The 115,343-nt window shown below is 61.7% G+C and carries 97 protein-coding genes and 3 pseudogenes (2 of these 100 cut by a window edge); 57 read left to right on the forward strand and 43 right to left on the reverse strand.

Features of this window, described 5'->3' with window-relative positions; genetic code table 11:
* The 3 genes from EFD55_RS08515 to EFD55_RS08530 all read right to left on the reverse strand — a co-directional run.
* A protein-coding gene (locus EFD55_RS08515) for an MBL fold metallo-hydrolase (protein WP_125844288.1) crosses the window boundary here: on the reverse strand, positions 1-366 show its 5' end (the start). It extends 510 nt beyond the left edge of the window; 366 of the gene's 876 nt are visible here — the first part of the coding sequence; its start codon is at positions 364-366; the stop codon falls past the left edge of the window.
* A gap of 523 nt (positions 367-889) precedes the next feature.
* A complete protein-coding gene (locus EFD55_RS08525) occupies positions 890-1,144 on the reverse strand; it encodes a hypothetical protein (RefSeq protein WP_125844290.1) in 255 nt (84 codons plus the stop codon).
* Positions 1,145-1,193: 49 nt separating this feature from the next.
* On the reverse strand, positions 1,194-1,571 hold the full coding sequence (locus EFD55_RS08530; RefSeq protein WP_125844607.1) for a hypothetical protein: 378 nt from the start codon (positions 1,569-1,571) through the stop codon (positions 1,194-1,196).
* 228 nt (positions 1,572-1,799) lie between these two features.
* On the opposite strand from EFD55_RS08530, the gene EFD55_RS08535 reads away from it, so the two are divergent.
* The 3 genes from EFD55_RS08535 to glgB are packed head-to-tail and all read left to right on the forward strand — an operon-like array spanning position 1,800 to position 10,507.
* The gene (locus EFD55_RS08535) at positions 1,800-5,027 is read left to right on the forward strand and encodes an alpha-1,4-glucan--maltose-1-phosphate maltosyltransferase (RefSeq protein WP_125844292.1); all 3,228 of its coding nucleotides are present in this window, start codon (positions 1,800-1,802) and stop codon (positions 5,025-5,027) included.
* A complete protein-coding gene (gene treS / locus EFD55_RS08540) occupies positions 5,028-8,309 on the forward strand; it encodes a maltose alpha-D-glucosyltransferase (protein ID WP_125844294.1) in 3,282 nt (1,093 codons plus the stop codon).
* Positions 8,306-10,507, forward strand: coding sequence for a 1,4-alpha-glucan branching protein GlgB (gene glgB / locus EFD55_RS08545; protein ID WP_125844296.1), 2,202 nt, complete (start codon positions 8,306-8,308; stop codon positions 10,505-10,507). Before treS ends, glgB begins: the two co-directional genes overlap by 4 nt.
* 21 nt (positions 10,508-10,528) lie before the next feature.
* Here the strand turns inward: glgB and EFD55_RS08550 are convergent, their stop codons facing one another.
* Positions 10,529-12,157 (reverse strand): thiamine pyrophosphate-dependent enzyme, encoded by a 1,629-nt coding sequence (locus EFD55_RS08550; protein WP_125844298.1) that lies wholly within the window; start codon positions 12,155-12,157, stop codon positions 10,529-10,531.
* A 16-nt stretch (positions 12,158-12,173) separates the two neighbouring features.
* Positions 12,174-13,352, reverse strand: coding sequence for an amino acid aminotransferase (locus EFD55_RS08555; protein WP_125844300.1), 1,179 nt, complete (start codon positions 13,350-13,352; stop codon positions 12,174-12,176).
* 151 nt (positions 13,353-13,503) lie between these two features.
* On the opposite strand from EFD55_RS08555, the gene EFD55_RS08560 reads away from it, so the two are divergent.
* Positions 13,504-13,971 (forward strand): Lrp/AsnC family transcriptional regulator, encoded by a 468-nt coding sequence (locus tag EFD55_RS08560; RefSeq protein ID WP_125844302.1) that lies wholly within the window; start codon positions 13,504-13,506, stop codon positions 13,969-13,971.
* 18 nt (positions 13,972-13,989) lie between these two features.
* Here EFD55_RS08560 and EFD55_RS08565 read toward each other — a convergent pair whose 3' ends face one another.
* The 5 genes from EFD55_RS08565 to EFD55_RS08585 all read right to left on the reverse strand — a co-directional run bounded on the left by EFD55_RS08565 (position 13,990) and on the right by EFD55_RS08585 (position 17,731).
* Positions 13,990-14,751 (reverse strand): ABC transporter ATP-binding protein, encoded by a 762-nt coding sequence (locus EFD55_RS08565; RefSeq protein ID WP_125844304.1) that lies wholly within the window; start codon positions 14,749-14,751, stop codon positions 13,990-13,992.
* Positions 14,748-15,788 (reverse strand): FecCD family ABC transporter permease, encoded by a 1,041-nt coding sequence (locus tag EFD55_RS08570; protein ID WP_125844306.1) that lies wholly within the window; start codon positions 15,786-15,788, stop codon positions 14,748-14,750. The genes EFD55_RS08565 and EFD55_RS08570 overlap by 4 nt, the downstream gene beginning before the upstream one ends.
* Positions 15,785-16,810 carry an ABC transporter substrate-binding protein gene (locus EFD55_RS08575; protein ID WP_125844308.1) on the reverse strand — a complete coding sequence of 342 codons (1,026 nt, stop codon included), beginning with the start codon at positions 16,808-16,810 and terminating at the stop codon, positions 15,785-15,787. Before EFD55_RS08575 ends, EFD55_RS08570 begins: the two co-directional genes overlap by 4 nt.
* Positions 16,811-16,969: 159 nt before the next feature.
* Positions 16,970-17,251, reverse strand: a complete 282-nt coding sequence (locus EFD55_RS08580) for a hypothetical protein (RefSeq protein ID WP_125844310.1) — start codon at positions 17,249-17,251, stop codon at positions 16,970-16,972.
* Between the two features lie 27 nt (positions 17,252-17,278).
* A complete protein-coding gene (locus tag EFD55_RS08585) occupies positions 17,279-17,731 on the reverse strand; it encodes a hypothetical protein (RefSeq protein WP_125844312.1) in 453 nt (150 codons plus the stop codon).
* Between the two features lie 167 nt (positions 17,732-17,898).
* Between EFD55_RS08585 and EFD55_RS08590 the strand changes: the two genes are divergently transcribed.
* Both EFD55_RS08590 and EFD55_RS08595 read left to right on the forward strand, forming a co-directional pair.
* The gene (locus EFD55_RS08590; protein WP_125844314.1) at positions 17,899-24,201 is read left to right on the forward strand and encodes a HAMP domain-containing protein; all 6,303 of its coding nucleotides are present in this window, start codon (positions 17,899-17,901) and stop codon (positions 24,199-24,201) included.
* Between the two features lie 10 nt (positions 24,202-24,211).
* Positions 24,212-25,887, forward strand: a pseudogene (locus EFD55_RS08595) (response regulator).
* Between the two features lie 44 nt (positions 25,888-25,931).
* Here the strand turns inward: EFD55_RS08595 and EFD55_RS08600 are convergent.
* The 7 genes from EFD55_RS08600 to EFD55_RS08630 all read right to left on the reverse strand — a co-directional run bounded on the left by EFD55_RS08600 (position 25,932) and on the right by EFD55_RS08630 (position 32,359).
* The gene (locus EFD55_RS08600) at positions 25,932-26,771 is read right to left on the reverse strand and encodes a COG4705 family protein (protein ID WP_125844316.1); all 840 of its coding nucleotides are present in this window, start codon (positions 26,769-26,771) and stop codon (positions 25,932-25,934) included.
* A gap of 65 nt (positions 26,772-26,836) precedes the next feature.
* Positions 26,837-27,349, reverse strand: coding sequence for a hypothetical protein (locus EFD55_RS08605; RefSeq protein ID WP_245438428.1), 513 nt, complete (start codon positions 27,347-27,349; stop codon positions 26,837-26,839).
* A 125-nt stretch (positions 27,350-27,474) separates the two neighbouring features.
* The gene (locus EFD55_RS08610; RefSeq protein ID WP_245438429.1) at positions 27,475-27,714 is read right to left on the reverse strand and encodes a DUF1344 domain-containing protein; all 240 of its coding nucleotides are present in this window, start codon (positions 27,712-27,714) and stop codon (positions 27,475-27,477) included.
* Between the two features lie 93 nt (positions 27,715-27,807).
* Positions 27,808-30,462: an FtsX-like permease family protein gene (locus tag EFD55_RS08615; RefSeq protein ID WP_125844320.1), complete on the reverse strand. Its 2,655-nt coding sequence runs from the start codon at positions 30,460-30,462 to the stop codon at positions 27,808-27,810.
* Positions 30,444-31,109, reverse strand: a complete 666-nt coding sequence (locus EFD55_RS08620) for an ABC transporter ATP-binding protein (RefSeq protein ID WP_245438430.1) — start codon at positions 31,107-31,109, stop codon at positions 30,444-30,446. Before EFD55_RS08620 ends, EFD55_RS08615 begins: the two co-directional genes overlap by 19 nt.
* A 10-nt stretch (positions 31,110-31,119) precedes the next feature.
* Entirely contained in the window at positions 31,120-31,782 is a 663-nt protein-coding gene (locus tag EFD55_RS08625) for an ABC transporter ATP-binding protein (protein ID WP_125844322.1), read from the reverse strand.
* A gap of 4 nt (positions 31,783-31,786) precedes the next feature.
* Positions 31,787-32,359 carry a hypothetical protein gene (locus EFD55_RS08630; protein WP_125844324.1) on the reverse strand — a complete coding sequence of 191 codons (573 nt, stop codon included), beginning with the start codon at positions 32,357-32,359 and terminating at the stop codon, positions 31,787-31,789.
* Positions 32,360-32,488: 129 nt separating this feature from the next.
* On the opposite strand from EFD55_RS08630, the gene EFD55_RS08635 reads away from it, so the two are divergent.
* The 9 genes from EFD55_RS08635 (at position 32,489) to EFD55_RS08670 (ending at position 40,371) form a co-directional block, all read left to right on the forward strand.
* The gene (locus tag EFD55_RS08635; protein WP_125844326.1) at positions 32,489-33,145 is read left to right on the forward strand and encodes a response regulator; all 657 of its coding nucleotides are present in this window, start codon (positions 32,489-32,491) and stop codon (positions 33,143-33,145) included.
* Positions 33,145-34,464 carry an ATP-binding protein gene (locus EFD55_RS08640; protein WP_210276219.1) on the forward strand — a complete coding sequence of 440 codons (1,320 nt, stop codon included), beginning with the start codon at positions 33,145-33,147 and terminating at the stop codon, positions 34,462-34,464. Before EFD55_RS08635 ends, EFD55_RS08640 begins: the two co-directional genes overlap by 1 nt.
* Before the next feature lie 201 nt (positions 34,465-34,665).
* Positions 34,666-36,420: a malto-oligosyltrehalose trehalohydrolase gene (gene treZ, locus EFD55_RS08645; RefSeq protein WP_376774098.1), complete on the forward strand. Its 1,755-nt coding sequence runs from the start codon at positions 34,666-34,668 to the stop codon at positions 36,418-36,420.
* Between the two features lie 22 nt (positions 36,421-36,442).
* Entirely contained in the window at positions 36,443-38,305 is a 1,863-nt protein-coding gene (malQ, locus tag EFD55_RS08650; protein ID WP_125844329.1) for a 4-alpha-glucanotransferase, read from the forward strand.
* Positions 38,306-38,497: 192 nt separating this feature from the next.
* Positions 38,498-38,659, forward strand: a complete 162-nt coding sequence (locus EFD55_RS33085; protein WP_165504828.1) for a hypothetical protein — start codon at positions 38,498-38,500, stop codon at positions 38,657-38,659.
* 144 nt (positions 38,660-38,803) lie between these two features.
* Positions 38,804-39,106 (forward strand): hypothetical protein, encoded by a 303-nt coding sequence (locus EFD55_RS08655; protein WP_125844331.1) that lies wholly within the window; start codon positions 38,804-38,806, stop codon positions 39,104-39,106.
* A gap of 132 nt (positions 39,107-39,238) precedes the next feature.
* Positions 39,239-39,487: a hypothetical protein gene (locus tag EFD55_RS08660; RefSeq protein ID WP_125844333.1), complete on the forward strand. Its 249-nt coding sequence runs from the start codon at positions 39,239-39,241 to the stop codon at positions 39,485-39,487.
* Between the two features lie 262 nt (positions 39,488-39,749).
* Positions 39,750-39,980, forward strand: a complete 231-nt coding sequence (locus tag EFD55_RS08665; RefSeq protein WP_125844616.1) for a hypothetical protein — start codon at positions 39,750-39,752, stop codon at positions 39,978-39,980.
* Between the two features lie 127 nt (positions 39,981-40,107).
* On the forward strand, positions 40,108-40,371 hold the full coding sequence (locus tag EFD55_RS08670; RefSeq protein WP_125844335.1) for a hypothetical protein: 264 nt from the start codon (positions 40,108-40,110) through the stop codon (positions 40,369-40,371).
* 6 nt (positions 40,372-40,377) lie between these two features.
* Here the strand turns inward: EFD55_RS08670 and EFD55_RS08675 are convergent, their stop codons facing one another.
* Positions 40,378-41,448 (reverse strand): LacI family DNA-binding transcriptional regulator, encoded by a 1,071-nt coding sequence (locus EFD55_RS08675; protein ID WP_125844337.1) that lies wholly within the window; start codon positions 41,446-41,448, stop codon positions 40,378-40,380.
* 178 nt (positions 41,449-41,626) lie between these two features.
* On the opposite strand from EFD55_RS08675, the gene EFD55_RS08680 reads away from it, so the two are divergent.
* From EFD55_RS08680 to EFD55_RS08705, 6 genes are all read left to right on the forward strand, one after another.
* Positions 41,627-42,454, forward strand: coding sequence for an ABC transporter substrate-binding protein (locus EFD55_RS08680; RefSeq protein ID WP_125844339.1), 828 nt, complete (start codon positions 41,627-41,629; stop codon positions 42,452-42,454).
* Positions 42,455-42,532: 78 nt separating this feature from the next.
* The gene (locus EFD55_RS34095; RefSeq protein ID WP_125844340.1) at positions 42,533-44,065 is read left to right on the forward strand and encodes an amino acid ABC transporter permease/ATP-binding protein; all 1,533 of its coding nucleotides are present in this window, start codon (positions 42,533-42,535) and stop codon (positions 44,063-44,065) included.
* A 68-nt stretch (positions 44,066-44,133) separates the two neighbouring features.
* Positions 44,134-45,270 carry an NAD(P)/FAD-dependent oxidoreductase gene (locus EFD55_RS08690; protein ID WP_125844342.1) on the forward strand — a complete coding sequence of 379 codons (1,137 nt, stop codon included), beginning with the start codon at positions 44,134-44,136 and terminating at the stop codon, positions 45,268-45,270.
* An 88-nt stretch (positions 45,271-45,358) separates the two neighbouring features.
* Entirely contained in the window at positions 45,359-45,865 is a 507-nt protein-coding gene (locus EFD55_RS08695; protein ID WP_125844344.1) for a hypothetical protein, read from the forward strand.
* A gap of 176 nt (positions 45,866-46,041) precedes the next feature.
* Positions 46,042-47,940 carry a potassium transporter Kup gene (locus EFD55_RS08700; protein ID WP_125844346.1) on the forward strand — a complete coding sequence of 633 codons (1,899 nt, stop codon included), beginning with the start codon at positions 46,042-46,044 and terminating at the stop codon, positions 47,938-47,940.
* 104 nt (positions 47,941-48,044) lie between these two features.
* The gene (locus tag EFD55_RS08705; RefSeq protein ID WP_125844348.1) at positions 48,045-48,296 is read left to right on the forward strand and encodes a hypothetical protein; all 252 of its coding nucleotides are present in this window, start codon (positions 48,045-48,047) and stop codon (positions 48,294-48,296) included.
* 52 nt (positions 48,297-48,348) lie between these two features.
* Here EFD55_RS08705 and EFD55_RS08710 read toward each other — a convergent pair whose 3' ends face one another.
* Entirely contained in the window at positions 48,349-50,856 is a 2,508-nt protein-coding gene (locus EFD55_RS08710; RefSeq protein WP_125844350.1) for a methyl-accepting chemotaxis protein, read from the reverse strand.
* Positions 50,857-50,942: 86 nt separating this feature from the next.
* Positions 50,943-51,746 (reverse strand): endonuclease/exonuclease/phosphatase family protein, encoded by an 804-nt coding sequence (locus tag EFD55_RS08715; RefSeq protein ID WP_125844352.1) that lies wholly within the window; start codon positions 51,744-51,746, stop codon positions 50,943-50,945.
* A gap of 106 nt (positions 51,747-51,852) precedes the next feature.
* On the opposite strand from EFD55_RS08715, the gene EFD55_RS08720 reads away from it, so the two are divergent.
* On the forward strand, positions 51,853-52,812 hold the full coding sequence (locus tag EFD55_RS08720) for a lysylphosphatidylglycerol synthase domain-containing protein (protein ID WP_125844354.1): 960 nt from the start codon (positions 51,853-51,855) through the stop codon (positions 52,810-52,812).
* Here the strand turns inward: EFD55_RS08720 and EFD55_RS08725 are convergent.
* Positions 52,759-54,282: a phospholipase D-like domain-containing protein gene (locus EFD55_RS08725; RefSeq protein WP_125844356.1), complete on the reverse strand. Its 1,524-nt coding sequence runs from the start codon at positions 54,280-54,282 to the stop codon at positions 52,759-52,761. The genes EFD55_RS08720 and EFD55_RS08725 overlap by 54 nt on opposite strands.
* Positions 54,283-54,370: 88 nt before the next feature.
* On the opposite strand from EFD55_RS08725, the gene EFD55_RS08730 reads away from it, so the two are divergent.
* On the forward strand, positions 54,371-55,621 hold the full coding sequence (locus EFD55_RS08730; RefSeq protein WP_125844358.1) for a DUF763 domain-containing protein: 1,251 nt from the start codon (positions 54,371-54,373) through the stop codon (positions 55,619-55,621).
* Between the two features lie 173 nt (positions 55,622-55,794).
* On the opposite strand, the gene EFD55_RS08735 is transcribed toward EFD55_RS08730, so the two are convergent.
* Both EFD55_RS08735 and EFD55_RS08740 read right to left on the reverse strand, forming a co-directional pair.
* Complete coding sequence (locus tag EFD55_RS08735; RefSeq protein ID WP_125844360.1) at positions 55,795-56,712, reverse strand: DMT family transporter; 918 nt, start codon at positions 56,710-56,712, stop codon at positions 55,795-55,797.
* A gap of 183 nt (positions 56,713-56,895) precedes the next feature.
* Positions 56,896-57,081: pseudogene (locus tag EFD55_RS08740) on the reverse strand (MFS transporter); the annotation flags it as partial.
* Between EFD55_RS08740 and EFD55_RS08745 the strand changes: the two are divergent.
* Positions 57,070-57,288, forward strand: a pseudogene (locus EFD55_RS08745) (dioxygenase); the annotation flags it as partial. The pseudogenes EFD55_RS08740 and EFD55_RS08745 sit on opposite strands and share 12 nt — an antisense overlap.
* 32 nt (positions 57,289-57,320) lie before the next feature.
* On the opposite strand, the gene EFD55_RS08750 reads toward EFD55_RS08745, so the two are convergent.
* Positions 57,321-58,244: a LysR family transcriptional regulator gene (locus EFD55_RS08750; protein ID WP_125844361.1), complete on the reverse strand. Its 924-nt coding sequence runs from the start codon at positions 58,242-58,244 to the stop codon at positions 57,321-57,323.
* Positions 58,245-58,345: 101 nt separating this feature from the next.
* On the opposite strand from EFD55_RS08750, the gene EFD55_RS08755 reads away from it, so the two are divergent.
* The 14 genes from EFD55_RS08755 to EFD55_RS08825 all read left to right on the forward strand — a co-directional run bounded on the left by EFD55_RS08755 (position 58,346) and on the right by EFD55_RS08825 (position 72,606).
* Complete coding sequence (locus tag EFD55_RS08755) at positions 58,346-59,371, forward strand: YeiH family protein (protein ID WP_125844363.1); 1,026 nt, start codon at positions 58,346-58,348, stop codon at positions 59,369-59,371.
* Positions 59,372-59,469: 98 nt separating this feature from the next.
* On the forward strand, positions 59,470-61,020 hold the full coding sequence (locus EFD55_RS08760; RefSeq protein ID WP_125844365.1) for an acyl CoA:acetate/3-ketoacid CoA transferase: 1,551 nt from the start codon (positions 59,470-59,472) through the stop codon (positions 61,018-61,020).
* Entirely contained in the window at positions 61,017-61,823 is an 807-nt protein-coding gene (locus EFD55_RS08765; RefSeq protein WP_125844367.1) for an SDR family NAD(P)-dependent oxidoreductase, read from the forward strand. The genes EFD55_RS08760 and EFD55_RS08765 overlap by 4 nt, the downstream gene beginning before the upstream one ends.
* A complete protein-coding gene (locus EFD55_RS08770; RefSeq protein ID WP_125844369.1) occupies positions 61,820-62,671 on the forward strand; it encodes a MaoC/PaaZ C-terminal domain-containing protein in 852 nt (283 codons plus the stop codon). Before EFD55_RS08765 ends, EFD55_RS08770 begins: the two co-directional genes overlap by 4 nt.
* The gene (gene hutC / locus EFD55_RS08775; RefSeq protein ID WP_125844371.1) at positions 62,668-63,435 is read left to right on the forward strand and encodes a histidine utilization transcriptional repressor HutC; all 768 of its coding nucleotides are present in this window, start codon (positions 62,668-62,670) and stop codon (positions 63,433-63,435) included. The genes EFD55_RS08770 and hutC overlap by 4 nt, the downstream gene beginning before the upstream one ends.
* Entirely contained in the window at positions 63,432-64,937 is a 1,506-nt protein-coding gene (locus EFD55_RS08780) for an HAL/PAL/TAL family ammonia-lyase (protein ID WP_125844373.1), read from the forward strand. Before hutC ends, EFD55_RS08780 begins: the two co-directional genes overlap by 4 nt.
* A 113-nt stretch (positions 64,938-65,050) precedes the next feature.
* Positions 65,051-65,938 (forward strand): glycine betaine ABC transporter substrate-binding protein, encoded by an 888-nt coding sequence (locus EFD55_RS08785; protein WP_125844374.1) that lies wholly within the window; start codon positions 65,051-65,053, stop codon positions 65,936-65,938.
* 119 nt (positions 65,939-66,057) lie between these two features.
* Complete coding sequence (locus EFD55_RS08790; protein ID WP_125844376.1) at positions 66,058-67,062, forward strand: ornithine cyclodeaminase family protein; 1,005 nt, start codon at positions 66,058-66,060, stop codon at positions 67,060-67,062.
* A 35-nt stretch (positions 67,063-67,097) separates the two neighbouring features.
* Positions 67,098-67,883: a phosphate/phosphite/phosphonate ABC transporter substrate-binding protein gene (locus EFD55_RS08795; RefSeq protein WP_125844618.1), complete on the forward strand. Its 786-nt coding sequence runs from the start codon at positions 67,098-67,100 to the stop codon at positions 67,881-67,883.
* 40 nt (positions 67,884-67,923) lie between these two features.
* Positions 67,924-68,556, forward strand: a complete 633-nt coding sequence (locus EFD55_RS08800) for an ABC transporter permease (protein WP_125844378.1) — start codon at positions 67,924-67,926, stop codon at positions 68,554-68,556.
* Positions 68,553-69,188, forward strand: a complete 636-nt coding sequence (locus EFD55_RS08805) for an ABC transporter permease (protein WP_125844380.1) — start codon at positions 68,553-68,555, stop codon at positions 69,186-69,188. Before EFD55_RS08800 ends, EFD55_RS08805 begins: the two co-directional genes overlap by 4 nt.
* A gap of 22 nt (positions 69,189-69,210) precedes the next feature.
* Positions 69,211-70,152, forward strand: coding sequence for an ABC transporter ATP-binding protein (locus EFD55_RS08810; RefSeq protein WP_125844382.1), 942 nt, complete (start codon positions 69,211-69,213; stop codon positions 70,150-70,152).
* 233 nt (positions 70,153-70,385) lie between these two features.
* Complete coding sequence (locus tag EFD55_RS08820; protein ID WP_125844386.1) at positions 70,386-71,471, forward strand: hypothetical protein; 1,086 nt, start codon at positions 70,386-70,388, stop codon at positions 71,469-71,471.
* A gap of 124 nt (positions 71,472-71,595) precedes the next feature.
* On the forward strand, positions 71,596-72,606 hold the full coding sequence (locus EFD55_RS08825) for a threonine ammonia-lyase (protein WP_125844388.1): 1,011 nt from the start codon (positions 71,596-71,598) through the stop codon (positions 72,604-72,606).
* A gap of 46 nt (positions 72,607-72,652) precedes the next feature.
* Here EFD55_RS08825 and EFD55_RS08830 read toward each other — a convergent pair whose 3' ends face one another.
* The 6 genes from EFD55_RS08830 to EFD55_RS08855 form a co-directional block, all read right to left on the reverse strand.
* On the reverse strand, positions 72,653-73,318 hold the full coding sequence (locus tag EFD55_RS08830; protein ID WP_125844390.1) for a nitroreductase: 666 nt from the start codon (positions 73,316-73,318) through the stop codon (positions 72,653-72,655).
* Positions 73,319-73,524: 206 nt separating this feature from the next.
* Positions 73,525-73,875, reverse strand: coding sequence for an ArsR/SmtB family transcription factor (locus EFD55_RS08835; RefSeq protein WP_125844392.1), 351 nt, complete (start codon positions 73,873-73,875; stop codon positions 73,525-73,527).
* Between the two features lie 282 nt (positions 73,876-74,157).
* On the reverse strand, positions 74,158-74,853 hold the full coding sequence (locus tag EFD55_RS08840; protein ID WP_125844394.1) for a response regulator transcription factor: 696 nt from the start codon (positions 74,851-74,853) through the stop codon (positions 74,158-74,160).
* A 16-nt stretch (positions 74,854-74,869) separates the two neighbouring features.
* Positions 74,870-75,232 (reverse strand): response regulator, encoded by a 363-nt coding sequence (locus EFD55_RS08845; protein ID WP_125844396.1) that lies wholly within the window; start codon positions 75,230-75,232, stop codon positions 74,870-74,872.
* Positions 75,233-75,234: 2 nt separating this feature from the next.
* A complete protein-coding gene (locus tag EFD55_RS08850; protein WP_125844398.1) occupies positions 75,235-75,876 on the reverse strand; it encodes a response regulator transcription factor in 642 nt (213 codons plus the stop codon).
* Positions 75,873-78,770, reverse strand: a complete 2,898-nt coding sequence (locus tag EFD55_RS08855; protein ID WP_376774096.1) for an MASE1 domain-containing protein — start codon at positions 78,768-78,770, stop codon at positions 75,873-75,875. The genes EFD55_RS08850 and EFD55_RS08855 overlap by 4 nt, the downstream gene beginning before the upstream one ends.
* Before the next feature lie 257 nt (positions 78,771-79,027).
* Between EFD55_RS08855 and EFD55_RS08860 the strand changes: the two genes are divergently transcribed.
* The 8 genes from EFD55_RS08860 (at position 79,028) to EFD55_RS08895 (ending at position 87,019) form a co-directional block, all read left to right on the forward strand.
* Positions 79,028-79,780, forward strand: a complete 753-nt coding sequence (locus EFD55_RS08860) for an SDR family oxidoreductase (protein WP_125844400.1) — start codon at positions 79,028-79,030, stop codon at positions 79,778-79,780.
* Between the two features lie 68 nt (positions 79,781-79,848).
* On the forward strand, positions 79,849-80,082 hold the full coding sequence (locus EFD55_RS08865; RefSeq protein WP_125844402.1) for an AbrB/MazE/SpoVT family DNA-binding domain-containing protein: 234 nt from the start codon (positions 79,849-79,851) through the stop codon (positions 80,080-80,082).
* Positions 80,079-80,483 carry a type II toxin-antitoxin system VapC family toxin gene (locus EFD55_RS08870; protein ID WP_125844404.1) on the forward strand — a complete coding sequence of 135 codons (405 nt, stop codon included), beginning with the start codon at positions 80,079-80,081 and terminating at the stop codon, positions 80,481-80,483. Before EFD55_RS08865 ends, EFD55_RS08870 begins: the two co-directional genes overlap by 4 nt.
* A gap of 116 nt (positions 80,484-80,599) precedes the next feature.
* On the forward strand, positions 80,600-81,913 hold the full coding sequence (locus tag EFD55_RS08875) for a hypothetical protein (protein WP_125844622.1): 1,314 nt from the start codon (positions 80,600-80,602) through the stop codon (positions 81,911-81,913).
* 253 nt (positions 81,914-82,166) lie between these two features.
* Positions 82,167-83,360 (forward strand): plasmid partitioning protein RepA, encoded by a 1,194-nt coding sequence (gene repA, locus EFD55_RS08880; protein WP_125844406.1) that lies wholly within the window; start codon positions 82,167-82,169, stop codon positions 83,358-83,360.
* 2 nt (positions 83,361-83,362) lie between these two features.
* Positions 83,363-84,361, forward strand: coding sequence for a plasmid partitioning protein RepB (gene repB / locus EFD55_RS08885; protein WP_125844408.1), 999 nt, complete (start codon positions 83,363-83,365; stop codon positions 84,359-84,361).
* A 154-nt stretch (positions 84,362-84,515) separates the two neighbouring features.
* Entirely contained in the window at positions 84,516-85,808 is a 1,293-nt protein-coding gene (repC, locus tag EFD55_RS08890) for a plasmid replication protein RepC (protein ID WP_125844410.1), read from the forward strand.
* 155 nt (positions 85,809-85,963) lie between these two features.
* Positions 85,964-87,019 (forward strand): DUF1176 domain-containing protein, encoded by a 1,056-nt coding sequence (locus EFD55_RS08895; RefSeq protein ID WP_165504903.1) that lies wholly within the window; start codon positions 85,964-85,966, stop codon positions 87,017-87,019.
* Between the two features lie 16 nt (positions 87,020-87,035).
* On the opposite strand, the gene EFD55_RS08900 is transcribed toward EFD55_RS08895, so the two are convergent.
* Positions 87,036-87,431, reverse strand: coding sequence for a DUF4112 domain-containing protein (locus EFD55_RS08900; protein WP_125844414.1), 396 nt, complete (start codon positions 87,429-87,431; stop codon positions 87,036-87,038).
* Between the two features lie 143 nt (positions 87,432-87,574).
* Complete coding sequence (locus EFD55_RS08905; RefSeq protein ID WP_125844416.1) at positions 87,575-89,395, reverse strand: methyl-accepting chemotaxis protein; 1,821 nt, start codon at positions 89,393-89,395, stop codon at positions 87,575-87,577.
* 725 nt (positions 89,396-90,120) lie between these two features.
* Here EFD55_RS08905 and EFD55_RS08915 point away from each other — a divergent pair.
* Positions 90,121-90,768 (forward strand): TetR/AcrR family transcriptional regulator, encoded by a 648-nt coding sequence (locus tag EFD55_RS08915; protein WP_125844418.1) that lies wholly within the window; start codon positions 90,121-90,123, stop codon positions 90,766-90,768.
* A 44-nt stretch (positions 90,769-90,812) separates the two neighbouring features.
* Here EFD55_RS08915 and EFD55_RS08920 read toward each other — a convergent pair whose 3' ends face one another.
* From EFD55_RS08920 to EFD55_RS08935, 4 genes are all read right to left on the reverse strand, one after another.
* Complete coding sequence (locus tag EFD55_RS08920; protein ID WP_125844420.1) at positions 90,813-91,580, reverse strand: hypothetical protein; 768 nt, start codon at positions 91,578-91,580, stop codon at positions 90,813-90,815.
* A gap of 463 nt (positions 91,581-92,043) precedes the next feature.
* Positions 92,044-93,231 carry an aq_1923 C-terminal domain gene (locus tag EFD55_RS08925; RefSeq protein ID WP_125844422.1) on the reverse strand — a complete coding sequence of 396 codons (1,188 nt, stop codon included), beginning with the start codon at positions 93,229-93,231 and terminating at the stop codon, positions 92,044-92,046.
* Between the two features lie 473 nt (positions 93,232-93,704).
* Positions 93,705-94,007 carry a zinc ribbon domain-containing protein YjdM gene (locus tag EFD55_RS08930; protein WP_125844424.1) on the reverse strand — a complete coding sequence of 101 codons (303 nt, stop codon included), beginning with the start codon at positions 94,005-94,007 and terminating at the stop codon, positions 93,705-93,707.
* A 275-nt stretch (positions 94,008-94,282) separates the two neighbouring features.
* Positions 94,283-95,047, reverse strand: a complete 765-nt coding sequence (locus EFD55_RS08935; protein WP_245438432.1) for a GntR family transcriptional regulator — start codon at positions 95,045-95,047, stop codon at positions 94,283-94,285.
* A gap of 95 nt (positions 95,048-95,142) precedes the next feature.
* On the opposite strand from EFD55_RS08935, the gene EFD55_RS08940 reads away from it, so the two are divergent.
* Genes EFD55_RS08940 through EFD55_RS08955 form a run of 4 tightly spaced genes read left to right on the forward strand, consistent with a single transcriptional unit; the run spans position 95,143 to position 100,125 of the window.
* Entirely contained in the window at positions 95,143-95,979 is an 837-nt protein-coding gene (locus tag EFD55_RS08940; RefSeq protein WP_125844426.1) for an ABC transporter ATP-binding protein, read from the forward strand.
* A 4-nt stretch (positions 95,980-95,983) separates the two neighbouring features.
* A complete protein-coding gene (locus EFD55_RS08945; RefSeq protein ID WP_125844428.1) occupies positions 95,984-96,979 on the forward strand; it encodes an ABC transporter substrate-binding protein in 996 nt (331 codons plus the stop codon).
* Between the two features lies 1 nt (position 96,980).
* On the forward strand, positions 96,981-97,745 hold the full coding sequence (locus EFD55_RS08950) for an ABC transporter permease (RefSeq protein ID WP_125844430.1): 765 nt from the start codon (positions 96,981-96,983) through the stop codon (positions 97,743-97,745).
* 10 nt (positions 97,746-97,755) lie between these two features.
* Positions 97,756-100,125, forward strand: coding sequence for a PHP domain-containing protein (locus tag EFD55_RS08955; RefSeq protein WP_125844432.1), 2,370 nt, complete (start codon positions 97,756-97,758; stop codon positions 100,123-100,125).
* A 354-nt stretch (positions 100,126-100,479) separates the two neighbouring features.
* Here EFD55_RS08955 and EFD55_RS08960 read toward each other — a convergent pair whose 3' ends face one another.
* The 4 genes from EFD55_RS08960 to EFD55_RS08975 form a co-directional block, all read right to left on the reverse strand.
* Entirely contained in the window at positions 100,480-102,048 is a 1,569-nt protein-coding gene (locus EFD55_RS08960; RefSeq protein WP_125844434.1) for a gamma-glutamyltransferase family protein, read from the reverse strand.
* A gap of 72 nt (positions 102,049-102,120) precedes the next feature.
* Positions 102,121-103,602 carry an FGGY-family carbohydrate kinase gene (locus tag EFD55_RS08965; RefSeq protein ID WP_125844436.1) on the reverse strand — a complete coding sequence of 494 codons (1,482 nt, stop codon included), beginning with the start codon at positions 103,600-103,602 and terminating at the stop codon, positions 102,121-102,123.
* Positions 103,603-103,612: 10 nt separating this feature from the next.
* Entirely contained in the window at positions 103,613-104,413 is an 801-nt protein-coding gene (locus tag EFD55_RS08970; protein ID WP_125844438.1) for a BtpA/SgcQ family protein, read from the reverse strand.
* Positions 104,414-104,480: 67 nt separating this feature from the next.
* The gene (locus EFD55_RS08975; protein ID WP_125844440.1) at positions 104,481-105,332 is read right to left on the reverse strand and encodes a DeoR/GlpR family DNA-binding transcription regulator; all 852 of its coding nucleotides are present in this window, start codon (positions 105,330-105,332) and stop codon (positions 104,481-104,483) included.
* A gap of 157 nt (positions 105,333-105,489) precedes the next feature.
* Here EFD55_RS08975 and EFD55_RS08980 point away from each other — a divergent pair, with 157 nt between their 5' ends.
* Complete coding sequence (locus EFD55_RS08980) at positions 105,490-106,275, forward strand: SDR family NAD(P)-dependent oxidoreductase (protein ID WP_125844442.1); 786 nt, start codon at positions 105,490-105,492, stop codon at positions 106,273-106,275.
* 41 nt (positions 106,276-106,316) lie between these two features.
* Positions 106,317-107,465 (forward strand): ABC transporter ATP-binding protein, encoded by a 1,149-nt coding sequence (locus EFD55_RS08985; protein ID WP_125844444.1) that lies wholly within the window; start codon positions 106,317-106,319, stop codon positions 107,463-107,465.
* Positions 107,466-107,526: 61 nt separating this feature from the next.
* On the opposite strand, the gene EFD55_RS08990 is transcribed toward EFD55_RS08985, so the two are convergent.
* The 3 genes from EFD55_RS08990 to EFD55_RS09000 all read right to left on the reverse strand — a co-directional run bounded on the left by EFD55_RS08990 (position 107,527) and on the right by EFD55_RS09000 (position 110,731).
* Positions 107,527-108,345, reverse strand: a complete 819-nt coding sequence (locus EFD55_RS08990; protein WP_125844446.1) for a carbohydrate ABC transporter permease — start codon at positions 108,343-108,345, stop codon at positions 107,527-107,529.
* A complete protein-coding gene (locus tag EFD55_RS08995) occupies positions 108,342-109,283 on the reverse strand; it encodes a carbohydrate ABC transporter permease (RefSeq protein WP_125844448.1) in 942 nt (313 codons plus the stop codon). The genes EFD55_RS08990 and EFD55_RS08995 overlap by 4 nt, the downstream gene beginning before the upstream one ends.
* A gap of 161 nt (positions 109,284-109,444) precedes the next feature.
* Positions 109,445-110,731, reverse strand: a complete 1,287-nt coding sequence (locus tag EFD55_RS09000; protein WP_125844450.1) for an ABC transporter substrate-binding protein — start codon at positions 110,729-110,731, stop codon at positions 109,445-109,447.
* A 218-nt stretch (positions 110,732-110,949) separates the two neighbouring features.
* Between EFD55_RS09000 and EFD55_RS09005 the strand changes: the two genes are divergently transcribed.
* The 4 genes in view from EFD55_RS09005 to EFD55_RS09020 are tightly spaced (at most 37 nt apart) and all read left to right on the forward strand, a layout consistent with a single transcriptional unit that may run on beyond the window.
* Positions 110,950-112,401: an NAD(P)-binding domain-containing protein gene (locus EFD55_RS09005; RefSeq protein WP_125844452.1), complete on the forward strand. Its 1,452-nt coding sequence runs from the start codon at positions 110,950-110,952 to the stop codon at positions 112,399-112,401.
* Positions 112,398-113,435 (forward strand): questin oxidase family protein, encoded by a 1,038-nt coding sequence (locus EFD55_RS09010; RefSeq protein WP_125844454.1) that lies wholly within the window; start codon positions 112,398-112,400, stop codon positions 113,433-113,435. Before EFD55_RS09005 ends, EFD55_RS09010 begins: the two co-directional genes overlap by 4 nt.
* Positions 113,436-113,453: 18 nt before the next feature.
* Positions 113,454-114,653: an amidohydrolase gene (locus EFD55_RS09015; RefSeq protein WP_125844456.1), complete on the forward strand. Its 1,200-nt coding sequence runs from the start codon at positions 113,454-113,456 to the stop codon at positions 114,651-114,653.
* Positions 114,654-114,690: 37 nt separating this feature from the next.
* A protein-coding gene (locus EFD55_RS09020; RefSeq protein ID WP_125844458.1) for an 8-oxoguanine deaminase crosses the window boundary here: on the forward strand, positions 114,691-115,343 show its beginning. 697 nt of this gene lie beyond the right edge of the window; the window shows 653 of its 1,350 coding nt (coding positions 1-653); the start codon lies at positions 114,691-114,693; its stop codon lies off the right edge, out of view.

Genomic DNA, 115,343 nt, shown 5'->3' on the forward strand with positions numbered 1-115,343 from the left:
GATGAGTTCGACATTGCGAAACCGGGAATCCTGGCTCACCTTGTCTTCCAGGACCTGCTGCGTGGAGGGATCACGCAGGCGCTCGAGTGCCGCGGCATGGGCGATGATCGGCGCACGCCCGGCAATGGCGGCATTGCCCCAGAAGTGATCCCAATCCATGTGCGAATTGATGACGATCAATGGCCGAGCATCGATCCCAAGCAGATCGAGCGCCGTCTTGCATTGCTCCGGCGTGCCGAGCGTATCGATCAGGACATTGAACCTCTCCGTCCGAACGAACACGCCGTCCACTTCGTCACCCGCCCTGACGATCACGATCCGCTCGTCAAGTCCGGGATAGGAGCACAATTCCACCGATGGATCCACGTCTGGTTGCCTCTGTTGCAATCGCGGTGATTTCACTCAGATATATGAAGTCTTGCTCGTGTGATGAAGCGCCTAAGACACGCCGAGGCTAATCGTCTCGCGGTGTGAAAGAGAGCTTCCTCTTGCTGTTTTCTGCAATGATCGCAGCTTTGACCTGGTTGAAGAACGCCTCGGGGATGAACCCGTAATCGACGCGACACATCAGGCAGTGGGCGCAGATCATAGCCGGGCCAGATGAAGCGGTTCAGCTGGGTTAGCCGCAGCCAATGCCGTTTGGCATCCAGGCCAAGCGACTTTGCGATTGCAGCCGGCATCTCTAGTGATGCCGATTGGTCGGCCTGGTCAGGTTCCGAGTGGGTGATAGGCACGACAACGACTTGAATGGCCTTCGTATCTTTCACCTTGGTCGCAAGAATGATCGCACAAGGCCTGTCCTTGGAGGCTTCGTATTTTCCCTTGTCGTAGTCTTCTTTCCAGAGAAACGAGTATCTGACCACCAAGCCCGGCGCAGGTTGGGGTAATTTCACTCCGGCGCAACGCCGTATTGAGCGTTTTCCATGTCTGAAATCGTCTCGTCGTCCAACTCTCCGACAACGAGAACTTCGCGCTCCCGGCGTTTCAGGCTCAGGTAGTGTTCAAGTTCGCTCGCTGAGAGATAGCCGCCGATGACCCGCCCGTGGCTGGTGACTTCAATCACCTTTCCGGTCATCGCCTCGTCCTGATATCGTGCGAAGCTGCGAGAAAATATCGTCGCGGGAACTCTCAGTGCCGGGGCCATTTTCCTCTTCTCGTATACAATGTGTAAAATACGTAAATTACACAATTTGTCAACGTAGGGAGTGGGATGTCAGTCCCGGCTTCCGCTTCACGGGGACATGCACATCCCAGCGTTTCATCACGGTATTCGGCACGGCCGCTGTGCAGATCACCATCACGCTGGGCTGCGAGCGTCCGAGGCTCTTCGGCGTCCATTGTGCCTGGAGGGGCACCGCACAGCGGGGAACCAGCACCTTCGCGTTGGGCTCCAGCACGTCCCATTGCTGAAGCTCCCGAGCATTTTCTTGCGCGATGAAGCGCCTGGCTTCCTCGCGGATTTCGAACAGGCCGTGCTTCTCGTGCGTGGAACGATCGGTCTCGATGCTCCAGGAGGCGAGGCACGCGACGCATCCGGACAACGTTGCGGCAAAGAGTATCGATCGAAGTATGGATGTGTCGTCGGCAGCCAAATGATCATCTCCCGGGAAGGTGGAAATTAGCCGGATACGGTACGAAATCTCAAGCGCTCTGCGTATCACCGGTTGCCTTTAATCGCGTTCCCTCGATCCGGCGGCTTCTGGGTCGGGCACTTTTCGCTTTGCCGCACTTCGGCGGATTCGGTGGAACAACAACCGCCGAAGGTAGTTTGTCTGAAAAGCAACTCGAGGCGGCGGCCGATGTTATTCTCTGCGAACCAGGGTGTGCGCAGCACCCCACCCCGGATCTATTACGTCAATCCGCTACTTCTCCAGGGCATCGATGCATGGCGCGAAGTTTTCGACCATGCGGCGGATATCGGTTTCGATCGGGTGCTGACGGCGCCCCTCTTCGATCGGGGCGGGGGCATCAGCGTATTCGCCTCCCGGGATTTCGATCGTCTCGATCCTGACCTGTCGCTTGGAAGCGCGGTCGAGGATGGAATAGCGCGGCTCGCGGAGGCCGCCGGCAAGAGCGGCGTCGGTTTGATGATGGACGTGATGCTCGACGGCAAAGCCCGAGATCCGCAAGCGGATTTCCGTCCGGTCGACCCGAGGTGCTCGCCGCTGGACCCGGCAGAGCCGATGAATGACATGGGAGCGGAGCGCCAATCGCAACTGCTGGCGGATTGGACCGAACGGCTGCGGCGGCTCTCCGACCTCGGCCTCTCCGGTTACCGGGTGCTGGGGATTGATCGCGCCTCGCCGGCGCTGTTCAAATCCCTGATTACGGCCGCGCGCGAGAAGGCAGAGGCGCAGTTCTTCGCCTGGACGCCTGGCACCGATTTTGCGGTGAGGAGCGCGATCGCGGATGCCGGTTTCACCGGATGTTTTTCATCGATGGCCTGGTGGGATCTCGACGAGAGATGGTTTGTCGAGGAGCATAGCGTCCAACAACCGTTCGGCTGGCAGATCGCCTTTCCCGAACCGCCATTCGCCCGGCGCATCGCGCATGGAACCGAGAGCCGTGAAATTCTCGAGCGGCGGGCCATCAGAGCGCTGCGCCTTGCCGCCTCGCTCGGCGGCGGCCTCATGGTTCCGATGGGCTTCGAATATGGTGCGGCGACGCCGCTTGATCCGACATATGGCGACGGCTCCGGCTTGCGGAAGCTGCGCCATGATCTCGCCTTCGATATCTCCTCTGAAATTCGCGTCGCCAATACCGAGATCGGCAAAGCCGACCATAAACGCGCGCCGGCGCTTCGCCTGATCCGCAACGCCAATGGGCCGGTTTCGGCGCTTCTGCAATCGGAGGCACAGGATCTGCGCAGCGCGTCGAATGTGCGGTTCATCCTGCTCAACCGGGACCTCAGGCGCAGTGCGCCGGCGCCGGTCACGGCGCTTCGCGAGGCCGCCTCCGGTTTTCTGCCCGTCACCGCCGACGGCGCGGCCCTGCGTCTGCGGGCAGGGGAGACCCTGGTCATCGAAGGCAAGGCGCCGGCGCCGTTCACATCGAGGCCCACCCTCGATGCCGAGCAGGCGATAGTCTCGCCGCGGCTTGCCATCGAAAACATCATGCCGCGCGTCGACGACGGGCGCTTTCCGGTCAAGCGTGTCGTCGGAGAGATCGTCACCGTCGAGGCGGATATATTCGCAGACGGCCACGACCCGATCACAGCGGTCCTTTGCTGGCGGCCGCTCGATGCTCTGGCGGAGTGGAACGAGACGGAGATGCAACTGGCCGAGAATGACCGCTGGCGCGCCGAATTCCTGCTGGAACGCGTCGGGCGCTACGAATTCGCGGTCGAGGCATGGAGGAACCCGTTCGCGATCTTTCGCTATGAATTGACCAAGAAGAACGACGCGAGGCTTGACCTGAAGCTGGAGCTTCAGGAGGGATTGAACCTCGTGCGCGCCGCGAAAGCCGAGGCGCCGGCAGCGCTCGGTGTCCAGTTGCAGGCTATCATCGACAGTCTCGAAAACGGCTCCGATTCCGAGCGCACGGCGATCCTGCTCGATCCCGCGACATCCGCGCTGATGAACAGGGCCGACAGGCGGCCGTTTCGGCTTCGCTCCTCGGCAAGTGCGGTCGATGCCGAGCGCAAGGCGGCGGCTTTCGCCAGCTGGTACCAGATTTTTCCGCGCTCGCAGAGCGGCGATCCAAACCGGCACGGCACTTTCGACGACGTCATCCCGAGACTGTCCGCCATCCGCGACATGGGCTTCGACGTGCTCTACTTCCCGCCCATCCATCCGATCGGTTCGACCAATCGGAAGGGGCGCAACAACAGCCTGAAGGCCGCACCCGGCGATCCCGGAAGCCCCTATGCCATCGGCTCCGAGGAGGGCGGCCATGATGCCATCCATCCCGAGCTCGGCGATTTCGAGGACTTCCGCCGGCTGGTCGAGGAGGCGGGCCGGCATGGGCTGGAGATTGCGCTCGACGTCGCCATCCAGGCCTCGCCGGATCATCCGTGGCTGAAAGAGCATCCCGGCTGGTTCGACTGGCGCCCCGACGGCACAATCAAATATGCGGAAAACCCGCCGAAGAAATACGAGGATATCGTCAACGTCGACTTCTACACGAAAGACGCGCTGCCCCCGTTATGGGTAGAACTCCGGGACATCATCCAGCTTTGGGTAGACCAGGGCGTCAAACTGTTTCGCGTCGACAACCCGCACACCAAGCCCTTCCCATTCTGGGAATGGCTGATCGGCGATATCAGGGCGCGCCATCCCGAGGTCGTCTTCCTGTCGGAAGCCTTCACCAAGCCGAAGGTCATGTACCGTCTGGCGAAGATCGGTTTCTCCCAGTCCTATACCTACTTCACATGGCGCAATGCCAAGTGGGAGCTCGAGCAATATATGCGGGAGCTGACGGAGGCGGCGCCGAAGGAATTCTTCCGCCCGCATTTCTTCGTCAACACCCACGACATCAATCCTGATTTTCTCCAGAACGCGCCGCGCCCGGCCTTCCTGATCCGCGCGGCCCTTGCCGCCACGCTTTCGGGCTTGTGGGGCGTCTATAACGGTTTCGAGCTTTGCGAGGGGCGTCCCGACGCCAAGCGCAAGGAATATGCCGACAGCGAGAAATACGAGATCCGTGCCTGGGATTACGACCGGCCGGGCAACATCATCGCCGAAATCAGGATGCTGAATCGCATCCGGAATGAAAATCCCGCCCTGCACTCGCATCTCGGGCTGACGCTGCTGAACGCCTGGAATGACAACATCCTCTTCTTCGAGAAGGCGAGCCGTGCCCGCGACAATGTCCTGCTGATCGCGATCAACCTCGACCCCCATCATTTCCAGCAAAGCGACGTCGAGCTGCCGCTCTGGCACTGGTCGCTCGGGGACGGCGGCACGCTGGAGGTCGAGGATCTGGTCGGCGGGCATCGTTTCAAGTGGACCGGCAAAAGGCAGAGCGTCAGTCTCAATCCTGAGATCCTGCCTTTTGCGATCTGGCGCGTTCGCGCAGCGGAGGCATGAATGGACACGATGAATCCCGGTAGCACCGAGCAGCCGCTCTGGTACAAGGATGCGATCATCTACCAGCTGCACATCAAGTCGTTCTACGACGCCAATGGCGACGGGGTCGGCGATTTTGCCGGCCTGCACCAGAAGCTCGATCACATCGCGGCCCTGGGCGTCAACGCCATCTGGCTCCTGCCTTTCTTTCCCTCACCGCGCCGCGACGACGGTTACGACATCGCCGACTACGGCAATGTCAGCCCCGACTACGGGACCGTGGAGGACTTCCGGGCCTTCGTCGATGCCGCTCACCAGCGCAATATCCGCGTCATCATCGAACTCGTCATCAACCACACCTCTGACCAGCATCCCTGGTTCCAGCGCGCCAGGGAGGCGCCGGCGGGATCGCCGGAGCGCGACTTCTATGTCTGGTCGGACAGCGATCAGAAGTTCCCGGAAACGCGCATCATCTTCCTCGATACGGAAAAATCGAACTGGACATGGGATGCCGTCGCCGGCGCCTATTACTGGCATCGCTTCTATTCCCACCAGCCTGACCTGAATTTCGACAGTCCGCTCGTCATGGAGGAGCTGCTGAAGGTGATGCGCTTCTGGCTGGAAACCGGGATTGACGGCTTTCGTCTCGACGCGATTCCCTACCTCGTCGAGCGCGAGGGGACGATCAACGAAAACCTGTCGGAAACCCACGCGATCCTGAAGCGCATCCGCGCCGCCCTCGACGCCACCCATCCCGGCGTCATGCTGCTTGCCGAAGCCAATCAGTGGCCGGAAGACACGCGCGAATATTTCGGAGACGGCGACGAATGCCACATGGCCTTCCACTTCCCGCTGATGCCGCGCATGTATATGGCGATCGCCAAGGAGGACCGGTTCCCGATCACCGACATCCTGCGCCAGACGCCTGAAATTCCCGAGAATTGCCAATGGGCGATCTTCCTGCGCAACCACGACGAGCTGACGCTTGAAATGGTGACCGATGCCGAGCGCGACTATCTCTGGGAAACCTACGCATCCGACAAGCGCGCCCGCATCAATCTCGGCATCAGGCGACGGCTCGCGCCGCTGATGGAGCGCGACCGCCGCCGCATCGAGCTGATGAACGCGCTTCTTCTCTCGATGCCGGGAACGCCTGTCATCTATTACGGCGACGAGATCGGCATGGGCGACAATATCTATCTCGGCGACCGGGATGGGGTGAGAACGCCGATGCAATGGTCTCCCGACCGCAACGGCGGCTTTTCCCGGACGGACCCGGCGCGCCTCGTCCTACCGTTGATTGCCGATCCGCTCTACGGTTTCGAGGCTGTTAATGTCGAAGCGCAGAGCACGGATGCCCATTCGCTGCTCAACTGGACGCGCAAGATGCTGGCGCTGCGCGGCCGGCATCCGGCCTTCGGGCGCGGTTCGCTGCGCTTCCTTTCCCCCGAGAACCGAAAGATCCTCGCCTATCTCAGGGAATATGATGGCGAGACCCTGATGTGCGTCGCAAACCTGTCGCGACTGCCCCAGGCGGTCGAACTCGACCTGTCGAGCTTCGAGGGCCGCGTGCCGATCGAACTGACCGGCATGTCCCCCTTTCCTCCGATCGGCCAGTTGACCTATCTGCTGACGCTTCCGCCCTACGGCTTCTTCTGGTTCCAGCTGGCGGCCGATGCCGACCCGCCGGCATGGCGCACCGCCCCGCCGGAACAGCTTCCCGATCTGGTGACGATGGTCATCCGCCGCGGCCTGCTCGATCTCGTCGACGAACCCGGGCATGCGCGCGTCCTCAGCAACGAAATTCTGCCTCCTTACCTCGCCAGGCGGCGATGGTTCGGCGCCAAGGACCAGCCGCTTCAAGCAGCGCGGCTGATCTCGGCAACGCCAATCCCCTACGCCGACGGCGTCGTTCTCGGCGAGTTGGAGGCGGTGCTGCCTGATCACAGCGAATCCTACCAGCTGCCGCTGACGGTCGCCTGGGACGATGCGCAGCCATCGGCGCTGACCCAGCAACTGGCGCTCGGGCGGGTTCGCCAGGGCAGGCGGGTCGGCTTCCTGACGGATGGGTTTGCCGTGGAGCGGATGGCCCGTGGCATCCTGCGCGGGCTTGCCGACCGCTCGCGCATCACCGGGCGCACCGGTACCCTCGAATTTCTCGGTACCGAGCGGCTCGACCGCCTACAGGTGAACGACCACATGCCGGTTCATTGGCTTTCGGCCGAACAATCCAACAGTTCGCTGATCGTGGGCGACATCGCCATGATCAAGCTGATCCGGCATATCTTTCCCGGCATTCATCCGGAGGTCGAGATGACGCGGTTTCTGACCTGCGCCGGCTATGACCACACGGCGCCCCTGCTCGGCGAGGTCGCGCATACCGATTCCAATGGGCGCCGTTCGACCTTGATCATCGTCCAAGGCGCGGTCCGCAACCAGGGCGATGCCTGGAACTGGATGCTGAACAATCTGCGCCGCGCCGCCGACGAACTCGTGTTGAATGACCCGGCCGTCGAGCCGGGAGACGACGTCTTCCAGTCGCTGATCAGCTTCGTTGCCATGGTCGGCCTCCGATTGGGCGAATTGCATGTCGTCCTTGCCGGGGAGAATGCGGACGAGGCCTTCAGTCCCGTCGTCGCCGGCGACGGTGAGGTCGAGGCGATAAAGAGGGCGGTTGCGGGCGAGATGGCCTATGCGATGTCGAAACTATCAGAACGCGAGGAAAACGCCGATCCCGCCGTCGACCTGCTGGCCGCGCCGCTTCTCGAGCGTCGCACAGAGCTGATCGAGCTCGCCGCGAGGCTGGCGGAAGCTGCCCGCGGCACGCTGATGACGCGCACCCATGGCGACTTCCATCTCGGCCAGATCCTCGTCAGCGAAGGCGATGCCGTCATCATCGATTTCGAGGGCGAGCCTGCGAAAAATCTCGCCGAGCGCCGGGCCAAGACGGTTCCGCTGCGCGACCTCGCCGGGCTTTTGAGATCGCTGAGCTATCTCGTCGCCACTGCCCAGCTCGAAAACGACGCGGTGACGGAGCACGAGAACGAAGTCCGCCGCGAGGCCATCGCCCGTTTCGGGCGCAATGCCGAGGCGGCGTTTCTCGGCGCCTATTGGCAGGCGGTCTCAGCGTCGAAGGCGCTTGCCATGCCGACCGATCAACGACGGAGGGTCCTTGATGCCTTTCTTCTCGAAAAGGCCGCCTACGAGATCGCCTATGAGGCCCGCAACAGGCCGAAATGGCTGCCGATCCCGCTCTCCGGCCTTACCGAAATCCTATCGCGTCTGACGGGGGGCAAGGCATGAATGTCGAACGCTCGGAACTTCTCTCAGGCATCGGACATGACGCGCTCTGGGCCTTGATCGAGGGACGCCACGGCGATCCTTTCTCGATCCTCGGTCCGCACGAGAGCGGCGGCATGACGATCGTGCGCGTCTATCTGCCGGGCGCTGAAGCGGTCGATCTCATCGATGCGGCGAGCGGCAGGGTGGTGACGCCCTTCAGTATCGCCCACCCTTCCGGCCTGTTTGCGGCGACGGCTTCAAGGATGGGATACCGGCTGCGGATCAAATGGCCGGATGCAGAGCAGATCACCGAGGACCCCTATAGTTTCGGTCTCCTGCTCGGAGAGCTCGACCTCCATCTGATCTCCGAGGGCACGCATTATAGCCTGAGCCGGACGCTCGGCGCGGTTGATATGTCGATCGACGATGTCGCGGGCGTTCGTTTCGCGGTCTGGGCGCCGAATGCGCGCCGCGTCTCGGTCGTCGGCGACTTCAACGCCTGGGACGGACGGCGAAACCCGATGCGGCTGAGATCATCGGCGGGCGTCTGGGAACTGTTCGTTCCGAGGCTCGCGCCCGGCGAGAGATACAAATTCGAGATCATCGACGCGCAAGGGACGTGCTTGCCGCAGAAGGCCGATCCGGTGGCGAGAGCAAGCGAGGCCGCCCCGTCCACCGCCTCGATCGTCGCATCGTCGACGCCGTTTCGATGGACCGATGACGGCTGGATGAAGCACCGGCCCCGGCGCGACGGGCTGGAGGGCGCCATGTCGGTCTATGAGGTACATGCCGGCTCCTGGCTGCGTGGGAATGGCGGGCGATCGCTCGACTGGGTCGAACTCAGCCAGCGGCTCGTTCCCTATGCGAGCGAGATGGGATTTACCCATATCGAGCTGCTGCCGATCATGGAGCATCCCTTCGGAGGCTCCTGGGGATACCAGCCGCTCGGACTGTTTGCCCCGACCGGCCGTTACGGCACGCCTGAAGATTTCGCCTATTTCGTCGATCGCTGCCATGGCGCCGGCATCGGCGTCATTCTCGACTGGGTGCCGGCCCATTTCCCGACCGACGTCTGGGGTCTCGCCCGCTTCGACGGCAGCGCGCTCTATGAACACGAGGATCCGCGCGAGGGTTTTCACCGCGACTGGAACACGCTGATCTACAATCTCGGCCGCAACGAGGTGAAAGGCTTCCTGATTGCCAGCGCCCTGGAATGGCTCGAACGCTATCATGTCGACGGATTGCGCGTCGATGCGGTGGCCTCGATGCTTTACCGCGACTACAGCCGCAACGAGGGGGAATGGATTCCCAATCAATATGGCGGCCGCGAGAACCTGGAGGCGGTGGAATTCTTCAAGCACCTGAACAGCATCGTCCACGAGCGCTGCCCGCATGCGATTGTCATCGCCGAGGAATCGACGGCCTGGCCTGGTGTCACCAAACCGCCCGAAGAGGGCGGGCTCGGCTTCGACATCAAATGGAACATGGGCTGGATGCATGACAGCCTGAGCTATATCGAAAAAGATCCCGCCTACCGGAGCTACCACCACGGCACGATGACCTTCGGGATGATCTATGCCTATTCCGAGCGCTTCATGCTGCCGCTTTCCCATGACGAGGTCGTCTACGGAAAAGGCTCGCTTCTGACCAAGATGCCGGGCGACGAATGGCAGAAATTCGCCAATCTGCGCAGCTACCTCGGCTTCATGTGGGGCCATCCCGGCAAGAAACTGATGTTCATGGGCGGCGAGATCGCCCAGCCCAGCGAATGGAACCACGACGCATCGGTCACGTGGGATGTGCTGGACCGGCCTTCACATGCGGGGCTGCAGCGCCTGGTCAGGGATTTGAACGTCTTCTACGGGCAGGAGCCGGCCCTGCAGTTCGGCGACTTCCATCCCGAGGGCTTCGAATGGGCGGCGGCCGACGACGCCGTCAATTCCGTCCTCGGCATGTTGCGTTATTCCTCTGATCGTTCCTCCTCGGTGCTCGTCGTCTCGAATTTCACACCCGTGCCGCGTTACGGCTACAGGATCGGCGTGCCTGAGGAAGGGGTGTGGATCGAGAAGATCACGACGGATGCGCGGGAATATGGCGGCTCCGGCCTCGTCAACGGCGCAGTATCGAGCGAACCCGTGCCGGCGCACGGCCGACCCTTCTCCCTGTCGCTGACGCTGCCGCCGCTGGCGACGATCTTTCTCAAGGGACCTTCGGCGTGAAGAAGCCGCCGGCCCTTGCGGTCATTCGGCGTGCGGGGTCGGATGAATGAAAGGCCAGGGGCTTGCCTCGGAGCCTTTTTCGATCGGAACCGCGATGAGAACAGGCTCATCGAGTGAGAGCGCTTTCTCCAATATGTCTCTCAATTCGCCGGGGCTCGTCGCCTTGAAGGATCGGACGCCGAAGCTTTCGCCAAGGGCGACGAAATCAGGATTGGTCAGGTCCGAACCGAGATAGCGGCCTTTATAGGTCTGCTTCTGGTCGCGCAGCACATTGCCGTAGGCGGAATTGTCGAAGACGATCGCGACGACATTGATCTTGTGCTGGGCGGCGGTCGCGAGTTCCTGGACGCCGAATAGGAAGCCGCCATCGCCTGAAACTGAGACAACCGCTTTGTCGGGGTTGGCGATTTTCACGCCGAGAGCGGTGTTGAAGCCAAAGCCCAGATTGTCCTGATAGCCGCATGTCACGTACTGGCGAGGGCCGTAGACCGGGAAAGCAAACCGGGCGGTAAAACCCATCTGGCAGATTTCCTCGACGAAGAAACCGTCCCTCGGCAGGACTTCGCGGATGGCATCGAGATAGGCAAGCTGCGGCTGCACCGCCGAGAAACGAGACCTGGCCTCTTCGTTGAGCTCGGCGAATTCGCGCGTGCGGTCGGCGCGGCCGGACCCTGCTAGCGCATCGATCAAGGCCTGCGTTCCATCTTTCGCATCCGAGACGATCCCGACGTCAGGCTTGAGGCGGACCATCTCGGTCGGATCGATATCGATGCGAATGATCTTCAGACCCTTGGGAAGCCATTTCCAGCGCATGAACTGCAATTCGAGCCGGCTGCCGATCCCGATCAGGACGTCTACCTTCTTCCAATATTCATAGGCGGCGACGAAATTCAGATAGTTCGGGTGGTCGTCGGCGACGATGCCCTTGCCGGAGCGATGGGAGGTGACCGGGGCCTGCAGCTGTTCCGCCAGGGCGGCGATCTCGGATCCGGCATCCGCCGCGCCGCCGCCGACCATGATCATCGGATTCCTGGCGCCTGAAATCAGCGCCACCGCCGCGGCGATCTCGTCGGGGTTTATGGCCGGATGAGGCGCTCTCACACCGACGTGGAGATCGATCTCCGGGCCGGATCGCCCAAACACGTCCCACGGCGCTTCGACGGCTCCCGGACCCTGGCGGCCGGAGAGCATCTTGCTGATGACCCCTGATATGACGGGGCCGGTTTCGGACTGGTGATCGATGCGTTCGGCCGTCTTCGTGATCCCGCGCATGGTGGCGAGCTGATCCGGCAGTTCGTGCAACTGTCCTCTGCCCTGGCCGATCAGGTGGGACATGATGTTGCCGGTCACGCAAAGCACCGGCGCGTTGGCGCCGTAGGCGGTGCAGAGAGCCGCTCCGGAATTGAGGACGCCGGGGCCTGGCACGACGGTATAGGCGCCGATCCGGCCGGTGGATTTGGCATAGCCATAGGCCATGTATCCGGCGCCCTGTTCGTGCCTCGTATGAATGAACCGGATTTTATCGCCCGCGCCATAGAGGGCGTCGTTGAAATCATACATATGGGCGCCGGGGATGCCGAAGACCGTGTCGATCCCATGGGCGACAAGCGAACGGGTCATCGCCTGGCCGGTCGTTTCTTTCCTGCTCATTTGGAGGCTCCCATGTCTATGATGTCAGGCAGCCTTCGGCTCTAAGCGCCGCAACGATGGCGTCGGCATCCGTCGGCTGCATGCCGGCAAGGTTCATGCGCCCGGAATCCGCCAAGTAGATGCCGTGGCTCGCCCTGAGCGCGACTGCCGTATCCCTCGACATGGAGAGATTGGAAAACAGGCCGCGCTGGCGGGCGATGAAGGCGAGATCAGGAGCGGCGGCGGCGAGTGCTGCGCGATTGCCATTGACGCGCTGGCACATTTCTTCGAGTTCGGCGCGCCACATTGCCGACATCTCATCGCTCTCGAGAATGGTCCTGACGATTGCGGCCCCGTGGTCGGGCGGCATGGACCAGTTGACTCGGGCATGTGCCGCCATGTTGCTTTCGGCCTTCCGGAGGTCATCCCCATTGCGGGCCATGACATAGAGCGCGCCGACACGCTCGCGATAAAGGCCGAAGTTCTTGTCGCAGGAATAGGCGATCAGCGCCTCGTCGACCCCTTCGAGGATCATGCGTGCCGGTGCGGCATCCTGTTCGAGGCCATCGCCAAGCCCCTGATAGGCAAGATCGATGAAAGGCACCAGCCGATGCGCAACGAGGAGTTTGGTAATCTCCGCCCACTGTTCCATGGTGAAATCGATGCCGGTCGGGTTGTGGCAGCAACCGTGAAGCAGCACGACGTCGCCTTCCCGGGCGGAAGACAGGGCGGCGACGACGCTTTCGAATTTCACCTGCTGCGAAACCAGGTCGACGAAGGCGTATTCCTTGACCGGCAGTCGCGCCGAGCCGAAGATCGGCGCATGGTTGGGCCAGCTCGGCGTCCCGAGCAGAATGGTCGCCGATGGATGTGCCGTTTGGATAAGTTCGGCGCCGAGACGCAGAGCGCCGCTTCCGCCCGGTGTCTGGATGCCGACGAGGCGATGACCGAAATCAGGCGCCTTCCCGAAAATGATCGGCTCAAGGAGGCGGACGAATTGCAGATCGCCTTCCGGGCCGAGATATTTCTTGCTGTCCTGGGTCTCCAGGAGAAACTGCTCCGCCGCCTTGACGGCACGCATCACCGGCGTGCGTCCCATGGCGTCACGATAGACCCCGACGCCGAGGTCGATCTTTCCCGCGCGATCGTCGGCCTGGAAGGCCTTGATGAGTGCAAGCAGGCTGTCGGCTGGCCGGCTGTTCAGTTGGTCAAACACAAGTCCACCTCGTTTTCCTAAGTCTGGCCTGGAGGCTAACTGAAATTTCGCGATGATTTTCTGCGATTATCTCCCTGTGACGACGTATCCGTGCAGACAATCTGCGTGGTGTGGCTATGATGTGCAGAAATTCACCGTCAGAGGAGGAGCTATGCTTGACCCGTTCGATATCAAACTGCTTGCCGCCCTTCAGCAAAACAGCGAGCTGACGCAGGCAGAGCTGTCTCAAAAGGTCAATCTCTCCGCCACGCAATGCGCGCGCCGTTTGGAAAGGCTGCGTAAAGAGCAATATATCCAGAGTGTCGTTGCCATCCTCAACCCCGCAAAACTGGGTTTCACGGTCGTTGCTCATACGCTTGTCAGCCTGAGAGCACATACCGAAGGCGGAAACGAGCAGCTTCATCGCTTTATCGAGACCGCGCCGGAGATTCTGGAGTGTTATTCGCAGACCGGCGACGCCGATTTTCTGATGAAGGTGATGACGCGCGACCTCGAACATCTCAGCCAGTTTCTGGAAAGGATGATCCGCGTCACCGACAATCTGGCACTGGTCAAATCGAGCATTGTCCTCAAGACGCTGAAGAAGACGACCGCCTTGCCGCTGCAGATCGTGACGTGAGAGGGGCTCCAGCCGCTCTTACTTGAGATAGTGGATCTGCGGGCGCGAATGGTAGGGCGAAGCTTCGATGCGGGCTTCGACGGAAAAGACGTCGCGCAGGAGGTCCTCGCTCAATACGTCCTGTGGTGCGCCGGAGGCGACGATCCTGCCTTGCTGCATGATAACAAGCTCATCGCAGAACATGGCGGCATGGTTGAGATCGTGCAGAGCGACGATGCTAGTGATCGGCAGGCCGGAGACGAGCCGCATCAGGCCGATCTGGTGCTGGATATCGAGATGGTTTGTGGGCTCGTCGAGGATCAGCTCCTGCGGCGACTGGGCGAGTGCCCTTGCGATATGGGTGCGCTGCTTCTCGCCGCCCGAGAGGTTCTGCCAGCGATCGTCGCGCTTCTCCGCCATGCCGACGCGTGCAAGAGCACTTTCTACCGCTTCTTCGTCGGCCTTCGTCCAGCTCGCGAAGATCGACCGGTGCGGGAACCTTCCGAGCTTGACGACATCAACGACCTTCAGATTGGCATTCGTCGTGGCATGCTGCTCGACGAAGGCGATGCGGCGGGCGATCGAGCGGCGGCTGATCGTGCCGATGTCGCTGCGGTCGAGCGTAACGCGGCCGGAATGCGGGCGCTTCAGGCCGGCCAGAAGCCTGAGCAGCGACGTCTTGCCCGAGCCGTTCGGTCCGAGCAGGCCGAGCATCCGGCCGGGCTGTGCCTCCAGGGAAACGCCGTCCAGAATGGTCTTCCTGCCAATTTTCCAGGTGAGGTTGTCGGCCTTGATGCTCATGACGCGCGCTGGAACCGGTAGAGGATGATCGAGAAGAAGGGAACGCCAACCAGCGCCGTGACGACGCCGATCGGCAGGATCTGGTTGGGAATGAGGGCGCGCGCGGCGATATCGGCGACCACCATGAAGATCGCTCCCCCGATGGCGCAGGCCGGCAGGAGGCGGATATGGAGCGGCCCGACGACGAAGCGGGCGACATGCGGCACGACGAGACCGACGAAGCCGATCGAACCGACCATGCTGACGATCGTCGCCGTCATCATTGCGGTCAGCGCAAAGAGCACCATGCGGGCGCGGCCGACATTGACGCCGAGCGAGGAGGCGGCCTCGTCGCCGAAAGCGAAGGCGTCGAGCACGCGGGCGTAGAACAGACAGGCGCCGAGGCCAAGGCCGACGACGATCGAGACCAGCGCGAATTCCGGCCAGCGCACGCCGCCGAAACTGCCGAGTAGCCAGAACATAACGTCGCGGGCCTGCTGCGCATTGGCCGAGGTGGTGACGATATAGGAGGTCGAGGCATTGAAGAGCTGCGATGCGGCCACACCGGCAAGGATGGTGCGGTCGGCGCCGCCACGGGTGCCGTTCGACAGCAGCGCCACGAAGAAGAAGGCTGCGAAGGCGCCGGCAAAGGCGCCGGATGACAGCGAGACCGCGCCCGCGCCGATGCCCAGGATGACGATCGCGACGGCGCCGGTGGAGGCGCCGGCGGAGATGCCGAGCACATAGGGTTCGGCAAGCGGGTTGCGCAGCAGCGACTGCATGATTGCGCCCGAGAGCGCAAGGCCCGCGCCGCAGAAGGCGGCGACGAGCGCCCGGCTCAGGCGATAATCCCAGATGACAGTCTCGTGGATGCGGTTCAGCTCGACCGCGGTCCATCCGAGCCGGTTGGTGGCGGCCGAAAAAGTGGTCGTCAGCGGGATCGGCAGGTCGCCGATCCCGACGCTGACGCCGATGGCGACCGCGATCAGGCAGAGAGAGGCGAGCAGCAGTGCCGTGACCGCTCCCAGCTGCCGCAAGAGACTGCCCGCTTCCGTCACTTCAGGAGACCGAGAGCCTTCAGCTGCTCGGCCACCTGTTCGGCGCCGTAGATCGTACGGATGGTCGGGTTCATCGCCTGGCCGTCCATGACGACGATCGCCTTGTTCTTGACGGCGGGGATCTGGCTGACGGCCGGATCGGTGGTCAGGAACTTGATCTTGGCCTCGGGCTTGTCGAGTTCCCAGCGGTTGCGGTCGAGGCTGGCGACGACGATGACGTCGGGGTTGGCGGCGATGATGCCTTCCCAGCCGATCGTCGGCCATTCCGCTGCTGCGTCGATGGCATTGTGCCCGCCGAGCAGGTCGGCGATGAAGCCGGAGGCGCTGTTCTTGCCGCCGACATAGGCATCGGCCGACGGGCTGGGGCTGGAGAACCAGAAGACATAGGACAGGTTCTTGCCGTCCTTGGAAACGCCGGAGCGAAGCTTGGCTTCACGCGCCTTGAAGTCGGCAATCACAGCCTGCCCGCGGTCGGCGACGTCGAAAATCTCAGAGAGTTCGTCGATCTCCTTGTAGAGAAGGTCCATGTTCCACAGCTCGCCGCGGCTGCCGTACTGGTCCTTGACGTCCTTGGTGCTGAGGCAGGTGCTGGGCGAGAGATAGGTGGCGACGCCGACCTTGTCGAAATCGTCGCGCTTGGCGACCTTGCTGTTCGGCCCGACGAGACTCGGCAAGGCCACCGCCACGAAATCAGGATTTTCGGCGAGCATCGACTCGAAGGTCGGCATTTCGACGGTGAGCAGCTTGACCTTGGCATTGGCCTCGGCGAGCTGCGACAGGACCTTGCTCGGCCAGAAGGCGGTGCCGACCATCTTATCCTCGAGGCCGAGCAGCAGCAGGATTTCCGCGCTGTTCTGGCCAAGGCCAATCGCCCGCTCGGGCGCCTTCTTGAACGTCACCTCAGCGCCGCAATTTTCCAGCGTCAGCGGATAGGTCGTCGAGCCGGCGAATGACGGCGTTGCGGCAAAGCCGATCAGGGCGGAGAGGCCGCATGCGGCCAGAAGTGATTTGAGGCTGGTCACGAAGTTATCCCGGTGCGTGAATATATGCGGCCGGGGGTATAGCCGCAGGAGCGGCTTTAAAACAAGACAAAAATGATCAACTTATCGCAAAAATCGAAAACCGAATGCCGGCGCCGGCTTAATGATCGCCGGGGCCGCAAACAAAGCCTTCGAACATGGTCAGCCGAGCTTGCCCACAAGCCTGGCATAATCCGAAAACGTGGCTCCTTCGCCTTTGCCGCCGGCTTCGCCGGCGAGCTGCAGCACGCGGATCGGAAACAAGATCGCCGCTTGGTTGGCGCCGGAGAGCTCGTGATCGTCATCCTCCTCGATCGCCCTTCGAGCTTTCGAAAGCGCGGCATCGATTTCCCCGCGTGTGAGCAATTCCTTCTCGGCGATCGCGTCGCATAGCGAGGCCATCGCCATGATCAGGCCCTTGAGCTGCAGATTGGCCGTATTCATGAGAACTCCGATGAAAAGGAAGGAACCCTATTCCGGCTGGACCGAGCGGATGGTGTCGACTGACACCGTGCCGTCGAGAATGCCGCGTTTGAGATCGCTCCTGTTCCGGTCGATCTCGATGACAGTATAGAGCTTGTCGTCGCGGAAAGCACTGGCATTGGTGGTGGTCACATCCTCGGCGGGAGCCGCATCCACTTCCATGAAGTCGAGTTCGCGCGCCGCGGCGACGATCCTGGCATCGCCCGCCGTTCTGGCGGCCACGACGATGACGCCGTGCCCGGGGGCATTATCCCATCTGGGATCGTCAGGTGCTGCGATCGGTTCCAGCCGGTAGACGTTCAGCATCTCGCCGCCGGTTTCGGGCGATGCCTCCGCCGCCGCATCCTGCATCTGCGCCTGGCTCTCGACCGACCTTCCGAAGGTGGTCGGGCTGGTCGCGTTGTTGATGTCTTGCCTGCCTGTCCTTGAGACGTTCGACATGTCATTCTCCTTGTCGGGACGGAAACGACGACCGGCGGTAAACTGTTCCCGCACCGGCAAAGTTTGGCGCTTGACGTTGGGTTAGCTCGACCTCTGCAACCCTGCAGAGCCCCCATACACTTTTTCCAGCGGAGCACTAACTACTTGGTTTCGAACAGGGGGTTTCCGTGAGCAAGCAAACCAGTGAATTTTCGCGCGACGACGCCGTGGCAGAAAGCCTCAACGGACACGACTACAAAACCATGGCGTTCGCCGACGCCAGCGCACTGCTGGAGGTCCTCGTCGCGGTCAGGCGCGGCGACTTTTCCGTGCGCATGCGCACCGACCTCACCGGCGTCACCGGCAAGGTCGCCGATGCGCTGAACGACATCATCGCCGCCAATCAGCGCATGGCCCAGCAGCTCGAACATGTGGGCCAGGTCGTCGGCCGGGACGGGCGAACGAGCACGCGGGTGCGCTTCGGCCTGTCGGATGGTTCCTGGTCCGAAATGGAGGGCTCGATCAACGGTCTGATCGACGATCTCCTGTGGCCGACGACGGCGGTCACGCGCACGATCACGGCGGTCGCCAAGGGTGACCTCCTGCAGACAGTGCCGCTCGATGTCGATGGGCGGGCTCTCAAGGGCGAATTCCTGCGCTCGGCCGATATCGTCAACACGATGATCAAGCAGCTGAGCGTCTTCACCTCCGAGGTGACGCGCGTCGCCCGCGAAGTCGGCACGGACGGCAAGCTCGGCGGGCAGGCGCAGGTGCCCGAGGTGACGGGCGTCTGGAAAGACCTGACCGAAAGCGTGAACTCGATGGCGTCGAACCTGACGGCGCAGGTGCGCAACATCGCGGAAGTGACGATCGCGGTGGCGAACGGCGACCTTTCGAAGAAGATCACCGTCGACGTGCGCGGCGAGATCCTACAGCTGAAGGAAGCGATCAACACCATGGTCGACCAGCTCAGATCCTTCGCCTCGGAAGTGACGCGCGTCGCCCGCGAGGTCGGCACCGAAGGCAAGCTCGGCGGCCAGGCGCTGGTGCCGGGTGTGGCCGGCACCTGGAAGGATCTGACCGACAGCGTCAACGCCATGTGCGGCAACCTGACGGCCCAGGTGCGCAACATCGCCCAGGTGACGACGGCCGTGGCGCGCGGCGACCTCTCGCGCAAGATCACCGTCGACGTCTCGGGCGAAATTCTGGAGCTCAAGGAAACCATCAACACGATGGTCGATCAGCTGAACGGTTTTGCCGGCGAAGTGACGCGCGTGGCGCGTGAAGTCGGCACCGAGGGCCGCCTTGGCGGCCAAGCGCAGGTGCCAGGTGTCGCCGGCACCTGGAAGGACCTGACCGACAACGTCAATTCCATGGCGTCGAACCTGACGGCCCAAGTGCGAAACATCGCCGAGGTCTCGACCGCGATCGCCAATGGCGACTTGTCGAAGAAGATCACGGTGACGGTGTCGGGCGAAATCCTCGAGCTGAAGGAAACGATCAACACCATGGTCGATCAGCTGAACGCCTTCGCCTCGGAAGTCACCCGCGTCGCCCGCGAAGTGGGGACGGAAGGGCGGCTCGGCGGTCAGGCGAACGTGCGCGGTGTGGCCGGCACCTGGAAGGACTTGACTGAAAACGTCAACTCGATGGGCGGCAACCTGACGGCGCAGGTGCGCAATATCGCCGAAGTCTCCACAGCGATCGCCAATGGCGACCTGTCGAAGAAGATCACCGTCGACGTGAAGGGCGAAATCCTCGAACTCAAGGAAACCATCAATACGATGGTCGACCAGCTGAACGCCTTCGCCTCGGAAGTGACGCGCGTTGCCCGCGAAGTGGGGACGGAAGGGCGGCTCGGCGGCCAGGCGAACGTGCGCGGCGTCGCCGGCACCTGGAAGGACTTGACCGACAGCGTCAATTCCATGGCCTCCAACCTCACCGGTCAGGTGCGCAACATCGCCGAAGTCGCGACCGCGGTCGCGCAGGGCGACCTTTCCAAGAAAATCACTGTCACAGTGTCGGGGGAAATCCTCGAACTGAAGGAGACCATCAATACAATGGTCGATCAGCTGAACGGCTTTGCCGGCGAGGTGACGCGCGTCGCCCGCGAAGTCGGCACGGAAGGCCGGCTTGGCGGCCAGGCGAACGTGCTTGGCGTCGCCGGCACCTGGAAGGACCTGACCGACAGCGTCAACTCGATGGCCGGCAACCTGACGGCGCAAGTGCGCAACATCGCCGAAGTTTCGACTGCAATCGCCAATGGCGACCTATCGAAGAAGATTACGGTGTCTGTCTCGGGCGAAATCCTCGAGCTCAAGGAAACCCTGAACACCATGGTCGACCAGCTGAACCGCTTCGCCTCGGAAGTGACGCGCGTCGCCCGCGAAGTCGGTACCGAAGGCAAGCTCGGCGGCCAGGCGCAGGTGCCGGGTGTCGCAGGCACCTGGAAGGACTTGACCGAAAACGTCAATTCCATGGCCTCCAACCTCACCGGCCAGGTGCGCAACATCGCCGAAGTGACGACGGCTGTCGCGCGCGGCGACCTGTCGCGCAAGATCACCGTCGACGTGAAGGGGGAAATCCTCGAACTGAAGAACACCATCAACACCATGGTGGATCAGCTGAACGCATTCGCCGGCGAAGTGACCCGTGTTGCCCGCGAAGTCGGCACCGAAGGCAAGCTCGGCGGCCAGGCGCAGGTCTCGGGTGTCGCCGGCACCTGGAAGGATCTGACCGACAGCGTCAACTCCATGGCCGGCAACCTGACGGCGCAGGTGCGCAACATCGCCGAGGTGGCGACCGCGATCGCCAATGGCGACCTCTCGCGCAAGATCACCGTCGACGTGCGCGGCGAAATCCTGCTTCTGAAAGATACGCTGAATACCATGGTCGATCAGCTTCGCTCCTTCGCCGGCGAAGTGACGCGTGTCGCCCGCGAAGTCGGCACCGACGGCAGGCTCGGCGGCCAAGCCGTCGTTCCCGGTGTGGCCGGCACCTGGAAGGACCTGACCGACAACGTCAATCTGCTCGCCGCAAACCTCACGACCCAGGTTCGAAACATTGCCGAGGTGACGACGGCTGTCGCCCGCGGCGACCTCTCGCGCAAGATCACCGTCGACGTGAAAGGCGAAATTCTCGAACTGAAGAACACCATCAACACCATGGTGGATCAGCTCAACGCCTTCGCCGGCGAAGTGACGCGCGTCGCCCGCGAAGTCGGCACCGAAGGCAAGCTCGGCGGCCAGGCGCAGGTGCCTGGCGTCGCCGGCACTTGGAAGGATCTGACCGACACCGTCAACGTCATGGCCGCCAACCTCACCGAGCAGGTGCGCGGCATAGTCAAGGTGGTGACGGCGGTCGCGAACGGCGATCTCAAGCAGAACCTCACCGTCGCCTCCAAGGGCGAGGTGGCGGCCCTTGCCGAAACCATCAACAACATGACCAACACGCTTGCGACCTTCGCCGATCAGGTGACCACCGTGGCGCGTGAAGTCGGCGTCGAAGGCCGCCTCGGCGGCCAGGCGAATGTTCCCGGCACCGCCGGCACCTGGAAGGATCTGACCGGCAACGTCAACCTGCTTGCCGCAAACCTGACGACGCAGGTGCGCGCCATCGCCGAAGTCGCGACCGCCGTCACCAAGGGTGACCTGACGCGGTCGATCAAGGTCGACGCGCGCGGCGAAGTGGCCGAGCTCAAGGACAATATCAATACGATGATCGACAACCTGCGCCTGACGACGGAGCGCAACACCGAGCAGGACTGGTTGAAGACCAACCTGGCGCGCTTCACCAACATGCTGCAGGGCCAGCGTGACCTGACGCTGGTCGGCAAGATGCTGCTCTCGGAGCTGGCGCCGCTCGTCGGAGCCCATCAGGGCGTCATCTACCAGGTGGATGCCGACGAGAGCCAGCCGTTCCTGTCGCTGCTGTCGGTCTATGCGCAAGGGGTCGAGGCTGCGCATCCGCCGCGGCTCGACTTCGGCCAGGGCCTCGTCGGGCAATGCGCGAGCGACGCCCGCCGCATCCTGGTCACCGACCTTCCCGACAATGTCGTCCCGATCAGTTCCGGCGTGTTCACCACTCTGCCGCGAAGCGCCATCGTCCTGCCCGTGCATTTCGAGGGGCAGGTGAAGGCGGTGATCGAGCTTGCCTCCGCAGGCGAATTCACCGAGCTGCAGCTCTCCTTCCTCGACCAGCTGACGACATCGATCGGTATCGTCCTCAACTCGATCGAAGCGACCATGCAGACCGAAGGCCTGCTCAAGCAATCCCAGCAGCTCGCCGCCGAACTGCAGACGCAGCAGCGCGAACTGCAGCAGACCAACGAACAGCTGGGACAAAAGGCGCAGCAGCTGGAAGAACGCAACGTCGAGGTCGAGGCGAAGAACCAGGAAATCGAGCAGGCCCGCCGCGCGCTCGAGGAAAAGGCAACCGAGCTTGCGCTGACATCGAAGTACAAGTCGGAATTCCTCGCCAACATGTCGCACGAGCTGCGCACGCCTTTGAATTCGATCCTCATCCTCGGCCAGCAGCTCGGAGAAAACCCCGATGGAAACCTGTCGGGAAAGCAGGTCGAGTTCGCCAAGACCATCCACGGCGCCGGCACCGATCTCTTGAACCTCATCAGCGACATCCTCGATCTCTCCAAGATCGAGTCCGGCACGGTCTCGGTCGATGCCGAGGAAATCTTCGTCAGCAACCTGCTCGAAGTCATGGCACGGCCGTTCCGGCACGAGGCCGAAAACCGCAATCTGTCCTTTGCGGTCGAGGTCGGCGCCGATGTGACGAAGAGCATCATCACCGACTCGAAGCGACTGCAGCAGATCCTCAAGAACCTCCTGTCGAACGCCTTCAAGTTTACCGCGCAGGGCGGCGTCACGCTGCGCGTCGCATCGGCAACGAGTGGCTGGTCGCCCGAACATCCTTCGCTCCGGCATGCGCCCTCGGTCATCGCCTTCGAGGTCGTCGATACCGGCATCGGCATCCCGCCGGAGAAGCAGCGCATCATCTTCGAGGCCTTCCAGCAGGCGGATGCCTCGACGAGCCGCAAATATGGCGGCACTGGCCTGGGTCTGGCAATCAGCCGCGAGCTGGCGAACCTGCTCGGCGGTGAGATCCAGCTGCGCAGCACGCCGGGCGTCGGCAGCACCTTCGTCCTCTACCTGCCGCTCACCTATGTCGGCGCCGGCGCGGTCGCGCCGAAGCCTGTTGCGACGCCGGCAAATGTCGTGGAATTCGCCGAGGCGGCGGCGAGCCGCCGTGCCGAAAAAACCACGGAGCATGTCGCGGACGACCGTCACCGGATCGAGCATGGCGACTCCGTGCTACTCGTCGTCGAGGACGATGCGCATTACGCCCGCGTCCTCGTCGATCTCGCCCGCGACAACGGCTTCAAGGTGCTGGTCGCGATGCGCGGCAGCGACGCGCTCGCTCTCGCGCAGGAATACAGGCCGGCGGCGATCTCGCTCGATATCTTCCTGCCCGACATGCTCGGCTGGACGGTGCTGAGCCAGCTCAAGCAGAATTCGCAGACGCGGCACATTCCGGTGCAGATCATCAGCCTCGACGAAGACCGCCAGCATGGGCTGACGCGCGGCGCCTTCGCCTTCATGAGCAAGCCGACGACGCCTGAGGGACTCGGCAAGGCGCTGTCGCGGCTGAAGGCCTATGCCGAGCCGCGCCGCAAGCACCTGCTGCTCGTGGAGGATAACGAAGCCGAACGCCTGAGCGTCACAGCCCTTCTCGGGCACGACGACATCGACATAACGAGCGTCGGATCGGGATCGGAGGCGCTCGCCATACTCCGGCAAGGTTCCGCCGACTGTGTCGTGCTCGACCTTTCCCTTCCCGATATGTCCGGCTTCGAAGTGCTGGAGCAGATACGTGACAATGACGAGATCGCCGAAGTGCCGGTGGTCGTCTTCACCGGCCGCGAGCTTTCCCCAGAGGAGGACGCGACGCTGCACAGTATGGCCCGCAGCGTGGTGGTGAAGGGCGTCGAGTCGCCCGAACGCCTGCTCGACGAGACGGCGCTGTTCCTACACCGGGTCGTCGCCGACCTGCCGGCGGCAAAGCAGGCGACGCTGCAAGAGCTGCACAGCTCCGACGAGGATCTCGTCGGCGAAACCGTGCTGCTCGTCGACGACGACGCCCGCAACATCTTCGCGCTGAGCAGCGTCCTCGAACGCCGCGGCATGAGGGTGCTAACCGCAACGACCGGCAGCGAGGCGATTGACGTCATCAACAACGAACCCTCCGTCGCCATCGTGTTGATGGACATCATGATGCCCGGGATGGACGGCTACGAGACGATGCAGGTCATCCGCTCGGAGCCGCGCTTCCGGCGGCTGCCGATCCTGGCGCTGACGGCCAAGGCGATGAAGGGCGACCGCGAGAAATGCCTGGAGGCGGGCGCCTCGGACTATCTGGCGAAGCCCGTCAACACCGAGCAGCTTCTGTCGGCGCTTCGCATGTGGCTGCATCGCTGAGGGGCTGGCCATGAACCCCGTCAACATCCTCCTCGTCGACGACCAGCCCGCGAAGCTCCTGAGTTATGAGGTCATCCTCGAAGAACTCGAAGAGAACCTCATCAAGGCGCAGTCCGCCCGCGAGGCCTTCGAGCACCTGCTGCGCACCGAGATCGCCGTGATCCTCGTCGATGTCTGCATGCCCGAGCAGGATGGTTTCGAGCTCGTCAGCATGATCCGCCAGCATCCGCGCTACCAGAACACGCCGATCATCTTCGTTTCCGCCGTCATGCTGGCCGAACCCGACCGGCTGCGCGGCTATGCGGTCGGTGCGGTCGACTATGTCTCCGTTCCCATCGTGCCCGAAGTGCTGAGGGCCAAGGTCCGGGTCTTTGCCGATCTCTACAGGAAGACGCGCGAACTCGAACGCCTGAACGCCGATCTGGAGGCCCGGGTGCGCCAGCGCACCGCCGAACTCGAAACCTCGGCGGCGCAGCTGCGTGAACTCAACGAGGATCTCGAGCACCGGATCGACCAGAGGACGCGCGAGCGCGAGGAGGCGCTGGCCCAGCTCTTCAAGCGCAGAAGCTCGACACGATCGGCCACCTGACGGGCGGCGTGGCGCATGACTTCAACAATCTCCTGATGGCGGTGCTTGGCAGCCTCAACCTGCTGAAGAAGCGGCTTCCCGCCGATGAGCGCAGCGAACGCCTGGTGACGAACGCGATCCAGGCGGCCGAGCGCGGCACGGCGCTGACCCAGCGCCTGCTAGCCTTCGCGCGCCGACAGGAACTGAAACCGCAGGCGATCGATTTTCTCAGGCTGTTCGAAAACGTCGAGGATCTCCTCGCCAAGGCGGTCGGACCGCGCATCGAAATCCACAAGCGCATCCCGGCCGATCTGCCGCCGTTGCTGGTGGACAGCAATCAGCTGGAACTGGCGTTGCTCAATCTCTTCGTCAATGCGCGGGACGCGCTGGAAAGCGGCGGTGCTGTGACCGTGGCCGCCGCTCGGGCCGAAGAGGCGCCGTTGCCCGGTCTTGCGGGCGGGAATTACATCAGAATATCGGTGTCGGACGACGGCGAAGGCATGGACGAGGCAACTGTCTCACGCGCCGCCGAACCGTTTTTTACCACGAAGGGTGTCGGCAAGGGCACCGGTCTCGGCCTGTCGATGGTTCACGGCCTGGCGGCGCAATCCGGCGGCTCGATCCAGATATCGAGCACGCGAGGAAAAGGCACGACCGTTTCCCTCTGGCTTCCCGTCGCCGAGGCCCTCGCGAAGGCGCCTCCTGTCGCCGAGCCTCCGATGGCGGAGGCGCCGAAACCGGTGTCGAGATCCCTTGCCATATTGGTGGTCGATGACGACGCTCTCGTCAGGACCGGAACCGTGGCGATGCTGGAAGACCTCGGCCACCTGCCGCGGGAAGCCTCTTCTGCTTCGCAGGCCCTGGAATTTCTGTCCGGCGGCCAGGATTGCGACCTCGTCATCACCGATCATGCCATGCCCGGCATGACGGGCGCCGAACTCGCGCGCCACCTTCGCTCCTCCTTCCCCGGCCTGCCCGTCATCCTCGCTTCGGGCTATGCCGAGCTGTCCGAAGACAATGCGCTCGGCCGGATGCTCAGGATGACGAAGCCGTTCACGCAGGAACAGCTTCAGGTGGCGATGGACAAGGCACTGTCTGGCAAAGTCGCGGCGGCTTGATGAACTCGGACGCCGCGCCGGTGACAATGAAACGCTAGGCCGCTTCAGAGTTCTTCTTCGGCGACAGTGAACCTTTGGCTGTGGCTGGCCTTTGTCAATTTGCCATCCTCGTCGATCTCAGCCAGCTCCTCGCCTTCATGCCGCACGCTCATGAAGGCTACGATCGTGACGATCGCGGCGAGGAAGATTGCACTCGTTATGATCGTGCCGAAACCGAGGCCGCCATATTGTGCGGGCTGAGACATCAGGTCGCCGAACGAAGCACCGAGAGGCCTTGTCAGAATGTAGACCAGCCAGAAGGCAAGTATCGGATCGAGACCCAAGAAGAAGTAGCCGATGGCAAGCGAGATGATGATCATGCCGAACAGGACGCCGGTAGCCAGGTATCCCAGCGCGAATTTTTCGGCCACCAGATCGCCGGCGGCCGTGCCAAGCGCGAAGGTGAACAGAATGGCGAGCCAATAGAAAGCCTCGCGCCGCCCGGTGAATATGGAGTGGATCGAAAGAGTCCGCTCCGTCTGGAACCACACCAGGAAAGTCAGCGCCAGGGCGATCGAGAAAGCAGTCGTCGTAGCCAGCAGCGGCACATGGAAATTGTCGACCAGATTGTCGGTAATCAACGTGCCGACGATGCTGATCAGCACCACGGAAAGCCAGTAGGCGGCGGGAACATATTTCTTCTGCGCAAATTGCCAGACCAATGCGACCGCCAGAATTGCCGACATGATCAGCGATGTCGCCGTCAGCCCTAAACCCATCTGTACATTGAGATAGTCGGCCGCCGTTTCACCCATGGTGACAGCCATCAGTTTAATGAGCCAGAAATCCGTCGTGACGCGGGGAACGCGATTGTAAACAGCAGCTTTGGTGGTCGGTGCAGACATAGCGAGTATCCTTGCATGGGCGCTGAACGTCCCGGAGGGCAGTTCGGGGGCGAGCAGCCGCCCGCCTATTGAGCAGGCTGAGCCGGATTGTTGAGAACCGCCATAAGAGCGGTGAGCGCTTTGCTGACTTTGTCAGCCGACGGAGCGGATTGACGCAGTGCCTTCAGCGCCGCGTCAGAGGCGGCGTCTATATTGTTCCAGTCATTCTGGTTTAGCGGCCGGATTGCGGTCTCGGCCTGGTCCCACGCCGTTTCATAGTCGGTGATGCGCTTTGCAGCGCTGGCGAGGTCGCCTTTGGAAGCGAGGGTCTGGACATCAGCTATGATCGTCTTGAATGGCGACAGATCGCCGAGGCTCGCCGTTTTGGCGGGTGCGGTACTGGCGTAAAGTTCAAAACTCGTGAAGGCCGCCACCGGAGCGGCAATGAGCGCGATGGCAAGAAAAATCTGTCTCATCAGTGGATTTCCCCTGAATTCTGGCGATGCAAGGAAGGCATCACTTCCGTTCGCCGGTTGAATGGCCCGCCTGCGGTAGCGCGATACGCTCGCTGCTCTCCCGTTGACGGTCGGTTCGCCCACCGTGATTACGCGGGTTCAATTAGATGAGAATTAGGGCGGAGGTCGGCGTGGTGCCGGGCACAATCAGTCGGTTGCCAATCGCGCGAGAAAGCAGCGGCCGGTAATGGCACCGGCCGCCGCAACCTTCACTTCTGCGGAACCAGATGTGAAACGACCGCCTTACCGCCCTTGTCCGCGTAGGTTAGCCGGACCTTCTCGCCGATACGGAGTTTGGTGTCTTCGATCCCTTCGGGCAGGGTATAGGTTTTGCCGCCCGACAGCGTGATCGTGTCGGCATTCTTGCTGATTGCACTAATCGTGCCGGACACGTGGGCAGCGAATGCGGCACTGATCGGCGCCAGCACCAGCATCGCGGCAATGATCATTTGCGATTTCATCCTCTTCTTTTCCTTTCAATGTTTCGGCCGCCGGTTATCATTTCCCGCAATGGCGACATGAGTTGCGAGGAAAGCAGGTTCTCACCCGCCTCTGAGTTTCTCCGTGACGTGTGTGCGGCTGCGCATAGCCTCTCCTGTCGCGGCCATCAAAGCGGCACACGCCGCCGTGACGATGAGGGCAACGAGGTAGAGCCACGGCACCGAAAGCATGTCGGGTGGCGGGTCGAACACTCCAGTCAGCAGCTTGACGAGCAGATAGGCAATCAGCGTGCCCGCGATGAGACCCAGGACCATGCCGCTGCCGGCAACCAATGCCGCTTCGCTCCAGACGAAGGCGCCGAGTTGTCGTTGCCGGGCTCCGAGAGCCACGAGAACTGCGAAAGAGCCCTCGCGGTCGGCAAAACCAAGGCTAAGCACCAGTCCGCCCGAGGCGGCGAGCATGACAAGCGCGAAGATAAGTTCCAGTCGCGTTAGACCGGCGAGATCAACTGCGGTGAGGCTCGACCCGATTAGGGCGATGGCATCGCCGATCTGACTGACCTTGAGTCCAGGGAAGCTCGCAGTCGTGTTTCGAGCAGCCAGAGCGACGCGGGCGGGATCGTCGGCCGATCGGATCAGGACAATCTCGCTTCCCGCCGAACCGGTCTGCTGCGCGATGTAAGCTGCGTTGGCGACAAGAAATGAATCCTTCGGCGCAGTCGGAAATTCGCGCACCACGCCCAGGATGTGAAAGGGCACGACATGATATTGGTGATCGGCCGCGTTTTGCAGGCGAAGATTGATGCTGTCGCCGCGGCTGAGCTGATAGTCGTTGACCGTTTCCTGGGAGACCAGCACGCCGTCGGGTGTTCGTGCGAGGTCGGTGAGTGTTGCGCTCGCGTCGCCATTGGCGAAATAGGCGTCGGACATCGCCGTGGCTGTCCCGATGCGCGCCGGGTCTATGCCGTAAAGATCCTGGAGGTCGGTTCCAACGTAAGCGTATCTGTGTTGCATCGGCTGAGCGGCAACCACGCCCGGCAGCTTGGAAAGACGGTCGAGCGCCTGGGATGCAGGCGCGGCGGATGTGCCCGTGATCGTGACGTCGGCACCGTTGGTGAGTTCGGCATCGACCTGTGCCTGCGCCATATAGGTCGCATTGAAGATCGCGGTCGAGGCGGCGAAGGCAAAGGCAAGCGCCGTCAGGCCGATGCCGGCGGTCAGCCGCCGGGTTTGCCGTCCGAATGTGGCTGCCACCACATCCGCCAGACGACCAGCGATGGGTCCCAAGCCCCTGGCGACAACCGGCCGGCCCTGCCGTAACCCGGCCCCGACGAGCCGCATGGAAAATAGCGCCAGGCCGATCCATAGCAAAACAGGAGCGAGGAAGGCAGTGTAGTCGACCGCCGTCGCTGCCACGCCCTCCGGTGCGAGAACAACCTGGTATCCACTCGTTGCCGAACGCCAGTAGAGCATCGCTGCCAGCGCCAGCAACATCACATCGAGATAGAAGCGGACCCAAAGCGGCACCCGGTGCTCGCCGATTGTTCGCCGGGCGGCCGCAATGGTCGAGCCACGGGCATCGCGCCAGGCAGGGATCAGGATCGCTGCGAGCGAAAGCGCGATCCCAGCCACCGCCACAGCGCCGAGCAACGGAACCGCTGCGCTGCTCAAGAGAGCTACCCCGAGAATGAAATTCGCGACAAAAGCAGCAATGAGAATACCAAGGATCGCACCGCCAACACCCGAGACGATCGCTTCGGACACGGCCAAGCGAAGAACCGTATCGACCGTTGCCCCTCGCAGGCGCAGCAATGCGTGGTCGCGGCGGCGCCTGTCCCGTCCGGCTCCCGCTACCGCAACCGTAAGCAGCATGGCGAGGATGGCCCCAGGGGCGCCGAGGAACAAGAAAACCAGTCGTGCATAGAGGGCATCCTCGCGGACTGCCTCCAATCGGGCCGCCAGATTGTTTGCAAGCAGCGCCGCTCCAGCGACGCGAGCCTCGAAATTGTGGCCGCGCTCAGTTGCCCAGGTGCTCGCAGCGACAGGGTCGGTGGGCAAATCGCGATGATCGAGCTTGATGTGGAACTCGGTCCGAATGGTATCGGGCCGGCTGGCGCCTTGCTGCTCGAACACCTGCTGCCACAGAGATATTGGCAACAGCAGAACGTTGTCGGGCGGGGCTTGCGGTGCGGCGCCAGCCGGGACACCGATCGCCTGAAACATCGCATCGGCGTTCGGCAAATCGACGATGCCGGCGACCGTCACGTTAATGTCGGGCGCCTGGTCGCGGTGGATGACGACCTGATCCCCCACCGCCACATGCAGGTTGGCGGCCGTCTGTTGTGCTATCAAGACGCCATCGACCGATCCAACCAGCCGTCGGACCTGTCCCGGGAACTGGTCGAAATAGCCCGGTCCGATGCCAAGTACCGTGCCGCCACCTGTCGTCTGTACGGTGCCTCCCGTGTTCGCCTCAAAGCCTGGTACGTCGGCATAGTTGATCAACTGCGAGCCGATAACGGGCGCGGCAGAGCGAATCTCAGCCTCGACCGCACCATGATCCGCGCCCGGCAGCAACTGGACCTGCCAGTCGACGGGTACCTGGGCGACCGACCGGGCCGTCATCTCGGCCGTGCTGGATTGCAAAAACGCGCCAAGGCACGCGATGAAAGCGACTGTCAGTGCTACACCGCCGATGGTGCCGACTAGGCGGCCGGAACGGGTTCGGACAAGTCCGATCAACCAGTGCCCGTACATGCGGACCTCTCAACCATGCTTTCGAATTTGCCGTGACGCATCCGCCAGATGCGGTTCATCTTTGCAGCCACACGCTCATCATGCGTGGCGATGATGATGGCGCTTCCGGTCTGCTGCCCCCAGGCGCGGAGCCGATCGACCAATATCGCGGCACCAGCCTGATCGAGTTGGCCTGTCGGCTCGTCAGCGACAATCAATTCCGGATTGGTCACAATGGCTCGGGCTGCGGCGACCCGCTCAGCCTGGCCGCCGGAGAGCTGTTCGGGAAGCTTCGACGCCAGGATTTCGGCCCCGAAAATGGCAAGTGCAGCCAGGGCGCGGGCCTTGGCTTCGGTACCGCTACTAAGAAGGATCGGTAGCTCGACATTCTCGATGGTGGTGAGCGCAGGCATCAGGTTCGCGGATTGAAAGACGACGCCGATCCGCTCGGGGCGTAATGTGTCAAGGGAACCAAGCCCGGGCCATTCCATTCGTCCTGAGCTTGGCACGTCCAGCCCTGCGATCAGGTTCAAAAGCGTCGTCTTTCCGCAACCCGAAGGTCCCATGATGGCGATGGCTTCCCCTGCGTGAATCTTGAAGGAACAACCCTGAACAGCCGCTACGACGCCCCGCTCGCGCTGGAAGCTGCGCCACAAATCGGCGGCCACGACCAAGGCCTTAGTCATGAACGATGCCTCCATCCCGGATGTTGATAATGCGATCGGCCCGCGCGGCGAGCGCTGGGCTGTGCGTCACGACCAGGACGGCGGCGCCGCTCCGGCAGCTTTCGATGAGGCGATCGATGACGAGCTGTTCTGTCGCTGCATCGACTTCGGCGGTCGGCTCATCGCACAGCAGGATTGCCGGTTTTGCCGCGAGCGCCACTGCCAAGCCGGCGCGTGCCGCTTCGCCGCCCGAAAGGTAGGCAGGTAGTACATCGGCAAGGCCGTCAAGGCCCAGGCTGCGGACGAGATCATCGATCTCGTCCGGTCGGCCGCGGCCGGAAATCTCCATCTGGAGACGGATGTTGGTCCGCACCGTAAGGTGATCGAACAGATTGCCGGACTGCATGAGCATGCCGAAATGACGCGCCCTAAGCCGATCCCGCTCCGGTTCGGGGCGTCGCGTCATGCGCTCGCCCAGGACCGACACCACGCCGCCGTCTGGCTCGTCGATTCCGGCAAGGCAGGCAAGCAGCGTCGATTTCCCGCTGCCGGAAGGACCCCTCAATGCGGTGAATTCTCCTGCATTGAGGATGAGGGCAATCCCACGCAAAGCCACAACTTCGTCGTCGCCGGCATGAAAGAAGCGGTAAAGCTCGGTCGCCTCCAGAGCGGACATGAACTCACCTCCACTGCAAGGAGTTGGAGATCAGTTGCCACTGGTCTACGTTGTCAGCGCCCGCCGGAGCGGCAAGATCAAGGGTGACCATCTTGCCATTCTTGAAAAGAATGAAGCGCTCGTGTTCGAGCCTGATCTGCCTATTTGTGACCGGATTTGGCGCGGAGTTCGATACATAGCTGATGCGGACAGCCGGTCCGGCCGCGAGCTTCACATCCATGACCGCGGCGACTTTGACGGCGTGCCCGGCTGCCTTGAGGTCCGGGATCTCGTGGGCCTTGGCTGAAGAAACCGTTGGAGCAGCACTCGCAGTACCAAGGGTGACATCTATCTCATCGTATTTATCGGCGAACCGAACGCCATGGTCGATCGTGGTCCGTGACCATCCCTCAGGCACCTTCAGGTCAAATCCATCAGGAGAGTTGTAGGTAATGAAGACCTGATTGTCCGGAATGTCACCCGGTGGGTTCGTCTCAGGCGCAACAAGTTTTTCCTGCGCCAAAGCCGCAGGAAACGCGCCGGATGATATCAAGAACAGCACGGCCAATGCGGCGGATATGCGATAGCGGACAGTCATGATTAATGCTCCTCTGCGAACTCGAGAAAGCCATGTGACGCCAGCAGAATTAGGAGGGGCTTAGATGATCAGGCATATCGGCCCGCACCAAAATCTGTGCAGCTTCGCGCGTTTAGGTTACTTTGAAACATGCGTATTCTTGTAATCGAAGATGATGTCATGCTCGGTCGAGCCCTCGTGCAAGCCCTCGACGATGCGGGCATGTCGGCGGACTGGGTGCGTGACGGACAACTCGGGGACGAAGCCGTTGCCGTGGGCGGGCATGGTCTTGTGTTGCTCGACCTCGGCTTGCCCGGCCGTTCGGGCCTGGAAATCCTGCGCTCGCTGCGGGCGGCCGGTGACAAGAGGCCGATCCTGGTGATCACCGCCCGTGACGAACTCGACGATCGGGTCGCGGGGCTCGACCTCGGGGCCGACGACTACCTCGTGAAGCCGTTCGAGGTCAAAGAACTACTCGCACGCATGCGTGCGGTCTTGCGCCGACATGGCGGCCAGGCGGTTTCGATCCTTTGCACGAGCGAGATCGAACTCGATCTATCTAGCCATGAGGTGAAATATCGCGGGGGCAGCGAAGTGTTGCCAGCGCGCGAATTTGCGCTGCTTCAGTCATTGCTGGAGCGTCCCGGAACCATTCTGTCCCGAGCCCAGCTTGAGCAAAGCCTCTATGGCTGGGGCGAGGAGGTGGAGAGCAACGCCGTCGACGTGCTTATTCATTATGTAAGACGCAAGTTCGACAAGGACATTATACGAAACGTCCGTGGGGCCGGCTGGATGGTCCCGAAGTGATGAACACCATATCGATCCGACGCACGGCTTTCTTATGGCTCGCCGGCCTCATGGCGACCATCGGCGTCTGCGCGGCGACAACATCATACTTCCTCGTTCAGAACGAGGCATCCGACTTCCTGGACAATCAGCTGCGGCAGATCGCGCTCTATGTCGGGGATGCGCGTTCATCCCCAGCAACGGGTCCGGATAGCGGTGCCCCGCACGATCCCGAGGACGACTTCGTCATCCAGGTCTGGGATGTGGCCGGCAAGCCGTTGCGACTATCGCATCCCGCCGTCGATATTCCTCGGCAACAGGCGACCGGGTTTGCCGACATCTCGACCGGCAGTGACAATTGGCGCGTCTACACGCTGGCCGCGCCGGATCGAACCGTTCAGGTTTCCCAGGACACGATGGTCCGTGAAGAACTGGCGACCGATGCGGCGCTCCAAGCGGCGCTTCCGATCATCATTCTGATTCCATTGTCATTGCTGACGCTGAGCTGGATCATCGATCGGATCATGGCCCGACTCAATCGATTGGCAGTCGCGGTCGCCTCCCGAGACGCAGCGGCGGACGATCCTGTTCCGATCGACGACGTGCCAGCTGAGCTCATTCCCTTCGTGAACTCAATCAATCGGTTGCTCGCCCGGCTCCGCGCGTTGCTGGGGAGACAGCGGCGGTTCATCTCGGACGCGGCCCATGAATTGCGCACACCGCTCTCGGCGCTGCAGATTCAAATAGATAACCTTCGGCACGACGACCGGGATGGCGGATTTTCTCAGCGTTTGACCGAGCTCGAAGCCGGAATCGGCAGGGCCACTGGCCTTGTAAGTAAGCTTTTGCGCCTCGCGCGCTACGACGCGCACGAGACCGCGCCCGCGTCGCAGCCGATCGACCTCGTCCAGCTTGCACTCGATGTTGTTGCGCGCCTGAACCCACTCGCGGAGAGCCGCCGGATTGACCTGGGCATCACGCGCCAGGACAAGGCCATTGCGATCGGTTCTCTGGACGATTTCGAAATCATCCTCGGCAACCTGATCGACAACGCCCTGAGATACACGCCACCGTGCGGAACCGTCGACGTTGCGGTGGTCATCACCGGGCAAGAAGCACGGATCGAAATCCGCGACACCGGCCCCGGCATAGCGGAAGACGAGATGCCACGCGTCTTTGAACGGTTCTTCAGGGCAAGGCCTCAGGATAGCGAGGGCAGCGGTTTGGGGTTGGCGATCGCCAAGGCGGCAGCAGAAAGACAAGGAGTGCGGCTCACACTTGCCACGCGCGAGGACGAGCGAGGTCTTGTCGCATGCCTCATTGCAAGAATGGCCTCATAGAGGGCTTGGCGTAGGATTCCGTCCTTTGGGCGAGCCAACGACCTGGCTCGACTGACAGAAGCGCTTATGCGCCAGCGCTGCGCACGACGCCGATATGACCCGATCGCTTCTGGAAACTGACCCGCGCTGCGAAACTTTTTGCGCCCGTGACGGTTACCCCAATCCCGTCGTCACTTCATCGAAGGTTTGCTCTTGACCAAAATGACGTTTGGCCCCGCATTCATCGAAGAGGGCACCCTGTTTCGCCTCTGGGCTCCCCTGCATGAAAGCGTATCGCTGAATATCGAAGGCGATGAGCCGCGTTTGATGCAGGCGGCAGAAGACGGGTGGCATCGGTGCACGGTCAGGAACGCCCGTCCCGGCACGCGCTATCGCTTCCTCTTGCCGGATGGCCGCGGCGTTCCCGACCCCGCCTCGCGGTTCCAGCCGCAGGATGTGCACGGGCCGAGCGAAGTGGTCGACCTTTCCTCCTATCGCTGGAAGACGGGCGCCTGGACGGGCCGGCCCTGGGAGGAGATGGTCATTTACGAGCTGCATATCGGCTGCTTCACGCCGGCGGGGACTTTCAAAGCCGCCATCGAGCGGCTCGACCATCTCAGGTCGCTCGGCGTCACGGCGTTGCAGATCATGCCGCTCGGCGAATTCCCCGGCCGTTACGGCTGGGGCTATGACGGCGTGCTTCCTTATGCGCCCGATGCCAGCTACGGGCGGCCGGAGGATTTCATGGCGCTGGTCGATGCGGCGCATGAACGCGGCATCTGCGTCTTCCTCGACGTGGTCTACAATCACTTCGGGCCGGATGGAAACCTCATCCCGGCCTATGCGCCGCTCTTTACCGATCATCACAAGACGCCCTGGGGCCACGGCATCAATTACGACGGCGACGGATCGCAGATGATCCGCGAATTCATCATCGAGAACGCCATCTACTGGATCACCGAATTCAGGCTCGATGGTTTCCGCTTCGACGCCGTCCACGCCATCAAGGACGACAGCACCGAACATCTTCTCCACGCGCTTGCGCGCCGCGTCAGGGCCGCGGCCGGAAACCGGCACGTTCACCTGATCGTCGAAAACGAGGAGAACGACAGCGATCTCCTGCAGCGTGACGAAAACGGCGAGGCGAGACTATTCACCGCGCAGTGGAATGACGACGTTCATCACGTGCTGCACATCGCCGCCACGGGCGAGACCTTCGGTTACTACGCCGATTACGCGGGCGACGCCGGCAATCTCGGCCGGGCGCTGGCGGAAGGTTTCGTGTTCCAGGGCGAACACATGCCCTATCGCGGGGGATGCCGGGGGAAGCGGAGCGGCCATCTGCCGCCGACCGCTTTCGTATCCTTCATCCAGAACCATGACCAGATCGGCAACCGGGCGTTCGGCGACCGTGTCATGGCTTCGAGCCCGGCCGATGCCGTCAGGGCGGTCACGTTGATCTATCTGCTGGCGCCCGAAATCCCTATGCTGTTCATGGGCGAGGAGTGGGGTGCCGAAGAACCGTTTCCGTTTTTCTGCGACTTTGACGAGGATCTGAACGAGAAGGTCAGGAAGGGCCGCCGCGAGGAGCTTTCGCGCTTGCCGGGCTTCGATGCCGACGATCTTCCCGACCCGACGGCGCCCTCGACCTTCGCCGCCGCCAAGCTCGACTGGTCGAAACTCGCCTCCTCCAGAACCCTCGATTTCTACAGGACGCTTCTTGACCTCCGGCATCGGAAGATCATTCCCTTGCTGAATGGCGCGGGAAGTGCGGTTTATCGCGCGGCGGGAAACGCTATCGCGGTGGATTGGACGCTGGCCGGCAACAGACGCCTTCACCTGCGCGCCAATCTCGGCCATGAGGCGGCGGTTCTTTCCGAAGAGCAGGACGGGGGCGAGACGATCTTCCGTCTGGGCCATCGCGACAGTTACGGTCTTGCGCCCTGGACGGTGATCTGGAGCATCAGCGAGGCGTGAGCGCGGGGGAGGGCATCGAAGGATGAAATCCGCTGACCTCGACAGGCTTGCCCGCCGGCACGGCATCAGCCCGACCAGGCCCAGCCCTGACGTTCGGGAGGTGGCGATCTCCAGCGAGGCCAAACGCAAGATCCTGTCGGCGTTGAAAGTCGAATTGTCGGCCGCCGCCGATCATGAAGCGGGCACAACGCGGCGGGAGCGCCAGCCGCCGGACCAGAAAATCCCGACCTCGTTCCTGCCGGATTTCCTCGTCGGCACGCGGATCTGGGGCATCAGTCTGCAGCTTTACGAGCTACGCTCGCCGCGCAACTGGGGTATCGGCGATTACCAGGATCTGGCCGATATGGTGGATCTTGCGGGCGCGGTCGGCGCCGATTTCATCGGCCTCAACCCGCTTCATGCGCCGTTCCTCGCCGACCCCGACCGCTGCAGTCCCTACGAGCCCTCGAACCGCCAGCACCTCAACCCGCTCTATATCGCCGTCGACCAGCTGCCGGGTTTTGCGGGGAGCCCCGAAGTCGAACGGCAACTCCAGGGCCTTCGCCGCACCGATCTCGTCGATTACGTCGGGGTCGCACGAACCAAGCTCGCGGCCCTGCGGGGTCTCTGGCCGGATTGGCGGAAGCGGAGACCGGCCGACGAAATCTACGATCCCGATGATTTCGATGCCTTCGTCGCGGAACGCGGCGACAGCCTCAGGCTGCATGCGCTTTTCGAGTGCCTGTCGTTTTCCATGGTGGAGCGCGGCATGGGCGCCGGCTGGCGCGGATGGCCTGCCGATTTGCAGCGCTTCGACAGTTCCGCCGTTGCCGAATTCGAGCGCGACTGCGCAGATGATGTCCGCTTCCATATGTGGGTGCAATGGCTCGCCCACCGGCAGCTGACGCAGGCGGCGGAGCGGGCTGGGAAGGCCGGCCTGCGGCTTGGGCTCTATCTCGACCTTGCCGTCGGGGAAGCGGTCGACGGCTCGGCGACGTGGAGCGAGCCCGAGGTCTATGTCTGCGAGGCCACGATCGGCAGCCCACCCGATCCCTTCGCCGTTCACGGGCAGGATTGGCATCTCGCGGGATATCTGCCTTCCGCGATCGCCTCGGGAGACATGTCGCCTTACCGGCGCATGGTGAGCGCTGCCATGCGATATTGCGGTGCGATCCGTATCGACCACGCTCCGGCGCTTCGCCGCCTCTTCCTCGTGCCGACGGGCAGCAGGCCGGTTGGCGGCGGATATGTCCGCTACCCCGAGCAGAGACTGCTGCAGATCCTCGCAGACGTGTCTGCCGAGCACAGATGCCTCGTTATCGGCGAGGCACTCGGAATGATCCCGCCAGATCTGCCGGATGATCTGGAGGCGGCGCAGATCCTTTCCTATCGCATCCTTTCCTACGAACAGGACGAGAAGGGCTTCAAGCCGGCGGACGCTTATCCCGTCCTCGCCCTGGCCTGCATCTCGACGCACGACCATCAGACCCTGGCCGGCTGGTGGCGCGGCGCCGACATCAAGGCCCGGCGCGACCACGCCATCGTGCCGCCCGATCTCACCGAGGAGCATCTCAGACACCGCAAGCGCGAACGCCGAAATCTCAAGGCGGCGCTTGAAGCTGCCGGCCTCGATCTGCCGGCCGGACTTACCGCAAGGGCAAGCCGGGAAGCGCTGAGAGAGCTGACCGTCAGCGCCTATCGTTTCATCGCCAGGACCCCCTCACGTCTGGCCGTGGTCCGCCTTGCCGATCTCACCGACGAGAAAAACCCGACCAATATCCCGGGCACCACTGATACCTATCCGAACTGGAAGCCGAAGCTGTCGGTTTCGCTGGGCGATCTTGCAGCGAGCCCGCTTCTTGCACGCGTAACGGCGGCGATGCGGGAAGAAAGACCGCGGCGGTGATCAAGGTCGAGTGAACCTGTCACGCGATTCGCTGTGCGGGCGGAACCTCCACGGGCTTCAATTGTTTAACTCGCGGAAACAGGGACAATCATCGCATGCGCCGACCGAAAGCATGGGGCGCGACGCGACAGGAAAAGCGCGATGCCAGGAGGCCTTTTGCTTCCCGATGGCGACTATGATGGAAAACAGACCATGACGACCGCATTCATCCTTCTTGCATTGGCTCTCATCATCACCTTTGCCGGCCCGACATTGCTGTTCATCTGCGTCGGCTACGCCGACTATATGCTGGAGCGGCGCAGGCACCTGCTGGCGCTGAAGCATGCCGTGAGACGTCGCAGCGACGAGCATTGAGGTGGCTTCAGGCTCGCTGCCGGCAACCGTCTTAGGCCAGGACGCCGGCGGTGATAGCGGCCTGCGCAGTCACGGAATTCCCGGAACACTGTCCGCTTGTTATACTGGGGCGAGCGGCCGAGGCCGAAGCAGCTGGAGGGTTCGATGAAGAGGAGCATAGGATTGGGGCTGGTTCTGGCCGTTGCGCTGACGGGCTGCACGACCGGCGCAGCCCTTTATTCGTCCAGCTATTCGTCGGCGGGGCTCGCCCCCATTCCCGGCAGCATCACCTATAACGGTCAGCCTCGCACCAAATTGACGAAATCGCCGGTGGGTTCTTCCTTCCCGCACAGCTTCACGGATCAATGGGGACGGCAGGTCGAGGAGATCTATGTCATCCAGCCCGACCGGACCTTGCGGATCGCCCAGCGCCACTACCGGCCGGTTTTCTCGCTCGACGACGATTGAGGAAACGATCCTCCGCCGGATGTCGCCCCGTAAGGGATATCAAGGCCTGCTCCGGCAGGCGTCTAATAAGATTTCAGGATTGTCATCTTGTCGAGAATGACCGACGCTTGTTCCCTCAGGCGAGGGAAAATCATGCTCGACGTCCTCATACGAAGCACTCTCGATATCGTCGGCCGCACGGAGCTCCTGATCGAGTCGACGATGCGCCTACTCCACGGCGGAGGCTTCGATGAGATCGAAATCTACGAGCTCGATTGCGAGATCGAACGGCTCAGGAATGTGCTTTTCGCCGCCGACGAAGCCATCCGATCGCTCGCGTGCAAGACTGAACGGTTGCCGCAGACGGTCGCGGAACACGGACTGCACACGACATTGCATTGAGGCATCAGCGCCTTCGGAGTTGAGAGTTCATGAAGCACTGCCGCCGCGTTCCCATGCGCTGAGCGCATGTCACGCTGATGTCACGCGACCATAGCAGCAATATGTGGTTGATAGGCGTGGATCTGAAGGCTTTTGATTGGATCGCCGAAATTCGCCGTTTCGATATTTGATCGATTTAAGCATGTTGGAGACGCCGAGGAAGGACTGGCACCGGCTATTGGGCCTGTCCTTTTCGCTCGTCATCGTTCGTTGGGGCATCGCGATGAGCATGAAAAAATTGAAGAAGGAACCTCAAGCCGAGGAATTCATCTTTCCGGTTCACACCAGGACGATTGCGGAAATTCGCTACGATATTCACAGCCAGATGATGACGGTCGTCTATCACGACGGACGTTCGCGCACGACATCAGGCATACAGGGCCCTGCAATTCTGAGGATTCTCGCCCAGCAGCCGCTGGAGCGCTCTCCCTTTCTGCTGCAGACGGTCATCTGACTCCTTGACGCCGGCCTTCAGGCCCAGGGCGGGCGGACCATCCGCAAATTAAATCATCGCGGATGGTGCATCCATTTCCGTCGAGCCGCGTTCATCCCCGATAGTCACATCCATTGAGGGAACGCCTATGACATTTCCATCGCCCAAATCCGAGGCGCCGGCGCAACGCTTCGAAGAGGCGACCGCTGCCGCGCGCAATGCCCTGGAAAAGCTGATCGGAGCCGCCAACGAAGCCGGATGGGGAACCGAGGAGATCTCGGTCGCGCTTCTCAAGGCCGCGCAATTTCTGAACGACGCCAACAAGAAAGATCCCGATCCCGCTGAGGATCCTGACATGAGCGACGCGCCCGGCAAACGGGAGCAGATCGGCCACGGCGAGCTTTTCGATTAGCAGGCATCACCTGCCAGGTGCTGCGACGGAGCCGCGCACAACGAGGCTCGTGCCGACGCGCAGGCGTTCGACGGCAAGCGGCGTTCGTTCGATGCGGGCGACGAGCCGCTCGCCGGCGAGTTTGCCCATGTCGTAGACGCGCTGGTCGATGACGGTGATCGGGGGAACGGTGACACTGGTCCAGTCGGCATCCAGGAAGGAAATCATCGAGACGTCGCTCGGTATCGACAGCCCGAGCGATTGCAGCGACCTGAAGATCCTCAGCCCGACGAGGCTGTCGGATGCCAGCAGCGCCGTCGGTGGCGATGCTTCCGAGAGCAGGCGTCTGACGACGGCGTCCGTCTGTTGCTGGTCGGTGGCTCCGAACCGCACCGAGCAAAGCGGGTTCGGCAAGCCCGCCTCTTTCAGGACGCTGACGAAGCCTTCGACGCGTTCGCGCACGGCGGAATTCGAAATCCGGCCGGTATCGATCAGCCCCCCATCCTCATCGTCCATGGCTGAGATGTAGGCCAGGTGGCGATGCCCCCGGTCCACCATGTAACGGGTCGCCGTGATGGCAGCATCGCGGTCGTCGCCGGTCACCGCGTCGACGCCGAGCTCCGGAATGCTTCGGTCGAAGAGGACGAGGGGCACGCCGGCGCGGCGGACATGGTGCAGATGATCCATGCCGTCGCAGCGGGCCGGCGTCACGATCAGCCCATCGACACGCTTGCCGATCAGGAGATCGACGGCCGATTTCTCCGCATCGAGCTTCTCGCCGGAATTGGCGATGATGACGTTGTAGCCCGCAAGCCGCGCCGCATCGCTGATGCCGCGCACCGCCAGGCTGAAGAAGGCATTCTCGATATCGCCGACCACGACCCCGATAATGCCGGAACGGCCGGTGCTCATGCTTCGAGCGAGTTCGTTCGGCCGGTATTCGAGCGCGGCCGCAGCCGCCATGACCTGGTCCTTGATCTTGTCGCTGACCACACCATAGCCGCCCAGAACGCGGGCGGCCGTCGCCTTCGAGACCTTTGCCGCCTTGGCGACGTCGGCGACCGTGACTGAACGTTTCGAAGCAGCGGAATCTTCCATGAGCAAGCACTACAAGAGTTGTTGACGGGCGGTCAATTGACGGATATCAAATATGTTGTGAGACCGGTCTCTTTATACAGGAGACCGGTATCTTGTCCAGAAATCTCTGTCGCGCGGCGACAGGGGAAGATGGCAGGCAGTGCCGGTAAGAGCATTCCTTTCAGAGCGGAGAACGACCATGAAAACCTTTGAATCTTTCGCAGCCCTCCTGGCCCCGCTGCGGGCCGGCCTTTTGACGTGCCTTCTAGCGACGGGCGCGGGGTCGGCTGTCGCGGCCGGCAATCCCTACAATCTCATCGAGCCCGGGACGATCAGCGTCGGCACCATGGGCGACGCCAAGCCCTACACTTTCGCCACAGCCGACGGCCAGTTCACCGGTTTCGACATCGAGTTCTTCCTCAATGTCGTCTCCCGCATCGGCTTTCCCAAGGATAAGGTGACGTTCACCGGCCAGGAATTCTCAGCGCTGCTGCCTTCGGTCGCCAACGAACGCTTCGACGTTGCCGTTGCGGCGATCGGAACCACTGAGGCCCGCAAGAAAACCGTCGATTTTTCCGACGGCTATCTTGCCGGTTATCTCTCGGTGCTGACGGCTGATGCGGGGATCAAGGATGCCGACGGGCTCAAGGGCAAGCGTCTCGGCGTCGTGCAGGGAACGCTGCAGGAAGGTTATGCGACGAAGAATTTCGGCGGGACCGATCTCGTGAAATTCCCCGACAATAATTCGGCCGTCGCTGCGCTCAACAACGGCACGATCGATGCGCATTTTCTCGATTACGAGGCCGCCAAGCAATATGGCGAGCGTTATCCCGCATTGAAAGTCGCCGTCAACATTCCGTCCTTCGATGCGCCTGCGGGCTTCGTGATCAGGAAGGGCAACGACGCCTTCCGCACGGCGCTCAACGGCGCCCTTCACGACGCGATGCAGGACGGCACCTGGAAGACGCTCTACGAAAAATGGTTCCCCGGCTCGCCGATGCCGGACCAGTATCTTCCCAAGAAGTGAGGCCGCAAGCCGTCCGCCCTGGCGGACGGCTTGCTCCTGGCACCGGCACGTCCGACAAGGGCTTCGATGGGGATCTCTATGAACTGGCTTGAAAATCTACGCCGCAGCTTCCTGGATTGGGACGCGATGGCGGAAGTGCTGCCGAGCATGATCAGTATCGGCCTTAAGAATACGCTGATCCTCGCCGCTGCTTCGACCGTGCTCGGCGTCGTCATCGGCATGGTGCTTGCCGTGATGGGTATCTCGCAGTCGCGCTGGTTGCGGTTGCCGGCGCGCATCTACACCGATATTTTTCGCGGACTGCCGGCGATCGTCACGATCCTGATCATCGGACAGGGTTTTGCCCGGATGGGACGGGAGATCTTCGGACCGTCGCCATTCCCGCTCGGCATCCTGGCGCTCAGCCTGATTGCCGGCGCCTATATCGGCGAAATTTTCCGATCGGGCATCCAGAGCGTCGAGCGCGGACAAATGGAAGCCTGCCGGGCGCTGAGCATGAGTTACGGGCAGGGCATGCGCCTGATCGTCATCCCGCAGGGTGTTCGGCGCGTTCTGCCGGCGCTGGTCAATCAGTTCATCGGCAACGTCAAGGATTCCAGCCTCGTCTATTTCCTGGGATTGCTTGCCTCCGAGCGCGAGATCTTCCGCGTCGGCCAGGATCAGGCCGTCGTCACCGGCAATCTGTCGCCGCTGCTGCTGGCGGGCGTCTTCTATCTCGTCATCACTGTGCCGCTCACCCATTTCGTCAACTTCATCGACACCAGGCTGCGGATGGGAAACCAGGGGCGCGGTTCAGGGGCTGCGAGCGGTTTGATCGAGGTCGGCGAGTTGCAGGCTGCCGCCGGCCCCGCCGTCGGGGCTGCCGACGGAAATGCGCAGCGGTTCAGGGGCGGCGCGCTCAATATTCGCAATCTCAGCATAGCCTATGGCGAACTCGACGTGCTGAAGGGTATCGACCTCGACATCGCTGCCGGCACCGTCACCTGCATCATCGGCCCTTCCGGCTCGGGCAAATCGACGCTGCTGCGCTGCCTGAACCGGCTCGTTGAACCGAAGGGCGGCGACATCCTGCTCGATGGCGACAGCATCCTTGCCATGAAGCCGGAGAGGTTGCGCCGGCGCGTCGGCATGGTGTTCCAGCACTTCAATCTGTTCCCCGACCATACCGCGCTTGAGAACGTCATGCTGTCGCTGACGAAAATCAAGAAGATGCCGAGGCGGGAGGCGCAGCGCATCGCCGAGGCGCGCCTGGCCGAGGTCGGTCTTGCCGCGCGTAGGGATCATCGGCCGGCAGGCCTTTCGGGCGGGCAGCAGCAGCGCGTCGCCATCGCGCGTGCGCTCGGTATGGACCCGGAAGTGATCCTGTTCGACGAAGTGACGAGCGCGCTCGATCCCGAGCTGGTGAAGGGCGTTCTTGACCTTATGGCCACTCTCGGCCGCCGGGGCATGACGATGGCTGTCGTGACCCATGAGATGGGATTTGCCCGCAGGGTGGCCGATCAGGTCGTCTTCATGGATGAGGGCCGTATCGTCGAGGCCGGATGTCCCGAGCAGATCTTCGACAATCCCCGAAGCGAGCGGCTTCAGCGGTTCCTGGCGGAAGTCCTCTGACACCACAGGCGCAACGCATGCGCTGGATCTCATTCGAACAAAGCAGAGCAGGAAACAAGGTTATCGACATGAATGCCTTCAACAAACCCTCGAAGGTCGCCGTCATCGGCGGCGGCATATTTGGCGTCTCGACGGCGGTCCATCTGGCACGGCTCGGGATCGCCACGGTGCTCATCAATGACGGGCCGCTCGCCAACGGCGCTTCCGGCCGGTCGCTTGCCTGGCTCAACTCGGCCCGGAAGCGCTCCGACGCCTATCACCGGCTGCGCCTGGCCGGCATTGACCGCTATCGTACGCTCGCTGCCCGATTTCCAGATGCTTCCTGGCTTCGTTTCGATGGCGGCCTGACCTGGGATCCTGACGACACCAGCAACGAGATCGCCGAGGTCTTCGGCTACGAGCGCGATCTCGGCTATCACGCCCAATGGCTCGCACCGGAAAAAATTGCCGGGGCGACGCCCGGGGTCGATGCGCGCACCGTGACGCCGCAGGGCGCGATCTTCAACCCCGGGGAAGGCTGGGTCGATCTTCCCTCGCTGATTGACACGCTTGCCAGGGAATTCCGTTCGCTCGGCGGCGAGATCGTCACCGAGGCGGGACGTGCGACGGTGGATATCGAAGGCGGACGCGCCCGGGGCATCGTGATGGCGGATGGTAGGCGCCGCGCAGCGGATGCCGTGCTGCTTGCTGCGGGCGGTGAGGTTCCCGTAATCGTGGCTGAGGCCGGCCAGCATATCGGGGATGCGACACCAGTCGCCCTTCTCGTCAGGACGAAACCGATCCGCCACCCGCTGAAGGCGGTGCTCAACACGCCCCGCGTCGCCATCCGCCCGACGCCGAATGGCGGCTTCGCGCTCGATTCCGCCTGGTCGGAGGAGGAGGTCAGCATCAAGCCCGACGGCAGCTATGATGTCAGGCAATCGACGCTGGACGGGCTGCTGCGCGAGGCTTCGAACGTTCTCGAAGGCAATCCGTCGCTGGAAATGGAAGATTACGGCGTCGGCCCGAAGCCGATCCCGGGTGACGGCGAGCCGGTCTTCGGCGAACTGCCGTCGATTCCTCGTTATTTCGTCGCCTTCAGCCATAGCGGCGCCACTCTGGGACTGATCGCCGGCGAACTGCTGGCGGACGAGATTGCCACCGGGCACCGCCACCCACTTCTTGCGGGCTTCCGGCCGGGACGCTTCAGTCCATCGCAACGCTGAGGTCAAAACTGCAGCGCAACTCCTGGCCGGCGGGCGGATCAATTAGAGCCATTGAGCGTTTTCCTCCGGAAACAATGGGAGATGCATCATGGTGAAGGACGAGCCCGCCGGCACAGAGAAGAGATACGACGACGCCGGCATCCCAATGGCAAATGGAGATGAGGCGGACATCAATCCCACTCTGCTGCGGCGTGAGGGGTTTGCAAGCGAAGCTGATTACCGAGCATATCTTGCCACGCTTGGCGCAGATGTCCCGCCCCCGAGCGAGGATTATGTCGAGGTGCTGTTCCCTGTTTCCGAGGATCATATGCTGGAAGCTCGGCTGCGGGAGTTGAGAGAGGAGCTCGAAAACCTCCGGGCTCGCCTTCACGTCATCAGGGAGCAGGCCACGACTGTGGTTGCGGAGAACGTCCGCTGGGCCGATGCGAGCGCCCACGCTCAGCTCGGCGACCAGCCATGGCTCAAGCTGGCAGGCGCGATGGCGGCGGCATTCGTCGTTGCGCGAGGCATCCGCCGGCTGCCTCTGGGGTCCGTGGCGACCACGGCGTTGCCCCTGGTCGCCGCCGCGCTGAACCGGAAGCTCGCCAGAGCGTAGGTCAAGCGGGTTTCGGGCGAGATCGCTATTTCTTGGATTTGGATGCGGAGTGGGCTAAGAGCCGCCTTAGGCCACGTCATCTGAATCCGGGTGACGATCGATTGGGCTCCGATACCGTTTCAAAACGCGATGGCCGCACCATATCCTTGGTCTGGACCAAAAGCCGAGGATGCCCGATGACTGCGACAGCCCATGACGCCAGCAGCCCAAATGGTTCGCGACAATTCGCGGGGCTGGTGCTCGGTGCGATCGGGGTCGTCTATGGTGACATCGGCACCAGCCCGCTCTACGCCTTTCGCGAAGCCCTTCGGCCCTTTGCCCATGATGGGGTGACCCCGCCCGAGGTCATCGGACTGATCTCGCTGATGATCTGGACGCTGACCATCATCGTCACGTTCAAATACGTGCTTTTTCTCTTGAGGGCCGACAATGACGGCGAGGGCGGGACGCTGTCGCTGCTCGCCCTTCTGATGAAGAAGACGAAAACGCACGCGACGATCTTCTTCTTCGCAGGCATCATCGGTGCCGCGCTCTTTATCGGCGACGCGATGATCACGCCGGCGCTTTCGGTCCTTTCCGCGCTCGAAGGGCTGAAGCTGGTGACGCCTGTCTTCTCGCCTTATGTGCTGCCGATCGCGGTGGCGATCATGCTCGCCATATTCCTGATGCAGTCGGTCGGGACGGCCGCCGTTTCCAGGCTGTTCGGACCGATCACCCTCGTCTGGTTCGTGGTCATGGGCATAGCCGGCCTGCTGCACATCGCTGATGACTTCGCCATTCTCGCAGCCCTCAATCCGTACTATGCGCTCGATTTCATCACCCATGCAGGCTTTGTCGGCCTCATCATTCTCGGCGCCGTGTTCCTGACCGTCACCGGTGCGGAGGCGCTCTATGCCGATCTCGGACATTTCGGGCGCAGACCGATCCAGTTCGCCTGGTTCGCCGTGATCTTCCCGTCGCTCGCCCTCAACTATCTCGGCCAGGGCGCACTCGTCCTGAAGACCCCGGCCGCGGCCTCCGATCCATTCTTCCTGCTCTTCCCAGACTGGGCGCTGCTGCCGGCCGTGCTTCTGGCGACGGCCGCAACGATCATCGCCAGCCAGGCTGTGATCACGGGAGCCTTCTCGCTCGCCCGCCAGGCCATCCATCTCGGGTTCCTGCCGCGGCTGGAGATTTGCTTCACATCAGCCTCGAATACCGGCCAGATCTATGTTCCCGCCGTCAACATGGTGCTGCTGATCGGCGTGCTCGCCCTGATCCTCTCCTTCGGCAGCTCGGAAGCGCTGGCAACGGCCTACGGGATCTCGGTTACCGGCGCGATGGTGGTCACAACAGTGCTGTCGTTTCAGTTCCTTCGCGCCATCTGGGGCTGGACGGTGCTCGCAGCCCTTGCCGTCCTGCTTCCGCTCTTCGTGCTGGAGAGCGTCTTCCTCGGCGCGAACCTCTTGAAGATCCATGACGGCGGCTATGTTCCGGTGCTGATCGCCGCAGCGCTGATCGCCATGATGTGGACGTGGAAGAAGGGAACGCTGCTCGTGCGCGAGAAGTCGGCGCGCAACGACATTCCGCTTGCCCAGTTCATCAGGTCGATCGAGCGGAAATCCGATCACAGCCCGGTCGACGTCCCGGGAACGGCGATCTTCCTCACGAGCGTTCCCGACATGACGCCGAACGTGCTCCTGCACAACATCAAGCACAACAGGGTCCTTCACGAGCGGAACGTCATCCTGAACATCCGGACAGCGTCGCGGCCCTATGTCCCGGAAGCGCAGCGGGTGACGATCGAGACGCTGTCGCCTCGCTTCAGCAAGATCCAGCTCAATTTCGGCTTCATGGAGGATCAGAACGTGTCGGCGGCCATGCCGCTCTGCCGGAAGGCGGGATTCCACTTCGAGATCATGTCGACCTCGTTCTATGTCGGGCGGCGCAAGCTCGTTGGCGATCCCAATACCGGCCTTCCCCATTGGCAGGACCAGCTCTTCATCGCCATGGCGAGTTTCGCCATCGATCCGTCCGACTATTTTCAGCTGCCGAGCAATCGCGTCGTCGAGCTTGGCGAGCAGATGGTGATCTGATCGACCTGGCTCAGCCGGAGGCGGTCATCTGCCGACGAATTGAACGGACGCCATCTTGTTGCCGAAGTGTGCGTGAAATCTTCCTGTCTTGAAAGGAGGAATGCATGGCTGGATATGATGACCGCTACGTCGAGATCACGACGCGTCTTCGCTCGGTACAGTCGTTCTGCGATTTCCTCACGCAGGGCGCAACCGTCCGCGTCGCCTTGTCGGACGGAGCGCCTTACACGGACGTGACATCGGTTCTTCTGGAACGGAACCGCCGCGAGGCGGAGGCGCTTGCCCGCACGCGCCGGCAGCTTTACCCGGAATTCGCGGACGAAGACGTGACGCCGCTGCTCTACAGCTGTCACTGACGCAAAAGCGCGTCGCGACGATGAAGCCGCGAGGGCGCGCCCCAGAAGCTGCTTACGCCGCGCTGACGCGCCGAGACACGTCCTTTTCATCCAATTGGAACTGATCGATCAGTTGGAGGAGCGTTTTCGTCTCATCGGCGAGTTCCTTCGTCGCCGCACTCGTTTCCTCGACCATGGCCGCATTCTGCTGCGTCATCTGGTCCATCCGGTTGACCGACGTGTTTACTTCGTTGAGCGCGTTGTACTGCTCCCGGCTCGAGCGGGCGATGACGTCCATTTGCTCGGATGCGGTGACCACTTTCGCGGAAATATTTTCGAGGACTTCGCTCGTCTCGCGGACGACGCGCGCGCCGTTGGTAATCTCCGCCCGCGAGCGCCCGATAAGCTGCTTGATCTTCTGGCCGGCCTCCGCCGAGCGCTGGGCGAGATCGCGAACTTCCTGGGCGACGACCGCAAAACCTTTTCCGGCCTCGCCGGCGCGGGCCGCTTCGATGCCGGCGTTGAGCGCAAGCAAGTTCGTCTGGAACGCGATCTCGTCGATGACGTCGATGATGTGCACGATCTCGTCCGAGGCCGCTTCGATTTTGCCCATCGCGTCGATGGCGCTGGCGACGACCGCCGACGAGGCATCGGCGGTCTGCTTGGTGTCGGTGATGATCTCTCGGGCATCGTCGGCGCATGCTGCGGACGAGCGGACGGTGGTGGTGATTTCCTCGATGGCTGCAGCGATCTCCTCGAGCGCGACGGCCTGCTGCTCGGTGCGCTTTGCAAGGTTGCTGGCAGAAAGATCCATCTGGCCGGCATTGCCTTCGATCATCCGGGTGTTGGTGCGGATCTGGTCGATCGTTTCCTGGAGGCGAAGCAGCGACGAGTTGAAATCGTTGCGCAGTTGCTCCAGCCGGCCGAAGAAGGGCGTTGCGATCGTCTGTGAAATATCGCCCCGTGCCAGGCGGCCGAGACCCTGCGCCAGCGCGGTGACCGCGAAATCGATCTGCTGTTCGACCGCGCGCTTTTCCTCGTCGTTGCGGTGTCTTTCCTCTTCGGCTCTCGTTCGCTCGATCTCGCTGCGTTCCTCGATCTCGACCTTGGCGATGGCATTGTTCTTGAAGATCCCCAGAGCGCGGGCCATGTCACCGATTTCATCGGCCCTGTATTCGCCGACGATCGATGTTTCGAGTTTGCCGTCGGCAAGCCGCCGCATGGCCGAGGTGATCTGGTTGATCGGACCCTTGAGCGTCACGGTCAGCCCGACGCCTGCGAGGATGGCGATCACCACGCCGAGGATCGTCGTTCCCATGGACATGGAATTGGCGTTGTCGCGCTCCTCGGCGGCGTTCTGCCGCTGCATTTCGGCAAAAGCCGTCAGCTGAGACCACATGCGGTCGACATCGGCGGCGGCGGCGCGGAATTCGCCCTGGCGCTGCGCGCTAATGCGCACGAGGTCGGTGGCGGATTTCTGCATCTTGTCCAGCGCCGGCAGAAGCTTCGCCTTGAGGTTGTCGAACTGCGCAACGCCGCCTGCATTTGAGATCAGCACGTCCAGGCCTTTCCGCATAGCGGTGATTTCCTGGGAAAGCCGCTGCAGATTGGCGTCTGTCGGCGCGAGCGTCAGTTTCGCCAAGACGATCTGGATCACATAAGCCGAGGTCGTGAGTTTCTGCCCGTCCCTCTGACCGGTTTTGGCGCGCTCGACCGATTTGGCTGTCTCGGCCGCCTTATCCGTAACCGCCTTCACCCGCCGCGTGGCGACCGCCTGCAATTCGGGCAATCTGCCGACGATCCGGCCGGTGACGTCGCGCAGGCCGGCTGCGCGTTCCTCGTTCTGATCGGCAGCTTCGACAAACGGCTTCAAGGCCACAACGGCATCGTCGATCACCTTCTTGGCCTCCGGCGCTTCACCGGCAAGCGCCATGGCGAGGATGCGTTGCTGCCGGGTGAGTTCCTCGATGTCTGGGCCGGCGATAGGGCCGGCGGCCTGAGCCTTGTCGTTTAACGATTGCGCGAAGGATGAAAAGTCCGAAATGCGTTGCGCATCGCCGAGCGTATTGCGGGCTTCATCCTCCTGCATGTCGGCCGCGCGCTGGAGAACCTTGGCGCCTTCGACAATATCCGTCTGCGAGGAGACGACGGCGCTCTGTGCTTTCTGGAGATCGGCAAGCAGCGCGGTCCGGCTCTCCTGAAGCTGCCAAAGCGAGTCCATGCGGGTGGAAATTCCGTCGATGGAAGACAGCGTCTGCTCCAGTTCCTGCTGGCCGCTGAGATCGGAAACGAGCCTGTCGAGGTCGGATTTCAGAAGGCTGCGCTGATCGGCAAGCTTTTGAGTGACGATATCCCGGTTTTCCTGCGTGGCATTGGCGAGGAACTCGGCCATCGCAGCCGACAGATCGCGAAAGCCGCTGAGCGACTGCAGGACGGAATTGGAAATATCCATCCGCCCCTGAAGCAGGCTCGATGCATAAAAACCGGTCGCCCCGACGGCCATGATGCTCAAGACGAACGGAACGATGAACACCATCACCTGCGTCTGGATGCGAACCCGCGACAACAGCTTTCCCAACATGAGCCCCTCCTCTCCTGCGCCCCTCAAACACACAAAGCGTCAATGGAATGTATGTTTCATAATACATGATTCGTGAAATATTCGTTTCAAATGTCGTCGTCAGGGCGTTGGACGTCGTTTTTCACTGCGGCTTTCAGGGGCAGGCTGTCCGCAGCGGAAAATCCAGCGAAGCCGATTTCCGCAAGGAGAGGGAGATGGTCCGAGGCGACCCTCGTCAGCCGGGTTTCGAGCACCGCCGCTCTGTAGACGACGAGATCGCCGGTGACGAAGATGTGGTCGAGGCGCATCAGCGGGTAGCGCGAGGGAAAGGTCGCTCTCGGCGCACCCGGGCCGGCGAGCTGGGCATCTTTCAGTGACCGCGCGGCGAGCCGATAGGTCGCGGAAGCGGGAATGGCGTTGAGATCGCCACAGAGAACGGTTGGCAGGGAGGTTTGGCCCGTGCCGTGCAGCCAGCCGGGATTGAGCAGCGTCGTCATCTGCCGGATGCGCTCGCGCCCGCGAAGGCCGAGGTGGGTGTTGACGACGAGCAGCTTCCGGTCGCCGACGGTTATTTCGACGGAAAGCGCGCCCCGGGTCTCGCCGATGGAGGGCAGGGGGCCCGATTTGACCGCACCGGTCGGCAGCGCCGTGATGATCGCATCGCCGTATTTCTCCTCGGCCACCGACAGCGCCGGATGGAAATGCGCCTGCATCTTCAGAAGCGAGGCGATGACATGCGCCTGGTCGATACCATCGGTCCTGCGCCTGCCGACGTCGACCTCCTGAAGTGCGATGATATCGGCCTCCGTCTCGGCGATGACGGCGGCAATACGGCCAGGATCGAGCTTCCGGTCGCTGCCGATGCAGCTATGGACGTTGTAGGTCAGGAGTTTGATCGGTCTGTCCGGCATGGCCATCACATGGGAGGGGTGGGAGAAGCGCTTTCCCCGGAACACCGAACTCGTTCGATCGTTCCCGAAGAGCGCGCCGCAGCGGCGGCGCTTTCGAGGATGATCGATGCGTTGGAAAAGCATAATCTGGAATGGACTGTTCGTTGCCGCCCTTTGTCTTGCCGGCTTTCTGCTCTACCGGATCTTTCAACAGTATAGCCTGGACGACATCGCCCGATCGGTTCACAGCATCCCGTTTTCGACCTTCTGCGCAGGGCTTCTCTTCGCGGCGGCATCCTATCTTTGCCTGAGTTGTTTCGATCTGCTGGCGATCTGTTCGCTCGGCAAATCCTTGCCCTACCGGAAGATCCTGCTGGCCTCCTTCGTCAGCCTTTCGCTTGGCCACAATATCGGCTTTGCCGGATTGAGCAGCGGCGCCTTCCGCTATCGTTACTATTCCCGCTGGGGACTTACGGCCGAGGATGTGGCAAAGATCATCCTCTTCTGCGGCGTTACGGTGGGGCTGGGGCTGACCACACTGGGCGCCCTTGCCCTGATCGTCAATCCCGATGATGCCGCGCGTTTGCTGCGCATCGATCCGGCGGGCGCCCGCCTGTTCGGCCTGCTGGCGCTTGCCGTGCCGGCCGCCTACGCAGGGCTCGCGTTTTTCGTCCGCGGCAGGCTGCGTCTGTGGCGCTGGTCGTTTCAGCTGCCGAAAATTTCGATTGCGCTCGCCCAGGTGGGCGTCGGGACGATCAATTTCATGTTCGTTTCTGCGTGCCTGCACCAGATGCTTGCGGCCTTCGGCGATGTGGCCTTCTTCAGGTCGGTGACGGCCTATGTGCTTGCCAATTCCGCGATCCTCGCAACGCATGTTCCGGGTGGCCTCGGCGTGCTGGAGGCGACCGTGTCCTATGCCGTGCCGAAGGAGGCGTCGATCGGTGCGCTGATCGCCTTCCGCTGCGCCTATTTCTTCATTCCGCTGGCACTCGGCTCAGTCCTTCTCTTCATCAGCGAGATCGTCTTCCGACGCTCACGCGGGGCGGGCGAAGAGGCGGACGAGCGCGCCGAGGCCCAGTCGGTGTAGAGGCAGGAAAGGCCGAGCCGGGTCGAAGATTGCGGTGCCCGCGACCGGCGAGACGCTGCCGGAAAGCGCGACGGAAAATTCCCTGAGGCCGCGCGCTCCTTCGTTCAGCGTGTCGATCGTCCCGATCATCGAGCCGCTTTGCACGCAGGCCGCGGCAAAGCTCTCCACTGACGTTCCGAGATATTCGGAAAGCAGGCGGCTGCGCAGCTCCGCGATTGCGCGGTGATGCTCGCCATTTTCGGCCTCGAACAGGATATCGCATTCCGAATCAAGCCCTTCCGAGCGATTGTTGAGATTGGAAGAGCCGACGCGGACGAGCTCGTCGTCGGCGATCATCAGCTTGGAATGGATGAGCACTTCGACCTCGCTGCTCTTTCCATGTGCCGGCGGCCCGGGCACCACCCGCCCGGGCACGACGGGATAGTAGACCCGCAGGCGGTTGGCGCGATCGGCGCGTTTGAGGCGGCGGATGATACGGTCGCGATTGCCGCCCATGAGGAGCTTTTCGATCAGCCCGTGAGCGCTGCGCGTGCAGATGATGACGACCTCGGGCCCGTCCTTTTCCTGCAGCCGCGCGGCAATGGCGTCGGCGACGCGGAAGGAGGCGAGATATTGCGCCTCGATGTAGAGCTTGCGACGGGCCCGGGAGATGATGTTCAAAGTCGAGGCGATGCCGTCGCTGACGCCGATGCGCAAGGTGGTCGATGGCTCTGTCAGGACGAAGCTGACGGGGACTTCGCGCAGCGAAATGGAGAGATCGTCCGGCCAGGCGAAGGGCAGGCTTTCAGGCAGTGGCCCATGGCTTTCGCCGGTGGCGTCTTCCCAGCGTCGCCTGGCGATATCGCCGATCAGCCGGGCCGCCTCGCCGGTGACCATCGCCTGAACGTCGTGCAGCGGATCGTAGGATACGCCCTCTGGGTCTCGCCGCAGCTTTTCCTCGGCGCGATGGCGCCGCGTGTCCCATCGCCGCGAGGTCAGGTCCATGCCGCCGATGAAGGCGACGGCATCGTCGATGCAGACGAGTTTCTGGTGATGGCAGCCGCGCAGGGCGCCCTGGAGATCGAAACGCAGATCGATCCTGGCGTTTTTAGGGAAATTCTTCTTGCGAAGCACCTGCAGGGACTTTTCCGAATAGATCGGCCCGAGCGCCCAGATGAGGATGCGAATGTCGAGCGCGGGATTTTCCGCCGCCAGGCCATGCAGCAGGTCGGCCAATGTTTCGTCGGATTTACCAGGTTCCAGCAGGATGTCGGGATTGAAATCCCACCCGACGATCCAGACCGTACGCCGCGCCTGCCGAAGCGTCCGCGCCATCTCGGCGAAATACCGGTTGCCGTTGATCAGGAAGGCGGCTCTTTCCGCGCGTCCCTGAAGGCGTAACGCCGCATTTTCTTGTTTTTCGCCGCCCGGACGTTGCGCTTTTGTTCGCGTCAGGTAGGGTTGATTGGATATGGTTTCGAATGTGGTCATGTTTGCCTCGGCCGTTTGACTGAAAGCAAACGCCTGAAATTTAACGGGGTTCCCGGGCGGCCTGATCAGAGAGGACATGGGAAGAGCAATGTCGCAACGAACAGGCAGCGCCGATCTTCCCCTTCACGGGGGACGCGTGCCGCATTGGCTCGGCGACCGGATGACCCGGCTCGGGACGCTGATCACCGAGGCGATCGTCCATCATTACGGCCGTGACGAATTCCTGCGCCGGCTCGCGCACCCTTTCTGGTTCCAGTCCTTCGGCGCTGTCATGGGCATGGACTGGCATTCCTCCGGCATTACAACAAGCGTTCTCGGTGCGCTGAAACGCGGTCTGAAGCCGCGCGCGGGCGAACTCGGCCTGCATGTCTGCGGCGGCCGCGGCGCGCATTCGCGCAAGACCCCGCAGGAGCTTGTCTCCATCGGCGAGCGCGTCGGTCTGAACGGGGAGGGGCTGGCGACGACGAGCCGTCTCATCGCCAAGGTCGATAGCGCCGCCCTTCAGGACGGCTTCGATCTGTATCTTCACGGTTTCATCGTCGCCGATGACGGCCATTGGGTGGTCGTGCAGCAAGGCATGAACGGCGACAGGCGGCAGGCGCGGCGCTATCACTGGCTGTCGGAGGGGCTGGAGAGCTTCGTCGACTCGCCGCATGCGGCGATCGAAGGACGCAACCAGGGCGAAATCGTCAATCTCGCCGACCGGCGCGCCGAGCGCTCGCGGCGCGGCCAGCTCGATCTCTTGGCAACGCTTGGCCCCGACCGGATCATCCGCGAGGCCGCAGCATTGCTGCGCGCCGAAGAGCCGGCGCCCGAGCCCGCCGAACAGCCGATGCTGCCACATCTCATCATGCCCGCCCATCACGACGTGCGCGAAAGCGATGTCAACATGCGGCGCCTGCATGGAAATCTGGCCGCCGCCGCCGATCGCGGTCCGGCGGATTTCCAGGAGCTGCTGCTCGTTCCCGGTGTCGGCGCCCGCACGGTGAAGGCACTGGCGATGGTGGCGGAAGTCGTGCATGGCGCGCCTTGCCGCTTTTCCGACCCGGCGCGCTTCTCGATCGCTCATGGCGGCAAGGACCGCCATCCCTTTCCGGTGCCGCTCAAGGTCTATGACGAGACGATCGGCGTGATGAAATCGGCGGTGTTGAAGGGGAGGCTCGGACGGGACGAGGAGTTGCAGGCGCTGAAGCGCCTCGACCAGCAGTCCCGCCGGATGGAGCGCTACGTGACCGGTCCCGACCTCAAGGAAATCATCGCCGGCGAATTCCGCCAATCCGCCGATCTCGGCGGCCGCAGCGTCTTCGGCTGGGAGCCGCCGCCGGTGGATGAGGGCTAGGATTCATCGATCATTGACGTGATCTGTCGACGAATGCTCGCCAGCCTCGCTTCCTCCCGCGGGCGGGCCATCAGATCATATAGAAGGGCCGCTAGTGACTACGTCACTATCCCTGTCACGTTAGCTTCCGTCCGGGCGGTGACACGAAGCTAAAGATAAGCAGCGCTTTAGCTTCAATGACCGTCCGGCGGGACGGCCTCGGACGGAACCGTCTCTTTCAAATTCTTCCGGTGGAAGATGAAGAGGCCGGCGAAGACGATGATGGCGGCGCCGATGATGAGCTGTGTGTCGGGAATATCGTTGAAGAAGATGTAGCCGAGCACGATCGCCCAGAGCAGCAGCGTGTATTGCAGCGGTGCTAGCAGCGATGCCGGCGCGAGCTTCAGCGAGCGCGTAATGAGCAGGTGTGCGCAAGTGGCGACGACGCCGAGCAGCAGCATGCCGGACCAATCGATCGTCGCTGCCGGCTGCCAGTGGCCGATGCTAAGCACGATGCCGGTCACGAGGGCCGCGATGGTCTGCCATGTCACCAGCGTCGTGTCGCTGGTCGAGCGCAGATAGCGGCTCATGACAAGCGACAGCGCGAAGGCGAAGCTGCCGGCAAGACCGAAGAGCGATGGAAGCGACAGCATCGCCGTGGATGGGCGCAGCGCGATGACAACGCCTGCGAAGCCGAGCAGAACGGCAAGCCACCGGCGCCAGCCAATCTTTTCTCCGAGAAAGAAATGCGAGAGCGCGGCGATATAGATCGGCCCGGCCATGTAGAAGGTCATGACGTCTGCGAGCGGCAGATAGGCGACAGCAGCGTAGAACAGGGCGACATCGCCGGTCGCCATGGCGACCCGCATGAACTGGAGACCCTTCTGCTCGACGCGGAACAAGGCCATCGGCCCCTGCCGCAGGATCATTGGTCCGAGCACGACGAAGGCGCCGACCGAGCGGATCACCAGCACCTGACCGACGGCAAAGCTCGCGACCAGCCACTTGCCCATTGCATCGTTCAGCGCAAAAAGCAGATCCCCGAGCACCATCAGCGCGACGCCTGTAATGATCAGGTTTCCTGCGTCGGCTACACTAGTCTTGGTCTTCATCTCTCGCATCCTCGCAAAAACGGCCGCGCATGCGCGGCCGAATGCGGCTTCTGCCTTAACACTGCCGATGTCAATGGTCGGTTTGAAGCGTTTGCACTCCAATTGGGCAGCAAGATGTGTTTTTAGGCACTTGTACTCATTTGTCGGCAGGTTCTGGATGCCAGGCCTGCCGACAAGTGGCCATCAATCAGCCCTTTTGCGATACAACAACGTCAGGAGTGCGAGGAGGCATCCCAAGGCTCCTACGCATGCGAAGATGTAGAAGTTCCACTGCGGAGCCAGGTCTGCACCCAGAACTGCGCCGCCGATGGCCGGCCCTATCATGCCTCCGATACGGCCGATGCCGAGCGAGAAACCCCGCGTCTGGCCGAAATCTTGGCGTCGCTTGTCAAGCACCAGTATGCCTTTGCCAAGGATGTCGGCCTGACCCTGACCCAGGAGGAATGGGAGCTCGCCATAGGCTTCCTGACCCGTACCCGCCATCTCTGTCATGACGAGCGCCAGGAGTTCATCCTGCTCAGCGATACGCTGGGTTTCTCGATGTCGGTGGATGCAATCAACAACCGGCATCCGCCGGTGCGCTCGCCGAGTTCAAGGCGTTCAGCGCACTAAAGCGCCCAGTCTTCCCCATTTTGGATTTCGGCAGCTTTGTCCTCGCGACAAATCGTTTCAAGCGCCAACGAGGCGCGGCTGGAGTGCCTTTGTTTGTGCCGCAGGATTGCAAATTGGCGGGAGGGCAGGGGAAAGCGCACTTTTACCAGCAGCCCTTGCATCAATAGTGGCGCGGCCACGGCGCCGGAAACGACCGTTGCGCAGAGGCCTTCTCTTGCTGCGGATATGACGGCCTCGTTCGACGGTAACTCGAGCGCGACTGCCAGTTCTGCTGGGCCTATGCCGAGATGGGAGATCGCCGCCTCGAACGCCGATCGGGTTCCGGACCCTTTTTCCCGCATGACCCATTTCGTGCCAGAAACCAGCTCCGCCGATGCGATCGGTTTGCCACGCGCCCAGGGATGGCGCGGACCGACCACGACGAGGAGTTCGTCCTCGGCAACCGGCTGAACATTCAGGGCCGGCTCATCAACGCTCCCTTCGACGAAACCGACTTCGGCTAATCCATCGAGAACCGCTTTTGCCGCCGTGGTCGTGTTGCCGATTATCAGCTTGAGGTCGACGCCCGGATAGCGGAGCTTGAAACGCATCAGCATCGCCGGCAGCCAATAGCTTGCGATCGTCTGGCTGGCAAAAACCACCAGTTCTCCCTTTTGCAGGCCGCCGAGATCGGACAAGACGAGCGCTGCGGCTTTTGCGCGTGCGAGTGTGGCTCTCGCCTCCCCCAGAAACACCCGTCCTTCATATGTGAGCTCTATGCGGCGTCCAACACGATGGAAAAGCTGGACGCCATAGGAGGCCTCGAGATTGCGAATGGCCGAACTGACGGCCGACGGCGTCAGCCCGATTGCGGAGGCGGCATTGGTTAGGTGTTCGCGTTCCGCAACCGCGACGAAAATGGTGAGCTGTTCAAAGGTCATGATGCAATCGTTCGAGTTTACCGAATAAACTGTATTAAACTCTTCAATGGAAGTCGACAATTTGATGTGGGACAGTGCAGTCCTTCCGCAAGGTCTTTCCGATGTTGATTTCCACCTCCCGTTCCCCGTCGTTTCCTGCTGTCCTGCCGGGACTCGTTCTTTGTGCAGCGGTCACGCTGGCTGCGCATCTGGTTGAGCGGTTGCAACTGATAATTTTCGGCGCGCACTGGATCGGGAGCCTCGTGCTTGCCATTCTGACCGGCATTGCCGTGCGCTCTTCGGTCTGCCTTCCCCAGACGTTCAATCCCGGCATTCAATTCTCCGCCAAGACGCTTCTCGAAATTGGCGTCGTGTTGCTCGGCGCGGCCCTCAGCACGGCGGCCATCCGGCAGGCTGGGCTGCCGCTAGTCGGCGGAATTGCCGTTCTGGTCGCCCTGTCTTTGGCCGGCAGCTTTCTGATCGGGCGGCTCTTCGGGCTGTCGGCCAGCCTGGCGACCTTGGTTGCTTGCGGCAACTCGATCTGCGGCAATTCTGCAATTGCAGCCGCAGCACCTGTGATCGGCGCCAAACCGGACGATATCGCCGCCTCGATAGCCTTTACCGCGGTGCTTGGCATCGCAGCAGTGCTGACGCTGCCGCTCCTTCATCTGTTCCTGGGTTTGAACGCCGTACAATATGGCGTTTTCTCAGGCCTGACAGCCTATGCCGTCCCGCAGGTATTAGCGGCCACGGCCTCTGCCGGAGCCGTCAGCACCCAGGTGGGGACACTGGTCAAGCTGATCCGCGTGATGATGCTCGGACCCGTCATCCTTCTGCTTGCCGCAGTTCATGGTCGCCGTCCCGGCGGCTCTGCAGTCAATCTGCGCCATGTTCTCCCATGGTTTATCCTCGGTTTTGCAGCCATGGCGTCGCTTCGCTCCTTTGACGCGATCCCGGCGGTGCTGCTGCCCGGGATGTCGGCGGTCTCTGCCGCCTTCACCGTTACCGCCATGGCCGCTCTGGGCCTCTCCGTGGATGTCCGATCCGTTGCCGATGCCGGCGGTCGGGTCCTCGCAGCTGCGGCGCTGTCGCTGTTGGCGCTGGCGGCTCTTGGGCTTTGCCTGATCGGCCTGCTGAATATCGTCTGATCGGGGCGGTGTGCCCAAAATACTTGCAAAGATTCCCGTTGCCTTCCAAACGATCAGCGACTAGCCTGTATATACAGGGCGGAGAAGCAAAGATCGTCATGCAGGTCATCTCTTCACAACAAGCTGCGGATCTTCTCGAAGACGGGATGACTGTCGCTGCCTCGGGATTTGGAGGATGCTGCCATCCTGAGGCCATTACGGCCGCTGTCGAGGAACGTTTCCTCGCCTCTGGAAAGCCTCGCAACCTGAGACTTCTGTTTGCTGCCAGCGCGGGCGATCGTCAGACGCGCGGCATGGGGCATTTCGGTTATGAAGGCCTCGTCGCCTGCGTGATTGCCGGGGGATGGCGCGGAACGCCGCGCCTTGGCAGGCTGGCGATCGAGGAAAAAATCGAGGCGCACTGCTGGCCGCAAGGCGTCATCGCCCAGCTCTATCGGGCGATTGCCGCCGGTCAGCCCGGGGTGATCACCCATATCGGCCTCGGCTCTTTCATGGACCCCCTGCATGGCGGCGGCCGCATGAATGCGACGACGCCGCGCGCGCTTGTCGAGCGTGTGTCGTTGCGCGGCAAGGAATGGCTGCTTTATCCCTCGATGCCGCTCGACTGCGTGCTTTTGCGCGGAACGACGGGCGACGAGGACGGCAACATCACCCTCGAGGACGAAGCCTTTCCGCTCGACGTGCTGGCAATGGCGCAGGCCGGCCGAAATTCCGGCGGTAGCGTCATCGTGCAGGTCAAGCGGATTGCCGAGCGCGGCTCGCTGCCGCCGGGCGATGTCCGCATCCCGGCGGCGCTGGTCGATTATGTCGTCGTCTGCGATGATCCGGCCCAGCACGGCGTCAGTTTCGCCGAGACGGACAATATCGCCTATACCGGGCGCGTCCGCATGGCGGTGAGCCGTCTGCAGCCGGCGCCGCTGTCGGCCGATAAGATTATTCAGCGCCGTGCCTTCCTGGAGTTGGCGCCGCTCCATCGCCCGACGATCAACCTCGGCATCGGCATTGCTGCCGGGATCGGCCGCATCGCCAGCGAAGAGGGGTTTGACGATTATACGGTGACGATCGAATCCGGCGTCATCGGCGGCGTGCCGGCCGAGGAGCTGTCTTTTGGCGCCGCCGTCAATCCGACCGCGATCGTCCCGCAGGCGTCGCAGTTCGACTTTTACGACGGCGGCGGCCTCGATATCGCCTTTCTCGGCATGGCCGAGGTGGATAAGCACGGTGCGGTCAATGTCAGCCGCTTCAATAATTCGATCGTCGGGGTCGGCGGCTTCACCAATATCTCGCAGACGGCAGGGCATGTTGTCTATCTCGGTGCATTTTCGGCCGGCGGCGCGGAAATTTCGGTTGCCGACGGCAGGCTCGACATCATCAGGGACGGCAGAGTTTGCAAGATCGTCGACCATGTCGACCAGATCAGTTCGAGCCCAGCCTTTGCGCCGGAAGGGCAATCACAGCTTGTCGTCACCGAGCGGGCCGTCTTTCGGGTGATCGACGGATGCCTGACACTGACGGAGTTTGCCCCCGGTATCGATCTTGCCGCCCATGTTCTCGACCGCCTGCCGAAGGGTGTCGCAGTGTCGGACCAGTTGAAACAGATGGATAGGCGCCTGTTTTCCACCCACGCCATGAAGGACTTTGCCCCATGAAAATCGATGGCGCCGTCATCATCGTCACGGGCTCGGCGACGGGGGTCGGGGCCGCATGCGTCAAACAATTCGCCGAGGGCGGTGCCCAGGTGGTGGTCAATTACAGCCGCAGCAAGAAAGAGGCCGACGAGACCGGCGATATCTGCCGCAGCCTGGGCGCGGAGGTCGAGATCGTCCAGGCCGACGTTGCCGACGACACGGCCTGCCGGCGGATGGTTGCGATGGCCGTCAATCGGTGGGGCCGGCTCGACGCCTTGGTGAACAACGCCGCAATGACGGTCAAATCGGATCCTTTCGATCTGGAGACTTTGTCGGCCGAAGATTTTCAGTGTGTTTTCGGCGTCAATGTCATCGGCGCCTATCAGATGTGCCGGGCGGCGGTGCCTGCGATGCGTGACAGCGGCGGCGGTGCGATCGTCAATGTCTCATCCAATGTTGCCTTTACCGGCGGCGGCAGCTCGCTTGCCTATACGGCTTCCAAGGGCGCGCTCAATGCGTTGACCTTGGCCCTGGCGCGCACCTGCGGTCCCGATATCCGCGTCAATGCAGTTTGCCCAGGCATCATCGATACGCGCTGGATGCGCGACACGCTCGGGCCGGATGCCTATGGAGCCATTGCCAAGCGATTTGCGGAAACCGCGCCGCTCGGCCGGGTGGCGACGCCGGAAGACGTAGCCGGCGCTATTGTCTGGCTTGTTCAGGGGGCAGACTTCGTCACCGGCGAATTGCTTTCCGTCGACGGCGGCATCCGCCTGTCCGGTGGCGTTCGCAAACCAGCGATATCCGGCGGAGCCGCATCGTGACGCTGTCGGCCCAATCCATCCTCGAATTCCCGGTGCCGCAAGCGACACATGTGGTCACCGCAAGGGACGCCATCCTTTACGCCCTGTCGGTCGGCTACGGCACCAACCCGCTCGACGAAGAGGCATTGAACTACGTTTATGAACGCGATCTGGTGACCGCGCCGACGCTTGCCAATATCGTGGCGCATCCAGGCCCATGGATGCAGCAGACGGGCGTGGACTGGGCGCATCTAGTGCATTCCGAACATCGCCTGATGGTCCACCGGCCCATCCCCCTGGATGTGCCGCTGATCTCGCGATCGCGCGTCTTGTCGGTGGTCGACCGCGGCATTGAAAAAGGGATGTTCGTCAGCTTCGAGCGCCAGATCGCAACCATGGACGGTGACGAGCCGATTGCGACGATTGTCCAGACGAACGCGTGCCGCGGCGATGGTGGATGCGGTTCGGCGGGATCTGCGCCTGACCCTCTGTCCAAAGTCCCGGACGCAGAGCCGGATCTCGAATTCAATGTCGATATCCCCGGCAATGCCGCCCTGCTTTATCGCCTGAACGGCGATCTCAATCCATTGCATGTCGACCCCCAAGCAGCTGGCAGAAGCGGCTTTGACCGGCCGATCCTCCATGGGCTGTGCAGCTTCGGTTATGCGGGCTACGCCATCGTCGCCGCCATAGATCCAGGCATGGCTATCGGTTTGAACGCGATCGCGGCGCGGTTCAGCGCACCGATCTTTCCCGGAGAAACAATGACCCTGCAGTTGTGGCGCAGCGATGCCGAGATTCGCTTCCGGGGGCTCGTTGCGTCACGGGGCACTATCATCCTCGACAATGGCATGGCGAGGTTGTCATGACAAAAGCGGTCAAACCGGTTGCCCGCGAGGCGCGCCATTACATCAGGATCAAGGAGCAGATCCTGGCGGACATTGCCGAGGGCAAGCTGCAGCCTGGAGATCGGGTATCCTCCGAAAGCGAACTGGTGGCGGCGTTCGGCGTCAGCCGCATGACGGCGAACCGGGCGCTGCGGGAGTTGATGTTCGAGGGTATTCTCAAGCGATCCGCCGGCATCGGAACATTCGTGTCGCCAAAACACCTCGATGTGGATCTGCTTCAAATCCGCAACATAGCCGACGAAATACTGGAGCGCGGTCACAAGCATAAGGCGGCGGTCGTCAAGGCCGGCTTGATGAAGGCCGATGCCAATGTTGCCGACGCACTCGAACTGACCCTCGGCGCTGGGGTGATGCACTCGCTGATCGTGCACCTGGAAAACGACCAGCCCATTCAGGTCGAGGAGCGCTACGTCAATCCGCTGGTCGCGCCCGACTATCTGTCGACCGATTTTAGCAGCATGACGCCGAATGAATATCTGACGAAGGTGGCGCCGATAACGGCGTTCGAACATGTTGTACAGGCCGTCAAACCGGACCCGGCCATCCGCAAATATCTCGGCCTGAAAAATGATCACCCTTGCCTGCGCGTCTTTCGAAGGACCTGGTCGGGCGAGGCCGTCGTGACCTGCGCGCTGCTCTATTATCCCGGCGCGCAATATCGGCTGGAAGCACGGTCCACCAAGGGTCCCTCGAAGCCCGTCGCCATTCTCGGAGAGAAACTGTGAGCGCGCCCCATTCTCCATCGATAACCTTCAACGCGTCGCCGCCGACGATCGAGGACATTGCAGCAATTGCCCGTCGCCACGCCAGGATCGAAATCTCCACCGAGGTCGAGGCCCGGATTACGGCGGCGCGCGCCGTCGTTGATCGATATACGGAAAAGGATCTGCCGGTTTATGGTCTGACGACGGGACTGGGAGCGGGGGTCGATACACGACTGGCAACCGAAGATCTGGTCGCGTTTCAGATGCGTGTGCCGCAAGCCCGCGCCGTCGGCGTCGGAAAACCCCTCGCCCGGGAATCCGTGCGGGCAATGATGGCCGTCAGGGCCGCCGGCATGGCGGCGGGCGGCTCCGGTGTGTCACCCAAAGTCTTCGACAGTCTGATCGCCGCCATCAATGCAGGTATTCATCCTGTCGTCCCGTCATTGGGTTCGATCGGTGCGGCGGATTTGGCTCCGCTTGCCCATATGAGCCGGGCGCTTCTCGGCTTCGGCGAGATCGAGCTTGGCGGCGAAGTGCTGCCAGCCGCCACCGCGCTCGAAAGGGCTGGCCTGAAACCTCTCGAATTGGCGCCGAAGGACGGACATGCGCTTGTCGTGGCCAACAGTCTCTCCATCGGCCTCGCCTGTCTGGCGTTTGAGGATATCGAGCGGCTCTTCGAGTGGTCCCTGAAGGCAATTGCCGTTAATTTCGAAGCGTTCCGGGCAAATGTCAGCGTCTTCGACGATCGCGCTCTGGCTGCGAGACCGGCCTTTGGGCAGCGCCGCGTCGCCACTCAGCTGATGGAGCTGCTTTCGGGAAGCTCCTTGCTTGCCGCCGATGCAGCAAGACGTCTCCAGGATCCTTTGAGCTACCGCTGCACGCCGCAGGTCTGGGGTGCGTTGAGGCATGCGATCGACGAGGCAAGGCAGGCGACCGAGATTGAGCTCGTCAGTTCCAGCGACAATCCTGTCGTGATCGCATCCGAAGGCGTCATTCTTTCACACGGCAATTTTGACATGACCGCGTTTGTGCTCGCCTGGGAAAGGCTGGGGCAGGCGATGGCGCATTGCGCGGCAGGCACCGCCTATCGGATCATGAAAATCATGTCGCCCGGCATGTCCGACCTCCCGCGCTTCCTGACCCCGATGGGCCAGAGCCGTACCGGTTTTGCGACCGTGCAAAAGACCATCTCGGCCATGGAAGCCGAAATCCGCCATCTCGCCATGCCGGTTTCGCTCTCGCCCTTTCCCGTCGCCGATGGCGTCGAAGACCAGGCGTCGATGGCCCCGAGCGTTTTGGCAAAGACGCACGCGATCGTCGAGCGCCTGCGCTACCTGGTCGCGATCGAACTGATCGCCTCAGCACAGGCCATCGAGCTGCGTGGCGTCTCAGGCGAATTGGGCAAGGGATCGGCTGAGGCCTATGCATTCGTGCGCAGCCACGTTCCGCCGCTTGAAGAGGATCGCGCGCATGGGCCGGATTTTGCGACGATTGCCGCATTGATCGGGCTCGGCCCGCAATAAGCCCGGTTCGCCACTGCCCGGCAAGAAGGGCAGGCGCTGACCGGTCATGCCCACGGCTATTCCGGGGAATGCCGCCGGTTCGTGTATCGAAAAGTCAACTAGAGGGAATGGTTATGAAAAATTGGACAAAAGGCATTTTTGCAGCGGGCATCATGGCAGCAGCCATGTTCCAGTCTGCATCCGCAGAGACCATCAAGGTCGGCAGCAAGAATTTCACCGAGCAGTTCATCCTCGCCGAAATGTATGCCGCCGTTCTGGAAAATGCCGGCTTTACCGTGGAGCGCAAGATCAACCTAGGCGGCACGCTGATTGCGCACCAAGCATTGGTGGCCGGCGAGATCGATCTCTATCCGGAATATACGGGCACGGCGCTTGCGTCCGTCGTCAAGGGCGAGATGTCGACCGATGCCGACAAGGTCTACACCCAGGTCAAGGACTTCTACGCCAAGCAATTCAACCTCACATGGCTGAAGCCGAGCGGCATCAACAACGGATACGTTATCGTCGTCCGCCAGGAGACCGCGCAGGCCAACAATCTGAAGAGCCTGTCGGATCTTGCCAAGGTTTCCAAGACCCTGGTCTTCGGCGGCGGTGCCGAGTTTCCGGATCGCGCCGACGGCCTGCCCGGCTTGAAGCGGGTCTACGACGCCGAATTCAAGGAGTTCAAGCAGTTCGCCAAGCTTGGCCTTCGTTATGACGCGCTGGAACAAAAGGACATCGACGTCGCCAACGGTGCGGCGACCGACTGGCAGATCGGCTCGAAGAACCTCGTGCCGCTGGCAGACGACAAGGGTCTGTTTCCGCCCTACTACGTGGCCCCCGTTGTCCGCCAGGGCGTGCTGAAGGCCAACCCGAAGGTCGCCGAACTGCTGGAAGCGGTCGGCTCTCATCTCGACAATGAGAAGATGCGGGTCCTCAATGCCAAGGTCGAGACCGATCACGAGGAAGCCAAGGACGTGGCGGTTGATTTTTTGAAGGAAAACGGCCTGCTGCCGAAATAATAGTCACGCCCCGCGGCCGGCTATTGATCCGGCCGCGGTCTGGCGCGACGATTCTTTGGGGGTACTTGTTCGAAAATCCGTCTGGTCTTCAGCCGGGCAGGAATGTGGAGAAGCGGGAAATGCAGGAAATCTGGATCGATTATCTCAACGCCCTCGATGCCAAGGCGCTGGCGCTGACGAATGACGAGATTCTCGATGCGGTGTCGAAGGCCCTGGATGCGCAGGGCAGGGGTGAAACTGTCATCGAGCCGCGTGTCCATCTTGTGCCGGAGAGCTCCGACAAAGGCCATTTCAACGTGCTTCGCGGTTATGTCAAAGCGTTGAACTATGCCGGCGTCAAAGTCGTCGGCGACTTCGTCGATAACTACAAGGTCGACCTGCCTTCGGAGCTTGCAGTTCTCAACCTGTTCGACCCGAATACGGGCGTGCCGAAGGCCATCATCGACGCAACTGCTATCACCGACATGCGCACCGGGGCCGTCACCGCTCTTGGCGCAAAATACCTTGCCCGCAAGGACAGCAAGGTGCTCGGCCATATCGGTGCGCGCGGAACCTCTTACTGGAATGTCCGGCTTCTCGACCATCTCTTCGACTTCGAGGAAATCCGCGTGCACTCGCGCCGCCCGGAAAGTCGCGATGCCTTCGCCAAGCGTCTTGAGGCGGATCTCGGCAAGAAGGTCGTCGTCACCGACAATTGGGAGGATTGCCTCAAGGGCGCCGACATCATGGTCGAGGCCAGCCGCCTGCCGGAGCCAGCGCCGCTGTTCAAGACCGAATGGGTGAAGAAGGGGGCCTTCGTCGTGCCCTATGGCACGATGAGCGCGCTTGAATTCGATCTCACAGATATCATGGACAAGGTGGTCGTCGACGACTGGGGACAATGCGGTCCCGGCAAGCCTTTCGGAGCGCTTCGCCGTCATGTCGACGAGGGCAAGGTGACGGCCGAGACCCTACATGCGGAAATCGGCCAGATCGTCTGCGGCATGAAGCCCGGCCGAGAAAGTGATGAGGAGACGATCCTGTTCTGGCACCGCGGCCTCAGCACGACCGACGTGGCGCTCGGCGCCGCCATGGTCGACAAGGCAAAGGAGATGAACATCGGCCAGCGGCTGCGGTTCGCATAGTCGCCATGGAGTCCAAGCCGATCGCCTGTTCGAGAATGTATAATCTCAGCCCGCGCATTCGCGGCCTGTGGAATGCGCTGTTTGCGCAGGTCAGCCTGGAGTCCGGCATCGAACTCGAGATTATCGCGCATGCAGCACCGGCACTGCTATCGGAATTGTGGGCAAGGCCGGACATGGGCGCGGTCTTCATGTGCGGCTATCCGTTTTCACGCATGCCTGAAGGCGCAAGGCCGACGGTGCTTGCTGCACCCGTCTCGAGCGAGGCATGGTCTTTGGACCAGCCCCTCTATGCCAGCCACATTCTCGTCGCCTCTACCGGGCCGGTGAACGCGGTGGCGGATCTCGCCGATGCACGCTGGGGCTGGACCGTGCGCGATTCCCAATCGGGTTACCACGCGGCGCGCTCCTTCCTTGCCGGTCGATTTGCCGGGAAAATGAAACAGAGTTTGACGGTCGGGCCGTTGCTCAACCCGTCAGGCATCGTCACAGCCCTCAAGGACGGCAGGATCGATGTGGGCGCGATCGACGCTTACGCCTTCCAATTGTTGCAGATGCACGAACCCGATGCGATCGATGGCCTTCGTATTCTGGCGACGACCGATCCGCTTCCCGCACCGCTATTGGTTGCAGCGCAGACATTGCCCGTGGACATCGCCTCAGCATTACAGCAAAGCCTCGTGACATTACATGAGACGCCTGAGGGGGCGGCGGTTTTGGAACGCCTCGGCCTCAGACGATTTATGGCGGTCGCTCCGCCGGCCTACGATATTCTGCCGCTGAGGGCCGATGACGCCGATCGCAGATTGGGGGTCACATGGTAGACGGTGCAAAAGGAGCGTACCGGGCGCTGAGGTCTCGACGATGAAATGGGTCCCCAAACATCTCGACCGGCTATTCGAAGCGCTGTTGGAACACCTCTATCTCGTTTTTTCCTCGGTCGGCATTGCTCTCGTAATCTCGCTGATCGTTGGGATATGGGCGGCAAGGCGGCCGCGGAGTTTTGCGGCCATCGTCATCTTCACCGGTATCCTGTTCGCCGTGCCGAGCCTGGCGCTGTTTGCGCTTCTCATTCCCATCATGGGCATCGGAGCGGCACCCGCGATAACGGGTCTTGCCGCCTACTCGCTGATGATACTGATCCGCAATATCGGCATGGGATTTCAGGCTATTCCACGTGACGTACTCGAAGCTGCCGATGGCATGGGCTACGGCACGGCGCGTCGGATCTGGGAAGTCGAGTTGCCTCTGGCGATGCCCTATATCGTTGGCGGCATCCGCATCGCCATGGTGACGGTCATCGGCATTGCGACCGTTGCCGCCTATATCAATGCTGGCGGGCTCGGCGTCATCATTTTCGAGGGCATCGACCAGCGCTTTCCTGAAAAGATCATCGCAGGCGGGCTGCTGACGTCATTTCTGGCGCTCTTTGCCGACTACTGTTTTGCCTCATTCGAAAAGCTGTTGCGCCGGGGCAGTGGGGGGAAGGCGGCATGATCGCTCTCGATGCATTCAGCTGGATCTTCAACAATTCCGGCACCTTCTTTAACGCTTTCAATCGCCATCTTCTGATGTGCGCCCTATCGCTCGGCATCGCCTTTGTCATCGCCGTCCCGCTCGGATTTGTCGTAGCACGGGCACCACGCGCAGCCTTTGCAGTGATCAATATTGCCGGCGCCCTGCGCTCCATCCCGAGCCTGGCCATCCTATCGGCGACAATGCCTTTTCTCGGTATCGGGTTGCTGCCGTCGGTGATCGCCCTCATCGTCCTTGCCGTGCCGCCGCTATTGTTGAACACGATCATCGGCATCCGCGAGATAGACGCCTCGGTGATCGATGCGGCGGATGGAATGGGCATGAGCGCCAGGCAGATGCTGTGGGAGATTGAATTTCCGCTAGCCGTTCCCGCGATTCTGTCGGGCGTCAGGACGAGCGCCATCCAGGTCATCGGCGGGGCGGCGCTCGCCTCCTTCATCGGCGGCGGCGGGCTTGGCGATTTCATCAATGCCGGCATTGCGATCATGAACATGCCGCGCCTTCTCGTCGGAGCGGTTCCGATAGCCCTGCTCGCAATCTTTGCGGAATTGGCGTTCGGCGCCCTGGAGCGTCTCTTCACTCAACGGCGCTGAGGGGCCGAAAGCGGATATCAGGATGATTCATCTCGATCATGTTACCAAGAACTACGACGGAAGCGGCCCGCACGCGGTCGATAATCTCGATCTCCTGATCGAGACCGGCACGACAGTTGCCCTGATCGGTCCTTCTGGTTGCGGCAAGACCACGACCATGCGCATGATCAATCAGTTGGAGACACCGACGACGGGACGCGTGCTGGTCGACGGCAGGGATATCGCCCGGGTCGATCAGAAAGAGCTCCGCCGCAGCATCGGCTATGTCATCCAGCAGGTCGGTCTGTTTCCGCATATGTCGATCGCACGCAATGTCGCGACCGTGCCGCGGCTTCTCGGTTGGGAAAAGGCGCGCAGCGATCGCCGCGTCGACGAACTCCTGGATCTCGTCGGTCTCGATCCGGCAATCATGCGTCAGCGCCTGCCGCACGAATTGTCGGGCGGACAGCGCCAGCGCGTCGGCTTCGCGCGTGCACTCGCGGCCGATCCCGCGATCATGCTGATGGACGAACCGTTCGGCGCGATCGATCCGATTACCCGCGTTCGGCTCCAGGACGAATTCCGCGATATTCTCAGGAAGGTGAAGAAGACCGTCGTCATCGTCACGCACGACCTCGACGAGGCCATCAAGATGGGCGATCGCATCGCGATCATGCGGGATGGCCGTCTCCTTCAATATGATAGCCCGCAGGAAATTCTCGCGCGTCCCGTCAATGAATTCGTCGAGAGTTTCCTTGGCCCCGACCGAGCCATAAAAAGGCTGAGCTTGATCGCCGTATCGACGATCATGACCGCGCCGGAACCGCCCGCCAGCGATGTCGAGATCGCCGCTGACGCCACGGTTCACGATGCCTTGGCGCTCATCCTCTCCGGTGAGATGCCGGGCCTGCACGTCAGAGCCGCCGATGGGACGCTTGCGGGTTATCTGTCGCGGGACACCTTGTTGCGCGCCAATCGGCTCTAGGGCAATTCCGGGAAAAGTGCGCGGTGGACTTGCTCGACGCGAACCAAGACATAGGCCAATGCTACCCATGCGTGCTGAAAGGGATTGCCGATCGCCTGTCTCAGGCTGTAGATGGGTTTCACGCAATGGGATTGTGCAAGCGGTCGCAATGACGTCAACGCTGCTCGCTCATTATCGGCTGCTGTCTGAAGCTTTACCAGCGCGCTGCGCTGACACATGAGGGATCAACGCCATTGTCTTCGCTTGCTCTCCCCAGTCGCCCGCTTTCGTTGGCGCGCAACGTGATCTCCACACCGAATGCTTACTTCTGGACAACGCCCATCATCCTGGCATTGGTTGTCTTTCTGGCTCTTTGGGATGCGCCAGGCCTGATCCGCGATTTCCAGATCAGCCGGAAGCCTCTGGTGCTCGAAAATGGCGACGTTCAGAACGGGCGGTGCACGACACGCAAGGCCATCTTTACCGATTGCGAAGCGCGCCTTGTCTATAGTTACGGTGGACGGAACTACGACACCGAGGTCGAGGTCATGTTCGTCGATTTCCATACCGGCGACTACGAAACCGGTCTCGTGATCTCCGCCGATCATCCGGAGCTCGCGACGATCAGTCTGGGTCTGGATATGCTCTGGAACCGGATCATTACGCTCACCGTGTTCGTCGTCTTGCTTGGCGGGATGAGCCTGGGGACGATTTTTCTCGGTCTCCGCATCTGGCGCGTCAACAGCCAATTGCGCCGGCCTGCCATGCTGACGCCCGTCCCGGTTGAGGTCACCGCGTTCGACCGCAAGCGCGGCATCCTGTCCATCACCTACAATGACAAGATTGCCGCCGACAAAACGGGGCGATCGGCTTACACGCGCATGAAGAAGGGAGAGGAGCCTCTGATCGTCGGTCAAGCCAATGGCAAAGCGATCGGACTGGCTGTCAGGCACGGCAATACCGCCCTGCCGGTGCTCCTGGACGCTCGTTTGCAGCGCGTCGAACTGACAGATGATGAGCGTAGCGCGGCTCTTGCGCCGATGGCGCGCCAGCAAGAACGCGCGCCGGCGTTGATCGAAGAACCAAGAAGGTCGGCATCGATCTGGAAGCGACTGCAGGTTTTCCTCGGCATGTTGCTTCTGATCGTCATCGGTGCAGCGGGCTTCTGGCTTTGGTATATCACGAGTTCCACGACGCCGTTCCAATCGCCCGGCATGGACATCAACAACCTCATGCCGGCGCCCTTGAACGAGTGGGGATGCGAGCAGCTCAAGAAGCGGTTCGGCCAGGATCGTGCGCCGTTCGGTTGCGTCGCCGACGATTTCACGAGCTGGAAATAGAGGACTGGAGCGTTCGTGGCGCCGGACAGGTAGGACGCACGTCTGCCAATTCGTCGGCCACACCCGCGTACGCGCTACAACGCACACCCGCGCAACGGCAACACAATGTCAAAAGGACTATCCCATGCGATCAGCAGGTGAAAGATCCGCAGCATACCGTGACGTCAGGCAACCAGACACCAGGCTCGACCTCGACCGCATTCTTGCGACCAGGGAACAAATTTCATCCGTGTTTCGCGACACACCGCAATTTGCTTGTCCCGCTCTTGGCGACGTGCTGGGCTGCGAAGTCGTCATCAAACTTGAGACCGCAAACCCGATCAGATGCTTCAAGGGACGAGGGACCGAGGTCGTTATGTCCCGTCTGGCAAGCAGCCCGGATCCCAAGGCCGCGGTCTGTGCCAGCGCCGGCAATCTCGGGCAGGCGCTCGCATATAGTGGCCGGACACGCGCAATTGACGTAACCGTGGTCGCGGCGACCAGCGCCAATCCCGCAAAAATTGATCGCATTCGCCGGCTCGGAGCTGCCGTCGAACTGGTCGAGGGCGACATCGAGGAAGCGCGCCAGCGCGCCCGCGAGATCGCGGCCAGCGACAATGCCTTACTCGTAGAGGACAGCGAAAACCTCGACACCTGCGAAGGTGCGGCGACAATCGGGCTGGAGCTCATCGAAGGGTGCGGCCGCATCGACACGATCCTGCTCGCACTCGGCGGCGGCGCGCTGGCCACCGGCGTCGGTCACGTCTTCAAGAGCTTGTCGCCTACAACAGAGGTGGTGTGCATCCAACCCAGCGGAGCACCCGCCCTGGCTCTGTCCTGGCGGGCGCGAGACGTCGTCACCACAGACCGCACCGACACGATCGCCGATGGCGTCGCCGGCCGCTTCCCGATCGCGGCGGTCCTTCAGGACCTGCTCACCGTCGCCGATCACGTGCCTCTCGTCGAGGAAGCAAGCATCAAGGCGGGCATGCGCTTGCCGCATCGGCACGCTGGCCTCGTCATCGAGCCGTCGGCCGCTCTCGGCATCGCGGCGATCCTGGAAGACCCCTCGCGTTACCGTGGCAAGCGTGTGGTGGCGGTGATCTGCGGGTCGAACGTGCTGCCGGAAGCGTTTTCGGAGTGGATAAAGGACTAGGGATAAGGCGACTGCGAGAGGTCCCCATTCCTTCGATCACAAGTCACTAGTCGCCGACGAACGTAACCGTCTCGTCGAGCGGGGCGCGGCCTGTACGGGTGTAACTTACCGTGGGGTCCTCGTAGCCGATCGACATGCCGCAGAAGAGGATGAGCCCATCGGGCGGTGACAGGATCTCTGCGACCGTCTCGCGAACCTGCGACCACGCCATCTGCGGGCAGCTGTGCAGGCCTTCGGCGCGCAGCAGGAGCATGACCGTCTGCAGATACATGCCGACGTCGGCCCATTGGGGCAGGCCCAGGTCACGGTCGATGTAGCAGAAGAGGGCGGCGGGCGCGCCGAAACAGTTCCAGTTGGCGATTGCCGCTCGCTGACGCGCTTCCCAGTCGTCGCGTGCAATGCCGAGCGCGCTGTAGCGCTCCTTGCCGAAGGCCGACCGGCGCTCCCCGTAGGGGGTACCCAGCATGGGCGGGTACATCTCGTACTGCCGCTTGTCCCAGGGGTCGCCGTGGGCCACGCGCTCGACGGCTGACGTCTTGAGCTCTGCCAGCAGCGCGCCGGTCATCACGTAGGTGTTCCACGGCTGGATGTTCGATCCCGACGGCGACCAAGCTGCGGCGGAGAGCACACGCTCAAGCACCTCCCGCTCCACAGGCCTATCCTTGAATCCGCGCACCGACCGTCGACTTTTGACTGCCTCATATACGTCCATGATCGCCTCCATGCCGCCAGCCTTTCTCGCCATTGCTGATGCGGTTCATTATCTCCATTTGCAATGGAGGCGTAATCACACCGTGGTCTAGGAGGTGTACATCAAACGTACATCGGGGATCGATGTGTTAGAGAGGCAGGGGCGAAGCATCGCCGGACTCTGCGCTACTGGATCATGAGCCAGAAGAGCAACGCTTCGCCGTTTCGTCAGCCACGTGCGGCTCGGGCGCAGTCTGCTTTGGCGCTGCGATGCGTTCCGAAGATGTCGGAGAGCGTCTCGAGTATCGCCCTGGCCGCGTCGGATTGGAGGGAATAGTAGATCGTCTGGGCGGCCCTTCGCGTCTGCACGAGTTCCTGTTCCCGAAGAATAGACAAATGCTGGGACGTCGAAGATTGGCTCAATCCTACTTCCTCGGCCAGAACCGTCACGGACAATTCTCTTTCGGCCAACAGACGCAGGATGTGGAGCCGCTTGGCATTTCCCATGGCCGACAGGAAGTTTGCTTCGTCATCGAAGGCGGTGATTTCAGCAGAAGGCGCGGACGATAGATTGTTCAAAGCGAGATCTCCTTTGGGGAACCAAAGCCGGGGACCGGATCATATCCCCCGCTTTAATTTAGAGATAACGCATGCGAGCCAAATCGAAACCCATTCTCCGCGCCGTCGTGTCTTTTCTGGCGCGATCTGGATACATCGAGCATCAAATGGACATTGGTGGCCACCGTACCGAAGCCTACGGGAACCCTGCGTAAACCAGACGGCGCTCGGCTGGAGGCCAGCGCATGTCGCGCAAGCCAGGGACCTGAAACGCGATACGCGAATCTGAAAGACCGGACGCGTCTAGCGCGAAGCGGCGGCCTGGCGCATTTGCGCGGGCAGCGTTTCCCATGCCCGGATCAGTTCGCCGATGGAGGCGGCCTCCATCTTGTGCATGACGTTGCTGCGATGCAGCTTAACTGTCACTTCGCTGATGCCGAGATCGAAGGCGATCTGTTTGTTAAGGCGTCCGCGGGCAACTTCGTGCAGCACCTCGCGCTCACGCTGCGTCAGCGTCTCCAGGCGTTCGATATTGCGGTTGGCGATCGCGGCTTCCGCCCGCCGTTCGGCATCCATGGTGATGGCCGCGGTCACGGCATCGAGCAGCGTCTGGTCCCGCACCGGCTTGGTGAGGAAATCCACGGCGCCTGCCTTCATCGCCTGGACGGTCATCGGGATATCGCCGTGCCCCGTCAGGAAGATGATCGGCTTGGAAATGCCGTTTTCGGCCAGATGGCGCTGCAGGTGCAGACCGCTTGTTCCGGGCATGCGCACATCGAGGATCAGGCAGCCGGGGCTCTCCACCATATCGGAGTCGAGCAAATCGCGGGTCGAGGCGAAACTGGCCGGCTGGAAGCCCGCTGACAGGATCAACTCCGACAGCGCCTCACGGATGGATGCGTCGTCATCGACGATGATGACGAGCGGCTGATCCTCTTCGCTTCTGCACTGCAGTGATGACGGCGCCGATCTCCGTGCCAAAGGCTGGTCCACTCTCATGTCACCCTCCGTCTCTCTATTTGTGTAACGCGTTGGCGATGGCCGTCAGCAGAGCCTGGGCATCGAAGGGCTTGCGGAAAAATCCGCCTGCGCCTTGCGCGCGGCCCTGATCGGCGATCTCGTGGCGACCGGTGATGAGGAACACCGGCAGCTCCGGGCGTGACTTCAGCACCAGGTCGCGCAGTTCGAAGCCGTCGATGCCGGGCATTCCGATATCGGTGATGAGCAGGTCCAGGTCGGACAGGCCGTTGACGAGCAGCGAGCCCGCCGACGAGAAACTGCGGGCCACATAGCCCGCCGATTCCAGAAGGTCACCCATCGATTCCAGAAGCCTGGGATCGTCATCGACAATTGCCACGACATGTCTTGTCTTGTTCATGTTCAATTCCCTCCCACTCGGCGAGAGTGGGTGATCGGTATTTCCAATCTCTCTGCGATCCGCACGAGATCGGCGAGCGATGCCGCCGCCATTTTCTGCATCACATTTCGTCTGTGGATCTGCAGCGTGACCTCGCTGATGCCGAGCTCGGCCGCCGCCTGCTTGTTGAGAAGGCCGCTGACGACGAGCGGCAGCACCTCGCGCTCGCGCGGCGTGAGGTCGAGATAGTGCTGTCTGAGCTTGTCGCGTTCGGCGCGGTCGGCCCGCTTTTCCCGATCCTCAGCGATCGCGGCATGGACGGCCGCCATGAGGTCCGCATCGTTGAACGGCTTGGTCAGAAAATCCACGGCGCCGCGTTTGATCGCGCGCACGGAGGAGGGGATGTCGCCGTGGCCCGTGATGAAGACGATTGGCGGATGATCCCCGTCGGCGATCTGCCTCTGCAGGTCGAGGCCGTTGATGTCGGGCAGCTCGATATCGAGGATGAGGCAAGCAGGAATATCAGGCTTGTCCGCAGTGACGTAATCGCCGGCGGATTCGAAGGCGGCAGCATGCATGCCGTGTGATTCCAGCAGCTCGCCGAGTGCTTCCCGGATGCGTGCATCGTCATCGACGATGAAGACGATATGGTCGTCGGCTGTCATGATGCCGCCTTCGTTTCAATGGGCAATGTGAAGATCAACGTCGCTCCGCGCGGTTCGTTCTTCTCCGCCCACAATCTTCCGCCGTGCAGCTCGACGATCGAGCGGCAGATCGCCAGCCCCATGCCCATGCCCTTCTCTTTCGTCGTGAAGAACGGCTCGAACATCTTCTCGGGAAATTCGATCCCCTGGCCGCGATCGCGGATCTCGGTCTGGACGACATTGCCGACCTGTTGCGCATGGATCTCGATCACCCTGTCGCTTGTCTCCGCGTCCAGCGCGTCGATGCCGTTGCGGATGAGATTGATCAGAACCTGCTGGATCTGGATGCGATCGATCGCGATGAACGGCAGACTGCCGTCAACTTGGACGTCGATGCGAACGCGCCGCCGCCAGGTCTCGTCGGTCATCAGGCCACGCACTTCGGCGATGATGCTGGAGAGCGTCGTCTGGATCCTCCTGTCCGCGGATTGCTTGAAGAGGGCGCGAATGCGGCTGACGACATCAGCCGCCGAGTTGGCGTCGCGGATGATCCGCTCGACCGTCCTCTGTGCCCGCTCCATATTCGGCGGCTCCGCCATGAGCCAGCGCTGGCAGGCATGCGAATTCGCGACGACCGCCGCCAGGGGCTGGTTCACCTCATGAGCGATGGAGGCGGAAAGCTCCGCAAGGCTCGCCGCCTGGCTCGCCCGCGCCAGGCCTTCCTGCGCTAGGCGCAGCTCTTCCTGCGCCCGGACCTCGCCGTCGATATCGAGGCATATGACGTTCCACTGCACGATCTCGCCTTCGGCATTGCGCATCGGCGCTGCACGCGTTTCGACCCAGCGATATTCGCCGTCGAACCGGCGCAGGCGATGCTTGCGCGCGTAGGGTTCGCCGGTCGCCAGTGAATGGGCATATCTCGCCTTGACCTCGGCCACGTCGTCGGGATGAACGCCGGCGTCAAGCGTGCCGGCCAGGCGTGACTTGCCGGTTCCGTCAAGATCTTCGAGTTTGTATCCGAGAAAGTCGCGCAGCTGAGGATTGCGATAGATCGGCTCTCCATCAGGCGCCGCGCAATCGATCATTGCCGGCAGCGTTTCGACGATCTTCCAGAGCGAGCGTTCCCTCTCCCGCAGCGCTTCCTCGACGCGCAGCTGATCGTCGATGTCGTGGCTGAGACCGTACCACTGGACGATCCGCCCGCTCTCGTCGCGCAGCGGCTCGGCGCTGCCGTTCACCCAGCGATAGACGCCGTCTGCGCGCCGCAGGCGATACTGCTTGGAAAAACGTTCGCCGGTGGCGAGGGAATGGTTGAGCGCCTCGACGAGGCTCTCCGCATCGTCGGGATGGACGGCGGTTTCTATGATGGAGGACAGACGGCTCTTGCCGGGTTTTTCCGTCTCGACGACGTCGAGACCGAGAAAATCGATCAGGCGCTGGTTAAAGAAGGTCGGAGCGCCTTCCGGATCGAGCCGCCAGAGCAGGCTCGGAACCATGTCGACGAGTTGCGAAAGCTCGCGCTCCCGATTGCGCAGCGCTTCCTGCGCTCGCATCTCGTCGTCGATATCGACTGAGATGACATACCATTGCACGATCGCGCCGCTTTGATCGCGTAGCGGCTCGGCCCGGCCGTCGACCCAGCGATAGGCTCCGTCGAAACGGCGCATGCGGTACTTTATCGAGAAGGGGTCGCCGCTGGCGAGAGAGCGGTGAACCGTCTCGAGCAGCCTCGCTGCATCGTCGGGATGGACGAGGGTGTGAATGATCGACGAGAGGCGGCTCATGCCGGGCCTGTCCATATCCCCGACGTTGAGGCCGAAAAAGTCGATCAGCCGCTTGTTGAAGAAGACCGGCTCGCCGTCAGGTCTCAGGCGGCGGATCTGAGCCGGAACCATGTCGACCAGCTGCGAGAGCTCCCGTTCGCGTTCGCGCAGTGCCTCGACGCTCTGGCGCAACGAAAGCACGGCGAGCTGATGCTGCCTGGATATGGCGGCCACAATGAGCGCTGAAAATGCCGAGATGGCCAGAAAAAGCTGCAGCATGATCTGGTTGTGTTTCTGGGACTCGGGATCGCCGGCAAACTGGCTGGCGCCCGTTACCGTGAAGACCGCCGTGATCAGGGCAAGCAATGCGAGCGACACGGCAGCGCCCTTGAATTCGAAGCGGACGGCGGCCCAGAGAAGAGGCGGCATGATGATAAAGGCGAAGGGAAGGTAGCCGCTGAGCGAAAGAGCGGCGACACCGAGAAAGATCAGCCCGAGGACACAAGCTTCCGTCCATTGCGCGGCCGAGAGCCGGGTCTTGTCGCGCCAGCTGTGAAACACGACCAGCGCCAGCGGCGCAACGATCAGGATGCCGGTTGCATCGCCGATCCACCAGAGCGGCCATGCCGTCAGGAAAGATTGCGATTGGATGCTGAACCACGCCAGCGTGGCGCTTCCCACGGTTGCGCTGACGATCGGCGCAATTCCGGCGCTTATGATGATGAATGTGAGAACTTCATGAAGGGTTTCCAGCCGAACCGGCGGCTTCAAGGTCCGGTTTACCAGCCACGCCGCGACCGCCGCTTCGAGCGCATTGCCGACATAGATCAGAAAGGCGGCGGCCGGCGGACTGTGGAACCACAAGACATTGCTTGAGAGTTCCGCCAGGCAGCCTCCCACGATCCACCATGGCCAACTGCGCCTGGAGGCGAGGGTGAGGGTTGCGATGAAAAGCCCGCCCGGAGGCCAGATGGAAATACCCGTCCCCGGCACGATTGCGAGCAATTGAGCGAAGCCGCAGGCAAGCACATAGGCAGCAATGAAAAGCCCGAGATACAGAAATTGGGGACGGTGCGACCAGAGGCTCATGATCAACCGCTCCGGCCGGTCGGACAAAGCCCGGGGATCGTCAGCATCGTCTACAGCAGTCATTCTCGATTTCGGCGCCGGCGGGTTCATGTTCGGACCGTAATCCCGCCACCCCACAACCGCAACTCATGGAAACCCATGCATCGCGCGGAGGTGTAGCCGAAATTTTCGACGATCGAGGATCGGAAGACCATACTGGACTTCGGTCTGGCTTCCCTATGCCTAAAGGGTAGGGCGCCAGACCTCAGGTACGATGGAAGGCGTGCGGCTTTCCCGTCATTGTCGATGGGATCCATGACGAGGCAACAGAGGAGGCCGATATGAAAATCACGGTGGCGGGAGCAAGCGGCCTCATCGGAACGCGGCTCTGCGAGAACCTCCGCCGCTCCGGCCATGGCGTCGTAGCCGCGTCCTTGTCGCTCGGCGTCGACACGGTGACCGGCAAAGGCCTCGATGCGGCTGTCGCGGGAAGCGACGTCGTCGTCGATGTGACCAATGCCGCATCCTTCGGCGACAGCGCGGCATTGGATTTTTTCAAGGCTTCGACGAAGACCTTGCTTGCGGCCGCGGCCGAAGCCGGGGTCAGGCACTATCTCGCACTTTCCGTCGTCGGCACGCCCCGCCTCGTCGAAAGCGATTACCTCCACGCAAAAATGGTGCAGGAAAATCTCATTCAGGCTTCAGGCCGCCCCTATACGATCCTCCGCTCCACGCAGTTCTACGAATTCATAAACGGTCTGATCGACATCGGCGCGCAAGGCGACGTCTTCCGGCTGCCTTCGGCCTCCATGAGGCCGGTCGCGGCAGGCGACGTCGCGGCTTTCCTCGCGGAGCTGACAGCCGGAGATCCCCTGGGCGATATCGTCGAGATCGGCGGCCCGGAACAATTCGGCATCGATGAGGTCGCCCGGATCTATCTGGCCGCAAATGAAGACGAACGGCAGGTGATAACGGACCCGTCCGTCTCCTATTTCGGCGTCGAACTGACGCAGGACGCTTTGCTTCCAGGGCCGGCCGCGCGCATGGCGAACCAGAAGCTCGACGACTGGCTCTACCAGTCGATGGGCGGCTAGAGACCCGCTTGTAAATTGCCGGTCGAGGTAATACTTTCTGAAAGGAGAGTATTACAAAGGTGTGCGATATGGCCACGACCGTGACCGCGAAAGGGCAGGTGACCATTCCGAAACCGGTGCGAGATCTGCTCGGCATTGTTCCCGGCAGCCGGGTCGATTTTCACCGTGCTGCCGACGGCAGCGTAGTTCTGACGCGCGCCGACAGGAAGCGGCCGGCCAGTCGTTTCGAGAAGTTGCGCGGGCACGCCGGCGGGGGCCTTGATACGGACGCCATCATGGCTTTGACGCGCGGCGAAACGTGACCCTCGTCGACACCAATGTTCTTCTCGACCTCGTGACCGACGACCCGAAATGGTCGGACTGGTCGATTGCTCAGCTCGAAACGGCGAGCATCGAAGGCCCGTTGTTGATCAACGACGTGATCTATGCCGAGCTTTCGGTCCGGTACGACAGGATCGAAGCCCTCGAGGCTTTTCTCGACGAGGCCGGCATCGAGATGACGCCGACGCCGAAAGCGGCCCTGTTTCTCGCGGGCAAGGTCTTCATGCAATACCGCAAGGCAGGCGGTTCACGCACCGGCGTACTTCCCGATTTCTTCATCGGCGCGCACGCCGCCGTGCAGCAGCTGCCGCTCCTGACGCGCGATGTCGGCCGCTATCGCAGCTATTTCCCGTCATTGAAGCTGATCGCGCTCGCTCCCTGAATTTTCGGCGGCGGAGGCGTTCAGAAACCTTCCTGAAAACTGAGGGTTGAAATGGCCGCAACCGGCTCCAAATTCCGTCGGCGGCAGGCAAACGGGGGGGACGGGGCATGGGCGAAATGGGCGACGCGCATAATGATCGGCTCTGCCGGTTCAGATCTGCCTTGGGCTTCGCACTCGCGCTTTTCTCTCTTCTTTTGTGTCTCCCGGCATTTGCCGCAACCGCCGATATCGGCGGCCTGACGGTGAGCCTGCCTGATCCCGCCTCCGGCTGGGGAAAAGCCGGCAAGGGCGATCTCTTCATGCTGCAAAAGGATTTTCCCGAGACGGCGGACGACAAGCGCGGCAGCGCCTTGATCCAGATCTCCAAGCCTATTTCGGCCGCACGCAGTTTGCTGCCGGCGGGCGTCAAGACCTTCGTCGCGTCGCTTCCCGAAATGGCCAAGGAAGATATCCTGATCAAGCATTACGGGGTGACGGTGAACGGCCACGACATTCGCGTGGAGGAACGCTGCTGCGTCCAGCAGCAGGAGGTGAGCATCAAACAGATCGTCGTCGGCATCGCGGGCGACAAGCAACAGGCCTATCTGCAACTCGTGCTGTTGAACCTCAGCGGCGACAGAGGCAAAAGCGCCGAGGCCGATTTCGAGGCCCTGGTGCGCTCCGTGAAGCTCGAACCTTCCGACAAGGATTTCGATCTCGTTCCGGAAAGCGGCGACGGCGGGCTCGACGGCGTCTTCACCTATCTCGATACCGGCGTGCGACCGAATGTCTTCGGCGGGGTGGATTTCTATTCCGACAGCGAGATCAATGTGTTCGATGCGAAGGGCCTGTTCAGCAGCGAACTGCCCGAGGGCGGCCGTGATATCGCCGAGTCCTGCAAGGACAATCCAACCGATTGCGGCCTCTACAGGCTGACGGGGGGCGGTTTCTTCTCCTCTGCCGGGTCGATCGAAATGCGCAGCGTCACCTCTGCCTACGGGACGATCGAGATCGAGACGAAGACCTTCTCGAAAAAGGGACAGGACTTGGTGATCGACGACGAAGACTATCGCGCCGTGCCGCCGTTCGAGGACGGGGCCACGCTCGACGGCAAATGGGTCTACACCTTCGCATCGAGCGGCATGACCGCAACCTCTTCGGGATCGGCTGCCGCCAGCCGCGAGCTGACGCTGCATAACGACGGCACTTTCGAGCGCACCGGCTGGTCCGGTGCCTCGATGACCAACGAGATCGCGGGATCGCGAACCGGGGTCACCACCTCGGGCAACCGGCGCGGGTCGAGCGGGCGCTATGAGCTTTCCGGCTACCGCCTGAACCTCATCGACACGAGCGGCACGACGGAGACCATGAGCATATTCGAGCCGGACAAGAACTCCGACGGGCTCCTGGTGATCAACGGCAAGAATTATCTGAAGGATGATGGGGACTAGCGGTCTAAGACGTTAGAAACATTGCCGTATTAACTTGGCGCTGCGAAACGGTCGAGGCCATTGTCCGCTGCGTCGAATCACCGGACCTTGCCGGCATATTCGCCGGAAATCGGCCGCGTGCCCGGGCGGGCTTTCACGCGCCAAAATAGTGTTTGGTTAAGCATTTGTAATTCGGTCACGAATCGAGGCATATAGCAACTGCGTAACTGAAGCGCTTTCGTTTAAAATTGCGCAGTTATCCGGGAAAGAGATCATGCAGCCGAGTCTTGCTCTTCAAGATGATCAGGAGCACCTCCCTTCGCTTCTGGCAACAGATGCGAAGGAGTTATCCTATCAACTTCAGCAGCATCAGGCAAAAATCTTTCCTCCGCTGTCGCGGAAGACGATCCGGACGTTTTCGCCGGCGGAAGCCGCGGCCTTCATCGGCATCGGCGAAGGCTATCTCCGGCAGGTGGCGGCCGACGGCCATGGGCCTGATCCGCTTGCAAACGGGCGCAGGCTCTATAGCGCCATCGACATGGACCGGATTCGCCGGGTCCTCGACGAGCGCAACGGAACGCCGAAATATGTGCCGGCCCGCAGGGCGGGCGAAAAGCTTCAGATCATCTCCGTGATGAATTTCAAGGGCGGTTCGGGCAAGACCACCACCGCGGCACATCTCGCGCAGTTCATGGCGCTCAGGGGATACCGCGTGCTTGCCGTCGATCTCGATCCGCAGGCTTCCCTGTCCGCACTGTTCGGTCACCAGCCGGAATTCGACGTCGGCGAGGGCGAAACGATCTACGGCGCGATCCGATATGAGGAGCCGCGCCCGATCGCCGATATCGTGCGCGCCACCTACACGCCCAATCTGCATCTCATCCCTGGCAATCTCGAGCTGATGGAGTTCGAGCACGAGACGCCGAAAGCCATGGCGTCTGGGACGGCGGAGACGATGTTTTTCGCCCGCATCGGTGAGGTCCTGACCGACATCGAAAGCCTTTACGACGTCGTGGTCATCGACTGCCCACCGCAGCTCGGTTTCCTGACGATGTCGGCGCTCTGCGCCGCAACCTCGGTGCTGATCACGGTCCATCCGCAGATGCTCGACGTCATGTCGATGTCGCAGTTCCTGACGATGACGAGCGAATTGATGTCGGTCGTCGAGAAGGCCGGCGGGCGCACCAGCTACGACTGGATGCGTTATCTCGTGACGCGGTTCGAGCCGAACGACGGACCGCAAAGCCAGATGACCGGCTTCATGCGGGCGATCTTCGGCAATCGCATGCTGCACAACGCCATGGTGAAGTCGACGGCGGTCGCCGATGCCGGCGTGACGAAGCAGACCCTTTACGAGGTCGAACGGTCGCAATTCACGCGCGGAACCTATGATCGGGCCCTGGAGTCCCTGAACCTCGTGAATGGCGAGATCGAGGCGCATGTCCGCTCCACATGGGGAAGGAAATAGAGATGGCGCGCAAGAACCTCATCGAAATTTCCGCGCACGACCCGGCAAGGACGGAAACGGTTTCCCCGCGCGACAATCGCCCGATCGCGGGCTTCGTACCGCAGGAGCGCAGCGCAGCACCCGTAGGCGGCATCACGAAGACGCTTGGCAACATCACTGAAAAAATGGAGCGCGCGAGCGAGCTGGAACGGCAGCTCGCCGCCGGCCAGACTATCGTCGAGCTCGATCCCGGCCTGATCGACGCCTCCTTCGTCAGCGACCGATTGGCGATCGACGCGGCCGAACTTGCCGAGCTCGTCGACCAGATTCGCGAACATGGGCAGCAGGTGCCGATCCTTGTGCGCCCGCATCCCGAGACCAAGGGGCGCTATCAGGTTGCCTACGGCCATCGTCGCCTGGCCGCCACCAGGGAAATCGGCATCAGGGTGCGCGCTGTTGTCCGCGACCTGACCGACGGCCAGCTGGTCGTCAGCCAGGGACAGGAAAACAGCGCCCGGACCAATCTCTCCTATGTCGAACGCGCGCTCTTCGCCTCGCGGCTGGAAGAACGCGGCTTCGGCCGCGACGTCATCATGGCCGCGCTCAGCGTCGACAAGGCGGCGCTGTCGAGAATGCTGATCGTGATACGACAGGTCCCCCTGGAGCTCATAAACGCGATAGGTGCGGCGCCTGAGATCGGCCGCCGGCGATGGCTGGAACTGGGTGAGCGGATCGGGAACGCCGATATCGCCAAGATCATCGCCGAGTTGTCCGCGGACGACGCGCGCAAGATCTCGAGCGACGAGCGGTTTCACCGGGCATTGGTGCTGGCAACGAAGAAGGCGGCAACAAAGGCGGCCGTGGCCAAATCCGAGGTCAGTGGCGTGCCGGTGACGATCAAAAAGACAGCGTCCGGCGCAGCCTTCATCTTCGACGGCAAGACTGCGCCCGGTTTCGATCAATTCGTCCAGGAAAGGCTGCAGAGCCTGTTCCAGGAGTTCAAAAAGCACAGAGGAGCGTAACGCGCAAAAGAAAAAGGCCCCCAACGACGCCGTCGTGGAAGCCCTTCTCAGATCTTAAGCACATCGAGAATCGCATTTCCACGAATCACAGTCAAGCGTCCTGGCACCGAAAAGGGTGGAGGGTTTTCTTTTGCCTGAACGAAGGTGAAGGCAAATGGAGAGTGGATATGTGACGACGCCCTTTGGGCGGCGGCCGATGTCGCTTGGCATGCTTGCAAGCCAGCAACTGGCCGAGACCATCGAGCCGGGGATGAGACGCAGCAAGTGGAAGCTGTTCAGAGCGATCTGCGAGGCACGGCCAGCGCTTGGCGTTACCGATCGGGCGCTGACGGTGCTCGACGCGCTTTTGACCTTCTATCCCGATGACGAGATCTCCGAGGAAAAAGGCCTGATCGTCTTTCCGTCGAATGCGCAGCTTTCGCTTCGCGCCCGCGGAATGACGCCGGCCACACTCCGGCGGCATCTTGCCGTCCTGGTCGAGGCCGGCCTGATCTTGCGCAAGGACAGCCCGAACGGAAAGCGCTATGCGCGCCGCGACAGGGCAGGGGCGATCGGTGAGGCCTTTGGCTTCAGCGTTGCGCCGCTGCTCGCACGCGCGGTCGAGATTGAAAGCCTGGCCGCCGAGGCGGTCGCCGACCGGGAGCTGATCAGGGTGACCAGGGAACGGCTGACAGTGTGCCGGCGCGATATCTCCAAGCTCATCGCGGCAGCCCTCGACGAGGCGGTTCCCGGCGACTGGGAGCGTATGTCGATGCTGTTTCGCGATCTTGTCCTCCGGATTCCGCGCGTGGCGAGCGCCGAGGAACTGGCTGCGCTACTCGACGAGATGGCGCTGTTGCGCGAAGAGGCTGTCAACCTGCTGGAAAAACACATTAAAATTAAAAAAATAGACGCCAATGAGTCTCAAACTGAGCGGCACAAACAGAATTCAAATCTCGAATCCATCTCTGAATCTGAACCAAGCTTCGAAACGAAGCAGGGCGCAAAGGCGGTGGCCAATAACGACCCGATCGCCGAGGCGCAGGACGGGCGAAGGCTGAAACATCGGGAGCGGCCCGGGAGAAGATCCGGTGCGGCCGATCCGGCGGCGGGCCATGGCCTGAAATCCTTCCCGCTCGGCCTCGTTCTCCAGGCCTGCCCTGGTATTCTCGGATACGGGCCGGGCGGAACGGTCGGCAACTGGCGAGACCTGATGTCGGCCGCCGTCGTCGTCCGCTCGATGCTCGGCGTCAGCGCCTCGGCCTATGAGGAAGCCTGCGCCGGCATGGGGCCGGAAAACGCCGCGACGGTGATCGCCTGCATCCTGGAAAGAGGCGGGCACATCAATTCGCCTGGCGGCTATCTCCGCGATCTCACCCGAAGGACCGAGAAAGGCGAATTTGCGATCGGCCCGATGCTGATGGCGCTGGTGCGGGCGAACGGCGGAGCAAGACGCGATGCCGGCTGAGTAAGCTTGGGATTGTGGGAAAAATGACGTCGAACTGGCGGATGGCGGACGTGAAATCCGCCCTTGCCGCAGATCTCGACGGCGGTAATATCGCACCGGCGTTCGGGCAATAAACCACTGGATTTCAACGATTTTCAATCGACAGGAAAGCAATGATGCGGCAGCTCCACAAGAAGGTCGGCGCATTTTTCGTGGTCGGCGTCATCCTCTGCGGCCCGGCGGTTGCTGCGGAGCCGTCCTATGACAAATACAAATCCTGGTTGGTCGTCTGCGACAACGGGTTGAAATGTGAAGCCAAGGGCTTCGAAAACGGCACCATCAACAACCCCGATCTGCGCTTCGTCCGCGCCGCCGGTCCTGATGCCGCGACGGAGGTTACGCTGAGCGTGCCGTTTCCGGTCGGCCTCGGCGGCTTTCTCGCCGACGGAAAACCGCTGCGTCTTGGACCGTCCTGGACGCGTTCTCAGGACGAGGACCTCACGACGATCTCGACCAAGGATCCGGTTGCTGTGAAGGAATTTCTTTCAGAACTACGCAATGACGCAAAGATCGAAGTCGGCGACGACAAGGCTGTCATCCCGCTTGACGGCATGGTCGCCGCGCTTCTGCACATGGATGATCGTCAAGGTCGTATCGGCGGCGTCACCGCGTTGATCAAGGCGGGGGCTGCTCCCGCTTCGAAGGTGCCGGCTCCGCCTGCCCTGCCTGTCATCAATCGCCGAAAGATCGATATCATCCTGTCGGATGCGGAAAAGCAACGGCTGATCACGCAGGCAATGAGCGCCGGTAAGGCTCTTTTCGACAGCGAAGGATGCGAAGCCGACGCAGCGAATGGGGGACTTAATGCCGACGCTTATCCTCTCGATATGGATCATGCGCTTGTGCTCATCCCCTGCATCATGGGCGCCTACCAGGGCTCGTCGCTCGTATTCCTCCAACCGCTGAAGGGAAACGGTGTTCCCATTCCCTTTCAGCCGAGACTTCCCCTCGGGGAGGGTGAAGGTGCAACGACGCTCTTCGTGGAACCGGGCTTCGATACGGATACCGGAAGCTTGCAGATGTCCGGAAGGGGGCGTGGCGTTGCCGACTGCGGCCTGTCTGCGCAATGGGTGTGGGACGATGCCGAGTTTAAGCTTGCGGAAGCTTACTTCCAGGGATCGTGCGGCGGCAGCCAACCCGTGGATTGGCCGACTTTGTTCCGTTCTAGATGAATTGCTGCGGGACCTTTCACATGCGCCGGTCCAGCTCGCCTTCGCTGAGCCCGAAATGCTCGAGTATGATGCCTACGTTTCGGCGATGAGACTTGAAGTAGACGTCGAAGAGATCACCGATCAGCGGAACCGTGCCGCCGGCCGCATCGATGCCGAGGTTGACGGCCATGCGCGCAAGCTTGTGATTGGGAATGCCGAGACGCCTTGCTTCATTGATGATGAAGATCCCGATGAGGGAGCCGGCGATATCGCCAACCGCCGGGATGAGGCCGAGAACCGAATCCGCTCCGATCCGCACGCCGATGACGGGTAGTCTCACGGCTGTGTCCATGAGCCGAGCGATGCGGACAACCCGCCGGATTCGTTCGCGCTCGATCGAGGTGAGATGTTTCGTGTAAGCGGAGTTCGGCATCAAAACCCTTGCGGCGCACATCGCTGCGCGAGATCTTGATGCAACGAAGATGCGGCGTGACGATAATGGGTGTCCATTGCCGTGAAACGCCGCAAGCCCGATAAGGTTCGTCTGCGCCGGTCAATCCTTCGCGGGTGGTGAAGTCAGGCGGCTCTCTGCGGTCTTGCGCCGCCGGCGGCCGGCGCTTCGATCTGAAAGCGGCCTACCACGCCTTCCAGCGTCTGTGTCTGGTTGCCGAGCGCGCGGCAGGCGGAGACGGTTTCCACGGCCATGGCGGCATTGCGTTGCGTGACTTCGTCGAGCGCACTGACCGAGGCGTTGATCTCGCTGATCGCTGTCGCCTGCTCGGAAGAGACGGAAGCGATGCGGGCGATGAGTCCCGAGACCTGCTCGACCTGTCCCTCGATCTCCATCAGCGCCTTGCCGGTGCGGTTGACGAGCTCCACCCCTGTCGACACCTGGGTCGAGGAGGTGGAAATCAGGGCCCTGATTTCCTTGGCGGCGTTGGCCGAGCGCAAGGCGAGTTCGCGCACTTCCTGGGCCACGACGGCGAAACCCTTGCCGGCTTCGCCCGCACGCGCGGCTTCGACCCCGGCATTGAGCGCGAGGAGATTGGTCTGGAAGGCGATTTCGTCGATGACGTTGACGATATCCCCGATTTGGGCGGACGAGCCTTCGATCCGTTCCATGGCGGCGATCGCATCGCGAACGACTGCTGCCGAATGTTCGGCGCTGGTGCGGGTCTCGGCCATCATCCCGGTCGCTTTGCCGGCATGATGGGACGCATCCTTGGTTTTGGCGTTCATCTGCTTGAGCGCGGTCGCGGCCTCTTCGAGCATCGTGGCCTGCTGTTCCGTGCGCGAAGCGAGACTGGCGGCTGCGTTGGTGATGTTGGTCGAGGAACTGCCGACCTGTCCGGAGGTCTGGGCGATCTCGGCCATCGAGGCGGAAAGGGCGTTCATGCTGTCGTTGAACTTCGCGCGCAAGGCTTCGTAAGCGGCGGCAAAGGGCGTCGTGATGCGGCAGTCGAGATTGCCGTGCGACAATTGATCCAGCCCGTATGTCAGCTGATCGATCACCGTCTCGCGTGTCTGTTCCTCGGCTGCCTTCTCGGCCATCTGGCTGCGTTCGCGCTCGAATTCCGCGTCGCGAAGCGCCGTTTCTCGCTTCTGCGCGTCCTGGCGTTCCAGCGCATTGCGGCGGAACACCGCCACGGCCTTGGACATGGCGCCGATCTCGTCGGAACGGTCGGCATAGGGAACTTCGGTGGAAAAATCACCCTCGGCAAGATTGCCCATATAGGCCTTCATGCCGTCCAGCGGCACGATTGCCCGGCGACGCAGGAGGTAGAGCCCGACCAGCAGCAGGGCGAAGGATCCGAAGCCGGCAGCACCCGCATAGATCGTCCAGCTGACGATTTCCGAGGCTGCATTGCTCTCTTCGTCCTTCATGAAAGCGTCGGAATTCTCGACGAGTTTCTCGACCGCATCCTGGTGCGTATGGAAGGCGACGCGCAATTGCTCGATCGCCCCGCGCGCCTTGTCTTCATTCTTTGCATTCAGGGCCGGGATGATCTCGCGGTTCATCACGTCCCAGAACACATCGCCCTTGACCACCACATCGTTTTCAAGCTCGTCCTTCAAAGCCTGCGGCAGCCGGGTGGTTTTCCAATCGGCGCGGCGGTCGTCGTAGGCGGCTTTCAGATTTGCGATCTTCGCGAGGTTGGTCTCGGTCAGTTCGGGAAACTTGCTTGCCTCGAAGGAGAGCATGTAGGATTCGACCACAAAGAGCGGCGGCGGCAGAATATCGGCGACGAGATCCTTGCCGTAGACGACCTGCTCGTAAACCGGCCCGTTGACCTTGAGCCTTTCGAGCGCGGATTGCTGCAATCCGATCGAGATGAAAAGACCTGCTGAAACGGCGACGCCAAACGCCACCAGACTACGGGCAATGGTAAATGCCAAGGCTGTCTCCAAATAACTTATTGGCACCTCTGCTTCGAGATGTCTGATCTACGCACAGCATTGTTTCGCAAGAACACTTAAATATGGTTAAATCTTTGCGCAACTCCTTTAACGAGTAAGATTTGAGCGCCTTTTGATGCCCAATCCTCGGGGTGAATACTATATTCAAGAACCACTATATAATGTAACGTGAATTCTGCATGCGTCTTGGGCCGCGCGAACCTCATATCACCTCGCGGTCGCGAGTATATGTCATGCATAATCCGCTAACAGGCTGTTTGGACGGTTCAGAAATTCACCTGAAATTCGCCCGCACTGATCTCGAACTTTGCCTGCAAGCTGCCCGGAATAGGAGAGGCCGCGGGTGGCGATTTGCTGCGATCGAAGAGCCGGCTCGGTTGCCGGCGGGCGGCGCTGCTGGACGTGTTTTCGCTGCGCTGCATGGTTGTGGTTGATTTTTTCGCAGAAACCGTACTACAGGATAGGGTGTTCTGGGATGCGGATGTCGAGCTCCTGCTGGGAGTAGCAAGAGACTGATGTGGCGGCAGGAACGGTCGTCACAAGTGCTCCATCGCCAGATGGAATGGGATGCAACGCATTGCAGAACGTATTGGTTCTATAAATTGAAATTGCCGATGCCACAAGCGAAGGGTTCGTCCCTCAGAAATCGTCGGCTGCGTTCTCAGGCGGGCGGCATGCGGTTCGGCAGGGCGGTCTAGACCATCATGGATGTTATCGACGAGCCCGCAGATGCGCCGCGCAAAAGAGGCCGGCCAAAAGTCTCCAGCGATGAAGACAAGCGGGCGCATATCGTCGAAGTCGCCGGCCGCGTTTTCGTCAGATATGGTTATGCCGGAAGCACGACCGCGCTCGTCGCCTCCGAGGCGTGCGTTTCCAAACAGACGCTCTACAAGCTGTTTCAGAGTAAGGAAGAGCTGTTTGCTGCCGTGGTCGGCGCCCATCGGCGCCTGATGCTTGACCTGCCGAGGCCTGCCGAAGACATCGCGATCGCTGAGAGCCTCGAACGGATCTTCATGATCGACATGGACGAGGACATGGATGAGGATCGCGCCGGTTTCCTGCAGCTCGTCTTTCGCGAAGCAGCCCAGTTTCCCGAGCTTATCGATATCCTGCAGCGCGAGGGCATGCTTGCCAGCCGGCAGGAGCTTGCCGACTGGCTGAACGAACGCCGGGCGGAAGGCAGGCTGTCGCTGGATGATCCGGCGAGCGGCGCCCGAATGTTGATGGATATGGTTCTCGGCGGCCTGGGCCCGCCGGAAGGACGCGCTCATGCCTGGGCCGATCGGGCTGAACTGCTTGCCCACCTTCGCCGCTGTATCGCCATCTTCGCCGCCGGCGTCGGCGCCGCATAAGCGGAAAAGCTGCCATCCCTTGGTTTCGGCCCAAATAGTGAAGGTTAGGAACCGTCGTCAGATAGCCAAATCCTTAGTTTGCCGACTGACCTGAAGCCCAGCTTCGTCATCTCGTTTGGCGCTGCGCCCCTGTCATATCCGACGAGCGGCAGATCGGGTGAAAAGGCGTTAGTGGCCAACGAAACGGCGTCTCGGAAGGCTTGCGGCGTACCAGTCAAGCTAAAGACATTGGAGATCCCTACAGCCTCGGGTGATCGATTTACGATGCAGCCTGCATTAAAGCCGTCTCCGGCCAATCGGCCATAGATATGCACGTTGGGATCGGAAAGCAGGGCCGGTGTGAAGACGTTGGCATCGGTCGGGCTGCCAGCCTCTTTCCAGGAACGTTCCCAGCGATCCAGTGACGCCGTATCGCAAATGCGTGCCCAGTATTGAGGCGCACCTGCTGAAATACTGTGAGGTTCAGCCCATATCCATGATGCGGAAAACAACAACTGGAACCCTTTGTCGACGAGATCGAGCCTGGAAAACCCGTCTTTGAAACCAGGTCGCCGTCCCAGCCGATCTGTCAGCCGACCGATTTCAATGCGCTGTTCCTCTGTTGCATCCGGGTCGAGTGTCGTCATGTTGGAATAATATGGAGGTGCGATCGCATTGCTTGACCAAAACGCACTGGTTCGCTGATCAGGCAGTCCATGGGCACGGAACAACGCCTGGTAGAGGTCAGCGTTGTTAGCGGCGCAGATGCGCGCTTTTTCTGCATCGGAGCGTACCGTGGTCAGGAGATTGCTTGGGGAGGCGTTGCGTATCATAAGAAGCCCTGTTGCTCGCCCGAAGCGGCCGCTCGCTTGAAGAATTGCGGGCATCCGAAGACTACTGGGAGCAGAGGGACGCCATCAAGGGGCTCGTCCAGCAATACGGACTTGAGAAGACTTTAACGCAGGCAGAGCAAACTTCGACGCCACGGAAAAGGACTACGCGCGCCTCACGCAATGGCGCAATCGGCGACGTCCGCATCTTGCCACGGCAGCGCGTAGTCCGTTGTCGAGCCGGCACCGATCGTCAGCCGGCGCATGGATGGTATTCTTCGTCTCGAAGCGTCCGAGGCAGGCGGCAGCGTCTCGATCCGGTTCATTCTTCTGTTTGTGGCGCGGCTCAACACCTGGCAAGATGATTTTGAAGCGCCGTGCGTCCTTTCAGACCCACGGCACTCCAACACTGTGAAACTCTGCATCGCGCTGTGCGAATACCGATTCCGATTTTCGGGGCGATACGTTAGTCGTTCGCCGTCACCTTGACGCCGAGCACGGAGGGGATGGTGTTCGGCGCACCCATGGCCGCCCCCATGATCATCGGGAAGGGCACCGGCTTTTCCGGCGCGGCGCTGATCGTGAGGCTCTTCGGACCGTCGAGATAGGTGTTGACGGCCGCCGAGATCTGGTTCTGCAGTTCCGGCAGGTTGAGCTGCGCCAGCATCATCGGCACGAGGCCCTTCAGCGATTGAGCGAGCTGGTCGCCGCTGACACCCTGTTGCGAGCCGGCGTAGTCGAGCGCCTTTTTGGTGATCGAAGCATCGTCGAAGCGCAGTTCGGCACTATTGAACGTCAGCTGCTGCATCATGCCCAGCATGGCGAGGCTCATCGCCTGGTTTGCCTCTTCCTTGTTCGGATTGGCTTCGGCGGTCTTCACCGCTTCCTGCAGCGATTTGATGAAGTTCAAGGTGTAACCGGAAAAGTCGACCGCGAAGTTCAACCGGCCGACATTCTTGAAGTCCAGGGCATATTCGTCGACCGCGACCTTGCCGCTTTCGACTTCCCAACTGCCCTTCATCGTCAAGGTGCCGTCGAGCGTCGCCAACCCCAGCTTCTCGATCGCGTCTTTGGAAGACGGGTCCTCGACCTGCGACAGGTCGATCTTGAGGCCGGCGACATTGGCGTCATAGGTGAAGCCGCTATCCTCGCGCCCGAGATTGGACTCGGTGCTTTCGATCGTGAAGACGTCCTTGCCCTTGATACTGACAACGATCGGGCCGGTGCTGACGGTCTCATAGAGCAGGAGGTCGTCGAGCGTCTTGCCGGCGGCATTGGCGGGGATGGTCAGACCCTGGACCTGGATATCCCTAGCGGAGAGATGACCGTCTTCCTGCTTCTTGTCGACGTCGGGGAAGGCGACGGATTTGGCATAGTAGCCACCGCCTTCGGTCTCCTTCACGCCCTCGAAGGTGATGTCGCCGATCTTCAGCTTATCGCCGGGCAGGCTCGCAATCCCCACCTCGACCCCCGACGCCGTGACGGTGTCGCCTTCGACGTCAGCCTTCTCGAAGGTAATAACAGTGCCGCCGGCGCCGATGGCCGCACTGAGCTTCTTCATCATGTCACCGCCGTCCAAGGCGAAGGACGGACCGGCAAGGGTGAGGAACGCAGCACTTGCCGCCAGCATATGGAGATTGCGTCTATGTTTCATGGAAAGGTCCTTTGGAGAAAAATGGATGTGAGAGGCAGGTCTCTTGCTCTCGGATGGAAGAGGCTGCGAGACGACGCGAACGCAAGCCTTGCTGCGGCATCATCCTGTTGGCGTAATTCTGGGCGACGAGATTGAGAGCCGAACGCCCGGGCTGAAGACGTATTCATCATGCGGCCGCGGGGGAGAGCGGCGTCTCATTCGTATATCTCCGCGAATCTTGCAACCTTTTGCATATAGATTTCCAAACCGGAATCAATCGCCTCGCATCTGTTTGCATCGTGCTCGCAGCCGCAGCCGGCACTTGCCCATCGATCTGGTTTAAGCGGAGTTAACGAGGCTTTGGCGACGGCGAGTTGACCCGCGAAAGCGTCGCAGGCCTGGTCTATGCTGTACGTCACAAGCGCGTATCATCAGTCGCCGCACGTCGGCCACTGAGGTCAACCGATTCCACTGAGCAGGCCTTGAGAACTTGATTAGCGTTTGCGCACGAACTCGGTGCGCAGAACGAGACCCTTGATTCCATCATGACGGCAATCGATCTCCTCGGGATTATCGGTGAGGCGGATCGACCTGATGACGGTGCCCTGCTTCAGCGTCTGGCCGGCTCCCTTGACCTTCAAATCCTTGATGACGGTGACGGAGTCACCATCGGCAAGAACATTGCCGCTTGCGTCCCGAACGACCGCCTCATTGCCGGCGGATGCTGCCACCTCCGAAGCCGGACGCCATTCGCCCGTCACTTCGTCATAGATGTATTCGTCGTTGTCAGCGGCCATGCTCGTCTCGGCTCCTCAGAAGTCCTTCGACGCCTCTCGTGCGGGAGCGGCGTGCAAAGCGCTTATCCCAGACGTTCGCCCAAGGCAACTCAGGCGGCGCTCCTCGTCTCACCACATCGTCTTTTGGCAGAAGATCCGGCCCCTAAGTGGCGGACATCAGCTCGGGGTGGAGGAGCTGAGATGGCTTTCCAGAAAACTAAAGAAACCGCTGCGGAGCCATGCCGAGATGCGACTTGGGGCGAGCTTTCTCGGCACTCATTCCGGCTGGCGGAGCATCAATGCCGTAATACGTTGTTCATGACGAAACGGTAGCGTTCGGGACGGACATAAAAGGTCGATCGCTCGGCCGGCGTATTGTCCGTGAACCAAGACGTCCGCTCCATGACAAGCAGCGCGGCTCCTGCGGGGACCTTGAGGATTGACCCAAGCTGCGGATCTGCGGTTTCAGCGCCGATAGCGACATGAGCCCGCTCGACGTCGAGCCCGGCAAACGCAGAGACGATCGCATAGGTCGGGCGGCTTTCCATCTCATCACGCGACAATTTCGCCAATGCCGGCGGCAGAAAGCTGCGCCCGAGCGCGATCGGTTCATTGTCGACTAGATGAAGGCGCTCAAGGGAAAGGCATGTCTCCCAACCCCGGCCAAGCGCGGCGGCGATCGTTTCCGGCGTCCGCGTGGTGCCGACGGAAAGGACACGCATGCTGGCATTCAATCCCTGCAAAATGAGGGATTCGTGAAAGCTTTGCAGCGTATCGAGCTCATGTCGGACTTCCTTGCCGGCGACATATGTGCCCTTGCCTTTGCGCCGCTCTATCAACCCCTTCCGGGCAAGCTCGTCCAGCGCCAGCCTGACGGTGACACGACTGACGGCAAAACGAGTGCCGATCTCTGCTTCAGACGGCAGCCGGCCGGCCGGCTCGAACCGACCGCTTCGGATTTCATCCTCCAGCCGGGCTGCGATCTGCCGGTAGAGCGCGGTGGCATTATCCCTAATAATTGGCATTTCGTAACAATCGATCTCAACGGTTCCAGCGGTCATACAGGGCATGCTCTGTTCTGTCGATTCAGGGGCTTGCCACACATGTATTAAAATGTATTATCGCATTACGCCTTTGTCTATGGAAATAGTCGTCTATGGAAATTGTCACCCCTTTTCACCCGCCGGCCGTGCTCTCGGTCGATGGCATTGGCTTCACCTATAAGAACGGCCGCGAGGTCTTCCGAAATTTTTCGCTGACAGTGAAAAAACGAGAATTCGTGGCGCTGCTCGGCCCCTCCGGTTGCGGCAAGTCCACCATGCTTAATCTGCTTTCGGGCTTCCTCAAGCCGACCGCGGGGAGGGTATGTATCAACGGTCAGCCGGTCTTTCCGGAGATGCAGGCGCTCGGCTATGTTTTCCAGACTCCGAACCTCTTCCCATGGCTTTCGGTCGAAGACAATGTGTGCTTCGGGCTTAAAATGGCTGGCAAGAATGCCGTTGAACAGCGAGAAAAAGCACGCCACTATCTTTCCCTTGTCGGCCTGGAGGCGGTGGCGCGCGATCTTCCGCACCAATTGTCGGGCGGCATGCGCCAGCGCGTCGCGCTCGCCCGCACGCTCGCCCTTGAGCCCGACATTCTGCTGATGGACGAACCTTTCGCGGCTCTCGACGCGATTACCCGCATCCAGATGAATGAGGAATTGCTGCGGCTCTGGTCGGAGCTCAGCCAGACGATCATCTTCATCACACACGATATCGATGAAGCTGTCTTCCTTGCAGACCGCGTGGTCGTATTAGGCCTTCCTCCCAATGGTATCGACAGCGAGATACTCATCGATCTTCCACGCCCGCGAGACCGTCACAAAGTCCGCAGCACTGCCCGTTTTGCGGATTATGGGGACCAGCTCATGCACCGGATCGGCGCAATCACCCAACTCAGACAATCAGCCTCCCTCAATCACTCAGGAGCTCGTCAAAATGCAGGCCCTTAAGACGATGAAAAGAATTATTCTTGCCGCCGCCATGGCGCTGCTCGCCGCGCCGGCTTGGGCAGGGGATTCACAGCCCCTGCGCATCGGCTGGGTTTCCGCCATGGCCAACGCGCCCGTCCTGATCGCTGAGAAGAAGGGCTTCTTCAAGGAAGAAGGGCTTGCGGTCGAGCTCAAGTCATTCGGCGATGGGCCGGTGATCCAGCAGGCGGTGGCTTCCGGCGATGTCGACGTCGCCTATGTCGGTGCTCCGCCAGTCTATCAGTGGTTTGCGCGCGGACTCGACAGCGTCATCCTCGCCAAGGTCAACTATGGTCAGGCAGCTCTCGTTGCCAAGGCATCCGGCCCGATCCACACACTCGCCGATCTTAAGGGACAGCGATTGGCCGGCGTCAATCGCGGTAGCGGTATGGATGTGCTGCTGCGGGGCTATATTCTCAAGGATGTCGCCAAGCTCGATCCGGAAACCGATCTTCAGCTTTCGCAAATGCCAGCCGGCAATATGAATGCGGCACTCGACACCGGTGTGGTCGATGCGGTTTTCGAGTGGGAACCTTTCATCAGCCAGTCGGTCTTGCGTGGCGCAGGTCGGGTTGTCTTCGATGTCAATGAGGCCCTGCCGCATTATCCCTGGTACGTGATTGCATCGACGCGCAAGGTTGCCAACGAGAGGCCGGACGATATCGTCAAGCTCTTGCGCGCTCATCATAAGGCAATTGCTTTCCTCAGCGAGCATCCTGATGAAGCCGACAAGATCATTGCCGAGGCCTTCAAGCTGGAACCCGTGCAGTCTGCCGATGGCAAGGTCGTACCGGCGCAAGCGATCGTATCGGAGGCGCGCAAGCGGCTTGGCTGGTCCGATGCCATCGAAAGCGCCGATCGTGCCTTCATCCAGCGGCTGATGGATTATTCGCAGACGCTTGGCATTCTTTCCCAACCATTGAAGGCTGACGACGTCATTGATACCGCCCTTTGGGCGCGGGCAACCGGTGAGCAGAACTGAAATGTCCGGATTGATCGCGTGGCCAAAACCCTCCTGGAGCTGGGCATCGCTTCCGGCTCTGGGGGTCGTGTGGTGCCTGGCTGCAAGCCAGGTTCCGTCCTATGTGCTGCCTCAGCCATGGGATGTGGCATCCGAGGCCGGACGCTGGATCGGTTCGGGAGATCTCTGGCGCCAGGTGGCGGCTAGCCTGTTGCGGGAAACCGGCGGTTTCCTCGCCGCTACGCTTGCAGCGCTGGTGCTCGGTACAACAGCTGCGCTTTCGATAGGGTTTCGTCAGTTTATAAGTCCGCTCAATGGGCTGTTCATGGCGATACCGCCCATTGCCTGGGCGCCGCTGTCGATGATCTTCTTCGGCATCGGCTATCTGTCCATTGCGGTCGTGATTTTCATCGCTGCCGTTTTCCCGATGGCAACGGCGATCCAGGAAGGTGTGCTGACGATCCAGGGCGGCGAAGTGCGCGCCGCCAGAACATTGGGCGCCAGCAAGCTGCAGCTCTTGCGGCACGTCTACCTGCCGGCGTCGCTTCCCTTCGTGACCACGGCGCTGCGCATCGGCTTTTCGCAAGCTTGGCGAGCGCTTGTTGCCGCCGAGATGATCGGTGCGTCTCAAGGCATCGGATGGATGGTGGCCATGGGCGGACAAACCGGAAATTCCAGCGAGGTGCTGCTCGGCGTCTCGCTGATCGGACTTATCGCCTGGCTCATGGAGAGCCTGGTGTTTCGACGGATCGAGCGCCGCTACGAAAACTGGCGCGGACAACAATGAGGCCAAAGCTATGTTAACGAATTCGAACCGCCAGCCGGCGGCACGGGACGCCGTTGCCCCAAGCGGTCTTTCCGATCATATCAAATCCTTACCGTTTCTTGGCCGGCTGAGCTGTGATCGCAAGACGTTGACCGCGGGCGAATGGACAGAGTTGAGCCTGGTATACGAAATCGGTGCGGTCGGGCTTGCCGATGGCGCGTGGTTGAAGCTTGCCTTCAAGTTCTATTCCGACTGGGCGCTTTTCCAGACCTCCGATCCAACCGGCGCCAATTATGTCTCGGCGGAATATCATGCGGCCGCCCCGTTTTCCGGCCAGAGTCCGGCGACGGTGAGGGGGTTGAAGGTCCGCTTCGATCAGAAGGGACATGAGCGTCCTTTCCAGAAGGCAATCATCATCGATGTGGTCGACGGCTATCTCAATCCGGGTGATCGTATCATCATTCGTCTCGGCGACCGGCGGCAGGGTGGTGCCGGCACGCGGGCGCAAACTTTCGTCGAGAAAAACTTCCGCTTCCGGATGTTCATCGATCCGCTCGGCAGCTCGAAATTCGCCGAAGTTCCAGGCGATTGCGCCATCGATATCGTTCCCGGCACGCCGCACGCGATCAACCTCATCGCGCCCCGCCTCGCCGAACCACGGCAGCCTGTCCGCGTTCTCGCACGCGTCGATGACATATGGGGAAATACCTGCCGCGACCGGGTGATCGACGGTCGCGTGATTTTGAGCTGCCCGGATGGCAGCACGCGGGAAGAGAGGCTGGCTTTCGCGTCGGAAGGCTGGGCAGCTACGGAGATAGCGCTATCGTTCGGGCAAAACGGCGAATGGCGGCTGCGAGCCGAAGCTGACGGCGTTCAGGTTGAGCCGGCGATTGCCTATGTCCAGGTCGAGCCGCTGAAAGGCGGATATCATCTCTACTATGCCGATCTCCACGTCCATTCCGAGGACACGGTCGGCACCAATGATACCTACTATAATCTCAGCTATGGTCGCGACATCGCCGGTCTCGATATCGTCGGCTATACAGTCAATGATTTCAACATCACCGAAGCGAAGTGGAATGAAGCGGTCGGACTGATCGGCGAGTTGAACGAGCCTGGACGTTTCGTCTGCTATCCCGGCACCGAATGGTGCGGCAATTCTGCCGCCGGCGGAGACCGGAACGTCGTCTTCCTGAGGGACGGCAAGCCCCGGTTCCCTTTCGACGACGAGGGCCGCTCCGTGCGCTCCTTCGAGTGGAACGAATTCACCGCTGGTACGATTCGGCCGGGGGTTTGGCCGGTTGATGAACTCTGGGCGGCCTATGCCGACGATCCTGAGGGCCATTTGATGATCCCGCATGTCGGCGGCCGACGCTGCATTTTCGATTGGCATCACCCGGAGCTCGAACGCCTGACCGAAATCTCGTCGGCCTGGGGACAATTCCATTGGAACTATGTGGATGCACTAAGCCGCGGGCATCGGCTTGGGGCGTCTGCCGCCAGCGACGAACATCAAGGCCGCTGTGGCGGCGGCGCACCGGCGACGGCAGCATTCGGCTCACGTGGTGGCCTGACCGGGGTCTTTGCCGAAACTCTGGATCGCGCTTCGATCGGGAAGGCCCTGCGCGCGCGGCGTACATTCGCCACGACGGGCGAACGCAGCTTTGCGAGTTTGCGTCTCGGCCAAAGCTGGATGGGCGAAGTCGTTGCCGCCGATCCTGCTCAGCCGCTTGTCTATCGCCTGCTGGGCGACAAGGGGTGGGAAGAGATGAGCCTCTATGACGCGGATCGCCTGATATGGACACGGAACCTGCATGAGGAGGCCGGGTTTTCAAATCGCCGCGTGCGTCTGCGGTTCGGCGGCGCGCGGATCAAGGATCGCTACCGTGCAGCCTATTGGGAAGGCGAGATAGCCGTAACCGGCGCAGCGCTCCTTGGCCACCGCGGCGTAGGATTTGACCATCCCGAACAATGCGCCTGGCGAAGGGATGCGACGACCATAGGTTTTCGGTCAGCGACCCATGGCGACGTGGACGGCGTCGAACTGTCGCTTTCGGACGTTGTCGGCAGCCGGATCGAAGTCCGCGCCGATCTTTATGGCTATGTCAAGATTGGCGATCCACTACAGCCGCCGCCGCACATCGATGCGCCGTCAATCAACCTTTCGGTCTCAGGCGCCGAACTGCTCGCCTCCGGCGCGATCAACCTGGATATTCCCGGCGTCGAACTCCGGATTTCCCTGGAATGCATTACCGAGAAGTCGTTGCCACGCGATCTGGAAGGAGAAATCGGCATCGACGCCCTGCAACTTGCGAAGGGACGGGAGCATCCGTTGTTCATCACCGCACGCCAGACCGACCAATCACGCATCTGGACGTCTCCGTTATTTCTCAGTCTGTGACGGAGTGCCGAGGCGTGGAGCGCTGCATTGCCCGCCATCTCATTGCCCGGTACCTTGCGCTTCGACAAGGAGGCGACGGATCGTCAGCTGCAAATAGCAGCGAGACTTCCCAAACTCCAAAGTGAAGACTTGGCACCGCGCATGCGGAAATGGAATGTACCCACCGTGCTACATACCGTGTCAAGCTGATTAGAGGCGCGACGTCGCCAGCCAGTTAGAAACGCACTCGGCACCTCTGGCGTCGCCGACGCCCGATCCGCCCGGCTGTCCGGGTTGCAAGGAAGGAGCGGGGGCGGGGTGAGGAACACCCTTCGGCTCACCCAGAGATCTATCCTCTTAAAGAAATCTTGTTCTTCATCGATCAATGTCGCCGGAAGAGATTCCGATCGCCAATCCGTCGCCACGTGGGTCATGCGCACCGGTCGCCAGGCCGTCCTCGTCGATGGCGATGGCCCCTGCCTGCCCCGCAAGCGGACTCTTCGCCTCGATAGGCGACACCGCATGGCCTCTTGCGGCTAGTTCGGCAAAAACGCCCTCGCCGGTATCGCTTTCCAGCTTCAGACTGTCGCTGCTGTCGGAAAAGGTCTTCCCAAGCAGAAAGCGTGGGCCAGCCAACGCTACTGCAGGTTCCTCACCGAAATCGATCAGCCGGGTCAACACCATCGCAAGCGTCTGCGGCTGCCCGTCGGCGCCCTGTGTGCCGTAGAGCAAAGCCGGCCTGCCGCTGCGCAGGCCAAGACCGGGATTCAAGGTATAGAAAGGACGTTTGCCGGGTGCGATGCCATTGACATGCTTGGGATCGGGCGAAAAGGCTGCCCCGCGGTTCTGCCACAGAATACCCGTATCGCCGACGACCACTCCGCTCCCCCAGTCGAAATAGGTGCTCTGCAAGACGCTGACGCTGCCGCCCTCAGCATCGGTTGCGGCGAAGAACACGGTATCGCCGCTGCGAAAGGGTGCCGGCCACGCGAGTGCGCGCACGGGATCGATGGAGGCCGCCGCCTGCGCAAGATGCTGTGCGCTCAGCCATTCCGTCACCGGCTGCGGCACGACATCGGGATCGGCAATGCCGCCGCGGTCGAGGAAGGCGCGCTTGACGGCTTCTACGCAGAGATGCAGGTGGTCGGCGCTGCCGGCCTGATGGGCGGCAAGATCGAAATGGGCGAGAATCCCCATGATCGCCAGCGTCGACAGACCCTGTGTTGGCGGCGGCGGCGCAAGCAGCTCGAATCCGCGATAGGAGAGACTGATGGGTGCGACCTCGCGCGTTTGGGTCGCGTCAAGGTCGTCGCTGGTCAGCGGAGAACCCGCAGCCTTCAGCCCCGCCGCGACACTCGCGCCGAGTTCGCCCCGGTAGAAGGAACGTGGTCCATCCCGGCCAATCAGCGACAGCGACCACGCCAAATTCTCCTGCCGGAACAGACTGCCGGTTTCCGGCGCCGCGCCACCTGGCATGAAGAGCGCGGCAAAGCCCGGCCAGTTGGCGGCCTCCGCCTCCCGGAAGGCAAGCCAGAAACTCTGCGAGCGTGTGATCGGAAAGCCCTCTTTCGCATGGCGGATCGCATCAGCAAGCAGGGCAGCAAAATCGATCCTTCCACTCCAGTGCCGCGCGGAATAGTCATGCGCATGCCGCCAGGCATCGACGGCGCAGGCCGAGGTCAGCGCCGAAAGCGGACCGCGCAGCGGGATGCTCTCGTCGAAATCCGGCAATTCCCGCGCCGCCTGCCCAATGCCGAGAAAACATGTCTTTCGCCCGCTACGATCGGCAACGAGCCAGACAGAATCGCCTCCAAGTCCGCAGAAATGCGGATAGACGACTGCAATCGTGCTGCCGATGGCGATCGCAGCCTCAAGCGCATTGCCGCCGGCCCGCAGGATCGCCGCACCCGCCTCACTCGCCAGCGCATGCGGACTTGTTACCATGCCGCCGCGTCCGGCCGCCTGCCTCGTCGGAGCCTGGTCTGCCTGTATCATCGCGCTTAAATTCCGCTGGGTCTATGGTCTGTAGAGCGAACGATAGGTCCGATAGCCCCCGTTATAAACTGCCGCATTGTCGGGATTGGGCACGATCCTTTCGCCCCGCCCGACAAAGGCGGTCACACCGGACCAGTCTTCGGTCAGTCCGGCGCCGATCGCCGCTGCCCAGGCAACACCGAGGCAGGAGCCGGGATGGCCGGTCAAACCTTGTAGTGGCTGCTGCAGCACGTCGGAAACGATCTGCATCCAGATCCGGCTCTGCGATCCTCCGTCAGAGACCATGAAACGTGTCGTCGGGTGACCGATATCGTTCAGCACGTCGATATGATGGCGCAGCGCATAGGCATAGGCTTCCAGCATCGCCCGCCAGAGATGGCCGATATGATGCGAAAGCGTCAGTCCTTCGATCAGTCCGCGCGCGCCGGCATCGTGAATCGGTGTCTTCTCGCCGAGGAAGTAAGGTAGGATCGTTAGCCCGTCCGCGCCGGGCGCGCATGCCGCGGCCAGCCGGTCAAGATAGCGGTGCACGGGTATTCCTTCTGCCTTTGCGGCGATCTCCTCGCGTCCGGCAAAGGTGCTGATGAACCAGTTGAGCCCCGAGCCGCCGGTCGACATGCAGCCATTCGGCATATAGAGCCCCGGCACCAGGTGATAGTCGAGGAACATGCGAGGGTCGGGCCGCACGACATCCGTCGCCGTCAGAATATCGACGGCACCCCCGAATTTCAGCAGCACGTCGCCCGCCTTGTTGATGCCCGCGCCGAAAGCCGACGCGATCATGTCGGCTGCCCCGCCGATAACAGGCGTTCCAACTGCAAGCCCTGTCGCCTTGGCGGCTTCGTCCGTCACATCGCCAAGCACCTCATGCGACACCACCTTCCCAGGAATGGCATCCCGCCGAATTCTCGCAAGGCCGATCAGTTCGTCGTCGAGATTGCCGGTATTAATATCGACGAAGCCCGCTTCCAGCGCCCAGTTCTGTTCGATCGCCTTTTTGCCGGTCAGTTTCCAGTTGATGAAATCATAAGACCCCATAACCGTGGCAATGCGACCGAAGGTCTCTGGCTCGTGTCGGGCGATCCAGCGCAGTTTTGCTGTCACCAGCTGCTGGTTGATACCGTTTCCCGCTGTGGCGAGAAAATCCGCCTCATCCCACTCGGCCTTAAGTTCCTCGACTTCCTCGCCGCAACGCCCGTCGCTCTGCTGGATGCTGGGCCTCAGCACCCGGCCGGCGTCATCAAGCAGGACGACGGCCGGCAGCATTCCGGTCACGCCAACGGCCGAAATTTGTCTGGGCTCGATCCCGCTCGTTGCAATCAGTTCCATGACGATCTCGCACACATTCGCCCACCATTGCGCCGGGTCTTCCTCGGCCCAGCCATGCCGCGGCGAATGAAGTGTCGAAGGCCGAGAGGTGAGCCCGAGCACGCGGTTCGGCAGCTCGATCAGGATGCCGATGGTGGAGGTAGTGCCGATATCGAGGCCGAGCGTGATGGACATGGCGGTTCCTTCAGCGCAGCGTCTCGACGATCTCCATGAAGCGCTTTACCCGGTCGCTGTCGACGGGGTTCCACGTATTGCCGTCCACCTTGAAATGCGTGCCGATAATGACGCCGCTGGCAACGCTCAATATGTCGCGCACATTATCCTTGTTGACTCCGGTATTGGCAAAGACAGGAACGTTCTTGACGGTTTCGCAGACGCGCCTCAGGTCCGATTGATCGACTGCCTGTCCAGTCAGCGGCCCCGAAACCAGGATGGCGTCGGCGAGCGACGAGAATATGGCGCTCTTCGCCCTGAGTTCAATCGGGCGCTGGTCCAGCGAATGTGCAAATTCCGCGTTGATGTTGAAGAGCATCTTCATCTCGTCGCGGCCGAGACTGTGCCGCAGCCGCGACGCCCTGGCGCAATCCGGCTGCCAGATGCCCATGTCGGAGGCGAAGACGCCGGTGAATATCTCGCGAACGAAGCTCGCACCCGTCACCGCGCCGATCGCAACGCTTGCCGAGGGATCCCAGAGATAGTTGACGCCGAACGGCACGGTCAGATGCGGCTTCACCCGCTCGACGATCGAGGTCATCGCCGCCAGCCCTTCCTGCGGCGCCTGAAAAACGTAAGGCCGGTCGTTCTCGTTACCGAACATGATCGCGTCGACACCGCCGGCTTGCAGCTTCTCGATATCGCAAAGCACGTCCTCGACGAGCTTGGTGAGCCCGCCGGCGGCGTCATAGGCGGGCGAGCCGGGCAGGGCGCCGATATGCGCCATCGCGATGACCGCCTTCTTCTTTGTGCCGAAAAAGTCGAAGACCATGTGAGAACTCCCTGAAGAGGAATCGAGTGGAGGGCATCCGCCGGGGACGGATACCGGAAAGGCTAAATCAAAGCAGCGGCTGCTCCTCGGGCGCTATTCGCACCTCGACACCGGCGGCGGCGAGCGCATCGGCAAGGTCGGTCGGCGGCATGGCATCGGTTATCAGCATGTCGAATTGCTGTAGCGGCGCGATGTGCACCAGCGACATGCGCTTGAACTTGGTGGAATCGCAAAGCACCACCTTCTGCGTCGCGCGGCGCAGATAGACCCGCTTCATGTCGGTGTCCTCGAAGGAATAGTCATAGATTCCCTGCGCCGTGATCCCGGACACGCCGACGAAGGCGATGTCGAACCAGAGCTCCTCGAATTGCGAGACGGCCGATTGGCTGCTGATTGCCATTTCCTCGCCGCGCATGCGCCCGCCGGGCAGGTAGACCTCGCCGAAACCGGTGCCTAGCTGTATGGCGTTGCGCACGCTGTTGGTGAAGATCTTCGTATGCGGCTGGCTGAGCAGCAGGCCGGACAGCAAATAGGTGGTGGTGCCAACGTCGAGCGCCAGGGTGCGCGCACCGGCAGCAACGCCTGCCGCCGCCATCGCGATTGTCCGCTTCGAGGCGGCATTGCGCGTCAGCCGGGATTCGAATGTCGGTTCCTCGCGATCGACCGTTTCGCTGACGATCGGCTCGAGGGCGTTGCCGCTACGCACCGCTCCGCCATGCGTGCGCACCAGCCTGCCGTCCTTTTCGAGTTCAATCAGGTCGCGGCGGACGGTCATTTCGGAAACGGCAAGCTGGGAGGCGACATCGCTGACGGAGACCGCGCCTTTGCGCGCCAGTGCCTCCAGGATGCGCGCATGCCGCACCTGGGCCAGAACCTTCGGTTTTTCCGCTGCGGCGACCATCTGCTGTTCCGCGTCCATAATACGTTCTCATCCTCCCGCAGCCGCAGCTCGTGGCTGTCTGATTGTTGCTTACTATGTACCGAATGACTCGAACAAATTCAAACATAAATTTCTCTTGTTGTGTATGGTTTTGTTGATATATGATCGGCGATGTTTCTATTCTATGAGGGCGGGCATGCAATCTCCGAGCTTTCCAGAACTATCCGGCAAGCGTGCGATCGTAACCGGCGGTGCGGCGGGGATAGGACGTGCGATCGCGACCGCGCTCTCCCGCCAGTCGATCCAGGTGGCGATCTGCGACATTGACCTGGCTACCGCCGAACGGACGGCTGCCGAGATCGGCAACGGCACCACCGCGCATGCGATCGACGTTCGCAAGCGCGCCTCCGTCGAGGCGACATTTTCCGAGGTGGCGGAGAAGATGGGGGGGTACGATATTCTCTGCGCCAATGCTGGCGTCTCCACCATGCAGCATGCGTTGGAGCTGACCGACGAGGAGTGGGACTATAATTTCGACGTCAACATTCGCGGCATCTTCCTGACCAATCAGATTGCCGCCCGCCGTTTTACGAGCGCAGGCACCGGCGTCATCGTCAACACCGCCTCACTTGCGGCAAAGATCGGCGCGCCGCTGCTCGCTCATTATTCCGCCAGCAAGTTTGCCGTGCTCGGGTGGACGCAGGCGCTCGCCCGCGAGCTTGCGCCTTCGGGTATCCGCGTCAACGCCGTCTGCCCAGGTTTCGTCAAGACCGGCATGCAGGAGCGCGAGATCGCCTGGGAGGCAAGCCTGCGCGGCGTCACGCCCGAGCGCGTCGTTACGGATTATATCGCGCAGACGCCGCTCGGACGGCTGGAAACGCCTGAGGATGTGGCCGATGTGGTCGTTTTCCTCTGCTCGAATTCTGCCCGCTTCATGACCGGGCAGGGGGTCAACGTCACCGGCGGCGTCTACACGACCTGATCCGCAGGATCCCCAGGCCTTCTGTTCAGCAAGGAAAGAGCATGGCTGAAATCGTCTTCGACCAGATCAGCAAGAGCTACGGCGATAGTTATGCGGCAATCCGCAATCTGAGCATGACCATCCGCGACGGCGAATTCCTGGTCCTTGTCGGTCCCTCCGGCTGCGGCAAATCGACGGCGCTGCGCATGATCGCCGGCCTCGAAGAAATCACCGATGGCCGCTTGACGATCAACGGCGCTGTCGTCAACGATCTTGCCCCGCGCGATCGCGATATCGCCATGGTCTTCCAGTCCTACGCACTTTACCCGCATCTGACGGTCGCCGAGAATATCGGTTTCGGCCTTCGTGTGCGCGGCCTCGACAAGGCCGAAATCGGCCGCAAGGTGCAGGAGACAGCGAAGCTCCTGGAGCTCGAGGACTATCTCGCCCGCAAGCCTGCTCAACTCTCCGGCGGCCAGCGCCAGCGTGTCGCCATGGGGCGGGCGCTTGCCCGCAGCCCTCAGGCATTCCTGATGGATGAACCGCTTTCCAATCTCGATGCTCGCCTTCGCGGCCAGATGCGCGCCGAAATCGCCCGCATGCAGAAGATGTCTGGCATCACCACGGTCTATGTCACCCACGACCAGGTCGAAGCCATGACCATGGGTGATCGCGTCGCCGTGATGAAGAGCGGTGTTCTGCAGCAGCTCGGCACGCCGCGTAGCCTATATGATCAGCCGGCCAATCTCTTCGTCGCAAGTTTCATGGGCTCGCCGGCGATGAACCTGCTGGCGGTCGAGCTCTTCGAGACGGAGAGCGGCCCCGAGGCACGCTTCGGCCAGACCTCCATTCTGTTCTCGGGCGAGGTGCTCGCCGAGCGGCCGCGCATCGCCTCCGCCGCCGGCCGCGCCGTCGTGCTCGGCATCCGTCCGGAAGCTTTCCGACCGGTCGAGACGGGTGGTTTGGCTGGGACTGTTGCCTTCGTCGAGGATCTGGGCGCCAACCTGCTCGTCCATGTCGATGTCGAGGCTGCCGACCGGTTGAAGTCGCTTTCGGCCGAGGAGGATGACGTGACGCTGTCGGCGCCGCGCCTGCGCGTCATCATTGACGGCACCAGCCGCGTGAAGATCGGCGAGCGCTTGTCGCTTGCCGCCGACCCCGCCCGCATCCACGTATTCGATGCCGCGACCGAAGCAGCGCTGCGCGCCTGAGCGGAGCATGATGCTGACACGTGCGAGCGGTTTTCACACGACGCCATGCTGTCATTTGGATCTAATGAATGCCCTTCGTCAGACCTTGCACGAAATAGCGGTTGAGAAAGAGAACGATCAGTACGATCGGGATCGTCGAGAAATGCGCCAGTGCGCCGAGCGTGCCCCAGGTGATGTCCTTCGTTCCATAGGCTGAAAGCAGCGCCACTGAGATCGGTTTGGAATCGAGCCGGGTGAGGAACATGGGATAGAGGAAGTCGTTCCAGGAAAACATCAGGCAGAAAAGGGTGGAGGCCACGACGCCCGAGCGAACCGCCGGCAGTGCCACGCGCCAGAACGAGCCGAACAGCGTGCATCCATCCGTCAGCGCCGCTTCTTCCAGCTCCTTCGGCAGGCTGCGGAAATAGGAAAACATCATCCAGGTGACGAAGGCCGAGTTCAGCATCGCGTTGATGAGGACGACGGCAATCCAGCTGCCGAGCAGCCCGATGTCACGCATCATCAGATAGAAGGGGATCAGTGCTGCCACCGCGGGCACCATGCGGATCGCCATGAAGAAATAGGCAACGGCAATAGCGTAGCGACTGGTCGAACGCGCCAGCGCATAGCCCGCGGGCACACCGAGCAGCAGCGACAGGACGACGGAACCGCCGGCGATCAGCAGGCTCGAAGACACGAGGCTCCAGACGTCGAACAGACGGAACACCGTCGCGAACTGCTCGAAGGTCGGCACGAAAGTCAGTTTCGGCGGGATCGAGAAGATGTCGCGTGACGGCTTGTAGGCGGTCGATGCCAGCCACAGGAAGGGAAGCAGGAAAAAGGCGAGCATGACAAGGATGAAGCCGCGCTCGCCGATGCGGCTGAGGGTGCGCGTGCTCATCGCCCGTTCGCCTTTCTGTCCGCCTTGCGGATCAACAGGATGAAGCCTGCCGCGATCACGGCGATGCAGATCAGCGTCAGGTTTGATATCGCCGAGGCGCGGCCGATATTGAAGAATTCCAGTCCCTGCTTCACTGCATGCAGCATCAGCGTGTTGGTTGCATTGCCCGGTCCTCCGCCCGTCGTCACGTAGACGCTGTCGAAGACCCGGAAGGCGTCGATGGTGCGCAGCGTCAGCGCCAGAAGGATCGAAGGCAGCATGAGCGGAATGATGATGATTCTCAGACGTTGTAGCGCCGTTGCTCCATCCACTTCCGATGCCTCGAGAATATCGCCCGGCAGTGCCTTCAGGCCCGCAAGCAGGATCAGCGCCACCAGCGGCGTCCATTCCCAGATATCGACGAAAATAAGGGTCGCCAGCGCCGAGCTCGGATTGGCGAAAAGGCCGCGCGGATCGGAAATCCCGAACTCGGCGAGATAATAGCCGATGAGCCCGTAGTCGGCGAGCAGCAGTGCCCGGAAAATAAGCCCGACCACCAGCGGCGTGATTGTCACCGGAATCAGGATCAATGCCAGGCAGATCCGGTTGAAGCGGTCGTCGCGCCAGAGCGCCAGCGCAATGGCAAAGCCGAGCAGCAGTTCGACAGTCACGGCGCCGACGGTGAAGATGACGGTATTGACGAAAGCCCCGCGCGTCACAGCGTCGGAGAGAAGATCGACATAATTGCTGAGCCCGACGAAATGCGTTCGCCCCGGCTTCAGCAGATTGTATTCGTAAAGGCTAAACCAGATGCCCTGCGCCAGCGGCCAGACGCCAATGACGAGCACGTAGATGATGGCCGGCAGCGTCATCAGGGTGAAGAACAGCCGCCTGCGTTCGAGATAGGAAACGCTCAAGGCCGCAGAGGGCTTCAGCGCGGAAGTGAGGGATAGGGTCACGTCATGTCCATCAGGTTCCTGGTTCGATGCGCGCTACCGGGATCGAGCCCGGGAGCTCGCCCAATCATGAGGCCTGAGGCGCATCGGATCAATGTCTGGAAACGGCGAGGCCGCGACTTAGGCCGCGGCCCCAGCGGAGGAGATTGTTTTGTCAACCGCTATCAGAAGAGCTTCGCAGCGGCTTCCTGGGCGGCGTCGAGCGCCTTCTTGGGATCGGCATTGCCGACGAGCACATCGTTCACGGCGGTGCCGAGCAGGTCCTGAATCTCCGGATATTGCGGGATGCGCGGACGATATTCGCCGTCGCCATGCTCGAATGTCTCGGCGATGACAGGCAGGAAGGGGAACTTCTTTAGCAGATCGGGATCGGTCATCTCGCTCTTGCGCAGGAAGCTGCCGGCGCCCATCATGTTGAATTCCTTGTGCACCGGCGGGCTGACCAGCCACTTGATGAAGGCCCATGCGGCTTCCTTCTGCGTGTCCTTGATGCCCGCGTTGATCGCCATGCCCCAGCCGCCAATGCCGTAGAGCTTCGGCAGGCCTGCGCCGCGCGGCGCCGTTGTGATCGCCACCTTATCAACGATCTTGGAAATCGCAGGATCATAGTAGCCGGGCGCGCCGACCGACCATGTCTGCATGCTCGCGGCAATGCCCTGGCGGAAGCTTTCCTCACGTCCGCCCCAGTCATAACTAACGGCGCCGGGAGGTGCCGCTTTCATGAAGAGATCCTTGTAGACGGTCAGGCTCTTGATATTGGCTTCCGAATTCAGTGCCGGTTTGCCGTCGGAGCCGAGGATCGCACCGCCCATCTCGGTATTGTACTGCATCCAGTCCTGTGCGACCGCCGGGCCTTTCTGGCCGTTGGCGACGAAGCCGTAGATATTCTTGCTGGGGTCGGTCAGCTTGTAGGCAGCCGCCACCATTTCCTCCATCGTGGTCGGCGCCTTCAGGCCGGCGGCGTCGAAGAGATCCTTGCGATAGGCAAGCACGTTGGCATAACCGGCAAAGGGAAAGGCGACCTGCTTGTCGCCCCAATGGCCAAGCGCATTGAGAAGCGTCGGATAGATGTCGTCGAGCTTCAGTTCGGCGGCGTCGCGTTTCATCCAGTTGGTGAGGTCGACGGTGTATTTGTTTTCGGCATATTGGCCGGCCCAGACTATATCCATCGTCACGAGATCGTAGCCGCCGGTGCCGCCGACAAAATCCGTCGTCGTCTTGGTCAGCAACGAGCCGTAGTCGAGAATATCGACCTTGACGGTGGCGCCCGTCTCCTCGGTGAATTTGGGGGCGATGGCAGCCAGAACCGCGGCGAACTGATCGTTCTGGGAGGCAAGCGTGAGCGTGATGCCTTCGTATTTCTTGTCAGCGCCGATGGCGGAGCCCACAAATGCGACCGAGACGAAGCCCGCGATCGCCAATTTTCGTGTGAGACTTCTGAGCGATTTCATGTTTGCTCCCCTTTCTTAATTGACCTGGGCACTATACATCAAACAAAATCGCACTCAAGCGCACTTGACAAAAAATCGTAAACATTAAAAATCACAAATTAGAACATATTCGCGCATAAATGTCCATATTTTGTGCGCGTTGCTTAAAAAATGGCAGGGGATTGATCATTCCCTGCGCGTCTATACTGCCCAGTCCAACGCGCACGAGCTGCACATTCATGAAGACAACGCCGGACGAGCGCTTGAGAGCGCTGGAACTTCGCGCCCATGATGAGATGGCGCGTGTGGAAGCGTTCTGCGCCGACTGGCCGAAGCTAGTCGACGAAGACCGCCACGGCCTCCATTCGGTCGTCATCTGTGGCGCCGGCCTCTCCGGCCTGTCAATCGCCTTCGCCCTGAAGCGGCGCGGTATCAGGTCCGTTCATGTGATCGATCAGAGCGAAGAGGGCCGCGAAGGCCCCTGGATCACCTGCGCCCGCATGCAGACCCTGCGTTCGCCGAAGTATCTCTCAGGCCCGGACCTCGGCATCCCGAGCCTGACGCTGCGCTCCTGGTACGAGGCGCTGAATGGCGCCGACGCCTGGGACGCGCTCGACAAGATCAGCCGCCAGGATTGGATGGCGTATCTTACGTGGTTTCGAGGGACTGTCGGCATCGACGTCGAAAACAGCACGATGCTTTCGTCGATAGATCCGGCGGAGGGCGGACTTGCTCTCACGCTGACAAAGGGTGACGGCGCAAGCCGTACGATGACCTGCCGCCACCTTGTGATGGCGACCGGCATCGACGGCTGCGGCGGCCCGCGGATACCCGCGATGGTCAGGGCGCTGCCGAAATCGGCCTGGACGCATAGCAATGAGCCGATCTCTATCGATTTTCTCGGGGGCAGAGATGTCGCGATTCTTGGCGGCGGCACATCAAGCTTCGACTGGGCGGTGGCGGCCCTGGAGATCGGAGCCCGAGAGGTGACCATGTTTGCGCGTAGCGCCGATTTGCCGCGTACGGAGGTTCTCGCCTGGACCAATTTTCCCGGTTTCCTCGGCCATTTCGCCGACCTGCCGGATCTGGAGCGCTGGCGCTTCGCCCATCTCTACTTCAATTTCAAGGTGCCGCCGACACAGGAACAGTATGACCGGGCCTGCCGCCACCCTGGTTTTATCATGCAGCTCGGCTGTGGCGTCCGCGAACTCTCGATGGACGGCGGCAAGATCAGGCTGACGACTGCAAATGGCATCTTCCACGCAGATCACCTTCTGCTGGGCACCGGTTACGAGATCAATTTCGCGCTCAGACCCGAGCTTGTCGGCCTCATCGAGGCCACTGCAGTTTGGAAGGACCGGTTACAGCCGCCGCAGGGAGAAGAGAATGCGATGCTTGCCGGCCATCCCTATCTCGGCCCTGGTTTCGAACTTATGCCAAGACATGCCGAAGCCGGCTGGGTCTCGCGCATCCATATGTTCAATGCCGGCGCGCTGGCGAGCCTCGGCCCGATCAGCAATGGCGTCACCGGTCTCAAATACGGCGTGCCGCGCATCGTCGGCGCTTTGGTGAAAGCGCTGTTCATCGAGGACTCCAACCGGTATCTTGAAGCATTGGCCGCCTATGACGAACCGCATTTCGATCCTGGCATAGACGAGGACGTCACGACATCAAGGGAGGTTTTGGCATGAGCAGGGCTGCCGCTTTTCAATTTTCGGGATTGGAGACCATCCTTTCGCGGGCACGCGAGGACAGCGTCGAATTTCCCTATCTGCTCGCCAACCACGTTCCGATGGTGCTGATCGCGCTTGATCGCCTCGGCGCCTCGCCGGAACGGCTGGAACAGTGGTACGAGCAGTATCGCGAGGGCAACAAGCTTCCGCCGATGCCGCCCCCGGTTGCTCCTGTTATCAGGACAGCTTGGGACGAGGCGCTTGGCGATCGCGCGCGCGAGGCGGATTACCGTGCCTTCTTCATCGGCGAAACCCGCCGCCTCGGTATCGGTGCCGTAATCCGCACCTATCTGCCTGCCATGGTGAACGGCCTTGCTGGCAGCGCCACACATCCGCTGATGCGTCTTGCCTATGGTGTCCTTAAGAAGGACAACGAGGAGGTCGGCACCGCGCTCGGCTATTGGGCGGCCTGCTACCTGCCCCTTCCTCCCGCGACCGGTACCGCTCCGGACACGGACGATCCGGCGAGGGTGCTTGTCGATGTCGGCCATATCGAAGGCATCCGCAGCTACGAGCCTGAAACCGATCTGCTCTGGCATAATATCCGCGCCGTCGCCGCACTTCCGGGCTTCCGCAATGTCGTCGACCGACTGGCTTTCAGCGCCGATACACCACGCCGCATGGCCGCGACCTCGCTTGCTCTCTTCGCCGGAACCATGGATTTCTCCGCGCTCCATTCCGTCACCGGCATGCATTGGCTGCGCCTCGTGTCTCCGCACCTGGAAAATGCCGAGCCCTTCTATCGTGCCTTCTGGCAGGTGATCGCCTCGCTGGTGCCGAAGATCGGTTTTCCAGCACTCCCCACCCCCGAGGCACTAGAAGAAATGCGCAGCCGACAAGCGCCCGCCTGGGCAGAGATCAAACGCGCCGCGATTGCTTCGGACGACGAACACGACGTCAGCCTTGTCTTTTCCGCCCTGCAGGAGGAAGAGGTGTGGAAGGATCCGCTCTATCGCGTCGTCGCGGCACGCCGGGTCGGGCTGATTGCATAGCGGATGATGGAAGAACAGATGACGCCGAGCCTCGTAGTCGAAAACGCCAGGACCGAAGCCGGCGAGATCGTTTCGCTCATTCTTGAAAATGACCGGATCGCCGCGATCGGTCCGAATGTGGCGGCCGGCATCGGCTTTGCTGCAGTGCCACGTTTCGATGCTGCAGGCGGCCTGCTCAGCCTTCCCTTCGTCGACGGCCATATTCACCTCGACAAGACACTGATCGGCTTGCCTTTCATCCCACATATCCCGGGCAACACGGTCGCCATGCGCATCGAAACGGAGAAATCTCTGCGGCGCACGGTGGCTCTGCCTATCGAAGTCCGTGGTGGTGCCCTTTTGGAAAGGCTCGCCGCCTACGGCACGCTCTCCGTGCGTAGCCACGTCGACATCGATACCGAAGTTGGCCTGAAGGGCCTCGAGGCGGTGCTTTCATTGAAGCAGAGCCATGGTCATCTCGTCGATATCCAGACCGTTGCCTTCCCGCAATCCGGCGTGTTGCGCGATCCCGGCACCGCGGGGCTGTTAGATGCGGCGATTGCCGCCGGTGCCGATCTCGTCGGCGGCCTCGATCCCGCCGGCATTGACAACGACGTAACCGGCCATCTCGATGCGATCTTCGCCGTCGCCGGCAAATACGGGGTTGGGCTCGATATTCATCTGCATGACGGCGGCGCACTCGGCGCCTTCGAGCTTCGCCAGATCGCCGACCGCACGGTCGCACTCGGCCTCGAAGGCAAGGTGGTCGTCAGCCACGCCTTCTGCCTGGGCGAGTTGGAAGATGCCGATTTCGGCAGTACTGCCGCGGCACTCGCTAGGTCGGGCGTGGCGATCATGACCAGCGCCCCGGGGCCCGTGCCCATGCCCCCGGTCAAGCGGCTTGCCGCCGCCGGCGTCCGGCTCTTTTGCGCCAACGACAATATCCGCGACGCCTGGTCGCCTTTCGGCAATGGAGACATGCTCGAGCGCGTCGGCATTCTCTGCGATCGCCAGGATTTCCGTGCGGATGAGGATCTGGCTGCGGCCTTCCGCCTTGCGACGGAGGCGCCGGCCCAGATCCTCGGCCACCCTGTCGGGCCGCTCCAGGCGGGCTCGCCTGCTAATTTTGTCATCTTGCCTGCCGCGTCTCTGGCAGAAGCCGTTGCCGCTCGTCCTCTTGATCGCACCGTTTTCCGCGGCGGCGCCATCATCGCCCGCAACGGCCGGCTGGTCGTCTGATTTCTCCGTCAATGTATGGCGCATGGGAGCATTGTCGATGAAGGGTCGTCTCTGGATTCAATCGCCGCTCGCCATCATGGCCGAGGGCGCGGAGGGCGGCATCGTCGTCGAGAATGGCCGTATCGTTGAGCTGATCACGGCCGGACGGCAGCCTGCGGCCCCCGTCGATGCATGTTTCGACGCCGGCCGGCACGTCGTTATCCCCGGTCTCGTCAACACCCATCACCATATGTTCCAAACGCTGACGCGCGCCCATCCGGCCGCGATCAACAAGTCGCTCTGGCCATGGATCCGCGCGCTCTATCCGGTCTGGGCGACGCATATGACGCCCGAAGCCTTCCGCCTTGCAGTCCGTCTGGCGCTGACCGAGCTACTGATTTCCGGCTGCACCACCACCTCGGACCATCACTATCTCTACGCCGCCGGCCTCGAAGACGCGATGGATGTCGAAGCCGAGGAGGCAGCTCGCCTCGGCATGCGTATCACGCTGACGCGAGGCAGCCTCAACATCAAAGACCAGCAGGGCGTCATTTCGCCGGCCAATGTCGTGCAGGACGACGACGTGATCCTGGCCGACAGCGAGCGTGTGCTTTTGCACTATCACGACCGCTCCGAAGGGGCGATGACGCAGGTAGCGCTCGCGCCCTGCGCGCCGTTCGACGTCACGCTGGAGCTGATGCGCGAAACGGC

The organism is Rhizobium pisi, from assembly GCF_003938655.1.
Lineage (GTDB): Bacteria > Pseudomonadota > Alphaproteobacteria > Rhizobiales > Rhizobiaceae > Rhizobium > Rhizobium pisi.

What these genes read in the sequence shown, in the direction of transcription:
- EFD55_RS08730 (WP_125844358.1), top strand. Translation starts at nt 54,371, where the DNA reads ATGTCGCAACGAACAGGCAGCGCCGATCTTCCCCTTCACGGGGGACGC.
- EFD55_RS08635 (WP_125844326.1), top strand. Translation starts at nt 32,489, where the DNA reads ATGCGTATTCTTGTAATCGAAGATGATGTCATGCTCGGTCGAGCCCTC.
- EFD55_RS08965 (WP_125844436.1), bottom strand. Translation starts at nt 103,602, where the DNA reads ATGTCCATCACGCTCGGCCTCGATATCGGCACTACCTCCACCATCGGC.
- EFD55_RS08930 (WP_125844424.1), bottom strand. Translation starts at nt 94,007, where the DNA reads ATGGCCGCTGACAACGACGAATACATCTATGACGAAGTGACGGGCGAA.
- EFD55_RS08805 (WP_125844380.1), top strand. Translation starts at nt 68,553, where the DNA reads ATGATCGCTCTCGATGCATTCAGCTGGATCTTCAACAATTCCGGCACC.
- EFD55_RS08610 (WP_245438429.1), bottom strand. Translation starts at nt 27,714, where the DNA reads ATGATCATTGCCGCGATGCTGGTGCTGGCGCCGATCAGTGCCGCATTC.
- malQ (WP_125844329.1), top strand. Translation starts at nt 36,443, where the DNA reads ATGAAATCCGCTGACCTCGACAGGCTTGCCCGCCGGCACGGCATCAGC.
- EFD55_RS08895 (WP_165504903.1), top strand. Translation starts at nt 85,964, where the DNA reads ATGCGGCAGCTCCACAAGAAGGTCGGCGCATTTTTCGTGGTCGGCGTC.
- EFD55_RS08625 (WP_125844322.1), bottom strand. Translation starts at nt 31,782, where the DNA reads ATGTCCGCTCTGGAGGCGACCGAGCTTTACCGCTTCTTTCATGCCGGC.
- EFD55_RS08675 (WP_125844337.1), bottom strand. Translation starts at nt 41,448, where the DNA reads ATGGAAGATTCCGCTGCTTCGAAACGTTCAGTCACGGTCGCCGACGTC.
- EFD55_RS08935 (WP_245438432.1), bottom strand. Translation starts at nt 95,047, where the DNA reads ATGACCGCTGGAACCGTTGAGATCGATTGTTACGAAATGCCAATTATT.
- EFD55_RS34095 (WP_125844340.1), top strand. Translation starts at nt 42,533, where the DNA reads ATGAACTGGCTTGAAAATCTACGCCGCAGCTTCCTGGATTGGGACGCG.
- EFD55_RS08920 (WP_125844420.1), bottom strand. Translation starts at nt 91,580, where the DNA reads ATGATACGCAACGCCTCCCCAAGCAATCTCCTGACCACGGTACGCTCC.
- EFD55_RS08690 (WP_125844342.1), top strand. Translation starts at nt 44,134, where the DNA reads ATGAATGCCTTCAACAAACCCTCGAAGGTCGCCGTCATCGGCGGCGGC.
- EFD55_RS08735 (WP_125844360.1), bottom strand. Translation starts at nt 56,712, where the DNA reads ATGAAGACCAAGACTAGTGTAGCCGACGCAGGAAACCTGATCATTACA.
- EFD55_RS08990 (WP_125844446.1), bottom strand. Translation starts at nt 108,345, where the DNA reads ATGAGCACGCGCACCCTCAGCCGCATCGGCGAGCGCGGCTTCATCCTT.
- EFD55_RS08865 (WP_125844402.1), top strand. Translation starts at nt 79,849, where the DNA reads ATGGCCACGACCGTGACCGCGAAAGGGCAGGTGACCATTCCGAAACCG.
- EFD55_RS08640 (WP_210276219.1), top strand. Translation starts at nt 33,145, where the DNA reads ATGAACACCATATCGATCCGACGCACGGCTTTCTTATGGCTCGCCGGC.
- EFD55_RS08710 (WP_125844350.1), bottom strand. Translation starts at nt 50,856, where the DNA reads ATGTTGGGAAAGCTGTTGTCGCGGGTTCGCATCCAGACGCAGGTGATG.
- EFD55_RS08660 (WP_125844333.1), top strand. Translation starts at nt 39,239, where the DNA reads ATGCTCGACGTCCTCATACGAAGCACTCTCGATATCGTCGGCCGCACG.
- glgB (WP_125844296.1), top strand. Translation starts at nt 8,306, where the DNA reads ATGAATGTCGAACGCTCGGAACTTCTCTCAGGCATCGGACATGACGCG.
- EFD55_RS08565 (WP_125844304.1), bottom strand. Translation starts at nt 14,751, where the DNA reads ATGAGCATCAAGGCCGACAACCTCACCTGGAAAATTGGCAGGAAGACC.
- EFD55_RS08980 (WP_125844442.1), top strand. Translation starts at nt 105,490, where the DNA reads ATGCAATCTCCGAGCTTTCCAGAACTATCCGGCAAGCGTGCGATCGTA.
- EFD55_RS08600 (WP_125844316.1), bottom strand. Translation starts at nt 26,771, where the DNA reads ATGTCTGCACCGACCACCAAAGCTGCTGTTTACAATCGCGTTCCCCGC.
- EFD55_RS08615 (WP_125844320.1), bottom strand. Translation starts at nt 30,462, where the DNA reads ATGTACGGGCACTGGTTGATCGGACTTGTCCGAACCCGTTCCGGCCGC.
- EFD55_RS08925 (WP_125844422.1), bottom strand. Translation starts at nt 93,231, where the DNA reads ATGAAACATAGACGCAATCTCCATATGCTGGCGGCAAGTGCTGCGTTC.
- EFD55_RS08970 (WP_125844438.1), bottom strand. Translation starts at nt 104,413, where the DNA reads ATGGTCTTCGACTTTTTCGGCACAAAGAAGAAGGCGGTCATCGCGATG.
- EFD55_RS08840 (WP_125844394.1), bottom strand. Translation starts at nt 74,853, where the DNA reads ATGAGAGTGGACCAGCCTTTGGCACGGAGATCGGCGCCGTCATCACTG.
- EFD55_RS33085 (WP_165504828.1), top strand. Translation starts at nt 38,498, where the DNA reads ATGACGACCGCATTCATCCTTCTTGCATTGGCTCTCATCATCACCTTT.
- EFD55_RS08705 (WP_125844348.1), top strand. Translation starts at nt 48,045, where the DNA reads ATGGCTGGATATGATGACCGCTACGTCGAGATCACGACGCGTCTTCGC.
- EFD55_RS08790 (WP_125844376.1), top strand. Translation starts at nt 66,058, where the DNA reads ATGCAGGAAATCTGGATCGATTATCTCAACGCCCTCGATGCCAAGGCG.
- EFD55_RS08630 (WP_125844324.1), bottom strand. Translation starts at nt 32,359, where the DNA reads ATGACTGTCCGCTATCGCATATCCGCCGCATTGGCCGTGCTGTTCTTG.
- EFD55_RS08830 (WP_125844390.1), bottom strand. Translation starts at nt 73,318, where the DNA reads ATGGACGTATATGAGGCAGTCAAAAGTCGACGGTCGGTGCGCGGATTC.
- EFD55_RS09015 (WP_125844456.1), top strand. Translation starts at nt 113,454, where the DNA reads ATGACGCCGAGCCTCGTAGTCGAAAACGCCAGGACCGAAGCCGGCGAG.
- EFD55_RS08720 (WP_125844354.1), top strand. Translation starts at nt 51,853, where the DNA reads ATGCGTTGGAAAAGCATAATCTGGAATGGACTGTTCGTTGCCGCCCTT.
- EFD55_RS08845 (WP_125844396.1), bottom strand. Translation starts at nt 75,232, where the DNA reads ATGAACAAGACAAGACATGTCGTGGCAATTGTCGATGACGATCCCAGG.
- EFD55_RS08535 (WP_125844292.1), top strand. Translation starts at nt 1,800, where the DNA reads ATGTTATTCTCTGCGAACCAGGGTGTGCGCAGCACCCCACCCCGGATC.
- hutC (WP_125844371.1), top strand. Translation starts at nt 62,668, where the DNA reads ATGACAAAAGCGGTCAAACCGGTTGCCCGCGAGGCGCGCCATTACATC.
- EFD55_RS08580 (WP_125844310.1), bottom strand. Translation starts at nt 17,251, where the DNA reads ATGAATACGGCCAATCTGCAGCTCAAGGGCCTGATCATGGCGATGGCC.
- EFD55_RS08950 (WP_125844430.1), top strand. Translation starts at nt 96,981, where the DNA reads ATGTCCGGATTGATCGCGTGGCCAAAACCCTCCTGGAGCTGGGCATCG.
- EFD55_RS08785 (WP_125844374.1), top strand. Translation starts at nt 65,051, where the DNA reads ATGAAAAATTGGACAAAAGGCATTTTTGCAGCGGGCATCATGGCAGCA.
- EFD55_RS08665 (WP_125844616.1), top strand. Translation starts at nt 39,750, where the DNA reads ATGAGCATGAAAAAATTGAAGAAGGAACCTCAAGCCGAGGAATTCATC.
- EFD55_RS08760 (WP_125844365.1), top strand. Translation starts at nt 59,470, where the DNA reads ATGCAGGTCATCTCTTCACAACAAGCTGCGGATCTTCTCGAAGACGGG.
- repC (WP_125844410.1), top strand. Translation starts at nt 84,516, where the DNA reads ATGGAGAGTGGATATGTGACGACGCCCTTTGGGCGGCGGCCGATGTCG.
- EFD55_RS08850 (WP_125844398.1), bottom strand. Translation starts at nt 75,876, where the DNA reads ATGACAGCCGACGACCATATCGTCTTCATCGTCGATGACGATGCACGC.
- EFD55_RS08955 (WP_125844432.1), top strand. Translation starts at nt 97,756, where the DNA reads ATGTTAACGAATTCGAACCGCCAGCCGGCGGCACGGGACGCCGTTGCC.
- EFD55_RS08800 (WP_125844378.1), top strand. Translation starts at nt 67,924, where the DNA reads ATGAAATGGGTCCCCAAACATCTCGACCGGCTATTCGAAGCGCTGTTG.
- EFD55_RS08855 (WP_376774096.1), bottom strand. Translation starts at nt 78,770, where the DNA reads ATGACTGCTGTAGACGATGCTGACGATCCCCGGGCTTTGTCCGACCGG.
- EFD55_RS08525 (WP_125844290.1), bottom strand. Translation starts at nt 1,144, where the DNA reads ATGGCCCCGGCACTGAGAGTTCCCGCGACGATATTTTCTCGCAGCTTC.
- EFD55_RS09005 (WP_125844452.1), top strand. Translation starts at nt 110,950, where the DNA reads ATGAAGACAACGCCGGACGAGCGCTTGAGAGCGCTGGAACTTCGCGCC.
- EFD55_RS08695 (WP_125844344.1), top strand. Translation starts at nt 45,359, where the DNA reads ATGGTGAAGGACGAGCCCGCCGGCACAGAGAAGAGATACGACGACGCC.
- EFD55_RS08680 (WP_125844339.1), top strand. Translation starts at nt 41,627, where the DNA reads ATGAAAACCTTTGAATCTTTCGCAGCCCTCCTGGCCCCGCTGCGGGCC.
- EFD55_RS08795 (WP_125844618.1), top strand. Translation starts at nt 67,098, where the DNA reads ATGTATAATCTCAGCCCGCGCATTCGCGGCCTGTGGAATGCGCTGTTT.
- EFD55_RS08960 (WP_125844434.1), bottom strand. Translation starts at nt 102,048, where the DNA reads ATGGTAACAAGTCCGCATGCGCTGGCGAGTGAGGCGGGTGCGGCGATC.
- EFD55_RS08655 (WP_125844331.1), top strand. Translation starts at nt 38,804, where the DNA reads ATGAAGAGGAGCATAGGATTGGGGCTGGTTCTGGCCGTTGCGCTGACG.
- EFD55_RS08900 (WP_125844414.1), bottom strand. Translation starts at nt 87,431, where the DNA reads ATGCCGAACTCCGCTTACACGAAACATCTCACCTCGATCGAGCGCGAA.
- EFD55_RS08945 (WP_125844428.1), top strand. Translation starts at nt 95,984, where the DNA reads ATGAAAAGAATTATTCTTGCCGCCGCCATGGCGCTGCTCGCCGCGCCG.
- EFD55_RS08975 (WP_125844440.1), bottom strand. Translation starts at nt 105,332, where the DNA reads ATGGACGCGGAACAGCAGATGGTCGCCGCAGCGGAAAAACCGAAGGTT.
- EFD55_RS08715 (WP_125844352.1), bottom strand. Translation starts at nt 51,746, where the DNA reads ATGCCGGACAGACCGATCAAACTCCTGACCTACAACGTCCATAGCTGC.
- EFD55_RS08750 (WP_125844361.1), bottom strand. Translation starts at nt 58,244, where the DNA reads ATGACCTTTGAACAGCTCACCATTTTCGTCGCGGTTGCGGAACGCGAA.
- EFD55_RS08810 (WP_125844382.1), top strand. Translation starts at nt 69,211, where the DNA reads ATGATTCATCTCGATCATGTTACCAAGAACTACGACGGAAGCGGCCCG.
- repB (WP_125844408.1), top strand. Translation starts at nt 83,363, where the DNA reads ATGGCGCGCAAGAACCTCATCGAAATTTCCGCGCACGACCCGGCAAGG.
- EFD55_RS09000 (WP_125844450.1), bottom strand. Translation starts at nt 110,731, where the DNA reads ATGAAATCGCTCAGAAGTCTCACACGAAAATTGGCGATCGCGGGCTTC.
- EFD55_RS08825 (WP_125844388.1), top strand. Translation starts at nt 71,596, where the DNA reads ATGCGATCAGCAGGTGAAAGATCCGCAGCATACCGTGACGTCAGGCAA.
- EFD55_RS08560 (WP_125844302.1), top strand. Translation starts at nt 13,504, where the DNA reads ATGCTTGACCCGTTCGATATCAAACTGCTTGCCGCCCTTCAGCAAAAC.
- EFD55_RS08985 (WP_125844444.1), top strand. Translation starts at nt 106,317, where the DNA reads ATGGCTGAAATCGTCTTCGACCAGATCAGCAAGAGCTACGGCGATAGT.
- EFD55_RS08670 (WP_125844335.1), top strand. Translation starts at nt 40,108, where the DNA reads ATGACATTTCCATCGCCCAAATCCGAGGCGCCGGCGCAACGCTTCGAA.
- EFD55_RS08765 (WP_125844367.1), top strand. Translation starts at nt 61,017, where the DNA reads ATGAAAATCGATGGCGCCGTCATCATCGTCACGGGCTCGGCGACGGGG.
- treS (WP_125844294.1), top strand. Translation starts at nt 5,028, where the DNA reads ATGGACACGATGAATCCCGGTAGCACCGAGCAGCCGCTCTGGTACAAG.
- treZ (WP_376774098.1), top strand. Translation starts at nt 34,666, where the DNA reads ATGACGTTTGGCCCCGCATTCATCGAAGAGGGCACCCTGTTTCGCCTC.
- EFD55_RS08755 (WP_125844363.1), top strand. Translation starts at nt 58,346, where the DNA reads ATGTTGATTTCCACCTCCCGTTCCCCGTCGTTTCCTGCTGTCCTGCCG.
- EFD55_RS09010 (WP_125844454.1), top strand. Translation starts at nt 112,398, where the DNA reads ATGAGCAGGGCTGCCGCTTTTCAATTTTCGGGATTGGAGACCATCCTT.
- EFD55_RS08940 (WP_125844426.1), top strand. Translation starts at nt 95,143, where the DNA reads ATGGAAATTGTCACCCCTTTTCACCCGCCGGCCGTGCTCTCGGTCGAT.
- repA (WP_125844406.1), top strand. Translation starts at nt 82,167, where the DNA reads ATGCAGCCGAGTCTTGCTCTTCAAGATGATCAGGAGCACCTCCCTTCG.
- EFD55_RS08875 (WP_125844622.1), top strand. Translation starts at nt 80,600, where the DNA reads ATGGGCGACGCGCATAATGATCGGCTCTGCCGGTTCAGATCTGCCTTG.
- EFD55_RS08585 (WP_125844312.1), bottom strand. Translation starts at nt 17,731, where the DNA reads ATGTCGAACGTCTCAAGGACAGGCAGGCAAGACATCAACAACGCGACC.
- EFD55_RS08725 (WP_125844356.1), bottom strand. Translation starts at nt 54,282, where the DNA reads ATGACCACATTCGAAACCATATCCAATCAACCCTACCTGACGCGAACA.
- EFD55_RS08550 (WP_125844298.1), bottom strand. Translation starts at nt 12,157, where the DNA reads ATGAGCAGGAAAGAAACGACCGGCCAGGCGATGACCCGTTCGCTTGTC.
- EFD55_RS08915 (WP_125844418.1), top strand. Translation starts at nt 90,121, where the DNA reads ATGGATGTTATCGACGAGCCCGCAGATGCGCCGCGCAAAAGAGGCCGG.
- EFD55_RS08700 (WP_125844346.1), top strand. Translation starts at nt 46,042, where the DNA reads ATGACTGCGACAGCCCATGACGCCAGCAGCCCAAATGGTTCGCGACAA.
- EFD55_RS08860 (WP_125844400.1), top strand. Translation starts at nt 79,028, where the DNA reads ATGAAAATCACGGTGGCGGGAGCAAGCGGCCTCATCGGAACGCGGCTC.